Genomic DNA, 113,738 nt, shown 5'->3' with positions numbered 1-113,738 from the left:
GCTCGATCTCGCTGCGGCTTTCGGCGATGTTCGCGGCGGTGTCGCTCATCGTGTTCACGCTCACGGGCGCGGGCCTTTTCTTCCTGATGCAGCGCCAGCTCTTCAACGAACTGCGCGAAACGCTCGACACGCGCGCGCGCATTGCGAGCCTGATCGTTTCGCACGCACCGGACGTGCAGAAGTGGGCCTTCGTGCAGGAAAAGCTGCGCGACCTTTCGCCCGCCGACAGCCGCATGCACTACTACGTCGAAGGTCCCGATCCGCGCTTTCGCTTCGGCACGCCCATCGTCGGCAAGATCACGGGTAACGTGGGCCCGAACCACGTGCTGATGCGCCCGCCGGATTGCAGCTACGACATCATCACGACGACCTTCATCGTGCCCGCGAGCGGCGACCGGCCCCAGGTGAAACTCGTGGTCGGCAGCGACTGCGTGCGCACCGAAGGCATGCTGCGGCGCTTTGGCATCGCGCTCGGCGTGCTGATCGCGCTCTCCACAATCGCGGTCGCATTGCTGAGCCGCGCAGTCACACGGTTCGGACTCGCGCCGCTTACGCGTCTTTCGCGCGAGGCCGCGCAGTTGAGCCCGTCGAACCGGCGCCAGCGTCTGCATGCGGACGAACTGCCCGAGGAACTGCACGAACTCGCCACGTCGTTCAATGGCGCGCTGGAGCGTCTCGACAAAGCCTACGAGCGCCTCGAATCGTTCAACGCGGATGTGGCGCACGAGTTGCGCACGCCGGTGAGCATCCTGATCGGGCAGACCCAGGTGGCGCTCACGCGAGACCGGTCCGTCGAGCAGTTGCAGCAGACGCTGCAATCGAATCTTGAGGAATTCGAACGATTGCGCGTGATCGTGAACGACATGCTGTTCCTCTCGCGCAGCGATCGCGGCGAACGCGCGACCGACCTCACGGAAGTATCGTTGCGCTCGGAGATCGAACGCATGCTCGATTTTCTGGAGATGCCGCTCGAAGAGGCGCAACTGCGCGTGGAAGTGCAGGGCGATGCGCGCGCGTGGGTGAACACGTCGCTGATCGGCCGCGCCGTGAGCAACCTGTTCGTCAACGCGATCCAGCATTCGCAGCCGGGCACGACGCTGCGCGCGACCGTCGCGCCGCAGAACGGGCACGTCGAGATCGCCGTTTCGAATCCCGGCGAGCCGCTCGACCCCGTGGTGCGCGAGCATATCTTCGACCGCTTCTACCGCATTCAGGAAGCGCGCTCGAACAGCCATGAGAATCACGGGCTCGGGCTTTCGATCGTCAAGGCCGTGGCGGAAATGCACGGCGGCACGGTGTTCGTGCGCAGCGCGGACGGCGTCAACACGTTCGGATTTTCGGTGGCGGTGGACGGTGTCGACGCGCCCGAAGCGCCCGTTGCCGATATTTCGCACCAGGGCCGCGCCGGTGTGCCGCTGCACGTTTCGCCGTAACGCGGCCTCGTAACACAGTCTTTACACGGGCTCGTCTTCCACGGGCGCGCTCTCGTTTTCGACGTTGTGCTGGTCCCTGCGCAGCAAGTCCCAGCAACTAATGAACAGCGCGGCGATGAGCGGCCCGATCACGAAGCCGTTGATGCCGATGAGCGAAATGCCGCCGAGCGTCGAGATCAGCACGACCCAGTCGGGCAGGCGCGTGTCCTTGCCCACGAGCACGGGGCGCAGCACGTTGTCCACGGTGCCGATCACCACGGAGCCGAAGAAGATGAGCCCGACTCCCTTCGCCACCGCGCCCGTCGAGAGGAAATAGATCGCAACGGGCCCCCACACGAGCGCGGCGCCCACGGCGGGCAACAGCGAGAGCAGCATCATCACGAAGCCCCACAGCAGCGCGCCCTGAATGCCGAGCACCCACAGCGCGATGCCGCCCAGCACGCCCTGCACGACCGCCACCGCCACGTTGCCCTTCACCGTCGCGCGAATCACCGTGGTGAACTTGCGGATGAGATGGAGCTTGTGCTGCTCGTCGAGCGGAATGGCGTCGCGTACGAGGCGCGAAATTTCGCGGCCGTCGCGCACGAGGAAGAAGAACAGATAAAGCATCACGCCGAAGCTCACAAGAAATTGCAGCGTGTTTTGCCCGACCGAGAGCGCGCGCGTGGCGACGAACTGGCTGATCTCGGCGGCGCCTGCCGAAAGACGCTGCTGCAGTCCCGGCAAATCCATGAGGTCGTAGCGCGCGAGCAAATTCTGGATCGACTCGGGCATGGCGTGAACGATCTGCGTGAAGTACGTACCGAAGTCGAGGCTGCCGCTGCGCACCTGCTGATACGCCGAGGCAACCTGCTGCACCAGCGTGGCCGTCACGAGCGTGAGCGGAAAGATCACGATGACGAGACACAGCGTGAGCGTGATGAGCGCCGCGAGAGTGTGGCGCCGCCCAAGCCGCGCGACGAGCCGGCGCTGCACGGGCTGAAAGATCAACGCGAGAATGGCGCCCCAGAGCACCGTGCTGAAGAACGGCGCGAGGATGAAGCACAGCGCGACGGAAACCGCGAACAGGAGCAAATAGAACGAGGTCTGGTGAAGGTGTTTGTTGCCTTCCATGTGCGATGAATTCCGGTTAGAACTGCCAGGCGGACGAACGGCGGCATCGTCCGATGATACCGGCAAGGCGGCGCGCGGGCCGTCGGGCACGGCGCGCCCGCCGGGTCACTGTGCGCCCACGAGCCGTACGCGCGTGATTTCCGAAGGCGCGCCAAGGCGCTTGGGCGGGCCCCAGTAGCCCGTGCCGCGGCTCGTGTACACCCATAGTCCGCCGAGCTTTTCGAGGCCCGCCGTGAACGGCTGCTGGAGCCGGACGAGGAAATTCCACGGGAAGATCTGGCCGCCGTGCGTGTGGCCGGAGAGTTGCAGCGTGAAGCCTGCGTCGGCGGCAGCGTGGGCGGTGCGCGGCTGGTGCGCCAGCAGCACGCGCGTGTTGACGTCGTCGGGCGCGTCGCGCAGTGCCGCAGCGGGGTCGCTGCGGTGCGCGGGATCGAACTGGCCGCCCGTGTAGTCGGTCACGCCGGCCAGCACGAGCCGCGCGCCGCCATGCTCGATCACCACGTGCTGATTCATCAGCACCGTGAGGCCGATGCGGCGAAATTCGGCAATCCAGGCGTCGGCGCCCGAGTAGTACTCGTGATTGCCGGTCACGACATACACGCCGTGCTGCGCGTGGAGCTTGCCGAGCGGCGCCGTGTGCTCGGCGAGATGCGCGACGCTGCCGTCCACCACGTCGCCCGTAATGGCGACCACGTCGGCTTCGAGCTGGTTCACGGCGCGCACGATGGCATCGACGTAACCGTGCTTGATCGTCGGCCCGACGTGAATGTCGCTCAACTGCACGATGGTGAAGCCGTCGAGCGCGGCGGGCAGGCCGCGAATCGGCACTTCGACGTTGCGCACGCGCGCGCGCCGCCGCGCGTTGAAGAAGCCGAACCCGGAGGAAAGGAACGCCAGCACGATGACCGCGGCGGCGCTCACGGTGCGCCAGCCGGCGAGATCGATGGCGCTGGGCCATAGCGCCTCGACGGTCATGGCCGAGGCGAGCACGATGTCGCGCGCGATCGTCAGCATGAGCAGCGACGAGAAAAAGCCCATGGCGAGCATGCCGATCCAGGCGAGGCGGTCGCCGAGCGGCTGACGCTTGAAGCGCCGCGCAAGCATGCCCGGCGGGATGAACAGCACCGAGAGCACGAGCCACAGCACGGCGAGCCATTTGCCGGCGGGGGGTACGGGCAGGTCCGGAATCAGGCGAAAGCCGACATAGGCATGCAACAGCACGCCGATGGCGATGAAACGAACCAGAAACGAGAGTCGAGGCATGGCGGCGCTAACGGAGGAGAGCGGACCGGCGTGGATTGGCATTACCGCGGTTGATTTGCCAACTCCGTTGCCGGTTACGGCGCATCGCAGCAAAGCCAGATCGCAGAGGCCGATCAAAAACCGGCGGACGGGACAGCGCAGGCAACTGCGTTGCATTCTAATGGCGTAGCAGACTTCGTGCCCTGAGGCAGCGGGGCCGAAGTGCGCCATGCTGCAATGCGCAATGACGCGCCTCTCCGCTCACTTATCGATAGCGCCTCAACATACATGCACGCGTGTATGCATGGTCCTCGTGCTTTATCCGCGCAGGTGTGTGGCGGTGCGGCATTTTCCCGGCTTTCCCCTGGCTTTTCCCTGGATTGTCAGCATGGTCGCTGTCGTCGCACGATGTCCTCGTGGGGGCCGGGCGCGGGCTATTAAACGTCCATTGAATCGGCCCCTCCGATGGACTATGCTCGAAACGAGGTCCGCGCGGTTTCGGGCGCTTGGGGGAGACGGATCATGAAAGGTATCCGGCCGGTCGCACACGGGGTGCATGAGGGTCTGCACGGTCGTCACGTAGGGCACGAGGGCAGCCATGTCATGCTGCCGATGGTGGTGCTCTCGATCATGGCCGTCGCGCTGTATATCGCGGTCAAACGCATCGATATTCTGGACATTGGCCGCAGCGCGCTATTCGACGTGGTGATGGTGTTCGTCGCGCTCGGTATTGCGGGCATGTTCGGCGTGGTGGGCGCCTGGCTGCGTTCCCGCACCACCGACGAGCCCCCCGAGGGCTTCTGCTTCGTCGGGGCGCTCATCGGCGCGGTCGTGTTCTACGTTGCACTGCTTACCTGATTCGTTTTTACCGCTCAACTGAATACGATTGATGTTCGATCTTTTCGACGATACGCCGGCCCCCGACGTGGCCTGGCATCCGTCGTGGCTCGCGCCCGACGCCGCCGCCCAGGCGCTTGCGCGCATCGTCGCCGAAGCCGACTGGCGCCAGGAACGCATCCGCACGCCCGGCGGCTGGGTGGACCAGCCGCGCCTCACGGCATGGCAGGGCGACGAAGGCGCGGTATACGTTTATTCAGGCATCCGAAACATTCCCCAGCCGTGGACGCGTCAGGTCGCCGAACTGCGCGAGGCCGTCTCGGCGCTATGCGGCGTGCGCTTTAACAGCGTGTTGCTCAACCGTTACCGCATGGGCACCGATAGCATGGGCTGGCATGCGGACCACGAACCCGAACTCGGCCCAGAGCCTGTAATTGCTTCGCTGAGCCTTGGCGCGACGCGGCGCTTCGATTTGCGTCACAACGCGACGGGCGTGGTGCGCTCTTTCCGGCTGACGAGCGGGAGTTTGCTCGTGATGCAAGGCAACACACAGGCGCAATGGCGGCACCGCGTGCCGAAGGAGCCCGCCGTGAGCGAGGAGCGCGTGAATTTGACGTTTCGCGTGATAACGCCGGGTTTGCGGAAATAGGCAGCAAGTTTGCGGTGAATGCGCGCTAAATGCTAAAAAGCGAATAAAAATTTATGCGCATAAACGCCATATTCCGGCGTCGGCACGGGGTTCAGGCGTCCTCGCCAAGCCGGCGCCGCACGATGGCGACGAGACTGTTCAACGACAAACCCGAGCCCGCGACCGCCGCCACGTCGGGGCACTGTTCGCGCGCGATATCCGTGAGCACCTGGCCGGGCGGCGCTTCGACCAGCACGCTCGCACCCGACTCGATCATGACCGTGAGCGCGTCGTACCAGCGCACCGTGTAGCGCATGTTGGTGGCGAGATCGGCGCGGATGGCGTCGGCGTTGTAAAGCGGCCGGCCGCCGCGATTGTCGATATAGACGCCGCGCGGCATACGAAAGGGTATCTCGCGCGCCCACTCGGTGAGCGTATTGGCGGCGTCGGCCAATAGTTCGCAATGCGAAGGAACTGCTACGGCGAGCCGTTGCGCCTTGCGCGCACCGGCGGCGAGCGCACGGGCCGCGAAGGCTTCGAGCGCGGAATCCGCGCCGGCCACGACGATCTGGCGCGGCGCGTTGACGTTCGCCACGTACACCTGTTTGCCATCCTCACGCGCATACGCGGTTGCGAGCGCTTCCACCTGGGTCTCGCTCAACCCCGCGATTGCTGTGAGCCCATAGCCCGAGGGCCACGCACTTTCCATCAGCTCGGCGCGTTTGCGCACCATGCGCAGCGCGTCGCCGAACGCCAGGGCCTCGCAGCTTACCGCCGCCGCATACGCGCCTACGGAAAGCCCCGCACTGAACTGCGGCACGAGGCTTTCCTGCGCCAGTGCGCGCGCCACGGCTACGCCCGCGACCGTGAGGCCAACCTGAACCGCGACCGTGGAGTGCAAGGCGTCGTCGCTATCGAGCGTGAGGACGTCGAAGCCGAGTGCCGTCGAGGCCTCATCGAGCGTCGTCCGCACGGCGTCGTGCTGCGGCAGCCTGTGGAGAAAGCCAGTGCTTTGCGCGCCCTGGCCAGGAAAGAGCAGGGCGAGCGTCATGGCGTGCGCCAGGGGTCGGCGACGAGTTGTGCGCCGCTAAACGCGCGCGCCATCACGCGCGGCTTGTGAGCCGCGAGTTCGGCGAGCGCGACGCCGCCCGCGGGCGTTTCGAGTTGCGCGTCGATGCGTGTGCCGGCGCGGCTGGCGGCTTGCGCGAGCGATTGCGCCAGCGAATCGATGGCTGCGCGCGAAATGCGCCGGGGCACGCGAATCAGGATGTCGAGATCGCTCGACGCCGTGAGCGTGGGCACGCCCGCGGCAAGTTCGAAGCCCGCGCTGCCCGTGGGTCCCCAAACGTAGTCACCCAGCGGCGAGGCGCTCGTGCGCAGCGCAGCGAGCGCGATGAACGCGGGTAGTGCGCGGCGCGCTGGCAATGGATCGACGCCGGGAAGATCCTCCGGGCTCGTAGATGATTCGATATCCTCAGTATTGAGCCACGTGCCGAAGCGCTCCGAACGTACGCTGCCGCGCACGCCTACCGCCACGAAGCCCGCCGCCGCGCACGTGCGCCGCACGACCACCCATGGCGCACGAGCAAGCGCGTCGCGTACCCAATCCGGCTCGTCACCGGAAGGCGCCAAAGAAAGTGCGAGAGGCGCAACGCGAAGCAGATCGTGCGCGCGCCAGCGCGCGTCGTCCACGCGCGGCGCGTCGACGGCAAACGGCGGGGCGGCGCACACGCGCATCAGCTAGCGTCCCACTGTTGCGCGAGGCGCTTGCGCACTTCGATCGACGCCGCGCGCGTCCGCTGCGCCGACTCGCCTTGCAGACGATGCGCGAGGCCGCGCTTGTCGTTGCGCGCTTCGCGCACCTTCTGCGCAAGGACTTCGCGTACGCGTGCGATCTGCGCGTCGCTGGGCGCGTCCGCGTCGATGCCTTCGATCAACTCGTCGAGCAGACCGAGCTTCGCGAACGAAGCCATCGAATACGACATCGGCACGATCTTTTCGCCAAGCGCGTCGAGGTCCTCGACGCTGCGCCGCGTGACGCGCGCCGCCGCTTCCTTGCCCATGGCGTGAACCATCGTGCCGGGCGCATCGAGCGCGACGATGCGGTTGGCCTGATAGCCATGCGCGAGAAAGGCACCCGACATCGCAGGCCCGACGATCAGGGCGACCACGGGATGCCCCGCCAGGCGCGCGCTCGCGTAGGCGTCCACGGCCGAGGCGCACGCGAGGTGAATGCCAAGCATCTCCTCGCGATAGCCGTAGGCCTGGCTTTTCACATCGACAATCGCGACGATGGGGCGGCGCGTGCCGCTCGCGGTGTCTTCGTCGATCGCTTCGCGCACGGCCTTCGCGAGCTGCCAGCCTTGTTCGAGGCCCACCACGTTGTCGCGCGCGCGGGGAAAGCGATTCGTGGGATCCGGCGCAACGGTGATGAAGCGCGCGGTCGCGCCGTCGAGGGGCGCATCGGCGTACTGCACACACGCGCCCTGCGTTTTCTCGCCCGCGAGGGCGCGCAGCCAGCGCGTGCCGCGGCTCGTCGTCGTGTCGTTCATGCGTTTTCTCCGCTCAGGTTCAGGGGCGAAGCGGCGAACACCGCACGCATCGTTTCGGGCGTGACGCTGGCGGGATCGATCCGCGCGAGCTTCTCGAGCGTGCCGTCCACGTCCGCCGATCGCGGCGTGCGCGGCGCGCCTTGAGCGAACGCCGCACGCACGGCGGCGCGCACGTCGTCCACGGCGTCTTCGACGAGCGCATCGGCGAAACCGGTGCGCGCGCGCTGCTCGCCGCCGATCAATTGCCACACCTGGCGGCGGTCGCTCGAATCGAGTTCCTCGATGCCCGCTTCCTGCTCGATCACCTCCGGGCCATTCATGCCGAGGCGCCCCTGCTTCGTCATCACGAGCCTCGAACACAGCGCCGCCGCGAGCGACATACCGCCAAAACAGCCCACCATGCCCGCGATCACGCCAACCACGGGCACATGAGCGCGCAACGCGACGATGGCCGACTGGATCTCCGCAATCACCGCGAGCCCGAGATTCGCCTCCTGCAGGCGCACGCCGCCAGTTTCGAACAGGATGACGGGCCGCACGATCTTGCCGCGCTCGCAGTCGGCGAGCGCGAGTTCTAGTGCGGCCGCGATCTTGCTGCCCGACACCTCGCCGATACTGCCGCCCTGGAACGCCGATTCGATGGCGGCCACGACGGCGGGCTGACCGTCGATGGCGCCGCGCGCGATCACGGCGCCGTCGTCGGCCTGGCAGACGATGCCCTGCAACGGCAGCCACGGCGATTCGATACGGTCGAACGGCCCGAGCAGTTCGCGGAACGTGCCCGCGTCCAGCACCGCAGTCGCGCGTTCGCGTGCGCTCAACTCGATGAAGCTTTCGCGCAGCAGAGCGCCCGGCGCCAATTGATTCGTGGTGCTCATGACTGCGCGCCCTCCGTTCCCTGCCCGGCCTCGACGGCCTCGGCGAGGCGCAGCGCCACCACGCCGGGCGTCGCGCCGAAGTCGTTGATCTCGATGAGCGCCGCGCCGTCGTAGCGCGCAAAGAAGCGGTCGAGCACGCTCTTCCAGATGTGGCCGTAGCCGTCCACGCTCGTATGCACGACCACGCGCGCCTGCATGCCGCTGGCGGGCTCCAGCAGCACTTCGAGATCGCCCGAGCCCACCACGCCCACGTGGGCGCGCGCTGTCACGGCGCGTTGCGCCGGGTAGTCGAATGTCAGTTGTTCCATAAAACCGTCCTCCCGCCCATGCGGTGCTGAACCAGTCTGTCGATGAAGAGCGTCGCGGCGAGCAGATCGGCCGCGCCACCCGGCGATGCGTTGAGTGCGAGCAACGCGCGCTCGAGTGCGTCGAATGCGGCGCGGCCCGCTTGCGTGGCGACGCCGCCCGCGTCGCGCACGCGTTGCGCGCCCGCTTGCGCGGCCTCGCGTCCGGCGAGGCCCGCGCGATGCAGCACGCAGGTGTCGTCGAGCGAGGCCATGATGGCGAGGAGGGCGTCCACGCGCGCATGGGCTTCGTCGTGGCCTTGCGCGCGCGCGGCGTGCAGCGCGCGCAGTCCCACGCGCACGACGTGTGGAAAGCCCTCTTGCGCCTCGCCGCGCGCGCCGCCCACGTTGTAGCGCTGCCGCACGCGCTCGCCGTTGCTTTGAGCGGGTTGCGCGAGCAGGTCGTCGTAGCGCGCGATCTGCGCAGCCGTTTCGCAGATGTGCGCCATGTGGGCGTAAGCGCCGTCGTCGCCGCCGGGCGTATGCACGATCGCCGCGCCCGCCACGAGCAGGCCCACGATCCAGATTGCGCCGCGATGCGCATTGCTGCCTTGCGTCGCGCGCATCATCGCGGCTTCGCCCGCACGGCCGATGCGGGCGAGATCGGTGCGCAGCGCCGTGCCGGGCGCGGCGCCGCGCGAAGCACGCGCGAGCGCTTCGAACGTGGGTTCGAGCGCGTGGGCCGAGCGCAGCATCGTCGCGAGATCGAGATCGTTGTGCGCGCCACTACCGCGCGCGTCCACGAGCGCGGGCTTGGGTGTGAGGCGTGCCTCTTCGATCAGCGCATCTCGGGCGAAGCGCGCGAGCTGCGGTGCGAGCTGCGCCTCGGGGCAACGCGCTCCCGAATCGCATGCGTAGGCAACGCGCCGCGCAGGACCCGCCGAGCCCTCGGCGAGCGTCGTAAAGGGAAGCGTACGCATGCGCGCTTACCAGCTACGGAAACGAGCGGGCGGCGTATAAAGGCCGCCCGACCACGTCACCAGATCGTCGATGCTGCGCGCCGCGAGCAGCGAACGCTTGGCATCGCCGCGCCGGATGCCGAGATCCTCGGGGAACTGCACGATGCCGCGGCGGCGCAGTTCGTCGGTTTTCTGCTGCTGCGCGCGCAGGCCGATAGGCGTCACGCCCGCGACGGCCGCGAGCGCGGCGCGGCGTTCGTCGATGCCCTCTGCGCGATGCAGGTGCGCAATGCCCTCTTCGGTCACGACGTGGCTCACGTCGTCGCCGTAGATCATCACGGGCGCGACGGGCATGCCGCTTTTCTGGCCCACGGCGATGGCGTCGAGTTCGTCGACGAAAGTCGGCTCGCCGCCTTTCTTCCAGGTTTCCGCGAGTTGCACCACGAGCTTGTGGCCGCGCGAAACAGGACCGTTGTCCTTGAGCAGCTTGAGCCACGCTTCGCTCGCATGGCGCCGCCCGCGCGGATCGTGGCCCATGTTCGGCGCGCCGCCAAAGCCCGCGAGCCGGCCGCGCGTGACGGTGGACGAATTCGCGTCCGCATCGATCTGCAGCGTCGAGCCGATGAAGAGATCCACGGCATATTGGCCCGCGAGCTGGCACAGCACGCGGTTCGAGCGCAGGCTGCCGTCGCTGCCGGTGAAGAACACGTCGGGCCGCGCGGCGATATACGCTTCCATGCCCACTTCGCTGCCGAAGCAATGCACGCTTTCCACCCAGCCCGATTCGATGGCGGGAATCAGCGTGGGGTGCGGATTGAGCGTCCAGTTGCGGCAAATCTTGCCCTTGAGGCCGAGCGATTCGCCGTAAGTGGGCAGCAGCAATTCGATTGCCGCGGTGTCGAAGCCAATACCGTGATTGAGCGCGGCGATGCCATAGGGCGCGTAAATGCCCTTGATGACCATCATCGCGGTAAGCACCTGCAAGTCGCCGATGTGGCGCGGATCGCGCGTAAAGAGCGGTTCGACCGCGAACGGCCGGTCGGCTTGCACGACCACGTCGACCCACGAGCCCGGAATGTCCACGCGCGGCAATTCGTCGACTATTTCGTTAACCTGAACGATCACGATGCCCTGGCTGAACGCGGCGGCTTCGGCGATGGTCGGCGTGTCTTCCGTGTTCGGGCCGGTGTAGAGATTGCCGTGCCGGTCGGCCTTTTCGGCGCACAGCAGTGCGACCTGAGGAATCAGGTCCACGAACATGCGCGCATACAACTCGACATACGTATGAATCGCGCCTACTTCGAGCTGGCCGTCTTCGAGCAACTGCGCGACGCGCAGGCTCTGCGGCCCCGCGAATGCGAAGTCCACCCGGTGCGCAATGCCGCGCTCGAACAGCGCGAGGTGCTCGGGGCGGCTGATGCTCGAAATCAGCAGATGGACGTTGTTGACCTTCGCCGGATCGGCCTTGGCCAATGAGCGCGAGAGGAAGTCGGCCTGCTTCTGGTTGTCGCCTTCGAGCGCGACGCGGTCGCCTGGGCGGATCAGCAATTCGAGCGCATCGGTCATGCGCGAGGCGGGCAGCACGCCGTCTTCGAGCCAGCCCGAAACGGCGGCGAGGCGGCGAGCCTTTTCGTCGCGGCGCGTGGTCCACGAGCGCGGCGCGAGGTCAGGCGAGGTTGGCGTATCAGCTTGAGGCTTCATCGGCAGTTCGGCTCCGTGAGCGGGAAGAGGCGGCGCGCGGCTTTGCGGCGGCGGTTTGCACCGAAGCCGGCGCTGGGGGCGCTACCGCGGGCAGCGCGGCGCGCTCGGTCAGGAAACGGTAGATGAGTTCGCCCGTGCCGAGCAGGTGTTCGGCCACGAGCTTTTGCGCGGTGGGCACGTCGCCGCGCTTCACGGCGGCGACAATTTCGGCGTGCTCACTATCGGATTCGCCCTTGTATTCGGGAAAGCCGAATTTCAGACGCAGATAACGTTCGCCGCGCCGATGGAGCGCGGTGAGCATCTCCATCAACTGCGGACGCCCGGCGGGGGCGTAGAGGCTCATGTGAAAGGCCTCGTTGCGCGCGACGTAGAGCGACGGATCGCGTTCGCGTTTCGCGGCGGCGGCCAGCGCGGTCACTTCGCGCAGCGTGGCGCTCGTGTGGTTCGGAATGGCGAGGCCGAGTGCGAGGCTTTCGAGCGCGGAGCGGATTTCGTAGATCTCGCGCGCTTCGGCGGCGGAAAGCGGCGCCACGCTCGCGCCCTTGTTGACCTCGATCTTCGCCCAGCCTTCGCTCGCAAGCTGACGCAGCGCCTCGCGCACAGGGATGGCGCTGACCGAGAAGTGCCGCGCGATCGCGTCCTGCCGCAGCGGCGCATTGGGCGCGAGCTTGCCCTCGACGATCGCGCTGCGCAAGGCGTCGGCGATCATGCGCGAGGTGCTGGTGCGGGGTGCGGCAGCGCCTTCCAGGGGAAAACCATTCGTTGCGTCGCTCATAAGATCAAATATTATATATAAAACGACCAAGGCGAAAGCCTCGAAAACCCGCAACACAGCAACACCAGATTCACTATAGACGGGTAAGAAGAACGGGGGCTTACAGGGAGTTCCTGAAGAGGGCCGGCCATAACGGCTCGCATTTCCGCGCTTCGCGGCGCGCGTGCGCATCCTGCCGCGCGTGCCGGCGAGGCATCAAAGGAGAGAGGGGCATCATGAATTCGATCACCGAGTCCGCGCGGCGAACTCGCACCAAGACACCGCTCAACCGGTCGCAGATCGCCGGTTTCTGGGGCGCCTGGGCAGGCTGGACGCTCGACGGGATGGACTCGTTCATCTACGCACTCGTGCTCACGCCCGCGCTTACGGAGCTGTTGCCGCGCTCGGGCTATGAGGCCAGTGCGGCGAACATCGGGCTTGCCGGCTCGATCCTGTTCGCGCTTTTCCTCGTGGGCTGGGGCCTCTCGTTCATCTGGGGGCCGCTCGCCGACCGCTTCGGCCGTACGCGCGTGCTCGCCGCCACCATCTTCATGTTTGCGATCTTCACGGGGCTTTCGGCCACCGCGCAGAGCGTGTGGTCGCTCGGCATTTTCCGCTTTCTCGCGGGCGTGGGCATCGGCGGGGAGTGGGCGCTCGCGGGCACCTACGTGGCCGAATCGTGGCCAGAAGACCGTCGCAAGATGGGCGCGGGCTATCTGCAGACCGGCTATTACGCGGGCTTCTTCATCGCGGCCGCGCTCAATTACACGGTCGGCGTGCACTTCGGCTGGCGCGCCATGTTCCTCACGGGCGCGGTGCCCGTGGTGGTGGCCATTCTTGTGCTCCTGCGCGTGGAGGAGCCGGCCAAGTGGCAGAAGTCGGAGGCGAGCCAGGTGCATCGCGGCCGCCCGCTGCGTGAAATCTTCGGCGACGTCTACCGCATGCGCACTATCGTGGCGTGCGCGTTGCTGACCATCGCGATCATTGGCTTGTGGGCCGGCGCGGTGTATGAGCCTTCCGCCGTGATCCAGTTGGCGACCCGGGCGGGCGCGAACAAGGCCGAGGCGATCCGCACGGCTTCCATCGCCACGGGCATCCTGTCGATCGGCACGATCCTCGGTTGCCTCGCGCTGCCGCCCATGGCGGAGCGAATCGGCCGCAAGTGGACGCTCGCCGTGTATTTCGCGGGCATGGCCGTGACGATTGCCGCGAGCTTCGGCTGGGCGTTCTACCTGGAGAACGGTCTCGTTCCGTTCATCGCGCTGCTCTTCGTGCTGGGCTTCTTCGGCGGCAATTTCGCGCTCTTCAGCCTCTGGTTGCCGGAGCAGTTCGAAACGCGCGTGCGCGCCACGGCGTTTGCGTTCTGCACGTCGTTTGGGCGATTCGTGGGCGCGGGCGTGAACTTTCTGCTGGGCGCAGCGGTGCTGCATATGCACACGCTCGGCGTGCCGGTGGCGCTTACGGCGCTTGCCTTCGTGCTAGGACTCCTGATCATTCCGTTTGCGCCGGAAACGAAGGGTCAAACGCTGCCTACGTGAACCCGTTATGCGGCGCATTTTTCAGCGCCGCACCTTCACGAGCCTCGGCGGCAACAGGCGCCAGCCGAGATTGACCCCGAGGCTCGCCCCAACGATCAGCACCATGCCCGTAAGTTGCGGCACGCTCAGCGCGCGACCGTAGACGATTGCATCGACGGCGATCGCGGTGAGCGGATAAACAAACAGCAGCACGGCGATCACGGGCGTGGTCAACATCGGCAGCGCGCCGTAGATCAGCACGTACGAAAGCCCCGTGTGCAGCACGCCCATGCCCACGAGCCAGCCCCATTGCGTGGCCGAAATATGCGCGAGTTCGAGCGGCGCAAAAAACGGCGCGATGAGCGGCAGGCATACCGAACCCACCACGCATTGCGTAAGCGTGAGCAGATGCGGGCGAAAGTTGCGCAGACTCTTGGCGATGAGCGTGACGCTCGCATAGAGCACCGAGCCGCCCAGCGACTCGCCAATGCCGATCATGTAGCTCGTACGATCGGCCACGTGGCTTTCCGCGAGCACCCCGGAAGCGAGCACGAGCCCGATGAAAGCGATGCCGATCCAGCCGAGCCGGTCGGCGCCGAGCCGCTCGTGGAAGAGCGCCGCCCCCATCAGCACGACCCAGAACGGCTGCACGTGAAACACGACCGTCGAAACGGCAATGCTCGTGCGATGGATCGCGTCGAAGAAAGCCACCCACTGCGTAACCATTAGCACACCTGAAATCACGGCTAGCGTGAGCGTGCGGCGCGTGAACTGCTTTGGCGAGAGCCAGCCCCTGTACGCGCAGTATCCGGCGAGCGCGAGCATGCCGAAAAAGCAGCGGAAGAACACGAGCGTGAGCGCGCCAAGGCGCGCCTCCTCGACGAACACGCCGATCGTGCCCATCAGCAGGCCGCCGCCTGCGAGCATGAGGACGCCTTGCTGGCGGTTGCCGTGATGTTCGGATTGCATGGGCGGGGCGGGGAAATCGAAGCGGGTTGGGGACAGCTAAAGTATTCGCCAGTTGCGGGGCGCGAACAAACGAATTAAATTGAAGAATTCCATCAATGCAGCTTATGAATGGGCTGCAATCCGGCGTTGCGCGTATGAACCCCGAATTCGATATCGATTTGCTGCGCACCTTCGCCGCCGTCGCGGACGCGGGCAGTTTCACGAAGGGCGCCGTGACCGTGCATCGCTCGCAGGCAGCCGTGAGCATGCAGATCAAGCGGCTCGAGCAGATGCTCGGCACGACGCTGTTCACGCGCGACACGCGCAATCTCGCGCTCACGCGTCCCGGCAACACGCTGCTCGAATATGCGCGGCGCGCGCTCGACTTGCAGGAGGAGGCGTGGGCGGCGCTGGTGCGGCCCGAGGTGACGGGGCGCGTGGTGCTCGGCGCGCCCGACGACTATATGGCGTCGCTGCTTTCGCCGGTGTTGCGGCGCTTTTCGACGCTTTATCCGCATGTCGAGATCGAGATCGTCTGCGCGCAGAGCGTGGCCCTCGGGCCGATGCTGGCGGACAACAAGATCGACATCGCGTTCGTCACGCGCGACCGCAAGATGCGCGGCGAGTTCGTGCGCGCGGAGGAGATGGTGTGGGTAGGCTCCGCCACCGACCCCGCGCCGCTGGCCATGTCGCCGCTGCCGGTAGGGCTCTACGAGCACGGCAGCGTGGCGCGCGCACATACCGTGGCGGCGCTGGATGCGGCGCACATCCGCTACCGCGCCGCGTATAGCAGCGCGAGCCTGATGGGTTTGACGGCGACGGTGGAGGCGGGCATTGCGATCGTCGCACTCACGCGTTGCAGCGTGCCGGCGCGCTTCGCGATTCTCGGCGAGGCGCAGGGCTTGCCGAAGATCGAGCCGCTGGAAATCGTGGTGGCGCGCAGCGTCAAATCGAATCGTCCGACCTGCGATTACCTCGCGCAGCAGATGGTGCAGGACCTTTCGGTGCCGCGTCAGCGCGGGTAGACGCTCACTTCGCCGCCCACCGCGAGCCGCACGCGGTCGCCTTCGCGTGGCGTGCGGTAGCCGGGCACGCGCGCCCGGACCGTTGCGTGCGCATCGACCAGTTGCAGCGTGAGCGCGGCGTCCTGGCCCTGGAAGGTGATCGCGCGCACCACTGCTTCCAGCGCGCCGTCGCGTTGCGCGGTTTCGGGCAGCACATCGATTTGCTCGGGGCGCAGCATCACGTCCACGGCGCCCGCCGCGGCGTGCTGGTCCTGCTGGATCGGCAGCGCGCCTAGCACGCAATGCGCTCGCCCGTTGGTTACGGTCCCCGGCAGCAGCACCGCCTCGCCGATGAAGGCCGCGAGTTCGCGCGTCGCCGGTCGGCGGTAGAGCGTTTGCGGCGGGCCGCTTTGCAACAGTTTTCCGCGCCACAGCACGGCCACTTCGTGACCGAGCGAAAGCGCCTCGGCCTGGTCGTGCGTGACGAGCACGGCGGTCGCGCCCGCGGCGGCGAGCGCGCGCGCCACGGCTTCACGCGTTTCGACGCGCAACGCGGCGTCGAGCGAAGAAAACGGTTCGTCCAGCATCACGAGGCCGGGCGACGGCGCGAGCGCACGGGCAAGCGCCACGCGCTGCTGCTGGCCACCGGAGAGTTGCTGCGGCGCTCGCGACGAATAGGACTCCGGAAGACCGACCAGTTCGAGCAGTTCGGCCACGCGATGACGTACGCGGCGCTGCGCGCGCGGCAGGCCGAACACGATGTTCTCGGCAACCGTGAGATGCGGAAAGAGCGCGCCCTCTTGTGGCACGTAGCCGATATGGCGCTGCTCGGTGGGCAGATGCAGCCGGTCGCCGGCGACGCGGCGGCCGTCGATCTCGATCGTGCCGGCGTCGGCGCGTTCGAAGCCGCACAGCACGCGCAACAGCGTGGTCTTGCCGCTGCCCGAAGGCCCGAGCAACGCGACGAGCGAACCCGAGCGCACGGAGAGGTCGATGCCGTGCAGGACCGGATGGCCGTCGAAGGCCTTCTGCAGGCCGGAAATACGAAGTGTGCTCATAGGTGAGGCTCAGGCGTCGCCGGGCGGCGTGTTGATCGTATCGGCCGGCATCGTCACGGACGCATGGCCCGCGAGCGCGGAGCGGCCCGCAAACGCGAACAGCATGCCCGAAGCGACGAGCGAAAGCGCGGTAAGCAGCGCGGCATAGGGCGCGGCGGCCGCGAAGGCGAGCGTCGAAGTGTCGGTCCAGACCTGCGTGGCGAGCGTGTGCGTGCCGATGGGCGCGAGCAGCAGCGTCGCATTGAGTTCGGTGACCACGGAGATGAACACCATCGAAGCTGCCGCACCGAGGCCGGGACCCGCGAGCGGCAGCACGACGCGGCGCAGCGTGGCGAACCAGCCGAGGCCGAGTGCGCGCGCCGTGTCTTCGAGGCGCTGCTGCGCTTGCATGAGCGCGGCGCGCACGCTCACGAGCGCGAGCGGCAGACAAAGAATCGCGTACGCCGTAATCAGCAACGTGGTGCCCTGATAGAGCGGTTCGAGCGCGCGCACGGCGAGCGAGACGATGGCAAGCGCGATGACGAGACTGGGCACGCCTTGCGCGACAAAAGCCGTGCGTTCGAGAAACGTGGCCGCGCGGCCGGGAAAGCGCGCAAGCAGGTACGCGAGCGGCAGCGCGAGCAATACGGTGAAAAACGCGGCCGTGAGGCCGAGGCGTAGCGATGCGAACGTGGTCGAAACCAGCAATTCCGCGGAGACATCGGCGGGCGTGATGGCTGCGGCTCCCGGCTGCGTGAGCCAGTAACCGATCATCGCGAGCGGCACGCCGAGCGTTGCCACATTGAGCGCGACGAAGCCCGCCGTGACGGGCCAGCGCCAGCGACCGAGCGCATGGCGCGCGCTCGCGCGGCGCGCGCCGCGATCCACGCGCTCATAGCGCGAGCGCCCGCGCACGCGAAATTCGAGCACGAGACACACGAGGCACAGCAGGATCAGCACGCAGGCCAGTAACGAGGCGCCGCCGCCATCAAAACTCGTGCGGTATTCCGCATAGATCTCGGTCGTGAAGGTACGAAAGCGCAGCAGCGTGAACGCGCCGAATTCGGAAAGCACGCCAAGCGCGACGAGCAGCATCGAGCCGAACAGCGCAGGGCGCAATTGCGGCAGCACGACGCGCACGAAAACGGCCCAGCGGTTGCAGCCGAGCGCGCGCGCCGACTCTTCGAGCGCGGGGTCGAGACCGCGCAGCGCGGCGGCCACGGGCAAATAGACGAGCGGGAAATAGGCGGTCGTGATGACGATGAACGCGCCGAGAAAGTCCTGCAAATCGAGGCTCAGCGAGACCCACGCGTAGCTCGTGACGAATGCGGGCATGGCGAGCGGCGCGGCGGCGAGGAGCGCCCACGCGCGCCGCCCCGGCAAGTCGGTGCGCTCGACGAGCCACGCCACCGCCGTTCCGAGCACGGCGCAAGCGAGCGTGGCCGAAACCGTGATCGAGAGCGTGTTGACGAGCAACTCGCCCACGAGCGGCCGGAAGATCAGCTCGGCGGCATCCGCCAGACCGAACGACAGCGCGCGCCAGAACGTCAGCGCGAGCGGGAGCAGCACCAGCAGCGGGCCCAGCGCGGCGGCGGCGAAAAGCGCGCGGGGCGCCCGCTGCCGCGCGGGCCGGCGGGGTGCTCCCGCGTCATCGGCTTGATGGGACTCGGGCACGGCTTGCGCCGTCGTCACTGCTTCGCTCACGATATTGCTTCGAACTCCATACCGATTACAGCAGGCCGGCCTGACGCAGCAGCTTGCCTGCCTGGCTGTCGTCGCCGAGTTGCTGGATGGTCAGCGCGGGCGGCTTCAACTGGTCGAACGGCTTGTTGATGGGGTCGCTCGCCACGCCGGGCCGCAGCGGGTACTCGAAGCTGATGCGGTCCTGCGCCATCAGCTTCTGCGCGCGATCGCTCACGAGGTAGGCGAGGAACTTCTGCGCGCCGTCCACGTTGTGCGCGGACTTCATCACGGCGGCGCCCGAAACGTTGACGAGCGCGCCCACGTCGCCATCGGCGAAATGCGCGACGGCGCTTTGCGTTTTCTTGTCGCCGATTTCGGCGTGCAGGCGGTCCCAGTAATAATTGTTGATGATGCCGGTGGCGACTGCGCCGCGATTCACGGCGGCGACCACGCCTTCGTCGTCGTCGAAAATCTGCGAGTTGGTCTTCAGGCCCTTGAGCCATTCGAGCGTCGCGGCTTCGCCCTTCACGGCGAGCACGGCGTCGACGAGCGGCAGGAAGTCGGCGTCGCTCGGTGCGATGCCGACCTTGCCTTTCCATTCCGGCTTGGCGAGATCGAAAATCGATTTCGGCAATTGCGCCGGTTGCACTTTGGCCGTGTTGTACGCGAGCACGTTCTCGCGCGCGGTCACGCCCACCCATTGTCCTTGCGGCGAGCTAAAGCGTGCGGGCACCTCGGCGAGCGTTGCTTGCGGCACGGAGGCGAGCAGGCCCTTTTCTTCCAGCAGCATCAGTTCCGGCGAATTCTCGGTGAAGTAGACGTCGGCGGGTGTTTTCTCGCCTTCGGCGATGAGCTGCGCCGCGATCGCCGGACCTTCGCCGCTGCGGATCTTCACGCCGATGCCGGTTTGCTGCTCGAAGTCTTTCGCAAGCTGGTTCACGACCTGCTCGTGCTGCGCGTTGTACAGCGTGATCGAGGCGGCGTGCGCGGCAAGCGGCAGCATGCCCGCAAGCGCGAGCGAGAGGGCGGCGGCGCGCAGCGGCGCGCGCATCATGGTCATTTTCATATTGATCAGTTGTCCGTTGTTATCGAATGATCTCAGGCGATCTTATGCATTGAACAGCTCCGCGCCGATGAACGAGCCCGCTTTCGCGCCGGGCGGGCATGCGAAGATCGCGCTGCCCACGTGCGTCGTGAACTGGTTCATCATGTCGAACTTCGCGAGGCGCTCGTTGATCGGAATGAAGCCCGTACGCGGATCGCCCTGGTGAGCGATGAAGATGAGGCCCGCGTCATATTCGGTTTCCTGGCGCCATGGCGGCCAGCGCTCGATATAGAAGTCCGTGCTGTCGTTGTACGAGTACGAGCGGCGCAGAATCTGCGCGCCGTTGTTCGAGGCGCGGTTCGAGAGCCGCACGTGCGAGTTCTCGGGAATCAGCGGGTTGCCGTCCTTGTCCTGCGCGTCGAGATCGACGTTGTCGAACTCCTTCTTCTGGCCGATGGGCGCGCCGCTGTACTTGTGGCGGCCGAACACCTGTTCCTGGAAGCCCAGTTCCATCTGGTCCCAGTGCTCAAGCGTAATGCGGATGCGGCGCACCACCGTATACGTGCCGCCCTGCATCCACGGCGCGTCGGCGGCGGTGGCCCAGACGAACTGGTTCATCGCCTTCGGGTCCGCGATCGGCGGGTTGTTCGTGCCGTCCTTGAAGCCCATGAGGTTGCGCGGCGTTTGCGCGCGCGGTCCCGAGAGAAAGCCCGCCTGGCCCCAGCGCATCGTCAGGATTCCATAGCCTTGCCGCGCGAGCTGACGTACTGCGTGGAAAGCGACTTGCGCGTCGTTGGCGCACGCCTGCACGAACAGATCGCCGCCGGTTTTTTGCGCGATCAACTGGTCGCCGTTGAAGCGCGGCAGATCGACGAGCGCGGCGGGGCGCTTGTGCGCGAGACCGTAGCGGTCCTTCTCCTGCGACGTAAAGAGGCCGGGGCCGAAGCCGAAGGTGACCGTGAGGCCCGCCGGGCCGAGGCCGAGCACGTCGCCGGAGTCGGGCGCGGGGTGGTCGTCGCCGGTGCCGTCGAGCGAGGCCGCCGGTTGCGCCTGGCTCATGCGGGCCGCGGACTCGGTCCACTTGCGCAGCAGGTTGATGACGTCGTCGCGCGAGGTCGTCGTGAGGTCGAACGCTGCGACATACGTGTGCGCCTGTTGCGGCGTCACGATGCCGCCCTGGTGCTCGCCGTAGAACGGCTCGACCGCAAGCATCGGGTCGGCGGCCGTGGCATGGTGCTTCGCCTCGGCGGCCTGGGCGAGACCGCTTGCGCCAAGGCCCGCGCCGATACTGGCGCCGAGCGCAGCGCCGGCTTTCAGGAAGCCGCGCCGCGCGGGGCGCGAGGGTGGGTTGGATGTATCGTCGGAGGACATGATTATTTGGCCAGCACGAGAGTATTCACGTCGTCTTCCACGTAGTAGAAGCCGTCGCCTGCCGGGGTCAGCGCGATGCCGAACAGGTCGCCGTTGCCCGGAGGGGTTTGCGCCTTGTCGGTATCGATCCAGCGCGCGTATAGCTGTTTTGCGGCGGCCGGGTCGATTTCGACGACCTGGCCGTTCAACGCATTCGTCACGAGCAGATGACCCTGCGGCGTCGTGATCATCGCGAGCGGGCGGTGCAGCAAGCCGTCCGCGGTGAGCTGGCGGCCCACGCCCGCGCTCGTGTCGCGCGTGAGCGGGTCCTCGATCACGTTGATGCGGTTGCCGATCGCATCGGACACATAGAGCAGCTTGTTGTCGGCCGAAAGCGCGAGGCCGGTCGGCCCGACGAGGAACACGCCCTTGTCCGCCTGCGCGCCGAAGCCGCTCGCCACCACGGTTTCGCTCTTCACGACCGGCGCCTGGCCGTTCGGGATGTCGAGTTCGAGCCGCAACACCGTGGCCTGCTTGAAGACGGGCGGATCGCCGTCGGCGCCGCCCACGCCGAAGCCCGCATTGCTCACGAACAGCGTGGCGTGGTCGCCGTTGTCGACCACGGCCATGTTGCCCCACGGATCGTTGATGTTCGGACTGCTGATGACCTTGTTGATCTTGCCGTTGCTGTCGAGCACGATCATGCAGCCCGCGCCCTTGGTGCCGGTCGTGCCGTCGTTGCTCGGCGTGCTCCCCACGATGACCCAGCCCGACTTGAGCATCGTCATCGCCGTCGAAAGGCCGACGCCGCCCGGGCATTCCTTGAGATCGCGCGGAATCGTCGCGAACAGCGTCATCTGCTTCGTATCGGGGTGATAGTCGACGATCGTGCTGCCGGTGCCCTGCAGGTTGGCCGCGTTATTGAAGTTGTCCACCAGCACGTCGCCCGCTTTCACCGTTCCGGCGGAAACCGGCGCGACGAAGATCGCGTACGGATTCTGGTCGCCGTTGTCGGGCACCGTATTGATGAGCGTGGTGTGGTGCTTGACGGTCTCGAGCAGGCCCTGCTGGTCCGCGTGAGCGGCGAGCGGGGCGCCTGCGAGCGCCGCCGCGGCGGCGAGCGCGAGCGCGGAGCGGGCCGCGTGGACCGTGCATTGCAGGAACGTGCGCGTAGCGTGTTTCATTCTGAATCTCCGTGCCTCGCGCGGCCGGCGCGCACGCCGGAAGAAGAACGCGAGGACCTGGTGTTGGACATGATGTCGATTGCTGGGCTTAGAACGTGATATTGGTCCGAACGCCCACCACGAACGTATTGCGCAGCGGCGCGGTCGGGTCCTGCGGATTCTGGCCGGCGCCGGCGTTGAACGTGTATTGCGCGTCGGCCTGGAGAAGCCACCACGGCGTGACCTGATACTGATAGGTGGCTTCGAGCGTCGTTTCCTGCGTACGCACGCCGTAGGGACCGCCGGTGAACATCTGCTGGTCGAGGTCGAGGTTGTGCACGTTGTTGCCGACCTTGATGTACGTGGCGGCGAGGCCCACGCTGTCGTTGTCGCGGCCCTTGAACGGCGCCTTCATCACGATGCCCAGGTTGGCCGCGAGGCTCACCAGATTGCGGTCGCCGGGCGCGCCCATCACGCGCGCGAATACGCCGATGCTGCGCGGCTCGTCCGGGTCGGGACGCCAGATCATCTGGTCGGCCACCGCATAGAAACTGTAGTTGCCCTGGTGCTGCGCCGCGATGCCGGTCGAGTTCGGATTCGCGAGCGAAAGGCCGGTGTTGTCGAAGCGCTGGTCCGCGAACGGGTTGTTGTTGTACCAGAAGCCCACTTTGTAGGTGCCCGGCAGGCTGCGATTGTCCGCGCTGACCAGTTCGCCTTCGGACGGCTGGTTGATGGCGTATTGCAGTTCGCCGATCCACAACGTGCCGTTGTGCAGGTTGAAGTTCGTACCACTAAGGTTATCCGGATTGTTGCCGAGCGGGTCGCCTGCGAACACGCCCGCGAGCGCGGTCAGCGAAGGCGTGATCTGTCCGCGCACGCGCACGCCGAGACCCGCGAGCGGATAAGCGGGGCCGCCCGACGGCATGTCGTACGAAGGCAGCGCGGGCCAGCCGAACATCGTGTTGACGAAGAGCGCCGCATACTGGCTTACGATGAATTCCTGGTCGAGACTTTGCTGACCGATCTTCACGTCGAGGCGCTTGTCGAAAAACGACTGCTGATACCACAGCTCCCACAGCCGCGTGGTCGCCGTCGCTTCGATGCCGCTCGCCGTGTTCAGCGTGCCGAGGTGCGATTCGCTCAGATTGGTGCCGTGGATCTGCAGCGCGCTTGCGTTGAAGAGGCCGCCCGGAATGCCGAGCGCCTTGCTCGTGTCGACCTGGACCGTCGCCGTCGTGAGGCCGTCGTATGCGCCGCCGGTCTTGAGACCGCCGCGCAGGTTCGCGAGATACTCGCTTGTCTCCGTGAGCTGGAACGTCACACCGTATTTGCCGAGCCACGGCCGCAGTCCGCCGATGTCGCCGAGCATGGTCTGGCGCGTCCAGAAGCCGGTCCAGAAGCTCGACGGCTGCGCCTGAATGGCGAGGTCGGCTTCGGGCGCTTCCGGGGCGGCGTCGGGGTTAGCGTTGCTCTGCGCGTGCGCGGCGCCGCAAGCGAATGTCGCGCTCGCGGCAAGCACGGCGATGGCGCGCAACGCCGGTGCGCGCCGGCGCGCCGGGCGGCCTGCGCTGCGCGGGCAGGCGAGCGCGGGCACGCGGACGGTTCGGGTCGATTCCATCGTATTCCTTACTTATTGAAATGATTTGATTGATCGAGTGGATGTTGTTATTCGCAAATCGCTGAATGCCCGACATCTCCAGACGGCGCCATCGTACTCACAGCAAATGCGAGCGTCAACAAAAACGAGAATGATTCTCAACCGTTTTACGCTTGTTTTACGCGGCGTCATCTGATTCCTTACTAACACCTGTCGTTTTGGCGTTTGCGCATTACAGATAGTTAGTTTTTGACGGATTAGTCAGGCGAATGAAGTCGCTTATCATCGTGGTCGTGAACGGACGTTTATCGCGCAAACTTCAAAACAAGGCGGCGCCATGACCGACATTTCCCCGCGCTCCGAACTCGATCTGGACGCGTACTTCGCCCGCATCGGGTACGACGGTCCGCGCGCGGCCACCCTTGCCGTGCTGCGCGATCTGCATCGCCTTCATCCGCTTGCCATTGCGTTCGAGAATCTCGATCCGCTTGCGGGGCGGCGCGTTTCGGTCAAGTTGCCGGACATCGTCGGGAAACTCGTGATGCAGCATCGCGGCGGCTATTGCTTCGAGCACAACACCTTGTTTGCGCATGCGCTCATGCAACTGGGTTTTGCCGTGACGCCGCTTTCCGCGCGCGTGTTGTACGGTCGCGAGCCCGGCGCGCGTACGCCGCGCACGCACATGCTGCTGCGCGTGGAGGCGCAAGGCGATTCATGGCTTGCCGACGTCGGCTTCGGCGGCGCGACGCTGTGCGCGCCGCTTTCGTTTTCGACCGCGGCGGCGCAGCCAACGCCGCTAGAACCGGCGCGGCTCGCGACGTTGTCGGCGAATGAGCGCAAGCTCGAAGTGTTCGACGGCGAGAAGTGGGCCGATCTCTATCGCTTCGAATTGACGCCTGCGGAATGGGTCGATTACGAAATGGCGAACTGGTACACGTCGGCGTCGCCCGATTCGTTCTTCACGTCCAGCCTGATGGTATGCATTGCGCGCGAAGGCGGTCGCGCGATCCTCTTCAACGAGCGCTTTACGGAGCGCGACGCGCAAGGCCATGTGAGCGAGGAACGCACGATCGCGAATGGGACGGAACTCGCGCAGTGTCTGCGCGAACGCTTCGGCATCGATCTCGCGTGCGGCGCATCGGCGCAGCCTGGCGACGCCGACGCGCTCTATGCGCGCATGACTTCGCACAACGCGCAACGGTAAGCAGCCCGAAAAGGCGCTGCGTGCGCGCGCAGGAGGACATCGTGACTGAACTGAAAATGACCAAAGCGCTCATGGCGAAGCTGGTCGTGCAAGTCGTGGTCTGGTTCGGGCTGATGGGCGTGCTGCTGTTCGTTTCGGCAGGCACGCTGGCATGGACGGCGGCGTGGCTGTGGCTCATCGAGTGGGCGTTGTGCGGCATGTGGATCGGCCTGTGGCTGGCGCGCGAAGATCCAGGCCTGCTTGCCGAACGGCTCGCGCCGTTCGCGCAACGCACGCAGCAGCCGTGGGACCGCGTGTTCATGCTGTGTGCGTTTCGGTGGGCTTTTGCGCGTGGCTGTGCCTGATGGGAATCGACGCCGTACGCATGGGCTGGTCGCGTGTGCCGCTGTGGCTCAGCGTGCTCGGCGCCATTTTCATCGTGATCGATATCTACGCGACGCGCGCCGTGTTCGCGGCGAACCGCTTTGCGGCGCCCGTGGTGAAGATTCAGAACGAACGCGGGCACACGGTCAGCGACACCGGCCCCTATGCCTATGTGCGCCACCCGATGTATGGCTTCGCGCTGCTCTTTCTCGCCGGCACGCCGCTCATGCTCGGTTCGTGGTGGGGACTCGCGTGCGTGCCCGTCATGGTGGTGGGGATCGGCTATCGCGCGGTGCGCGAGGAGCAAACGCTTGCGGAGAATTTGCCCGGCTACCGCGAGTATCTGGCGCGCGTGCGCTATCGCTTCGTTCCCGGCGTCTGGTAGCGCCGGGGAATACCAGGCAGTGCGAATCTACTGTGTAGCGGGCGACGCCAGCGCTTGCGCATACCGGCGATAAAGCCACGCCAGCGCCGTGGTGGTCAACAGCGCGAACACGATATTGCCGACGCTCTGGCCAATGGCGAGGGCGGTGAGCCAACCCGGCGTGCGCACGATTTCCGGCGAGACGCCCGCGAGGCCCATGCCGATCAGCACCATCAGGCCGCACACCGCAATGGGCAGCGCGGCGACGAAAGTAACGCCGAAGAGGCTCCAGAAGTGCCCGCGGCTGTCTCGCCACGCGGCGCGAAAGTCGATGGGGCTGCCGATCGCGAGCGCGGGAAAGAGCAGCGAGAGGCGCACGGCCACGAACATCCAGATCGCGAGCACCACGAGAAAGAGAAACGCGGCGCCGCCCTGGTATTGAGGCCGCAGCACGAGCCACAGTAACAGCGCGAACGCGCCGAGCGCGACCGCCAGAATGAGGCCGACCGCGAAAATGCGCAGGAACGGCCTGGCTCTGGCGGGCATGAGCGGCGCGCTGCGCTCGCCTAGCAGCACGAAGCGCGAGATCTTGAGCGTGAACCAGAGGTACAGAAGCGAATTCAGGAGCGACGCGAGATTGCCGAGCACGATGAGCGCGGCGGAAGGCGTCGCGCCTTCGGCGGCCACGGGCCGCCCGGCAAGCCCGAACCAGCCGAGCGCCGCGTAGATAGCGAATGTCGCCACGACGAGAACCGGCATTTGCACGGCCGCTTGCCAGGCGCTAGCCCACGCGCGCTTGACGCATTCCATGAAGGTCATCTGTTGCATGAGGGTTTCACACGGGTAACAGAGAACCTACAGTCTAACGCGGCGCCGCGAAATCGAGCGAGCGGGTGACTCCGCTTTGCAAGTCACTTCACGGCGAACAGCGTGAGGTTCATGAAAACCTTGAACGCAAAACCGAGCGACACGGCCGCGCCCACGCCCGCACACCAGAGGAGTACGAACCATAGCCAGCCGGGCAGCGCGCGGGCGAGGCGTGGCGTGCGGCCGCGTCGCGCGTTAGTGATAGTGATGGGTGTCGCCATGACGCACCTTGCCTCTGAAGACCCAGTAACCGAGCATCGTGTACGCGAGGATGACCGGCAGAATGAACGCCGCGCCCGCGAGCGTGAACATCTGGCTCTCGCGCGGCGCGGCCGCTTCCCATAGCGTGAGGCCCTGGGGAATCGCATAGGGCCAAAGGCTCACAAGCAGCCCCGCATAGCCGAGCAGCACGAGCCCGATGGCCGCGATGAAGGGCGTCTTGTGATGGCGCGCGTGCACGGCCCAGCGCATCCACGCGGCGCAGGCGAGCACGAGCAGCGGCACCGGCGCGAGGCGCCAGAAGAGGCCCGAGCGGAACCAGCGTTCGGCGATGGCCGGGTCCTGCAGCGGCGTCCACAGGCTCACGAGCGCGATGAAGCCGAGCAGCATGACCGTGAGCGGCCAGACGAGCTTGCGCAGGCGGCGCTGCAGGTCGCCCTCGGTCTTCGCGACGAGCCAGCAGCAGCCGAGCAGTGCGTAGGTCGCGACGAGCCCGAAGCCCGAGAGCAGGCTGAAGGGCGTGAGCCAGCCGAAGGCGTCGCCGGCGAACTGGCCGCCGTCCATCGGAATGCCTTGCAGGAAGGCGCCGAGCGCGATGCCCTGGAAGAACGCCGCGCCCGTCGATCCGCCGATGAACGCGAGGTCCCAGAGATGCTTCGTGCGGTTGGCCTTGGCGCGAATCTCGAACGACACGCCGCGGAAGACCAGGCACGCGAGCATGAACACGAGCGGCAAATAGAGCGCCGAGAGCACGGTCGAGTACACCACGGGGAACACGGCGAAGAGCCCCGCGCCGCCGAGCACGAGCCAGGTCTCGTTGCCGTCCCACACGGGGGCAACGGTGTTCATCATGAGATCGCGCTCCGCCTCGTCGGGAAAGAGCGGAAACACGATGCCGATGCCGAGGTCGAAGCCGTCCAGCACCACGTAGAGAAGAACGCCGAGCGCGATGATCGCGGCCCAGATGACGGTGACATCCATTTGCTTGCTAGCCTCGTAACGATGAATGCGGAGCGCTTCAGGCGTCGATCAACTGATCGGCGGCGGACATGGGGCGGCGTGCCGTCTGGTTCACGGTGAGCGCAGGGTGGGCCACGCGCGGCTCGCGTGGCTCATGCGGCGCATGCGGCGCATGCGACGTACTGTCTGGCAGCGCGGGACCTTTGCGCAGCAGCTTGAGCAGGTAGTAAATGCCCGTGCCGAACACGAGGAAGTACACGGCCACGAACGCCATCAGCGAAACGCCCACCTGTTGAGCCGTGAGCGGCGACACCGCTTGCGCCGTGCGCATCACGCCATAGACCACCCAGGGCTGGCGCCCGGCTTCGGTCGTGACCCAGCCCGCGAGCAGGGTGATGAAGCCCGTCGGTCCCATGGCCAACACGAAGCGCTGGAAACCGCGCGATTCGTAGAGCGTGCCCCGGCGGCGCAGCACCCAGCCCATCACACCGAGCAGAATCATCAGGAGGCCTAATCCCACCATCACGCGAAAGCTCCAGAACAGCAGCGTCGAGTTGGGCCGCTCGTCGGCGGGGAAGGACTTGAGGCCCTTGATCTGGCCGTCCCAGCTATGGGTGAGGATCAGGCTGCCAAGGTGCGGGACGGAAACGGCGTAGCGCGTGGTTTCGGCTTGCATGTCGGGGATGCCGAACAGATTGAGCGCGGTGCCGCCTTGTTCGGTGTCCCAAATGCCTTCGATCGCGGCGATCTTGGCGGGCTGATATTCGCGCGTGTTCAGGCCGTGCGCATCGCCAACGAAGGCTTGCACCGGCGCGAGCACGAGCAGCAGGCCGAGCGCCATCGAAAACATCTTCTTGATGGCGGGATCGCGCCGCCCCTTGAGCAGATGCCACGCGCCGCTCGCCGCCACCACGAGCGCGGCCACGATGAACGCGGCGATCGCCATGTGCGCGAGACGGTACGGAAACGACGGATTGAAGATGATCTTGAACCAGTCGACCGGCACGACGTGGCCGTCGACGACCTTGAAGCCTTGCGGCGTCTGCATCCAGCTATTCGAAGCGAGGATCCAGAACGTGGAGATGAGCGTGCCGATGGCGACCATGAGCGTCGCGCCGAAGTGGGCGCGCGGGCTCACGCGGTTCCAGCCGAACAGCATGATGCCGAGGAAGCCCGCTTCGAGAAAGAACGCGGTCATGACCTCGTACATGAGCAGCGGCCCGGTGACAGGACCCGCGAACGACGAAAAGCCCGACCAGTTGGTGCCGAACTCGTAACTCATGACGACGCCGGACACCACGCCCATGCCGAAGGCCACGGCGAACACCTTCGACCAGAAGAGGCAAAGGTCCTTGTAGAACGGCTGACGCGTTTTGAGCCAGCAGGCTTCGAGCACGGCGATGAAGCTCGCGAGGCCGATGGAGAGCGCCGGAAAGACGATGTGAAACGAGACGGTGAAGGCGAACTGCAGCCGGGCCAGGTCGAAGGCGGATAATGACGTGTGCATGTGCGTGCCTGTTGCTTGCTTACCGGGAAATGCTCGGGATGGACGTAAGCGTAGGGGAACGGCGGCGGTTTTGCTGCACTGCGACGTGCGCCAGCGTGTCGCACTCGTCAATCACAATTGGACGAAAACATGCGCTAACGCATTGATAAAGATCAATTTAGATTAAGTGCTCACAGTGGAGACAGGAAGGGCGAGCGCAGCGGTGCGTCAATACACCGCGCAGCCACGCGGGGTGCGGCAATGCGCCTCAGAGTGGGGGGCGAGGAACCGTGCGGGCAGCTTCAGGCGCGAGTGGCGACGCGAGCCGTGCAAGCGACTGCGACGCCAAACGGGCTGCACGGAAAAGATAAGGAATGCGAATGGAATGGAAACGTCAGCGCGGATCGCTCCACAGCTTGCCAGCCGTTGCCCAGTTTTCCGGCTTCACGTCGTGAAAGATGATGTCGACGGATTGCGGCTCGACGCCTAGCACCTTGCACGTGGTCTCGGTCAGCGCCGCGGCGAGCTGACGCTTTTGTTCGACGCTGCGGCCTTCGAACATTTCGATGTGGAATGTCGGCATTGCGAGTCTCCTTTGAAAAGGTTAGTAATGCGATGGAATGGGTGTGGCTAGTCGCGGTATGACGAATCGATGCGATCGAGCTTGCGCAGCAGCGCGGGCCATTCGAGCACGCCCTCGACCGCGCCGCCGTCGCGCAACTGTTCGGCCGCGCGCCCGGCCACTTCGGGCGGCGGCAAGACGAGCGGCACGCCGCCGGCCTGCGCCTGCAACTGGATTTCGCAGGCCTTGACGAGCGTCGCCATCAGCACATAGGCCTCGGCCACCGTGCGGCCTGTCGTGAGTGTGCCGTGATTGCGCAGCAGCATGGCCGGGTGCGCGCCCAGGCTCGCGGTGAGGCGCATGCCTTCGGCGGGCGTGAAGGCGAGGCCTTCGTAGTCGTGCCATGCCAGTTGGCCGTAAAAGCGCAGCGCGTGCTGCGAAGCGGGCAGGAGGCCGTCGCGCTGGATCGACACGGCAATGCCCGCCGTATTGTGCAGATGCATCACACACACCGCGTCGGGCCGCGCGAGATGCACGGCCGCATGCAGCGCGAAGCCGGTGGCGTTCACGGGGTGCTCGCTTTCGCCGACGATGCGGCCTTCGGTGTCGATCATCACCAGGTTCGAGGCGCGCACTTCGTCGAAGGCGAGGCCGAACGGATTGATGAGGAAGCGGCCAGGTTCGCCTGGCACGGCGGCGGAGACGTGCGTGTAGATGAGGTCGTCCCAGCCGTTGAGGGCGATGAGGCGGTAAGCGGCGGCAAGATCGACGCGCAGTTGCTGCTCGGCGGCGGAGCGCGGCGCGGTCTCGGCGCAGGTGCTCGTCGGGCGATGGGCGAAAGACATGGCGATTCCTTCAGCGGGCGGTGGATTCTTCAGACGGCGCGGACGAAGCAAACAACGCGGGCAGCCTTCGCGCCGCCGCGTGCGCGCTCCAGCTTGCCAGCACGAACGGCGCGGTCAGCGCGGGCAGGCCGCAGCGCATGGCGGCCAGATGCAGGACCGCGGCGAGCATGGTCGCACAGATCGCGGCGCGCATGCCGAGCGCGCAGACGGCGAGCATGGCCAGCGCGCCGTTGAAGCCGGCGAGACCCGCGCCGAATGCGTCCGGGCTCGCGCCGCATGCGAGTTCGAGGGCGCTCGCGAGCGCCGCGCCGCCGAGTGCCCAGGCGGCCGCGCGCCGCGACGACCAAGCGAGTCCCGCGAGGACGCACAGGCCTGCCGCCGCGCCCGATGCAAAGGTGGTTTGCGCGAGGCCGCTCAACACGGCGGCAGCGGCGTGCAATGCGCCGTGCGGTGCGACGCCGTTTGCGCTGGCGACAGGGGCGCTCCCGGGGTGCAGCGGCAGCCAGATCCACGTCGCGACGAGGCAGGGCGCGGAATACAGGCCCAGCCGCACGCGGCTGAGCCAGCGCGTCATCGGCCCGGCGATCCACGCGCTCGCGCCGCCCGCGATGAGCGCGAGCGCGGCCGCCGTGCCCGTATCGCCGACGAATGTGAATGCCGCGAGCGCGGCAAGCGCGCCGTTGTAGCCCGCGAGGCCGTCGCGGATCGTTGTGTCTGCGTGGCCCGCTACGAGCGCGCAGACGTTGGCCGCGGCGGCGCCGAGCAGCGCGGCCAACGCTAGCCGCCAGCCGGTGAGCGCGAGCGCCGCGAGCAGGCACGCGCCCGTTCCCGCGTGCGCTTGCAGCACGATCTGGCCGAGGCTGCGCAAAAGCGCGGTTAATGTGGAACCAGCGGTGGAACCGGCGGCGGAAGCGGCGGCGGTCTCGGCAGTAGCGCCGCAAGCGGCGGAAAATCGGGCGGACATGGGCGTAGGCGTGACGTGCGGAGACGAGGTGCGCGCCCCCCGGTGCGAGGCGCACGGGCGGCCAGAATGCGAGCATAGGCGATGCAGCCCTCCTCGCGCATGCGCGCACATTGATAGTCGCTATTTGCGGGCGCGTTACGATATGCGCACGGCAATTACCGTGATCTCCATGGAGGCGAACGATGCGGGAAGTGCGTTGGGCATCCGAAACGGGCGAGGGCATCGAGCATCTGGCGTTCGATGCGCACTGCGGTCCGAAATTTGGCGAAAAAGGCGACGCGATCCGCGTGGAAAGCGTGGTCGTCGGCGAGCGTTACGGCAAGTCTTATGGCCTCTGCTACGCCATCGAGTGCGACGCGCACTGGCGCGTGCGTTGGGCGGCGTTTCGCGTGATGGGCGGCCGCTCGCTCGTGCTCCACGGCGACGGCGAGGGTCACTGGACCGACGGCGAAGGGCGCGCGCTGAAAGCGCTCGACGGCTGCATCGACATCGACATCGCCGCGACGCCGTTCACGAACACGCTGCCGATCCGGCGTCTGGGTCTGGCACGCGGCGAACGCCAGCCGATCCGCGTGGCCTATATCGCCGCGCCCGAACTGGAGCCGAGGCCGGTCGAGCAGGCCTATGTGTGCATCGAGCGCGACCGCGAATACCGTTACGAAGGCATCTTCCGCGACTTCACCGCGAACTTGCGCGTGGACGAAGACGGACTCGTGATCGACTATCCCACGCTGTTCCGGCGCCTGCCGCCCGCGTAGCGCCAAACGCTTACGCTGCGCCGCCCGCGCTCTTGCCGAACAGCAACTGCTCGATCAGCGTGTTGTCGATGGTCTCGTTGTTGAGCGTGCGCGCGAGCAGTTCACCGGCCAGCAATTGCGGCGAAAACACCATATCGGGCTGCAGAAGACGCAGCCGCTGAAGGTTGCGGCTGTCGTTCACGAGCGCCACGGTGCGCACCTTCGGCGCGATCTCCTTGATCGCGAGAATCACGAAGGCGTTCTCCGCGTCGTCCGAGCGCAGCGCGAGCGCGGCGAGTGCGGTCTGCGCGCCCGCGTTGTGCAGCGTGGCGGTGTCGCTCGCGTCGCCGACGATGAGATCGGCTTGCACCGGATAGTTGTGCGGCGTGTTGGGCGCGACGATCACGGTCGCCGTATAGCCGCGCTTGATGAGCCCCGCATACACGCTATGCGCGAGCGGCGAGGCGCCGACGATCAGATAGTGGTTCTTGCGGGTCACGTTGGAAATGCCTCCCTTCACGATGCGTTTCAAATGGCCGCCGATCACGGGCCCGATCACGGCGCTGATCGACGTCGCGAACACGGTGATGCCGAGCACGATGATCGACGCCGTGAAAAGCCGCGCGGTGTCCGTGCGCGGCACGATATCGCCGTAGCCGACCGTGGACATCGACACGATCGAGAAGTAGAACGCCGTGACGAGGTTGCGAATGGGCGGCGCGAAATCGCCGCCGAGATACAGCGAACCGAACACGGCGTAGATGACCAACGAGCCAATGCTCAGGAATGCGAACAAGGAGCCGGCGGCGACGCTCGCACGGTCGAACTGGCGCCAGTAGTAGACGAGCGCGCAGGCAAGCGCGAGCGAGAAGCCGGCGAGCGCGGGGCTGCGATAGTCGCCCCACACGCAGATGCTGGCCGCGCCGGCGAGCAGCACGAGCGAGAGAGCCCACGCCACGCGCGCGCGCAACGCGATGCCGAACGACATCATCGTGAGCCCGGTGGCGACCAGCGCCTGGGGCAGCGCGAGCACGCCGAACGCGTTGATGAGCGTGATCCAGTCGTCGAACCAGTTGCCGCGCGCGTGTTCGAGCGCTTTCTGCGCGACGGGGCGCACCAGCAGCAGGCCGTCGAGCACCAGCAGCAACGCAAGATAACCGTGCGGCGCGAGCCCTCGGGCATAGCCGCGCAGGCGGCGCGCGTACGCGCTCATTGCGGCTGGGCTTGCTGCGTGGGTTGTGCGGGCTCGTCCGGTTCCGCGGGTTGCGTCTGCACGATGTGCAGCTCGCGCGTGCGCAGCGGCAGCGAGCAGTTGGCTTCGTTGAGCGCCTGGCGAACCTTGCGCGAAAGCTCCCAGCGCATGTCCCAGAACGTGTCGATGTTCGCCCATACGCGCACGTTGAGCACGGCGGTGCTGTCGTCGAAACGCGCCACCATCACTTGCGGCGCGGGCGCGGCCAGCACGCGCGGATCGGCGGCGGCGAGCGCGCGCAGTGCACCGATGGCGCGGTTCACGTCGTCGCGCACCGACACTTCCACTTCGAGGTCGAGCCGGCGCGTGGGATTGCGGCTGTAGTTGCGGATCGAATTGCTCCACAGCGCGCTATTAGGCACGTATTCGCAGATGCCGTCGGGCTTCGTGAGGCGCGTGGTGAAGAGGTTCACTTCCTCGACGGTGCCCGCGACCGTGCCGGCGCCCCCGTCGATATAGTCGCCCACCCTGAAGGGCCGCAGCAGCAACAGCATGATGCCGGCCGCGATGTTCTGCAGCGTGCCTTGCAGCGCGAGACCGATGGCGAGGCCCGCCGCGCCGAGCACCGCGACGATGCTCGCGGTCTGGATGCCGATTTGCGAAAGCGCGCCGATCACGGCGACGAGGCGCACGCCCCAGACGGCCGTGTCGCGCACGATGGGGCGCAGCGTGGGATCGATGCCGCTGCCGCGCCGCTTGATCCAGTTGCCCACGCGCCGGGAGAGCCACCAGCCGAACCAGAGGATCGCGAAGGCCGCGCACAGACGCAGCGCGAGCGCGGAAAGCGCGTCCCACAGGAAGCCCCAGTTGGACGGGTGCAGGTGGTCGAGAAGCGGTTGCATGGCGAACAGTCCTTGTCTGCGGAGCCGCAGTTCCGGCTCCGTTGCGAAAGGACGTATTGTACGAGCGGCGTTTGGCTCGCGGCGCGCGCGCGGCGTGCCGCCATGTTTCCAAAGGCGAGGTCAGCCGTTCAAAGGCGGCGTGTCCGCGCCCGGCCCGAGCGTGCGTTGCATGAGCGCGGTGTCGCGCCACTCGCCATGCTTGAAGCCGACGCCGCGCAGCGTGCCGGTCAGTTCGAACCCAAGGCGCTCGTGCAGTTTGAGCGAGCCGCCGCGCGGGTCGGCGACCACGGCGATCATCTGCCGCCACGGGCCCGCCTCGCAGCGCTCGATCAGCGCGTTGAGCAGCGTGTGGCCGAGTCCGCGGCCGCGAAACGCCTCGTCGATATAGATCGAATCTTCCACCGTGAAGCGGTATGCCGGACGCGGCCGGTAGGGCGTGGCGTAGCAGTAGCCCGCCACGCGGCCGTCGATTTCGGCGACGAGCCAGGGCAGGCCCTTTTCGCGAACGGCGGCGTGGCGGCCCAGGAGTTCGTCGAGCGAGGGCGGCGTTTCCTCGAACGAGGCCGTGCCGTGCAGCACGTGATGCGCGTAGATCGCGGCGATGGCGGGAAAGTCGGCGTCGGTGGCGTCGCGCACGAGCGCGTCGGTGTGTGGGTTCATCGGCGGGAGCGAGGCGCGAAGGCACTCGGGAAGGAGGTTTGCATCCCTCACTATGCCTTGCGCGCGGGCGCTTTTGAAGCGCGCCAAAAATGCTTGGCCGTCAAACGCGCTGCGTGCCCGCGCGATTCGCGGCAGAAGCCGGATTCGTTGCGCGCCCGAAGCGCCGCGCCCCGGCCACGCACGCGATCACCACGGCGGTGACGGCGATCATCGGGGGCGGCACGGTTTCGTGCAGCAGCAGCGCCGCGAGCACGAAGCCGAAGAACGGCTGCAGCAACTGCAGTTGTCCCACGCCCGCAATGCCGCCGAGCGCGAGCCCGCGATACCAGAACACGAAGCCGATCAGCATGCTGAAGAGAGACACATAGGCGAGCCCCCACCACGAGGCCGCGCCGACGGTGGCGAACGACTCCGGGCGCAGCCACCACGCGAGCGGCGCCATCACGGGCAGCGAAATCACGAGCGCCCAGCAGATCACCTGCCAGCCGCCCAGGCGCCGCGAGAGCCGCGCGCCTTCGGCGTAACCCAGCCCGCATACGACGATGGCGGCGAGCATGAGCGCGTCGCCGAGCGGCGAGGCGTCGATGCCGTGGCGCAGCGCGAAGGCCACCACGGCGGCGCTGCCCGCCGCGGAAAAGATCCAGAAGGCGGGCTGTGGACGCTCGCCCGCGCGCAGCACGCCGAACACGGCCGTGGCGAGCGGCAGCAGGCCGACGAACACAATGGCGTGGGCCGAACTCACGTGCTGGAGCGCGAGCGCGGTGAGGAGCGGAAAGCCCACCACCACGCCGAGCGCGACGATCACGAGCGGCCAGACCTCGCTGCGCGCGGGCCGCGCCGCGCGCAGCGACAGAAGCAGCAGCACGCCGAGCACGCCCGCGATGGTCGCGCGCACGCCGGTGAGGAACACGGGATCGAGGCCAATCACGGCGAGGCGCGTGGCGGGCAGCGATCCGCTGAAGATGAGGACGCCTGCGAGGCCGCAGAGCCAGCCGTCGGTGGTGGAATCGAGCGTTTTGCGCATGGGCGATGGGCGGAAGAAAACTTCGGTGATCGACTGAACGATGATGCGCGCCGCGCCGCGCGAAGGTAAGCTACAGATCAATACAATTTGTTCAAACTGTATTGAGCACGGAGCAGTACAGATGAAAGACACATTGAAGACGCAAGTTGCGCCCATGACGCGCGTCGAGCAGGTGATGCAGGCGTTGCGCGAGCGCATCGCCGCGCGCTCGTTGGCGGTGGGCGCGCGCGTGCCGTCCATCCGCGCGATGAGCGAGCAGCTTGGCGTGTCGAATTCGACGGTGGTGGAAGCGTATGAGCGTCTCGTCGCCGAAGGCGTGCTGCTCGCGCGGCGCGGGGCGGGTTTCTTCGTGGCGGGGCACGCGCCGCCCCTCGCGCTGGCCGCCCTCGGGCCGCAACTGGACCGCGAGATCGATCCGCTCTGGCTCACGCGCCAGTCGCTGGCGACTGAGGCGGACGCGCTGCGGCCCGGCTGCGGCTGGCTGCCCGACTCGTGGCTGCCGCAGGACGCCGTGCGGCGCGCGCTGCGCGCCCTCGCGCGCGACCCGCGCGCGCCGCTCACCGATTACGCGACGCCGCTCGGCCTGCCGGCGCTGCGCCAGCAGCTCGCCTGGCGGCTCGCCCAGCACGGCGTGGAGGCCGCGCCCGGGCAGATCGTGCTGACCGACGGGGGCACCCAGGCGCTCGATCTGCTGTGCCGCTTTCTGCTGGAGCCGGGCGACACGGTGCTCGTGGACGACCCGTGCTACTTCAATTTCCAGGCGCTCCTGCGCGCGCATCGCGTGCGCGTGGTCGGTGTGCCCTATACGCCGACGGGCCCGGATCTGGCCGCCTTCGAGCGCACGCTGGCCGAAACGCGCCCGCGCCTTTACGTGACGAACTCGGCGGTCCACAACCCCACTGGCGCGACGCTCGCGCCCGCCGTGGCGCATCGCCTGCTCAAGCTCGCGGAGGCGCATGACCTGCTGATCGTCGAGGACGATATCTTCGCCGACTTCGAGATCGAGCCCGCGCCGCGCCTCGCGGCCTTCGACGGGCTCGCGCGCGTGGTCACGATCGGCAGCTTCTCGAAGACGATGTCGGCGGCGGCGCGCTGCGGTTTCATCGCGGCGCGCGCCGACTGGATCGAGCCGCTCGTGGACCTCAAGCTCGCGGTGTCGTTCGGCAACGGGGAGATGGTGGCGGAACTCGTGCACCGCCTGCTGGTGGACGGCACGTACCGGCGGCACCTGGACAGCCTGCGCGCCAGGCTCGCGGACGCCATGGGCGAGACGCTGCGGCGGCTGGCGGCGGCCGGGCTGAGCGCGTGGACGCGTCCGCAGGCGGGGCTCTTCGTGTGGGCGCAATTGCCGGACGGGCTCGACGCCGCGCGGATCGCGCGCGAGGCGCTGGCGCAAGGCGTGGTGCTCGCGCCGGGCAACGTGTTCAGCGTGTCGCACAGCGCGGGCGATTTTCTGCGCTTCAACGTTTCGCAATGCAACCGGCCGAAGGTCTACGAAACGCTGCAGCGTGCGATGGAGCGCGTGGCGCAGCCGGTCTAGGCGCGGCGCGCAGATCCCGGCGACGTACCAGCGGGCTCAATGCTGCTTGCGCAGCGGTATGTCACGCAGCAGCAACGACAGCGCGAACGAGAACACCACGACCACCGCCGCCGAGAGATAAACCGTGTGCAGTGCGCCGGCAAACGCATCGAGATACTGCGCGTGCAGCGCAGGCGGCAGATGGTGGATCACATCGGGCGTGAGCGGCTGCGGCAGTTCCACGTCGGCGGTAAGCACCTTTTCGAGGCGCGCGTGCAGGCCATGCGAGAACACCGCGCCGAAGGCGGCCACGCCCACCGAGCCGCCAATCGAGCGGAACAGCGTCGCGCCCGACGTGGCAACGCCCATGTGACGAAAGTCCACGGCGTTCTGCACGGCGAGAATCAGCACCTGCATCACCATGCCGAGGCCGCAGCCGAGCAGGCCCATATAGAGATACATGCGGTGAACCGGCGTGTCGATCTGCAGGCGCGCGAGCAGCATCATCGCCACGGCTACGAGCGCCGTGCCGACGATGGGGAACACGCGGTATTTGCCGATCTTGCTGATGAGGCGCCCCGTGACGATCGACATGACGAGCACGCCGCCCATCATCGGCAGCATCTGCATGCCGGCCTGCGAGGGCGTGGAGCCCTTCACAACCTGCAGATAAAGCGGCAGGAAGGTGACCGAACCGAACAGCGATACGCCCACGATAAAGCCGATCAGGCTCGCGAGCACGAAGGTGCGCTCGCGAAACAGTTCGAGCGGGATGATGGGCTCGGGCGCATGCTTTTCCTCGTGGATGAAGCCCGCCACGGCCACCACGCCGAGCAAAAGCGTGAGCCAGAGCGTGGGCGACGTCCACGGCAGGAGCGAGCCGCCCTCGCTCGTGAAGAGGATCAGGCAGGTGAGGGCGGCGGCGAGCCACGCCGCGCCCATGTAGTCGATCACGTGCTTCACGTGCGCGGCGCGCGGCTTGAACACGGCGCCGATCACCACGAGCGCGATCGCGCCGAGCGGCAGGTTGATGTAGAAGATCCAGCGCCACGACAGATGCTCGACCAGAAAGCCGCCGAGCAGCGGCCCGATCACGGTGGCGATGCCGAACACGCCGCCGAACATGCCCTGATACTTGCCGCGCTGCGCGGGCGGAATGACGTCGCCGATGGCGGCCATCGTCACGACCATCAGGCCGCCGCCGCCGATGCCCTGCAGCGCGCGCAGCACGATGAGTTGCTCCATGTTCTGCGCCACGCCGCACAACGCCGAGCCGATCAGGAAGATGACGATGGCGGCCTGCAACACGATCTTGCGGCCGAACAGGTCGCCGAACTTGCCGTAGAGCGGTACGACGATCGTCGAGGTGAGCAGGTAGGCCGTGACGACCCACGAGAGCCGGTCTAGCCCGCCCAGCTCGCCGACGATGGTCGGGAGCGCCGTCGAGACGATGGTCTGGTCGAGCGCGGCCAGCAGCATGACGAGCAGGAGCGCCGGAAACAGCAGCCGGACAGGCGGGTGTCCGCCGGCATCGGCAGCAGCCGCGCCCGAGGCCGCCGCGGACGCTTGCGCGTTGGCGGCGGCCCCCGCCGTGGCGGGTAAAGGGTTTTTCGTGCTGGATTCCATCGTGTCCATCTGCCTTGAAATTAATTAATTAGGAGGTTAATATTAGGACAATTGTTCCAGTTGGTCAAAATTCAATACTCAATACGTTAGGCGATATCACGCCATGAAAGCGCCAGAACCCTCTCCCGATAGCGCAGGCGGTGCGCCAGGCCAGCCCGCCGCGCGCCGTCCCGGCCGGCCCAGCGGCGGCGTGGGCGGGGCGGAGCAGCGCGCGCGCTTGATCGACGCCGCCCTCGTGCTGTTCGCGCGTCAGGGCATCCTCGACACCTCGCTTGCCGCCATCGCCCGCGAGGCAGGCGTCACGCCCGCGATGGTCCACTACTACTTCAAGACGCGCGACCAGTTGATCGACGTGTTGATCGACGAGCGTTTCGTGCCGCTGCGCGAAGCGCTCGGCGACATCTTCGCGGAGCATCCCGACGATCCCGTGACGGCGCTCACCGCGCTGGCGCAGCGCTTCGTGGCGGTGGGGCAGCGCAACCCGTGGTTTCCGCCGCTATGGGTGCGCGACGTCATCAGCGAGGGCGGCGTGCTGCGCAAGCGCATGCTTGAGCGCCTCGGCCGCGAGAACCAGGAAAAGGCCCACACGGCGATTGCGCGCTGGCAGCGCGAGGGCCGGCTCAACGCGGCGCTGGAACCTTCGCTGCTGTTCCAGTCGCTGATGGGCCTCACGCTGCTGCCGCTCGCCACCAGTCAGATGTGGCGCGGCGACGCGGCGCAACCTCGCGTGGGCGTCGAAGCGATCGCGCGCCATGCGGTCGCGCTGATCACGCAAGGCGTGGGACCGGCCTGCGCCAACACCTGCGGCAATACAGGCATTGATACGGATTAATCAGGGCCGCGCGCCGTGGTACGCTCCGTGACCTTTGCGGCATGGCCCGTGCGCTGTGCAGCGCGAACGTTTCCCGGTCGAGGTCCGGTCTGTCTTCTTCTGCATCTTCCCGCGCTTCTGCGGCGTCTTCCGGTCAGGCGCCCGCCATCGTATGGTTTCGCGACGATCTCCGGCTAGCCGATCAGCCCGCGCTCGCACACGCCGCGGCGAGCGGCCTGCCGCTGATCTGCGTCTGGATTCACGATCCGCATGCCTCGGGCGAACGCCCGGAGGGCGGCGCGGCGCGCTGGTGGCGTCATGAGTCGCTGCGCGCGCTCGACGCCGCGCTGACGGCGCGCGGCGGCCGCCTGCTTCTCCTGCAAGGCGACGAAGCAGCGACGCTGGACGCCCTCGTCACGGAAACCGGCGCGCAAGCCGTGTACTGGAATCGCCGTTATGGCGCGGCGCAGCGCGAGGCGGATGGCGCCCTCAAAACCGCGCTGCGCGAGCGCGGTGTGCATGCCGAAAGCTTCAACGGCCAGCTTCTCAACGAACCGTGGACGGTGCTCAATCAGTCCGGCGAGCCGTTCCGGGTGTTCAGCGCTTACTGGCGCGCGTGCCTTCGCATGGGCGATCCCCCGCCGCCGCAAGGCGTGCCGGAACGGATGTTTTTTCAATCGCTGCCGGCACGTCTTACCCAACGTGCATCGAAACTCGATTCGCTCGGCCTCGCGCCTCGCGCGCCCGACTGGTCGGGCGGCTTGCGCGCCGCATGGCCCGCGGGCGAGGAAGCCGCGCTGGAGCGTCTGCGCGCTTTCCTCGCCACCGACCTCGACGCCTACGCGGGCGAGCGCGACGAGCCCGGCGACGCCGCCACGAGCCGCCTCTCTCCCTATCTCGCCGTCGGCGCCATTTCGCCGCGCCAGATTTGGGCCGCGCTCAAGGCGGCGCAGCACGCGCACGGACGCGGGTCGGCGCGCCGCGCCGCGAGCGCGGAGAAGTTCGCGAGCGAACTGGGCTGGCGGGAGTTCTGCCACTACCAGCGCTTTCATTACGCCGATCTCGCCACGCGCAACCTGCGCCCCGCGTTCGACGCCATGCCGTGGCGCAAGGACGCCGCCGGCCTGAAAGCGTGGCAGCGCGGGCTGACGGGCTATCCGCTCGTCGACGCCGGCATGCGCGAGCTTTGGCATACGGGCTGGATGCACAACCGCGTGCGCATGGTCGTGGCGTCGTTCCTGAGCAAGCATCTGCTGATCGACTGGCGCGCGGGCGAGTCCTGGTTCTGGGACACGCTCGTCGACGCCGATCCGGCCAGCAACCCGGCCAACTGGCAGTGGGTGGCGGGCTCGGGCGTGGACGCCGCGCCGTATTTCCGCATTTTCAATCCGGTGCTGCAGGGCCAGAAGTTCGACCCGCGCGGCGCTTACGTGCGGCAGTGGGTGCCGGAACTGGCGGCCTTGCCCGATGCGCTCGTGCATCAGCCGTGGAAGGCCAAGGCGCAGCAACTCGAAGCGGCCGGCGTGCGTCCTGGTAAAAATTATCCGGAACCGGTGGTCGAACACGAACTGGCGCGCCAGCGCGCACTCGAAGCCTATGCGCAAACCGGCAAGGCCAAGGGCCTCGCCGCTTCGCGACAGGATTCAAAACAGGGCGGCAACGCGTGAACGCGGCCGTCATCGGGCTGTCGTGTGATCCGGCTATCGTGCGCGGCGCGGATGGACGCGCTTGCGGCACGCCTGCACAGGACGGCATTAAGATTGCTCTATCAGTGCGGCCCGCGGTGCCGTGCGCCCAGCATCACGCCGGGCTCGCAGCTCGCGGCACTCGGCCTGACAGACAGAAAGGCAAGTAAGCAAACACAATGAACGCTGTACACAAGCTCGACCGGACGACCATCGTCCTCGTCGAAGACGACCCGCACAGCCGGGCGTCTCTGACTTCGCTGCTCGAGGCGGAGGGTGCAAACGTCGTGGCCGTCGAGGACGCCGAAACGGGCGTCGAAGCGGCCCTGGCCGTGCATCCCGACGCCGTGGTCTGCGATCTCGACCTGCCGGCCATGGACGGCTTCTACCTGATCCAGCGTCTGCGCGACCACGAAATTCGCGGCGATCACGCCCCGGCCGTCGCGGTGGCGCTCACGGGTCACACCGACGAAAGCTGGCGGTTGCGCAGCATCGGCGAGGGCTTTCAGCACTTCATGACCAAGCCGGCCCGGCCGGAGGAACTCGTGACGCTGCTGAGCGACGCGCTCGACGCGCGCCAGTCGCTATGACGCGGCGGCGCGCGTAGCGAAGCGGGAAACGCGCGGGTGCGAAGGCGCCGCGAGGGGCGGCGCGGCTCATCCGTTGCCTGCCGTTGCCTGCGATCGCGCCGCGTTTATTCCGGCCGCCCGCGCTCGACGGTGGCCAATGGCGTTTAGCTAACGGATGAGGACTGCGCAGCGGCTTCGGGCGCGGGAGCCTTGTCGGCCGGATTGCCCTGGCTGGCTTGATTCTCCTGCTGGCATTGCGCGCAGAGGCCTTTTAGCTCGATACCGTCGCCGGCGAGCCGGTAGCCCGCGGCCTCGATCTGCGTAACGAGCGCCTGGCGCAGCTTGGGCTCGTGCAGTTCGGTGACGTTGCCGCACTGCTGGCACACCACGAGAATGCCGTGCTGGCACTGCGTGAGGTCGTGGCACACGGCGAACGCGTTGATCGACTCGATGCGGTGAATGAGCCCCGCCGAGAGCAGGAAATCGAGCGCCCGGTAGACCGTGGGCGGCGCCGAACCCGGATGGATCTGGCGCATTTCGTCGAGCAGCGAATACGCCTTGGTCGCGCGTCCCGAGGCGAGCAGCAGTTCCAGCACCTTGCGGCGGATCGGCGTGAGCTTTTCGCCGCGCTCGCGGCAATAGGCCTCCGCCATCGCGAGCGCGGACTCGAGCGAGGCGCCCTGGGCGCCGTGGTGCGAGTGAGCGTGGCTGTGATCGTGGTCGTGCGCCTCGGTGTGGCCGTGGCTGACCGAGGCGTCCGGGGACGGTTTTGCTGTCTTCATGCTTGCGATTATACGGGGCGCGCCGCCGGCCCGCCCGCGCCGCCATGGCGCGACGGCTCAGGTGAGCGGCAGATCGATGTACTTGCGAAAGCCCTGGCGCTGCGCGATGCGCTGATACCAGCGTTCGAGATTCGGCAGCGGCTCGCGCTCCACGCCGTCGAGCCCGAACCAGCGCCGCGCGAACGCGCCCAGCACGATGTCCGCGAGCGAAAAGCGTTCGTTCTCCAGGAAGAAACGGCCTTGCAGATGGTGGTCGAGCAGCCGCCAGAGCGGGGTCAACTGGTCGAGGTCGGCGGCGATCTTCGCGGTGTCGCGCTTTTCGGGCGGCGTGCGCACGAGCGCGAGGAACACCGGACGCTCGGCAGGCGCGAGCGTGCCCATCGACCAGTCGAGCCAGCGCTCGATCGAGGCGCGCACTTTCGGGTCGGTCGGGTAGAGCAGGCTCGACGGGCCGTATTCCATCGCCAGATAGCGCAGGATCGCGTTCGATTCCCACAAAACGTAGGTGCCGTCGACGAGTGTCGGGACCCTGGCGTTCGGATTCATGGCGAGATACGAAGGCTCGTTGAGATGGCCGAACGAGCCGCCCGCGTCGATGCGCTGGAACGGCAGCACGAGTTCATCGCAACACCACAGGACTTTCTGGACATTCACCGAATTGGCGCGTCCCCAGATCGTAATCATCTGGCGCGTACTCCTTGCAAGGGGAAAAAGGGGTCAAGCCTGGCGCAGGCCGCCACGATACACGATTCTCGCGCGGATTTTTGCGAAGCCCCGCATTTCGTAGAATAGGCGCTGCGCGGCGTCGGCAGTGCCGCCGCCACGTTCGATGCGTGCGGCGGCGCTCCCTCGCTTTATCGCGCGGCCTTCTTGCCTCGACCTCCAACCTCCGCCCGAGACCGTTCATGGCCCGCATTGTCCCCGACGACTGGCAGCATCTCGAAGCCACCGGCGCCGCCGCGCGCGAGCGGGAAACGCTCGCGGCGCTCGCACACGGGTTGCCCAACGGCTACACCGTCTATCACGGCGTGCACTGGACGCGCCTTTCCGAAGGCTTTTCGGTGTTCGGCGAGGCCGATTTCGTGATCGTGAGCCCGGCCGGCCGCGTGATGATCGTCGAGCAGAAAACCGGCTTTCTGCGCGAAACGGCGGGCGGCCTCGTCAAGGCGTACATGCAGACCGAGCGCAATGTGGCGATCGCGCTGGCGCGCACGGTCGAAGGGCTGCACCGGCGCTTTACCGCCACGTTCGGCGCGGGAACCTACGTGCTCGAAGAACTGTTCTACTGCCCCGATCACGTGGTGCGCGAACCGGCCATCGCGGGCGTGAACCCGGCGCGCATCGTCGACGCCACGCGCAAGACGCAACTCGCCGCCATCGTGCTCGAAGCCATGCCCGCCGACGAGCCGCGCCTGCCGTGCGCCGCGAAGATCCACCATTTTCTCGCCGACGAACTCTCGCTCACGCCCGACACCAGCGCGCTCGTCGGCGCGGCGGGCACGCTCGTCACGCGGCTCGCGGGCGGCCTCGCCACGTGGGCGCGGCGGCTCGAATTCGCGCCGTTCCGCTTGCGCGTGACCGGCACGGCGGGCTCGGGCAAAACGCAACTGGCCGTGCAGGTCATGAAGGACGCGGCGGCGCGTGGCGCACGCACGCTCTACGTGTGCTTCAACCGGCCGCTCGCCGATCACATCGCGAAGCTCGCGCCGCCCGAAGCGAAGGTGGCGACCTATCACCAGCTATGCGACTGGGTCGCGCGCGACGGCGGCCATGTGCCCGACTTCGAGCGCCCCGGCGCGTTCGACGACCTCGTGCAGCGCTTCGGCGAGATGCCGATTGCCGGGCGCTGGCAGTTCGACGTGCTGATCGTCGACGAAGGGCAGGATTTCCAGGCGCCGTGGGTCGGCGCGCTCGAGCGGCTGTTGCGGCCGGGCGCCGCGTGGTGGTGGCTCGAAGACCCGCTGCAAAACCTCTATGTGCGCGAGCCGCTCGCGCTGGCGGGCTGGACCGTGCTGCGTGAAAACACGAACTATCGCAGCCCGCGCGACATCCTGGCGTTCCTGCGCGACGTGGCCGGCGCGACGGTGCCCGCCATCGCGCAACTCAAGGCGGGAAGTCCCTTCGACGGCTCTAACGTGACGGTGGCGAGTTGGGACGAGCATGAAACGGAGGCGGGCTCCGAACCGGGCGTCGTTCTCGCGACCAAACGTGCGATTACGCAGGCGCTCTCGCTCGGCTTTCGCAAGCAGGACATCGTCGTGCTGTCTTATCGCGGGCGCGAGCATTCGCTGTTCACGACGCTCGATCAGCTCGGCCCGCACCGGCTGCGCAGTTTCACCGGGCAATACGACCTGTTCGGCAATCCGCAGTACCGCGAGGGCGACGTGCTGCTCGATTCGATCTATCGCTTCAAGGGGCAGTCCGCGCCTTGCGTGATCCTCACCGAGGTCGATTTCGACTCATTCGACGAGCGCGCCGCGCGCAAGCTCTTCGTCGGCGCGACGCGTGCGGCCATGAAGCTCATCGTGGTGGCGTCGCCGCGCGCCGCGCGCTTCATCGAGGACCGGCGCGGCGGCGTGTGAGGCGTGGCTTGCTCAACGCCAGGCTGAGGCGCCGATCAGCGTGCCCGTGCGGGCCTGAGCATTCCACCAGATCACGCGTAAAAGCGGCGCGCGCTGGGCGATCAGGATGGCCTGCACCGGATCGCTTTCGATGAAGTGCGTGACGCCGCTGCGCACGGCCGCCGCGGTCTTGTGCGCCGCCACGGCCGCGGCCGTGTCGTCGTGCCGGTCCGGCGTGCGCATGATCAGTTCGAGATGCGCGAAGCCATGACGTTCGAGCCAGGCGAGCGTGCGCTCGCGGTCGATCTCGGGACGCCCCGTGATGATCGCGCGCGCGCGCTTCATGTCGATGCCGGGCAGGCGCTCGAACGGCACCAGCTCATCGCGCTCGGCGAGCGCGGCGACGAGGTCCTCGTCGTAGCGCGCAATGGGAATGTCGGGGAGCAGGACGCCATCGAGATCGATGGCGTAGACGGCGTACTCGTGATCGTCGGCCATGCGCGTGCCGTCGCCGTCGCCGTCGCGGATCCAGTCGGCGCGATAACGGTCGGTGTAGGCCTGACGCTCCCACGGGAAGAGCGCGAAATAGCCGCTGGCGTCGATCGAATAATCGGGGCGCAAACGGCTGAGATCGTCATAGGCGCCGGTGAGCGTGCGCACGACGAGCCCGTGCTCGCTCAGAAACGCAATGCAATCGACGAGCGTATGGCCGCGCCCCGCGATGTCCTCGCACAGCAGCACCTTCGAGCCCGGCTCGGGCAGCGGCAACGTGGAATCCCAGCGCACTTCGCGCGTGGTGCGGTCGTAGCGCAGGAACGCGACGGCCGCGCCTGTTGCGTGCGAAACCATCAATGCGAGTGGCGCGCCGCCGCGCAGAATGCCGATCACGAGGGTGAATTCCTCTTCGATCAGCGCCGGTTGCAGCGACTCGACCCAGTGATCGAGCTGTTCGTAGGTGAGCGGAACGACAGGTTTATCCATGGGTTGAAATGGGTGACGAAACGCATGATTGGCAAATGCGCAACACGCGTTTCCGATAGCGGTGTACGAGAAAAAGACGTCTATTGTCAGCGTAAGGTTTGACGATATTATGCCTATGCTCACCAGTGGCTGCTGGCACGGCGGGCGCAGGTAGCGGGAAAGCGCCGGAGAGAGCGCGATAAGCAGCAGAAAAAAGCGGCGCTACGCCGCGCAAAGACACACGACAACGACGCGAATCATCGCGCGAAAGGGCTTCGGCAAGATGTGGCATTGGATGGGATGGCCAGGCTGGCGGCGCTGTGCCGCCGCGGCGGCGTTCGCGCTCGCGGGTGCGCAGTTTGCAGAGGCGGCGGGTCCGGCGGGCACGCTCTCGCTCGACGTGGACGGCGAAGTGCGCGTGACCAACAACGCGGCTCACACCGCGTATCACTTCAGCGAGGCGCAACTGCTCGCGCTGCCCGCGCATGCCATCACGACGGCCACGACGTGGACGCCGCGTTCGACCTTCACGGGTCCGCTGCTGTCCGACGTGCTCAAGGCCGTGGGCGCGTACGGCAGCGAGATCGAGATCCACACGCTCGACGACTACACCTGCGTCGTGCCCGTGGCCGATGCCGCGCGTTACGGCGTGGTGGTGGCCTACGCGATGAACGGCCAGCGCCTGAAGGTGAGCAATTTCGGCCCGTTGTTCCTGATCTATCCACGCGACCAGCATCCGCTCGAACTGGATGGCGCGGCCGGCGACGCGAAGTTCGCATGGCAGATCAAGTCGATGACGATCAAGCAGTGAGTAGCGGGTGATACGACGACCCTTGCGACGCCTTCTGCAGGCGATCATCTGGATGGCGGCGCTCGCGCCGCCCGTGGTGGCGGTCGGCTATCTGCTTTATGCGAACCTGCTCAATCCGCAGGTCGTGCAGCGCATCACGGGCAATTACGACGGCCTGTACTGGGACGCCGCGCAGCTTCAGATCGCCTACGCGCGCTTCGAGAGCCAGTTGCTGATGTTCGCAGACGGCATCGACCGCGATCTCGACAAGGTGCGGCTGCGTTATGAAGTGCTGCAGTCGAAGCTCAACGTGATGAAGGGCTCGACGCTTTCGCTCGATTCCACGCCGGGCCTGAAGCAGCGCCAGGACGCCGATCTCGCCATTCTGGCCGCGACCATTTCGCCATTCGAGGCCGAAATCGCCACGCTCGCGGACAACCCGGAGCGCGCGGTGCCGATGCTCATGGCGCTCGATCTGCACTGGACCCAGGTGACGGACCTTGCGCTGAACCGGCGCTTCGCCGACGTGACCGAGCGCGAGGCGATCCGGCACGACTTCATCGCCAAGCGCCGCGAATTGTTCGCGTCGGGGCTCGTGCTGCTCGTGCTTTCGGCGGCGGCGGGCGTGTTGCTCGTGATGAACGGCTATCGCCGCACGCGCCTGTTGCACCAGCAGCGCGCGGCGCTCGAAGCCGAGCATCAGGCGAGCCGCGCCGCGCGCGAGGCAAGCATGGCGAAGGACGCCTTCCTTGGCATGATCAGCCACGAACTGCGCACGCCGCTGCACGCGATCGTCTCGTCGATCGAATTGCTCGGCTTCAACTCGCATTCGGAGGCCGACCGCAAGGTGATCCATCGCCTCGAAACGGCCGCGCGCCAGCTCGAAGCGCAGATGAAGGACCTCACCGACTACGCGCGTCTTGGCGCGGGCAAGCTCGAATTGCGTCAGGAAGAATTCGAGCCGCGCGACCTGCTGCAGTCGATCGTCGACGAGAACGAACAGGCCGCGCGCTCGCGCGGGCTCGTGTTCGAGCATGCCTGGGTGGGACCGCAGCGCCGCGTGGTGGCCGATCCGCATCGCATTCGCCAGATCGCCGGCAACCTTGTCACGAACGCGATCCGCTACACGGAGCGCGGCAAGGTGCGGCTCGAATTCTGGCTCCAGGCGCCGGCGCGCGTCGCGCGGCCATCGCGGGACGACGAGGGCGCGGTGAAGTCCGCTGGCGGCGATACGCTCGTGATCGTCGTCGGCGACACGGGGCCGGGCGTGGCGGCGGAGCAGATTCCGCTCATCTTCAAGGAGTTCACGCAGCTCGACACGTCGCGCTCGCGGCGTTACGAGGGCGCGGGGATGGGGCTCGCGATCGTGCGGGGCCTTGTCGAACTGTTCGGCGGCACGATCGAGACGCAAAGCCGCGTGGGCAAGGGCACGACTTTCACCGTGCGCATTCCTGTCACGCCGGTCGAGCCGCCGGCGCCCGCCGCCGTGGCCGAAGCGGCGCAGCCCGGGAGGACGTTGCCGCAGGTGCTCGTGGTCGACGACAACCCGCTCGTGCGCGATTCGCTATGCGAGATGGTGGCGCACATGGGCTACCGCGCGCTCGCCGCGGCCGATGCCGACAGCGCGCTCGCACTGCTCGCGCGGGAAGCGTGTGACGTGGTGCTGCTCGATCTGCACATGCCGGGGCGCGACGGGTACGACTTCGTGGCGGGGCTCGAAATCGCGCAGGACGTGCTTGGGCAGCCGCGCGTGATCGCGGTGAGTGCGGATGTGGCGGGGCTTGCCGCGCTGCCTGAGGACTCGCCGGGCGGCGAGGGGGGGCCGTTCTTTGATCGGCTTACGAAGCCGGTGCATTATGAGGTGCTGAGGGTGGCCTTGCGGCGGGCGTTGAGTGTGCCGCGGGCGGCGACTTGAGTTGGGGCTCGTGGGCGCTTTTGCCTTTCTTTTGTTTGCTTTTCCTGTTTTCGCGGCGGTATGCCAGCGTTGCCCCTGTGCGGGGCGGCACCTACTTTTCTTTGCAGCGGCAAAGAAAAGTAGGCAAAAGAAAGCCGCTCAAACCGCCAGCGCCAGCCACCATTCACCTCGCGCAACTTTCGGTAGTGGCTCCGGAACGTCTGTCACCACGCGCCCACAAACGGAGTGACAAGGCGATCATCCTTCCGGCGGCGCTACGCGCCCCGAAGGGCATAGCGAAACCCCGCTGCCCTGGCATCAGACCGGTTTCCCACGCAGACCCGACCGCTGCGAGCGTAGCGAGCAGCGGAAACGAATGAGTGCTTTGTCACTAGCGGGAATGGTGCGAGACGACAGATGCTCCGGAGCCACTACCTGTCAATGTGCGAGGTGAATGGTGGCGGGCATTGGCGGTTTGAGCGGCTTTCTTTGCCTACTTTCTTTGCCGCTGCAAAGAAAGTAGGTGCCGCCCCGCACAGGGGCAACGCTTGCATACCGCCGCGAAAGCAGGAAAAGCCCAAATCGGCCAAGAGCGACAACAACAAAAAGGCCCTTGCACCCAAGCAACCTCCCCCTCACCCGTGATTAAGCCGCTTCGAAAGATCAGCAACAAGAATCGCCATACGCGCCGGCTTTTCATAGCACGCCACGTTGTAGTGCCGCACGACCTGGCTGATTTCCGACTCGCTGGCCTTTCCGGTCAGCAATTCCCCGGTGAGCACGAAGATGGGCGCATCGGGATTCTCGGAGCCGCGTATGCTGCGGATGGCCTCGGCGGCGGTCTGGCTGCCGAACAGCCAGTCGATCACCACGCCGTCGAACACGTTGTTTTCCAGCGCTTCGCTGAATGCCGCGAGGCCGTAGAGCGCGAGCGCCGCGTAGCCGCTGTGCTCCAGATAGTCGCGCAGGTTGTCGGCGGAAGACTGGTCGTCGTCCACCACGGCGATGAGCGGCTTCTCGGACTCCGCGCGGCGCGGGTAAATCTCGATCTTGTGAACTTCGCGCGCGTTCTGGTAGAGCGCGCCGTCCGGGCGCACGACGCGCCATTGCCCCTGCTTCTCGTAGGCGACAAAGTCGGGGCGGCTGCCCGCCTCGACCGGCGCGCCGATCCACGCGGTGCACGGTAGCTCGGCCGCGCTCACGCAGAGCATCGCCTCCTGAGCGCTCGCCCCGACCATGCCGGGATCGAGCAACTGCGCGCCGAATAGCTGGCCCGCAGGCTCGCCGAACGCTTCAGCCACTTTCTTGATCTGCGCGAGCGTCCACGGGCTGTTGCCGCGCAGCTTGCGGTGCCCCTGCGAAAAGCTCAGATCGAGAATCCGGCACAGCTCGGTCGTTTGCTGACGCTTGCCGATGCCATGACGGCTCATCAGCTCGCGTACGCGCTCCGCTACCGAGGCCGAGTCGGTTGTGTATGCAACGTTCGACATACTGCTCAAAAAGGGGAAATTCGTGGATTCGGTTTCTGATGGATCGCGCCGCGGCGCCGCGAGGCCAGTATGACCGGACCCCGCGCGGACTGCGCGTGGGAGCACGATATTCTAAACGCATCAAATACGGGATAACGGCGCTATTTTAGCTAAATGTAATGCGGCGCTTAATAGCCAGAATGTAAGCGTATATTCGGCTCGGTTTACACGGTGCTTACGGCATTCGCGCCATTGCACCGACGGCGCGCGGCTGCGAAGATCACGAATCGACCACACCGCTGCGAGGGCTACCGTTTGAAAGACGTGCGCAATGACGAGACGTGGCGGCATGAAGGCGTGCCGTATTACAGCCAGTGGGGCAGCGCCGAGTGGGTGGCGCCCATCGTCGAGCGCGGCGCCGATCCGTGCGAGGACCCGCACTGGCGCGCGAGCGGCTTCACCGAGGCCGACGAATATCGCTTCTGGGCCAAACGCCTGTGCGGCCTGACCTGCCTCGAATCGGCGCTCGACTATTGGGGCGTCGCGCATGCGCCGCGCGCGCGGTTGCTCGAAGAGGCGTTGCGGCACGGCGTCTATCGCGTGCGCGAAGACGGCGGCGTGGACGGATTGATCTATCGCCCGTTCGCCGCCTGGGTGGAGGCGGCGTTCGGCGTGCGTGTGGAAGTGATGACCGACGAGGGCATCGAGGCGAGCGCCGCGCGCATCGACGCCGATACGCTCGCCATCGTCTCCGTGAGCCCCGGGATCCGCTACCCGGAGCGGCTCGCCGCGAACCCGGGCGGCCACCTGATCCTGCTGCACGGACGCAGCCAGGGCGGCGTGTGGTTCCACAATCCCTCGGGCATCGCGCCGTATCAGGCTAATGCGTGGCTGCCGTACGAGACGGTCGCGCGCTTTCACGCGCGGCGGGGCATGGCGCTCTCCCGGCCGCGCTGAAAGCGCGCCTGTCTCAGGCCGGGGCCAGTTGCAGGCCGCCCAATAATTGCCGCACGCGCGAGAGATCGCGGTTGATGGCGCCCGCGTCCTCGAACAGCGCGGCGAGCCAGTCGACGAACACGCGCACGCGCGGAGACACCTGGCGCGACTTCACGAACGCCACCGATACCGGCGTGGGCAGCGGCTTCCACTGAGGCAGGACCTCCAGCAGCGCGCCGCTGTCCAGGTACGGCTGTGCCGCGAGCAGCGGCGGCTGGATCAGGCCGTAGCCCTGCAGGCCGCAGGTGAGGTAAGCGAATTCGTCGGAGACGTGCACGAAGCCGTCCACCTTCACCTTGGTCGGGCTGCCGTCCACCTCGAAGTCGAACTCGAACGGGCGGCCCGTGAGCGGCGAGAGGAAGTTGACGACCGGATGCCGCGCGAGATCGTCCAGCGTATGCGGCGCGCCGTGCCGCTCGAGGTAGGCGGGGCTCGCGCAGGTCACGTGCTCGAGCACGCCAAGACGTCGCGCCGCGAGCCCCGAGTCGGGCAACTCGCCCAACTGGATGCTGCAATCCACCCCTTCGCCGACGAGATCGACATTGCGCAGGCTCACGCCGATCACGAGGTCGATCTGCGGATAGCGCGCGTGGAAGTCGTCGAGCGCGGGCAGCACGATCGCGTTGGCGATCAAGCCCGGCATCTCCACGCGCAGCCGGCCGCCGATCGCGCCGGGCGACTGGCGCACGCTCGCTTCGGCGTCGTCGATGTCGGCGAGGATCTGCGCGGCGCGCTCGTAGTACGCCGCGCCTTCGGGCGTGAGCGAAAGACGCCGCGTGGTGCGCACGAGCAATTGCGTGCCGAGCAGCGATTCGAGGTTTTGCATCAGCGTGGTGGCGCTGGCGCGCGGCATGTCGAGCGACTGCGCGGCTTTGGTGAAACTGTTGGTGTCGACGATACGCACGAACGTGCGCATCGCCTGGATGCGGTCGATCACGGGCGGGCTCCTGGCAATGGGCTTGAGGCTTGAACGAAATCCGCGCTGCTGCAGAAAACGGGTGAGCCGCGGCGTCTCGCGGATAGCGACGCACAGCGGTTAAACATGCATGACGATTGACTGGCGGCGAACGTGACGCCGGCCCGGCTACGGGACAACTACGAAACTACTGCGGGAGGCCAGAAAAGACGGCCTCGAAGGGGAAGGGCTGGCGGGCCACCCTGAATGGATGGCCCGGCGGGGCAGGGTGTTACGTCGGAACAGGTAGTGCTGCTTACTTGCGCAGCGAATCGAGGTCGATCACGAAGCGGTACTTCACATCGCTCTTGAGCATGCGCTCATAGGCGTTGTTGATGTCCTGCATCTTGATCATTTCGATATCTGACGTAATGCCATGCTTGCCGCAGAAGTCCAGCATTTCCTGGGTTTCTGCAATACCGCCGATCAGCGAGCCCGCGAGACGGCGGCGCTTCATGATCAGGTTGAACACTTGCGGCGACGGGTGATCGTGCTCGGGCGCGCCCACCAGCGTCATCGTGCCGTCGCGGCGCAGCAGCTCGATGAACGGGTTGAGGTCGTGCTGCGCGGCCACCGTGTTCACGATCAGGTCGAAACTGTTGGCGTGCGCCTTCATCTGCTCCGGGTCCTTCGAGATCACGACTTCGTCGGCGCCGAGGCGCTTGCCGTCTTCGATCTTCGAGGGCGACGTGGTGAACAGCACCACGTGCGCGCCCATGGCATGCGCGAGCTTCACGCCCATGTGGCCGAGGCCGCCGAGCCCCACGATGCCGACCTTCTTGCCGGGACCCGCGCCCCACGTGCGCAGCGGCGAATACGTGGTGATGCCCGCGCACAGCAGCGGCGCGACGGCGGCGAGTTCGAGGTTTTCCGGCACGCGCAGCACGAAGGCTTCGTCCACCACGAGCTGCGTGGAGTAGCCGCCGTAGGTGATGTCGCCGCTCACGCGGTCGTTGCCGTTATAGGTGCCGACGAAGCCGTTCTCGCAATACTGTTCGAGGCCTTCGGCGCAGCTCGGGCAGGTGCGGCACGAGTCGACGAGACAGCCTACGCCGACGAGTTCGCCCACCTTGTACTTCGTTACGCCGTTGCCGACTTCGGCCACGCGGCCCACGATCTCGTGGCCCGGCACGACCGGATAAACCGTGTTGCGCCATTCGTCGCGCGCCTGATGCAGGTCGGAGTGGCACACGCCGCAGAACAGCACGTCGATACGGACGTCGAGTTCGCGCAGGTCGCGGCGCTGGAATTCGAACGGGGCGAGCGGTGAGGCGGCGTCGCGGGCGGCATATCCGTGAGTTGGGTACATGTGCGTCTTCTCCTGTTGCATGGGTGTTGCGGCAGGTTCCCATCGTAAGGACCGGGGCCCACCCAGGGAATACCTGAAGCTATCGAAGACTTGCCTGATTCTCCTGGCGCCCGGCGCATTCGCTGGTTCGGTGATAGATTGGCAAGCCTGTTTCTCTGCCTGACTTCATCTTTTGGGGCACAACCGATATGGGCTACGTCAAAACCCTCGCGGCGGCGGCCATCGCGCCGGCAGCCGCCACGCAGGCGCGCACGGTCGATCTGCTCATGCAACTCACGCAGCGCGACGGCGTGCACGCAACGCCGGTCGAAGGCGTGCGGCTTTTCCGCGGCAGCGAGAGTCATCCGCGCCAGCCGGTCATGTACGAACCGAGCATCTTCATCGTCTGCCAGGGGCGCAAGCGCGGCTTTCTCGGCGACCAGGTCTTCATCTACGACGCGCAGCAATATCTGGTCCTTTCGGTGCCGATGCCGTTCGAGTGCGAGACCGAGGCGAGCCCCGAGAAGCCGATTCTCGCCATTTCGATCCGGGTCGATCTCACGATCGTCGCGGAACTGCTCATGGCGCTCGACGACCCGCGCCGCGCCGTGTCCGAACCCTCGGGCATCTACGCCACGCCGCTCGACGCCACGCTCTCGAACGCCGTGCTGCGCTTGCTCGAAGCGCTCGCGCAGCCGCGCGAAGCGCGCATTCTCGGGCCTTCGATCGTGCGCGAGATCTGCTACCGCGTGCTCATGGGCGAGCAGGGCGACGCGATTCGCGCGGCGCTTACGCATCAGCATCACTTCGGGCGCATCGCGAAGGCGCTGCGGCGCATTCACACCGATTACCGCGGCGACCTCGACGTCGAAACGCTGGCCTCCGAGGCGGGCATGAGCCTCGCCGTCTTTCACGCGCACTTCAAGGCCGTCACGTCGACTTCGCCCATGCAGTACGTGAAGACCACGCGCCTGCATCATGCGCGCCTGCTGATCACGCACGACGGCCTGACCGTGAGCGCGGCGGCCACGCGCGTAGGCTATGAAAGCGCGTCGCAGTTCAGCCGCGAATTCAAGCGCCTGTTCGGCATGAGCCCCGCCGACCAGATGCGCCGCACGCGCGACGCCGCAGCCGCCGCGGCCGCGCCGCGCGTGGAGGTATTGCCGCCGCGCTATGTGACGGCCGTGTGACGCCCGGCGGGCGCTGGCGCTGTGGCATTCGATTCGCACATCGAAACAATGACTCGAGGGTGACATAAAGATGAAACGGTGCCTGCTGGTCCTGATTCCGCTCGCCGACGAAGATCTCGCCGGGTTTGGCGAGACTTTCGACGTGATCTACGCGCCCGACGCCGACGCGCGCGCCAAAGCGGTTGCGCAGCGCGGCAAGGACGTGCGCGTGGTGCTAACGAACGGCACGACGGGCCTCAGCGCCGACGAAATCGACCGCATGCCCGCGCTCGAACTGGCGGGCGCGCTTGGCGCGGGCTTTGAGAACATCGCGCTCGATCACGCGCGCAAGCGCGGCATCGCGCTATGCAACGGCGCGGGCGTGAATGCCGACTGCGTGGCCGACCACGCGCTCGCGCTGCTGCTCGCGGCCGTGCGCGCCGTACCGCGGTTCGACGCGGCCTGCCGCGCCGGCATCTGGCGCGACGCGCTGCCCATGCGCCCAACCGTCACGGGGCGGCGGCTCGGCATTGTCGGCTACGGGCATATCGGCGAGAAGGTCGCGCGGCGCGCGGCGGGCTTTGACATGGAACTCGGCTATCACAACCGCAAGCCGCGCGAAGGTGCGCAGGCGCGTTACTTCGAGAGCGTGATGGCGCTCGCGCGCTGGAGCGACTTTCTCGTGATCGCGACGCCGGGCGGCGCGCAAACGAAGCATCTGATCGACCGCGACGTGATCGATGCGATCGGGCCGCAAGGTTTTCTCGTCAACGTCTCGCGCGGCAGCGTGGTGGATACGGCCGCGCTTGCGCTCGCGCTGGAGGCGGGCACGCTGGGCGGCGCGGGGCTCGACGTTTATGAGGGCGAGCCGCAGCCGCCCGCCGCGCTCATCGGCCTCGACAACGTCGTGCTCACGCCGCACGTGGCCGGCTCGTCGCCCGACGTGCGCGCCGCCACGGTGCGCCACTTCGCCGAAAACGCGGCGCGGCACTTCGCGGGCGAGGCGTTGCTCACGCCGCTTTGAAGGCAGCCACGGGGCCGCGCGCGGATGCCGGCCGCGCATGACGTATCATTCCGCCTGACTCCAGAGCGGTGATATCGAAGGCTCAAAATGAAAACGCTGATCGGCGCGCTGCAAGAGCACGCGGCCCATGTCGTGAACCGCTTCTACGAGGAGTTGGGGCGCCTGCCCAAATCCCGCCGCATCCTCGAAATGCTTTCGGGTGACGAACTCGCGCACCTGAAGGCGCGCCAGGTGCAGAATCTCCTCGCGCTTGCCGGTCTCGGCCTGACCGCGCGCGAGCACGAGGAAATGGCGCAGCGCATCGGCCGCATTCATGCCATTGTCGGGCTCGACAAGGAAGAACTCGCGCGCAGCCGCGGCATTCTGCAGGAGCTGATCTACGCGGACGTCGGCCGCACCGTGAGCACGCAGCAACTCGCGCTCTACGCGCGCCGCCTGACTTCCGACCTCGCGTGGCAACTCAAGGCATATCAGGCCGTGCAGGATTCGCAGCAGGAGGCGCTGTTGCGCATCACGCGTCTTGTGTGGGAGGCGGGCAGCTACACGAATTTCATCGATCAGGTGATCGCCGCGCTGGCGGCGCATGACGAAGTGAGCGCCTGCGCCATCGGACGTCCCGACGAAGCGGGCATTTTTCACTTCGAGGCCGGCGCGGGCGGCAAGACCGAAGGCGGCATGCTCAACGTGCTCGCCTCGCACGATCAGATAATCAGCGTGCGCGCCGATCATCCGCAAGGACAGGGCGCCGTCGGGCGCGCGTGGCGCAGCGGCAAGCCCGAGCGCGTGATCAACTATCAGACCGATCCGCTCGTGGCGGCATGGCGCGATCTCGCGGCGCGCGAAGGCGTACGCTCTTCAGTGGCGATTCCGCTGGCCGCGCCGGGGCAGCCTCCGCTTGCCGTGCTCTGTTTGTATAGCGCGTTTCCGGGCGGCTTCGTCGGGCCCGATCAGGTGGCCTTCGTCGATATGCTGCAAACGCTGCTCGGCTTCGCCGCGATGCGCTTCGCGGGCAGCGACGGCCTGAGCGCCGCCGTGCCGATCAGCGTACGCCAGCATTGGGCGGCGCTCGTGCGCACCGGCGCGCTGGAAATGCATTATCAGCCGCTGCTCAGCCTCGCAACGGGCAAGGCGACCAAGGTCGAAGCGCTGGCGCGCCTGCGCGACGGCGAGCGCCTGCTCGTGCCCGACGAGTTTCTCTCGGCGCTCTCCTCCGACGATCTGCTCGCGCTCTTCGTACGCGGCATTGAACAGACGCTCGCCGACCGCGAACGCTGGTACGCCGAAGGCCGCGACCTCGACGTTTCGATCAACCTCCCGCCGGCGGCGCTCAACGACATCCGCTATTTCGAGTCCACCCGCACCGCACTCGCCGCGCACCGTTGCCCGGCTGGGCGGCTCACCCTGGAAGTTCTGGAAAACGAAGCATTGTCGCTGAGCCAGGGGCAGCGCGCCATTCTCGCGAAATTCCGTGAACTGGGCGTGCTGCTCGCGCAGGACGATCTCGGCGCGGGGCATAGCGGCCTTACGCGCCTGCGCGAATTGCCGTTCGACTGGATCAAGCTCGACCGGGAGATGGTCCAGGTGAGCGGCGACGGCGCGCTCGATACGCTACGCGTGATCTATCAGTTGACGCGCCTTGGTCATTCGCTGGGCAGGCTTGTATTGGCCGAAGGCGTCGACACGCTCGACCTGCTGCATGCGCTCGCCATTCTCGGCGTGGACGGCGCGCAGGGATACGGCATTGCGAAACCGATGGAAGGTGCGCGCCTCATCGAATGGCTCGACACGACGCCGGCCTTTGCTGCGGCCTCCCCGAGCCGCGCGGGAACGGAAAGCCCGCTGGCGCGGCTCGCGCGCTTCTTGATCTGGGAGGAGCGCATGCGCATGATCGCGGCCGCACCCGAAGCGACGCACGAGCTACTGCGCGCGTTGACGGGCGAAGCAGGCGAGGGCGGCAGCGCACCGCTCGCGCGGTCGCTGGCGGGTTTGGGCGACATTCTGCCCGCGGGCGCGCAGCGCGATGCGTTGCATCGGCAGGCGGTCGGCGCGCTGCTGACCGAAGGCCCGAACAGCGAAGCGTGGCGCGTTGCGCTGCAGGGGCTGATCCAGGCCATCGCGGCGGCTCGCTAGAAGCGCGCGTCAATCCTGCAACGCGAGCGCCACATCGCCTTGCGTGGCCGCGGACTGCTTGCGCTGCAGCACGGCGATGCATACGAGCGAAGTGGCCGCGAGCGCGCTGTAGAACAGCGCCAAAGGCCACCATTGCCCCGGATAATCGTGCGCGAGCAGCGTGCCGACGAGCGGCGTGAGACCGCCCGCGAGCGCCGCGCAACATTGATAGGAGATCGAAATAGCCGAGTAGCGCACGCGCACCGGGAACGCATTCGTCATGAAACCCGCCATCACCGCGTACGAGCTGGACATGCACATCACCGTGATCGCAATGCCAACCACGATCGCGACCGGGCGGCCCGTGGAGACGAGCATGAACATCGGGTAAGGCGAAATCATGGCCAGCGCGGCGGCCAGCACAAGGAAACGCCCGGCGCCCACGCGCTGCGCGAACCAGCCGGAAAATAGCTGCGTGAAAAGCTGGATGAACGCGACGATGAAAAGGCAGTCGAGAATCAGCGCGCGGTCGAGGCCGAGCGTTTGCGTCGTGTAGTTCAGCATGAAGGTGTTGACGAACCACGCGCCCGCCACGCCGATCACATTTGCGCCCAGGCACAGCAGCACGGCGCGCCACGAGTCGCGCAGCACTTCGACAATCGGCAGCGCCGCGGTTCGGCGCTGCGTCTTGATCGCCTCGAATTCCGGCGATTCGCCCACGCCCGAGCGAATCAGCAGGCCCACCACGAGCAGCACCGCGCTCGCGATGAACGGCAAACGCCAGCCCCAGGCAAGGAGCGCGTCATGGTCGAGATGCGCGACGCTGCGAAACGCCAGCAGCGCCAGAATCAACCCCGCCGGGCTGCCGAGTTGCGCGAACGAAGCGAGAAATGTGCGCTTTTCCTTGGGCGCATGCTCGCCCGCCATGAGCACCGCGCCGCCCCATTCGCCGCCAATCGCAATGCCCTGCGCCACGCGCAGCAGCACGAGCAGCGCCGGAGCCAGCGCGCCGGCGCTCGCGTAGGTCGGCAGGAAACCGATGCCCACGGTGCCGACGCCCATGATCGACAGCGTGGCGACGAGCGCCTTCTTGCGGCCGATGCGGTCGCCAAGATGCCCGAACACGAGCCCGCCGAATGGACGCGCGAAAAAGCCCACGGCAAAGGTGCCGAACGAAGCGAGCGTGCTGTAGAACGGCTCGTGCGAGGGGAAGAACAGCTTGCCGAAGATGAGCGCCGAAGCGGTCGCGTAGATGTAAAAGTCGTACCACTCGATGGTGGTGCCGACGAAAGCGGCGAGCGAGGCGCGGGCGGGTTGGCGCGCAGGGGTGTTGCCGGGGCGGGTCATGCATGTCTCCTTGATCGGGGTGAGCCGGCTTTAGCCGGTCTGTATTCCGCTTTTTCGTTGAGGTCCGATGAAACGCTAAACACTTGCCGTCGTTTCGGTCTCCTTGACAATGCCGGATTCGAAAAGCCGCTGCTGCGTATCGGCGTCGATGCCTAGCGCGTCCATCACGGCGCGCGTGTCGGCGCCCAGCGCGGGTGGAAGCGTGCGATAGGTCGGCGGCGTGCGCGAGAGCTTCACGGGAGCGCCCGTGCCGCGATAGCCTTCCATTTCGACGATCATGCGGCGGTGTTGCGTATGCGGATGCGCGGCCACGGCATCGACGGTCTGCACCGGGCCGCACGGCACGCCGGCCTGGATCAGATCGCGCGCGAGCGGCTCGCAGTCGTGCGCGGCCAGCCGCGCTTCGAGTGCTGCCTTGAGTTCGGCCCGATGCGCGCAGCGACTGCGGTTATCGGCGAAACGCGGGTCGTTGGGGAGGTCGGGTACGCCCAGGTGCGCGCAGAGCTTTGCGAACTGGCGGTCATTGCCCACGGCGAGAAAGATCGGCGCGTTGGCCGTGGCATAGCTGTCGTACGGCGCGATGTTCGGATGCGCGTTGCCGCTGCGTTGCGGCGTGCGGCCGTTGCCGAAATAGTTCGGCAAATGCGGATGCAGGAGCGACACGCCGCAATCGTAAAGCGCGATATCCACCGACTGCCCGAGGCCGCTCTTTTCGCGTTCGGCCAGCGCGAGCAGAATGCCCGCGAGCGCATTCAGGCCCGTGACCATGTCCACGATCGGCAGGCCGATGCGCAGCGCGGGGCCGTCGTGCTCGCCGTTCACGCTCATGAGGCCCGCCATCGCCTGAATCACGGCGTCGTAGCCCGGCAGGCCGCCGAGCGGGCCGTCCGGGCCGAAGCCCGAAATCGCGCAGTGGATAAGGCGCGGAAAACGCGCACGCAAATCGCGCTCGTAATCCATACCCCAGCGCGCTAGCGTGCCCGGCTTGAAGTTTTCGACCAGCACGTCCGCGCCTTCGAGCAGTTGCCAGAGAATCGCCCGGCCTTCTTCGCGCGAGAGATCGACAGCGATGCCCTGCTTGTTGCGGTTCACGCCCACGTAGTACGACGCCGTATCGCCGACGAAGGGCGGCCCCCAGCCGCGCGTTTCGTCGCCATCGGGCGGTTCGAGCTTGATGACTTCGGCGCCGTGGTCGGCAAGAGCCTGGGTGCAGTACGGGCCGCCCAGCACGCGGCTCAGATCGATCACGCGCAGGCCGTGCAGTGCGCCGTTCACGCCGGTTGATCCGGAGTCCTTGATAGTGCTCATCGTGCGTCGCCTCGGTGTGCCGGGATCAGTTGCATGGCCTGATCCAGCGTTAGCGCGCATTCGTCCACGAGCGCGCGCAGCGTCGCGGCGTTTTCGTCGCGTTCGTCGAGCGCGAGCGGGTCGCGCGGCAGCAGCTTGTGGCGCACGAGCATATGGGCGAGCGCGAGGCGCCGGAAATCGGGAGCGACGTGCGAAATGCGCGCGGCCTCGCACGCCATGAGGGCCGCAGTCGTGGCGTGATAGAGCGCGCTCGCGGCCTGACGTACCGATTCGTCGCGACCGCATTCGGCCACGCTCACGAGTGCCGCGCCCGCGCGGTCGAACACGTCGCGCAGGAGCGCTGCGCTGGCATCGGGCACGCCGCTTTCGGCAAGCTCCGCATGCACGTGTTGCGTGAGCGCTTCGAGTGCGCCTTCGCGCTTCGCCGCGCGCGCCACGTCGAGCGCGACGATATTGCTCGTGCCTTCCCAGATCGAGCCGAGATGCGCGTCGCGCACGAGTCGCGGGTCGCTCCACTCTTCGATATAGCCCACGCCGCCGCGCACTTCCATGGCGTCGCCGGTGACGCGGCGCGCGTCGCGGCACGCGCGGAACTTGATGAGCGGCGTGAGAATGCGCACGCACTTCGCCGCGAGCGCGTCGCCTTTATCGGCGCGCGCGAGCAAGGTGGCGATGTGCATGAACATCGAGCGCGCCTGTTCGGCGGGCAGCATCATCTTGAGCAATTGACGCTGCATGAGCGGCATGTCGATCAGCTTGCGGCCGAACGCTTCGCGGTTGCGCGCCACGTGCAGCGCTTCGGTCACGGCGCGGCGCATGAGGCCCGCGGCGCGCACGCCGTTCGACAGCCGCGACATGTTGATCATGTCCGCCATCTGATGAAAGCCGCGGCCCACTTCGCCGATCAAGTACGCCTGCGCGCCTTCCAGCACGATCTCGCCGCTCGCCATGGAGCGGCTGCCGAGCTTGTCCTTCAGGCGCACGATGCGATAGGCGTTGCGTGTTCCGTCGGCGAGCGTTTTCGGCAGCAGGAAGAGGGCGAGGCCCTTGATGCCCGGAGGCGCGTCGTCGGCGCGCGCGAGCACCATCGCGAGATCGGCGTCGGCGTTCGAGCAGAACCACTTGTCGCCGTAAAGACGCCACACGTCCTCGCCATCCGCATTGCGCTCACGCGTGGCGCGGGTGGCGATGCGCGCGACGTCCGAGCCTGCGGCCTGTTCGGTCATGAACATCGCGCCCTGGTAGAGCGTGTCGAAGTCCTGCGAGGCGAGCATCGGCAAATAGCGCGCAACGAGTTCGGGCGAGCCGAAGCGGCGCAGCGTGCGCGTGAGCGAATCGGTCATGCTCACGGGGCAGCACAGCCCGAATTCGGCCTGCACGAACAAATAGGTGAGCGCATATTTGACGAGCGGCGCGGGCGCATTCTCGCGATGGCTCATGGCCGCGAGGCCAAGCTCCGCATACGCGACGCGTTCGAGCGCGACATAGTCGGGATGCTTGTCGATGCGCTGGATCGCTTCGCCGCTGCGCGTGCGCTGTTCGAGCGTGGGCGGATGCTTGTCGGCGACGAGCGCCAGTGCGTCGAGTTCGTCGGAGGCGCGCTGGCCGAGCGCGACGAGCCGCGCTTCGAGCGCGCCGAATGCGGCTTCCCCGAGGTAGCTGCGCAAAAGGGGCGCGAAGCCGGGGTCGCTCGTGTAGAAGTTGATGCCGCGGCTATCGGGAATGTTGGCCGAGCCGCTGGGGGCCGGGCTTACCTGTGCGGCCTGCGTGGCGAAGGCGGGTCGATCGCTCATCGTGTGCTGTCTCCGTGCTGTTTTGCGCTGCGATTGGGCGTAGCTTAGGCGCGGCTTCGATAACGGTCCAATACAACCGATGTCATGTACGATAAGCGCTATCTATCGATGGAGCGCGAAGGAGCCCGCCATGGAACTCAAGCAATTGCGCTATTTCGTGGCCGTCGCCGAAGAACTGCACTTCGGGCGCGCGGCGCGCCGGCTTTTCATTTCGCAGCCGGCGCTGAGCTTCGATATCCGCAAATTCGAGGAGCAGCTAGGCGTGCAACTGCTCGAGCGCACGAACAAGGCTGTTGCGCTGACTAACGCGGGCAACGTGTTGCTGGAAGAGGCGCGGCGGCTGCTGGAGCAGGCCGACGAAGTGCGGCGCATCGCGGCGCGCTCGGCGCATGGGCTGGCCGGGCGGCTGCGCGTGGGCTTCGTCAATTCGATGCTTTATCGCGGGCTGCCGGCGGCGGTGCGGCGTTTCGAGGCCGATCATCCGGCCGTGGAAGTGGTGCTTCGCGAGATGAACACGGCCGAACAGGTGCAGGCGCTGCAGCGCCTGCAGATCGATCTGGGCTTCGCGCATTGGGGGCGCTTTCCAGCCGAGGTGGAATCGGAGGTGCTGTTTTCCGAGCCGTTCCTATGCTGTTTGCCGGAGGGACACAAGCTTGCGCGCAGGCGGCGCATCGAACTGGGGACGCTCGCGCGCGAACCGTTCATCCTGTTTCCCCGCTCGGTGTCGCCGCACTATCACGACCAGATCATCGCGACTTGCGTGGAAGCCGGTTTCAGCCCGCAGATTCGCCACGAAGCGCGGCTCTGGCAAACCGTCGTGACCATGGTGGAATTCGGCATGGGTGTGGCGCTCGTGCCGGCCGCGCTCGGCGCTGCGGGAGGCGGGGGCGTGGTGTTCCGGCCGTTGGGTAGCAATCCTTATGAATCGCAGGTGCTGCGACTCGTGCGCGGCGGCGAGGCGAATGCGTTGGCGCAGGGGTTTGCGGGGTATCTTGGGAGAGGCAAGGAAACCAGGGCGGACGCTGCGCCGCCCAGGGCTTGAGCGCCAAACCTCAACCGCAGGTCCCGATCTCCCCGCACGCCGTACAAAAATCGCACCCATCTTTGCGGATCACCGCATTCGCCCCGCACGACCCGCACTTGCGGCCGAGCATCGCGTGGGCAAACGCGTGCTGCGTATCGGCGGGCAGCGCGTTGTCGCCATCCAGCACCTGGTCGCCGGGCTTCTCGGCGTCGGTCCGCGCGTTGCCAGTGTTGCCGGGGAATTGCGCGGCCAGCGCGCCGTCGCGCCGCTGCGCGAGCAGCCGCGACGGCACCTGGCGCCCCTCGGCATCGAGAAAGCCGCGCCGATGCAGAATCTGCTGGATCGCATAGGCGATGGCCGCGACCTCGGAGTCGTGCCACAACGGTATGCGCCGCCCGTCGAGGCGTTGCGTTTCGCCATAGCGCACCTGGCCGCGATCCCACGACACCTTGCGCAAATCCTGCAAGTTTCGCGCGACGAAGCCGCCGCGCGCCGCGAGCGAGAGCGAACGCATGGTCGCCGTGATCCATTGCTGCTGTTCGTCGCGCTGGCCCACGGGAATGAAGAATTCGATAGGCCGCTCGATCGTCATGGCTTCGCCGCCAACCTGGCCGGTCACTTCGAGGAACGACACCGCCACGTAGAGCGATACCTTGCCCGTCTGCGTGATGTATTCGATCTTCTCGATCACGGCGGGCAGTTCGCCCTTGGGCCGATGGTCGATCGCGACCCGCAGCGGGTCGAGCACCGTGTCGCCGAGCGCGTCGTCGGCGCTTGCCGCCGTTTCGGGGGGCAGCGTTTGCAGCACCGCGCCGAGCGTCTCATTGGGCCGGTAGGTCGCGAGTCCCTTCAGGCCACGCCGCCATGCGTCGAGATAGAGATTCTCGAAGTCTTCGAACGGATAATCAGCCGGCACGTTGACGGTCTTGGAGATCGACGTATCGACGTACGGCTGCACGGCCGCCATCATCGCCACGTGTTCCTGCGCGCTCATTTCCAGCGCGCTCACGAAATACGCGGGCAACGCGTTCACGTCGCCGCCCAGTTCGCGGTACACGCGCCAGGCGTGGTCTTCGACGTTGAACGTTTCGCGGCTGCCGTCGGCCATGCGGCGCGTGCGCTGGTAGGTCCACGAGAACGCGGGCTCGATGCCGTTCGACACGTTGTCGGCGAACGCGAGGCTCACGGTGCCCGTGGGCGCGATGGAAAGCAGATGGCTGTTGCGGATGCCGTGTTCGCGAATCGCGGCCTTGAGGTCGTCGGGCAGGCGCGAGGCGAAGGTGCCGTCTTCGAGATAGCTGACGGCATCGAAAAGCGGAAACGCGCCGCGCTCGCGCGCCAGTTCGACGGAAGCGCGATAGGCGGCGTCGCGCATCGTGCGTCCCACGCGCGCGCCGAACGCGCAACCTTCGGGCGTGTTGTAGCGAATGCCGAGCATGACGAGCGTGTCGCCGAGTCCCGTGAAGCCCACGCCGATACGCCGCTTGGCCGCCGCCTCCGCCTGCTGCTCGGCGAGCGGCCAGAGCGTGGCATCGAGGACGTCGTCGAGAAAACGCACCTGGGTGCCGGTGCGTTCGGCGAGTGCGTTCCAGTCGAAATCAGGCTTGCCGCCGCGCAGTTGCGCGAACGGCTCGATCACGAAGCGCGTGAGATCGAGCGGCCCCAGGTTGCAGCAACCGTAGGCGGGCAGCGGTTGCTCGCCGCACGGGTTGGTCGCGCGGATGCTTTCGAGCGCGCGCAGGTTGTTGTCCTCGTTCATGCGCGAGATGAACACCACGCCCGGCTCGGCCACGTCGTAGGTCGAGCGCATGATCGTGTCCCACAGCGCGCGGGCGCGCGTTTCGGCGTAGACCCAGAGGCCGTCGTCGCGGCGCCGCAGGTCGCCCGAGGCGCGCAACGCCGGCGACGGCCCGGCGCGATGCACGAGCTGCCAGGGCGCGTCGTTTTCCACGGCGCGCATGAATTCGTCGGTCACGGCGACCGAGACGTTGAAGTTGTTCCAGCGCCCCTTCGAGTGCTTGGCCTCGATGAATTCGGGCAGGTCGGGATGATCGCAGTCGAGCACGGCCATCTGCGCGCCGCGCCGCGAGCCCGCGCTTTCCACGGTGCGGCACGAGGCGTCGAACACGTCGATATAGCTGCACGGCCCAGACGCGCTCGATCCCGTCGACTTCACATGCGCGCCGCGCGGCCGTATCGCCGAAAAGTTGTAGCCCACGCCGCCGCCGCGCCGCATGGTTTCGGCGGCCTGCAATAGCGCGACGTAGATGCCGGGGCGGCCCTCGTCGTCCACGCCCTGGATGCTGTCGCCCACCGGCTGCACGAAGCAGTTGATCAGCGTGGCGTCGATGCCGGCGCCCGCCGCGCTCATGATCCGCCCCGCGCCCAGCGCGCCGTTGCGCAGGTTGTCGACGAAACGCGCCTCGACTTCGGCGCGCAGCGCGGGCGGCTCGACCTGCGCGACGCCGCGCGCGACGCGGCGGTAGATGTCGTCGGCGGTTTGTTCGTCGCCTTTGGCGTACTTCTCGAGCATCACGTCGAGCGAGAACTGCTGCGGGGGAAACGGAAGCGGGGGCGTGTTTTCTGCCATGGCCGGGCCTCGCGAAGCGCCGCGCGGGCTGCGTCGGTTGAAGGGCGCTGGAACGGGGTTCGCAGCGCAGCGGCAGTGCCGCAATCGTTCAACCTTACCGCAGCGGCGCGCGGCGTGCACGGCGGCGCGAGCGCGCATGCGGCGGCGCCGGACCATGCCATTGTCGCGGCGGCCAAAGCGGCTCTGCGGTTACACTGCTCCCGCCTGCACGCGGGCACCGAACGGGAAGAAGGAAGAGGGAACTGGATGACGAACGAAACGGCGCCCGTGGTCTACCGTGACACGGTGCGGGCAGAGTGGGTCGATTACAACGGCCATTTGCGCGACGCGTTTTACATGCTGATCTACAGCTACGCGACCGACGCGCTGCTCGACGCCATCGGACTCGATGCGGCAACGCGGGATGCGCGCGGCCGGTCGATGTACACGCTGGAAGCGCATCTGAACTACTTCCGCGAGATCAAGGAGGGCGCGCGGGTGCGCGTCGACGTTCGGGTGATCGAGCACGACGCGAAACGCGTGCGCCTGTATCTGGAGATGTTCGCGGGCGATATCGACGATGCGGGAGCCTCGCCCGTCTCGGCGAGCGAGCAATTGCTCCTGCACGTGGATCGCTCGGGCCCTCGCGCGGCGGCCTTGGACGCCGATGTGCTCGGGCGCGTGGCGGCGTTGCGCGCTGTGTCCGGGGGTTTTGCGCCGCGCCATGCCGCGCGGGCGATTTCGCTGGCGCCTCGTGCACCGCATTGAACACGCGCTGCCGACGCCGCTGCGGCTACGTTGCCGCCCGTTCCGCGCCGATGAGGTCGCCGAACACTTCGGCTGCGATCATGACGGAGGCATTGAGCGGCGCGGGGCGTTCGGCCGGCTTGAACACGGCGTCACCACGGCGGATCTTGCGGCGCGACACGGCGCAGGTGCCCGAAGAATGCGCCGAACGACGGCGCCAGCGCTGTTCGCCATAATGACAGCGCCCGGGTTCGACCCAGCGGATGACCAGCGCCGTATCGGTCTGTTCGAGGATCTCGATACGCTCACCGTTGGCTCCGTCAAGCGAGAGGCACGCTTTTTTCTTCATTGTCGGCTCCGTAAGTGTGGTGCCGCGAATGTATTCCTGCGCGCCGACAAGTGCCATTCTATCGCCGTTGAAACACCATTCCATTATCCGCAACAATCGACCTGCGACACGTTGCAATTAACGAAGGAATGGGGGTTGCGGGGGATTTAGGGTCGACATCGCGAATTTGTGCAACGCACTGTTGTATTTAACGCGACATCGAGGGGCCCCGAAAACGGGCGCCTGGAGGGCGTTCCACGGTAGGGACGGAACGGCTGGGGCGGCTGGGAATCAGAGGGAAGACCGGGCCGGTTCGACCGGCTTGCTGCGTCGCGGTGCTGCTGTGTCGCGGCTGCGCCGCCACGAAATCCGAGCACTTGTTTTTGAATATTCACGAGGTTACATGATTCATCGTCCGCCTGCTCCGAACTCCGCAAACGAGCAGAAAATCCAGCGCGCCGCTTCCGCGGCGCTGTTCGCCACGCTCGTCCTGCTGGCGCTGTGGATCGTGCGCGAGTTCCTGCCCGCGGTGGCCTGGGCGAGCGTTTTCGCCATCGTCCTGTGGCCCGCCTATCAGTCGATCGAGCGCCGCGCCTGGTTCAAGGGCCGCAAGACGCTGATCGCTACGCTGCTCACGGCGGCGATCGGCTTGCTCGTGGTCCTGCCGATCGCCGTCACGGCCATTCAGGCCGGCGGCGAGGCCCACGAGCTTTACCTCTGGCTGCGCTCGGCCCAGGAGAACGGCGTGCCGGTGCCCGACTTCGTTTCGCATCTGCCGGTGGGCAGTCGCCAGGTGGGCGACTGGTGGCAGGCCAATCTTGCCCAGCCGCTCAAGGCTTCCCCGGCGATGAAGCGGTTGCACGGCGATACCATCGCTTCGTTCGGCCGCCACTTCGGCGCGCGCGCCGCCCACGCCACGGTGACATTCGGCTTCACGCTCGTCACGCTGTTCGTGATCTTCCGCGCGGGACCGCGCCTCTCGGCCACGGTGATGCGCGGTGCGCGCCGCGCCTTCGGCGCCGACGGCGCGCAGCTCCTGCAGCGCATGGCCGCCGCCGTGCGCGCCACGGTCACGGGGCTCGTGGTCGTGGGGCTGGGAGAGGGCGTGCTGCTGGCCGCGGCCTATATCGCGACCGGCGTGCCGCATGCGGCGCTGCTCGGCACCGTGACCGCCATCGCGGCCATGCTGCCGTTTTGCGCGCCCATCGTGTTTTGCGGCGCGGCGCTGTGGCTCGTCGTCCAGGGTTCGCTGATCGCCGCCGCCGCGCTCGCGATCTGGGGGTTCGTGGTGGTGTTCGTCGCCGAGCATTTCGTGCGGCCCGTGCTGATCGGCAATTCCACGCGCCTGCCGTTTCTGCTGGTGCTGTTCGGCATTCTGGGCGGGGCGACGACCTTCGGCCTGATCGGCATCTTCATCGGCCCGGCGCTCATGACCGTCCTGATGGTGCTTTGGGTGAACTGGGCGGAGTGATGCGTGTTGCGCGACGAGGCGCGCCGTGCGCCTCGCTCAGCGCAAGCAGCCGAGCGTGTACTTGAGCGCGGCCGGCAGCAGTTCGCGCCACACCGGCCACACGTGGCCGCCGTCCACGATGCGCAGCGCCGCCGTATTGCCGGCCTCGCGCAGCCGCGTGTAGAGCAGCGACGACTCGGCCTGGATCACGAGGTCGTCGTCGCCGGCGGCGATGAAGAACGGCACGCGCCAGGGCCGCGCGAAATAGGCCTTCCAGAGCGCGGGATAGTTGAGCGTGCGCCAGATCTGCGCGTCGAACTGATGGTCGCCGAACACGCCCACGTGCCGCGCCGCCGAGCCGGGCGGCGGATCGCTCGCATAGACCGCCGGCGACAGCAGCAGCGCGCCGCAGAACATGTCGGGGTGCTCCAGCGTGTAGCGCAGCGCGCCGAATCCGCCCATGGAGACACCGCCGATCGCGCGGCCGTCGCGGGCGTCGTCCACCGCGAAATGCGACTCGATCTCGGGCAGCAGGTCCTGGAAGAACGCCGTCTCCATCCTTTCCTTGCGGTCGACGTACCAGTCGGTGCCCCCTTGCGGCATCACGATCACCACGGGCGGAATCTCGTGTCGCGCGATCAGCGCGTCGGCGGCGCTCTGGAGCTGGCCTTGCGTGATCCAGTCCATCGGCTCGCCGTTGTTGCCGTGCAGGAGATAGAGCACCGGGTAGCGCCCCTGGTCGGCGCGATAGCCGTTCGGCAGATACACCACGTAGGGCCATTCGCGGTCGAGGGCCGCGGAGTGGAACGTGCGGACCGCGATCGTGCTCGCCGCGGCAGGCGCGGCCGCCGCGACGAATGCCGCGCAGGAAAGTGCGAGCGGGAGCAGCACGGTGCGAAGGAATCTGCGCATGGCAGGAACATCGAGGAAGGTGGCGCGCCGGCGGCGCGGGGTCATCATGCTAGCAGCCGCTCGTGCGCGCCGGAAGCCGTGATCGGCGAGCCGGCGCGCGGTTGCGACCGCGGGCTGCGGTGGTTCACGCGGAAGCTTTGGCGCGCGAAGGCAGCAGACGCTTGAGCGGGCCGGGGGCGCGCGCGACGAGCAGCAGCGCGGTGATGGCCACGGCGTCCGCACAGAGGCCGAGCGGCACGTTCAGATAGCCGTCCGTGTACCAGTAGAGCACGGAGTCGACGGTGAGCGAAATCACGGCGCCGGCCACGAACGAGAGCATCCCCTTCTGCCCGACGAGGCCCACCCAGGGCAGCGCATGCGCCGCGCGCTTCGCCCAGCCGAGGCGGATGAAGTGCGCCGTGAGCCACGCGATGCCAAGGAAGTTGAGCGCGCGGAACCAGGCGAGATTGCGCTTGAAGTCGCTGTCGAGCGCGACGTTGCCAAGCTGCAGGCGATAGATCGCGGCAGCCGCCACGACGGCGAGCGCCGCGACGGTGACGAGCGTGCCGAAGCGATGCGCGCTCACCCGCTGGAACACCGGTTGCGCCTGCGCGATCACGCCGAGCACGAACATCAGTTGCCACGCGAACGGGTTGAAGTCCCATGGCACGTCTTCGACGTGCGGCAGCCACGGCGCCAGGTGCGGCGCGACGCCCCAGAGCGCGAGGCTCACGGCCAGCAGCAGCCAGGGCCGCGTGCGCGCAAGCGGCAGCGCGAGCGGCGCGGCGAGCGCGAAACACGCATACATCGGCAGCACGCCGGCCAGATACGGCTGGCGCCGCAGCAGCACGATGTCGCGCAACGCGGCGGCGGGCGCGAGCGTGAGATCGTCGAGATCGGTGGTGGCGAGGTTGGGGGCATCTACGTTGCACGCAACGAGTATCGCCGTGACGAGCAGCATCAAGAGCGCCGTGACGACGAACGCGCGGTAGATCTCGAAGGCGCGCTTGATGAAGCGCTGCCGCGCCGCGGCCTCGGTACGGCGCGCGCAGAGCGCGGCCCACGCGGTGGCCGTGGCGAAGCCGCCGAGGAAGACGAACACTTCGGCGGCGTCGCACAGCGCGTAGGCGTGCAGCGTGACGCGCGAGACGATGCTGCCGCCGATGTGATCGACGACGATGATGAGCAGGACGAGGCCGCGGAAGAAGTCGAGTTCGACTAGACGATTGGATGACTTTGACATGTTGGTGCAGCGGGCCGGGCGCGCATGAGGCGCACGAGGCGGCCGATGATGCGCACGGACCGGGCGGGCAGATGCTGGAAGTCCCTGCCCGGGACGATCAGGAAATCGGAAATTCGGGCGAGGTTCGCGGGGCGTCAGGCGCCGGGAACTTCGTTAGGGCCGCCAGGATGGTTGCGCGACAAGCGCAGGAAAAGACCTCAAGAATACGCCAGGGTTCCCTTGACATTGGGGTTTACGTTGATGCCGCCGATACTACCGTAATTTCAAACGCCTTTCATTGGGCATTGCTAGTGCGTTGTTCAAGTTTCCGGGGCATGTGCCGATAAGGCAGGGGAAGGGGCACGACCGTGCTTTACGCAACAAACGTCGCCATGACGCGGCTTTGCGGGCTTTCCCTCCGCCGTTCGATAAAGGATTCGTACGGCGAGAATTCGTGTATTTAACATTTGTTTCAAAGTGTTCTCCCTGGGCTGTTTCCGGGAAGTTGCGCTTTACAATGCCGCATCAATTTTGAGATGGCACGTTCGTTCGTTACGGCGGCAATGACGTGCGTTGAAATATTTATCGCTCGAGATGCCGTCACCTTGAACGCATATCGAAGCGACCCGGCGCGGGCGAGCCGGAACGCCGGAAGGGCGGGAGCGCGGCACACGCAGCAGACCGTCCCAGGCCTCACTCGCTGCGTCGTACGGCGGCAGGTGCCGCGGGAGAGAGCAATGTTCGAAGACGATCGTATCGGCCAGCGCGGTCTTGCGGGTTTCCTGGCCGCGTTGGGCGTGGCGGCCCTGCTGGGCGCCTGTGCCAACATGAACCAGCAGCAACCCCAACAACAGCCGCAGCCCGACACGGCGGCAGCGGCGACGCCGGCTTCGGATGCAACGAGCGCCGACGCCAGCAGCGCGCCACTGGCGGCGAGCGCACCCGTCACGCGCGTGGTCACGAAAACGACGTACGTGCGCGTGCGCCGCGGCGACACGATTCAGCGCATCGCGCAAAAGCACAGCGTGTCGGTCAAGGACCTGACGGCGTGGAACCACCTTAAGCCGAACGGCCATCTGCGCGCGGGTCAGTCGCTCAAGCTGGTTTCGAAGCAGACGATCACCGTGCAGGCCGCCGCCCCGCAAGCGGGCGGCGCAGCGGCGAACTCCACCGCGAACCCGGCGGCAAACCGTCAGGTAGCGGCCGAAGTGGGGCGCCACGCGAGCAGCGTCGCGCTCGTGTGGCCCGCGCACGGCCGCGTGGTCGAGCCGTTCGCGCAGGGCACTACGCGCGGCATCGAGATCGCGGGCAAGGCTGGCGACCCCGTGATCGCCGCCGCGGACGGCAAGGTCATGTATGCGGGCACGGGCCTGAACGAGTACGGCAGCCTGATCATCGTCCAGCACAACAAGGACTTTCTCACGGCTTATTCGCATAACCGCCGCCTGCTCGTGAAGACCGGCGACACGGTGCACCAGGGCCAGCAGATTGCCGAGATGGGCAGCGAGAACAACGACCGCGTGGCGGTGCTGTTCGAGGTGCGCCGGGACGGAAAGCCCGTGGACCCGATGCCGTATTTGCCGTCGTCGCCGCAAGGCTGAGCGCGGCGGCGTGTGGTTAATGTCCGATTTGTGCGGCGAGACCGAGGTCGCCGGCAACCTTGCCCAGCCGCTTGTCCCGCGTCCAGATCGTGACGCCCGGTTGCAGCCGGGCCGACGCGAGCAAACTCGTATCGACGTAGCCGATGCCGCGACTGGACAACTGCGCTTGCTCGATCAGATAAAAGGTTTCTTCCGGTGTGGCGACGGGCACGGCGGGCAGGTTGCGCAGGGCGCCGAGCACGACCTCGCGCTCGCGCAAATTCCCCAGCGAGATTTCGCCGATCACGTAAGCGTGCGCGAGCACGCGTTCATCTGTGAGCAGACCGATCAGCAGGGGATCGGCGGCGTTGAAATGATCGATCCAGATCGACGTGTCGACCAGAATCATTCGGTAACCGCCCGGCGGCGCGGCGCGGCGACGATACCGGGCTGACTGCCACCAAGGTTCGCAAGCCGTTTCGCTGCCTCGCGCTGGATAAGGGCTTTGAGGGCTTCGCGCACGAGGGCCGTCTTTTCTTCCAGGCCGGTATAGGCCTGGGCTTTGGCGATCAAGTCGTCGTCGAGTGTGATGGTGGTGCGCATGGCAGTTACCCCTGAATGCCCTGAATGTGCAGGCACTCAATGTAGCATCAAATGATGCGGTTTTTGATGTATCCAAGGCGGATCCTCTTGCTGGATTAAAAAACATTGCGCTAAAACAAAACCGCCCCGACGTCTGCGAGACGCCGGGGCGGGTTTTTCTTCCGCGCGAACAGCGCGCTTGCTTGACCGCGTTCTTTAAAACGCGTCTCCCGGCACCCGCACCCAGCCCTCCATCAGCACGCGCGCGCTGCGGCTCATGATGGCCTTCGTGACCGTCCATTCGCCGTTTTCCTGGCGCGCCTCGGCGCCCACGCGCAGCGTGCCCGACGGATGCCCGAAGCGCACCGCGCTGCGCTCGCCGCCGCCCGCCGCGAGATTGACGAGCGTGCCGGGAATGGCCGCCGCCGTGCCGATCGCCACGGCTGCCGTGCCCATCATGGCGTGGTGGAGCTTGCCCATCGACATCGCGCGCACCAGCAAATCGACGTCGCCGGCTTCCACGCGTTTGCCGCTCGATGCCGTGTAGCCCGCCGGCTTCGCGACGAAGGCGATTTTCGGCGTGTGCTGGCGCGTGGCGATTTCGTCGAGGTGCTTGATCAGGCCCATGCGCAATGCGCCGTGCGCGCGGATCGTCTCGAACTTCTTGAGCGCGGCGTCGTCGCTGTTAATCGCGTCCTGCAATTCCGTGCCCGTATAGCCGATGGCATCCGCGTTCACGAAGATCGTCGGAATGCCCGCGTTGATCATCGTGGCCTTGAGCGTGCCCACGCCCGGCACTTCGAGGTCGTCCACCAGGCTGCCGGTGGGGAACATCGAGCCGCCAGCGCCTTCTTCCTCGGCGGCCGGATCGAGGAATTCGAGTTGCACTTCGGCGGCGGGAAAGGTCACGCCGTCCAGTTCGAAGTCGCCGGTTTCCTGCACGTGGCCGTTCGTCATCGGCACGTGCGCGATGATCGTCTTGCCGATGTTGGCCTGCCAGATGCGCACGGTCGCGATGCCGTTGTCGGGCACGCGGTTCGGGTCGACGAGACCGCCGCTGATCGCGAACGGGCCCACGGCGGCGGAGAGATTGCCGCAGTTGCCGCTCCAGTCCACGAAGGCCTTGTCGATGGCGACCTGGCCGAACAGATAGTCGACGTCGTGATTGGGCCTGCTGCTCTTTGCGACGATCACGGTCTTGCTCGTGCTGGAGGTGGCGCCGCCCATGCCGTCGATCTGTTTGCCGTACGGATCGGGGCTGCCGATCACGCGCATGAGCAGCTTGTCGCGCGCCTCACCGGGCTGCTGCGCCGAAGCGGGCAGATCCTGAAGGCGGAAAAACACGCCTTTGCTGGTGCCGCCACGAATGTAAGTGGCGGGGATTTTGATCTGGGGTATATGGCTCATGCAATCCTCAATCAATGCAATCTATCGGACTCCCCTCTCCCTGAAGGGAGAGGGGCCGGGGGAGAGGGGGAGAGTGCCATCAGAATCACCTCAAGCACCGCGTGAACGTCGATCAAGATCTCGTGATTCCAGAACCGCAAGACAGTGAAGCCTCGTCCCCGCAACCATCTGTCGCGCACCGCGTCGTCGGCGTTTCCATTGTGCTGTCCGCCATCTGCTTCGATGACCACACGCGCACCGAAATGCACGAAATCCACAATGTACGGGCCGATCGGTTGTTGCCGGCGGAACTTCTCGCCGCGCAAGCGGTGCGCGCGAAGATGACGCCACAGCAGATGCTCTGCCTCGGTCATGTTTTTGCGCAGACTTCTTGCTAACTGGAGTTGGTTCATTCCTCCCCCTCTCCCCAACCCCTCTCCCTCGCGGGAGAGGGGCTTTTTCACGCTGCCTGTGACGACTCCAGGAAGTCCTGCGCGAAACGCTGCAGCACGCCGCCCGCGTCGTAGATCGACACTTCTTCCGCCGTGTCGAGCCGGCAGGTGACCGGCACTTCCACGCGCTCGCCGTTCTTGCGCTGAATCACGAGCGTGAGGTCGGCGCGCGGCGTGCGCTCGCCGATCACGTCATACGTTTCCGTGCCGTCGATGCCGAGCGTCGTGCGATTCGTGCCCGCCTTGAACTCCAGCGGCAGCACGCCCATGCCGATCAGGTTCGTGCGGTGAATGCGCTCGAAGCCTTCCGCCACGATCACTTCCACACCCGCGAGACGCACGCCCTTGGCCGCCCAGTCGCGCGACGAACCCTGGCCGTAATCGGCACCCGCGATGATGATGAGCGGCTGCTTGCGATCCATGTAAGTTTCGATGGCTTCCCACATGCGCGTGACCTTGCCTTCCGGCTCGATACGCGCGAGCGACCCCTTCTTCACGGCGCCATCCACCACGGCCATCTCGTTGACGAGCGTGGGGTTCGCGAAGGTGGCGCGCTGCGCCGTGAGGTGGTCGCCGCGGTGCGTGGCGTACGAGTTGAAGTCCTCTTCGGGCAGGCCCATTTTCGCGAGGTACTCGCCCGCCGCGCTGTTCGGCAGGATGGCGTTCGAAGGCGAGAGGTGGTCCGTCGTGATGTTGTCGCCGAGCACGGCAAGCGGGCGCAGACCCTTCAACGTGCGCTCGCCGGCCAGCGCGCCTTCCCAGTACGGCGGACGGCGAATATACGTGCTTTGCGCGCGCCAGTCGTAGAGCGGGTCGGTCGTTTCGCCGCTTTCCGGCGTGAGCGCGAACATCGGTTCGTACACCTTGCGGAACTGCTCGGGCTTCACGCTCTTCGCGACGATGGCGTCGATTTCCTCATCGGTCGGCCAGAGGTCCTTCAGATATACCGGCTTGCCGTCCTTGTCCGTGCCGAGCGAGTCGCGTTCGATGTCGAAGCGGATCGTGCCCGCAATCGCATACGCGACGACGAGCGGCGGCGAGGCCAGGAACGCCTGCTTCGCATACGGGTGAATGCGGCCGTCGAAGTTGCGGTTGCCCGAGAGCACGGCCGTGGCGTAGAGATCGCGGTCGATGATCTCCTGCTGGATCTTCGGATCGAGCGCGCCCGACATGCCGTTACACGTGGTGCAGGCAAACGCGACGATGCCAAAGCCGAGCTTCTCCAGATCCGGCAGCAGGTTGGCTGCTTCGAGGTAAAGCTCGACAGCTTTCGAACCGGGAGCCAGCGAGCTTTTCACCCACGGCTTGCGCACGAGACCGCGCGCGTTCGCGTTGCGCGCGAGCAGGGCGGCCGCGATCACGTTGCGCGGATTGCTCGTGTTCGTGCAGCTCGTAATGGCGGCGATGATGACCGCGCCGTCGGGCATCCGGCCCGGCGTTTCTTCCCATTTGCCCGCAATGCCGCGCTCGGCGAGCGCCGACGTGGGCAGGCGCTTGTGCGGGTTCGACGGGCCGGCCATGTTGCGCACCACGCTCGACAGATCGAACGTGAGCGTGCGCTCGTATTGCGCGCGGGCGAGCGTGTCGGCCCACAGGCCCGCCGTTTTGGCATAGGTTTCGACGAGCTTGACCTGCTCTTCTTCGCGGCCCGTGAGGCGCAGATAGTCGAGCGTCTGGTTGTCGATGAAGAACATCGCCGCCGTGGCGCCGTATTCGGGCGCCATGTTCGAGATCGTGGCGCGGTCGCCGAGCGTGAGGCTCGACGCGCCTTCTCCACGGAACTCCAGGTACGCGCCCACGACCTTTTCCTTGCGCAGGAATTCGGTGAGCGCGAGCACGATGTCGGTGGCCGTGATGCCGGGCTGGCGCTTGCCGGTGAGTTCCACGCCGACTATGTCGGGCAGGCGCATCCAGGAGGCGCGGCCGAGCATGACGTTCTCGGCTTCGAGGCCGCCCACGCCGATGGCGATCACGCCGAGCGCGTCCACGTGCGGCGTGTGGCTGTCGGTGCCGACGCAGGTGTCGGGGAACGCCACGCCGTCGCGCGCCTGGATCACCGGCGACATCTTCTCCAGATTGATCTGGTGCATGATGCCGTTGCCCGGCGGAATCACGTCGACGTTTCTGAACGCCTTCTTCGTCCAGTTGATGAAGTCGAAGCGGTCGACATTGCGGCGGTCTTCGATCGCGCGGTTCTTGTCGAACGCGTCCGGATCGAAACCGCCGCATTCAACGGCGAGCGAGTGATCGACGATCAGTTGCACCGGCACGACCGGATTCACCTTGGCGGGGTCGCCGCCCTGATCGGCGATGGCGTCGCGCAGGCCGGCGAGGTCGACGAGCGCCGTTTGCCCGAGGATGTCGTGGCAGACCACGCGCGCCGGGAACCACGGGAAGTCGAGATCGCGCTTGCGCTCGATGAGCTGCGTAAGCGACGCGGTGAGCGTGGCCGGGTCGCAGCGGCGCACGAGGTTTTCGGCGAGCACGCGCGAGGTGTACGGCAGCGTTGCGTAGGCGCCGGGCTGGATAGCCTCGACGGCTTCGCGCGCGTCGAAGTAATCGAGCCGGGTGCCCGGGAGGGACTTGCGGTAGGCGGTATTCACGGCTGGGGGACCAAAGATGTAGTGGGTTGGCGGCGGCTCGCGCGCGCCATGAGCGAATGTCCTCACTCTAGACGCGCGCGCCGCCGTCTCCCAGTCGTCCGGACGTCATAGCCCGTCCGGCCAACTGGTACGCGTCGCTCAGCGCTTGCTGATCGGCGTGAACTTCAGATTCTCCGGGCCCGTGTAATTCGCGCTCGGGCGGATGATCTTGTTGTCGATGCGCTGCTCGATGATGTGCGCGCTCCAGCCGGCCGTGCGCGCGATCACGAAGATCGGCGTGAACATGGCCGTCGGCACGCCCATCATGTGATACGACACGGCGCTGAACCAGTCGAGGTTCGGGAACATCTTCTTGACTTCCCACATCGTCGATTCGAGGCGCTCGGCGATGTCGAACAGCTTCATGTTCGACTGCTCCTTCGAGAGCTTCTTCGCGATTTCCTTGATGACCTTGTTGCGCGGGTCCGAAATCGTGTAGACGGGGTGGCCGAAGCCGATCACGACTTCCTTCTTTTCCACGCGCGCGCGGATATCGGCTTCTGCGTCGTCGGCGTTTTCGTAGCGCGACTGGATCTCGAACGCGACTTCGTTCGCGCCGCCGTGCTTCGGGCCGCGCAGCGCACCGATCGCGCCCGTGATGGCCGAATAGATGTCCGAGCCCGTGCCCGCGATCACGCGGCCCGTGAACGTCGAGGCGTTGAACTCGTGCTCGGCGTAGAGGTTGAGCGACACGTGCATCGCGTCGACCCACGACTTCGACGGCGCGCGGCCATGCAGCAGATGCAGGAAGTGGCCGCCGATCGAATCGTCGTCGGTTTCGACTTCGATGCGCTTGCCGTTGTGCGAAAAGTGATACCAGTACAGCAGCATCGAGCCGAGCGAGGCCATCAGGCGGTCGGCGATATCGCGCGCGCCCGGCAGGTTGTGGTCGTCCTTCTCGGGCAGCACGGTGCCGAGAATCGAGACGCCCGTGCGCATCACGTCCATCGGGTGCGCCGAAGCGGGCACGGCTTCCAGCGCCGTCTTCACGTTGGCGGGCAGGCCGCGCATTGCCTTGAGCTTCGTCTTGTACGCGGCGAGTTCCGCCGTGTTCGGCAGCTTGCCGTGCACGAGCAGGTACGCGACTTCTTCGAATTCGCACGCGGTCGCGAGATCGAGAATGTCATAGCCGCGGTAGTGGAGGTCGTTGCCGGTGCGCCCCACGGTGCACAGCGCCGTGTTGCCCGCCGCCACGCCCGAAAGCGCGACGGACTTCTTCGGCTTGAAACCGCCTGCGGCTTGCGTCGTGTTTTCTGCTTCGCTCATGGTGTCTTCCTCTCTCTGTATCTGTGGGCTGTATGGCAGGGTTACTTCTTCGCGGCAAAGAGCGCGTCGAGCTTGTCTTCGTACTCGTGATAGCCGAGGTATTTGTAGAGGTCTTCGCGCGACTGCATCGTGGAGACGGCGGCCTTTTGCGTGCCGTCGCGCTTGACGGTCTCGTAGAAGTTCAGCGCGGCGGCGTTCATCGCGCGATACGCGCCGCAGCAGTAGAGCGCGATATCCACGTTCGCGCTCTTGAGTTCTTCGGTCGTGAAGAACGGCGTCGAGCCGAATTCCGTGAGGTTGGCGAGAATCGGCACCTTCACGGCCGCGCGGAAGCGGCGGTAGTCGTCGAGCGTCTTCATCGCTTCGGGGAAGATCATGTCCGCGCCCGCTTCCACGTAGGCCACGGCGCGCTCGATCGCGGCGTCGATGCCTTCCACGGCGGCCGCGTCGGTGCGGGCCATGATGACGAAGCCTGCGTCGGTGCGCGCGTCCACGGCGGCCTTCACGCGGTCCACCATTTCGCCGGTCGCCACGACTTCCTTGTTCGGACGATGGCCGCAGCGCTTCTGGCCCACCTGGTCTTCCAGATGCACGGCCGCGACGCCTGCCTTGATGAACGACTTGATCGTGCGCGCGATGTTGAAGGCGCCGCCCCAGCCGGTGTCGATGTCGACCATCAGGGGGATGTCCACGGCGTCGGTGATGCGGCGGGCGTCGATCAGCACGTCGTCCATGGTGCTGATGCCGAGGTCCGGCACGCCGAGCGAGTTGGCGGCCACGCCGCCGCCCGAGAGGTAGACGGCCTTGAAGCCGGTCGCCTGCGCGAGTTTGGCCGCATACGCGGTAATGGCGCCGACGACCTGCAGCGGCTGGTCGGCGGCCACGGCTGCGCGGAATTTCGCGCCGGCGCTTGCGGGGGATGTGTTGTTCATGCGTGATGTCTCCAATTGGATCGCCGGCTGTTATTGCAGATAGCGTGCCAGTTCGGTGCATCGGTGCTAACGCCTTGATTTTTCGCAGATTTCTCCTGGGCGCATTACAGACGCTGATTTCGAGCGTGAAATTGCGATTTCAAAAATGAAATCAGCGCGCGATAATGCGCATACCGCACCGCAGGACATCATGAACCGCTTTCCCGCTCCCGCTTCGTCCCCCATCCGCCCGCGCGTCTGGGCCATGGGCATCAGCCGCCTGCGCGACCTGTTTCGCGACATCGCCCGCGAATACGACGAACTCGCGGACCTGCGCGTGGTGCCGCGCGGCTTCGAGGAAGCGGTGGCCGAAATCGCCGCCGCGGGGCCCAGCCAGCGGCCCGACGTGGTGGTGGCGGCGGGCTCGAACGGCACCTATCTGAAGGCGCGCATCGACTTGCCCGTGGTGCTCGTGCAGCCCACCGGCTTCGACGTGATGCAGGCGCTGGCCCGCGCGCGGCGCGAGGCCGATCTCGTCGCGCTCGTCACTTACGGCGAGACGCCCGTGGAAGTGCGGCGCTTCGCCAGCGCCTATGGCATCGACGTGGTGTTCGGCCAGTACCGCACCGTGCAGGACGCCGAAGCCTGCGTTCTCGACCTGCGCGACCGGGGCGTGGGCGCGGTGGTGGGGCCGGGTCTCGTCAACGACCTTGCGGCGCGGCTCGGGCTCGTGCCGTTTTTCGTCTATTCGCGGCCATCGGTGCGCGCGGCCTTCGACAACGCGCTGGACCTCGTGCAGGCCACCTGGCGCGAAACGCAGCGCCGTCAGCGCCTCGACAGCGTGCTGCAGCACTTGCGCGACGGCGTGGTCGCGCTCGACGCGCGCGGCCGCGTGGAAGCGATCAACCAGCGCCTCGCGGCCGTCCTCGACATCGATCCGGCGGCGGCGGCGGGGCAGCCGCTCGCGGCGCTCGCGCCCGACATCGCCTTCGCCCTGCCGGAAGCCGATGGCGAATCGCTCGAAACCGTACGGGGCGTGAGTTATGTCGTGCATCGCGGGCCGCTCGTCGACAACGGCGTGACCACGGGCGCCGTGCTCACGTTTCAGGAATCGCGCGCGGTGGAGCGGCTCGACCGCACGCTGCGCTCGCGTCAGCGCACGCAGCAGTTCGTCGCGCGCTACCGGCTGGACGACCTGAGCGGCGCGACGCCCGGCATCGAGCGCGTGCGCCAGCTCGCGCGCCGTTATGCGAAGTCGGACGCCACCGTGCTCATACGCGGCGAGAGCGGCACCGGCAAGGAGATGATCGCGCAGGGCATTCATCGCGAGAGCCCGCGGCGCGACTTTCCGTTCGTCGCCATGAACTGCGGCGCGTTTCCCGAGGCGCTGCTGGAGAGCGAACTGTTCGGCTACGAGGAGGGCGCATTCACGGGCGCGCGTCGCGGCGGCAAGGTGGGGCTTATCGAGGCGGCGCATCGCGGCACGCTCTTTCTCGATGAAATCGGCGAAATGCCGTTGCCGTTGCAAAGCCGGCTGCTGCGCGTGCTGCAGGAGCGCGAAGTGGTGCGCCTCGGCGCCACCGAACCCACGCGGGTGGACGTGCGCGTGGTCGCCGCCACGCACCGCGCGCTCACCGAGCAGATCGAGGCGGGCGAGTTTCGCGCGGACCTCTTCTATCGGCTGAACATTCTCAATCTCGCCATTCCGCCGTTGCGCGAGCGCAGCGCCGATATCGCGCTGCTCGCGAGCGAACTGCTGTTCCAGGCTTCGCGCCGCGAGCCGCGCGTGGCCGTGCGCATCCGCACGCCCGAAGACGCGGCGCGCTCGCTCGCGCTCGTGAGCGGCGCGCTCGGGCGGCACGCGTGGCCCGGCAACGTGCGCGAGCTGCAGAACGTGGTCGAGCGGATCGTGGTGGAACTGGCTGACTCGGAAGAGGACGTACTGACGCCGGACGTGCTGCGCTCGGTGGCGCCGGAGGTGTTCGAGTCGCGCCGCGTTGCCACTGGCGCTGCGGCGATGGCGGAGGAAAGCGCGCTCACGCTGCGCGAGCGCAGCCTCAACACCGAGGCCGACGAAATCCGCGCCGCGCTCGACGCCTGCAACGGCGACCGCGACCGCGCGTGCGAGATGCTCGGCATCAGCAAGACGACGCTCTGGCGGCGTCTTTCCGGCGCGAACGGCAAGCGCGCGAAGGCGGCCGCGGAGGCTGGCGGCGAAGCTACGGGCATAGCGGCGCCTCGCAAGGCGCCGCGCGGCTGAACCGCGCCTAGTTCTTCAGCGCGCCGAGCAGCGGCGCGACCGTCCCGTGCAGATGCAGAATCTCGGGACTCGCCTGCAGCAAGGCCTGATAGCGCTCGTAAAACTCCGCCGATTCCGCGCCGGAAAAGAGCGCGGCCACACCTTGCGCCGCGCCGATGCGGTCGTCGGGGCTCGCGTCCTTTGCGTCGAGCGTTTCGTCGACGTTGGCGATCACCGTGGAAAGCGGCATGAGCCAGCGAAAGCCCGAGCCGTTGATGAGCACCTGCAGGAAAGCCGCCGGCGTGACCGGCCCGAACTCGCGTTCGTACTCCTTGCGCTCGTGGTCGAGAATCGCCTTGTGCAGCGTGAGCAGGGGCTTGCGCACGGTCGAGAGAAACTGAATCGCGCTTTGTTCGTCCATTTTGCGGCTCCTTCGGTGGCGCTCGCCCGGTCGTGACGAATCGTCGAACGGCGCGCGCCGGATCATGAGGTCGCGCGAACCGTTCGCGCAGATATGCGGACGATGGTAGCGCAATGGCCGGCGAGGCTACACTCTGCGGGTCCGCGAAAAACCCGATGTCCGTGCCGATCAAACCGGGAGCGCTTCGATGACGATGACGATCCAGCCGCTGCGCCGCGAAGACCTGCCGCTCGACACCGCCGAGCTGGCGCGTTTCATGGTCGGCAAATATCTCGTGCGCGATCTGGCGCGGGGGCGCATGGCCGGTCGGCTTGTCGAAGTCGAAGCCTATCCCGTGGGCGATTCCACGAGCTATGCCTATATCGGACGGCGGCCCTATAACGCCGCGATGTTCCTCGAGCGCGGTCATGCGCACGTGCGGCTCACCTACGGCAGCGCCTGGATGTTCAACATGTCGAGCGAAGCCGTGGACGTGGGCGCGGGCATCCTGTTTCGCGCGCTGGAACCGCTCGAAGGCATTGCCGCGATGGAGGCGCTGCGCCCCGGCGTGCCGCTGCGCGATCTCGCGCGCGGGCCGGGGCGGCTCTCACAGGCGTTCGGCGTTGCAGCGGCCTTCGACGGCGTCGACCTGTGCCGTGGTCATGGACTCTGGATCGGCCGCGTGGACGAACCGCAGCGGCCCCTGGGTGTGACGACGCGCATCGGGCTTTCGCGGGAGATGGACCGGCCGCTGCGCTTCTATGAACTGGGGAGCCGGTTCGTGAGCGGGCCGCGCAAGTTGCTGGATGGCAGCATCGCCGCGCTGTGATTCGGGGGAAGCGCTGCGGCATTGTTGCTTGGGTTGAAAGTGTATTTTCTCAAATTAAGGGTTTGCCCTGGTCTTTCTCCTCAATACACTGAAAACACTGGTCTGGCGGTGCAATCAGCCACCGCCGCCGGCAAAAAACAAGTGATGGAGGTAATGACCATGAAATCCCGTACCCTGATTCAAGCCGCATTCGTCGCCGCCCTCGTGGCCGCCCCGGCCCTTTCGTTTGCCCAGGTGCAAGGCAACGGTCCGGTCACGCGCGCCGAAGTCAAATCCGAATTGATCCAGCTCGAGAAGGCCGGCTACAACCCGGCTACGTCCAACGACGCGACATACCCGGCCGACATTCAGGCCGCCGAAGCCCGCGTGAACCAGCAGGAAGGCATGGCGCAAGCGCCGGCAGCCGAAACGAGCGGCTATGGCCCCTCGACTTCGGGTTCGGCGCAGTCGGGCGCGCAGTCCAGCGAACCGGCAACGTTGCGCCCGTCGCAGTCGGTGTACTTCGGCAACTGAGCGGGCGGGTGAGCAGGCAGGGGAGCGCCTGAGCGCTCGAGCCGACCCGACGCCCGGGCAGCGTCCTGCGCCCGGGAGCGCCCCCGACCGGCACCCAAAAAGTCGGGCACCGCTGCGCCTTCATCGCACGCCGTCGCGCCAACCGCTCGCGCGATCTTTCATGCGTGAAACCTCCGCTGCCGAAAGGTGGCTTCGCCCAACCCTGCGGGGATTGGGCGTTTTTTCACATCTCGCGGCAGGAAAGCGGCGCTTGACGTCAGGCGCCCGGGCCGCCGGTGATGTAATGCTCTAGCTGCTCGATCGTGAACTTCTGCTCGGCGATGATTTCCTTCACCAGGTCGCCGATCGACACCATTCCCACGAGCTTGCCGCCGTCCATGACGGGCAGGTGGCGCATGCGCCGCTCCGTCATGAGCGCCATGCAGTCGTAGGTGGTTTGCTCCGGCTCGACGAAGCGCACGTGCGAACTCATGATGTCGCGCACGGGGGTGGTTTTCGACGACCGGTCCATCAGCACGATCTTGCGCGCATAGTCACGCTCGGTGACGATGCCGGCAATCGTTGGACCGTCGGTCACGAGCAGCGCGCCGATATGCTTTTCGGCCATCAGGCGGATTGCGTTGAAAACGGAATCGGACGCTTCGATGGTGTACACCACCTGTTCCGGCTTCGATTTGAGTACCTGTGCAACGCTTGTCATAGGGCGACTCCTCCTCGTCCTTCTGGTTGTTCAGTCATTGCGCGGCGCGGCAAGCGCGGGCATGGCCCGGCAAGCCATTGGAAAGCCATTTCAGTATAGGCGGCTGGCGTGCCGGGCGGCGTCGGGGTATGCGCGGGGTCGCACCATTTATGCCGATGGCATGCACCCAATGGAGCCCTCGTCCGGGCCAGCCCGCAGCCGCCGCCCAGGCATGGCGCGGCGGGGCGGCGCAAATGGCGGTAAACTCCGGTTCCGAACTTCTACCCGGCCCCGTGCCGGTTTTTGCCAGTTTCCTGTTCCAGATCATGCCTACGCTTCCTGAGTCGTCCTGTGCGGACGGCGACAACGCCAACGAATGCGTCGTGCTTGACGCGACCGCCACGCTGCCGACCCGTTACGGCACGTTCGAGTCCTATGTCTACCGGGTGAAGGACGGCGGCGCCGAGCATCTCGCGCTAGTCATGGGCGACGTGGGCAGCGGCGAGCCCACGCTGACGCGGCTCCACTCCGAATGTCTGACCGGCGATGTATTCGGCTCCTACCGATGCGACTGCGGCGAGCAACTCGACCTCGCGCTGCGCTATATCGCGGCCGAAGGCCGTGGCGTGCTGCTGTACCTGCGCGGCCACGAAGGCCGGGGCATCGGCCTGTCGAACAAGATCCGCGCGTACCAGTTGCAGCAGCAGGGCCGCGACACCGTCGAGGCGAACCTCGATCTCGGCCTGCCCGACGACGCGCGCGAATACGATTCGGCGGCGGCGATCCTGCGTCTGCTGAAGGTGACGTCGGTGCGCCTCATGAGCAACAATCCGAAGAAGTTCGACACGCTCCGGCAGCACGGTCTTCCGGTGACCGAGCGCGTCGCGCTCGCCATTCCCATGCGCGAAGAAAACGAACGGTATATCCGCACCAAGCAGACCAAGTTCGGACATTACTTCGAAGAGAACGAGTAACCCGAAGCCGTCTCCAAAGAGGGACAGGCGCGCAAATTGCGTTACGAAAAATCAAATTAGCGGGAACAGGGAGAAACGATGTCAAAGCGTCTCAAGACGCACATGCGGACGCGCGCGCTCGCATCTGCGCTCGCCAGTGCGTGCCTCGTAACCGGTCTCGCGCTGGCGTCGTCCGACGCCAGCGCGCAAACCGCGGCTTATACCAGCGAACCCGTGGATCTGTACGCGGGGCCTTCCGGCGACTATCCGGTCGTTTCCGAACTCGGACCCGGCCAGCCCGTTACCGTGATGGGCTGCGTGAGCGACTACTCGTGGTGCGACGTGACGGTGCCCGGTCTGCGCGGGTGGGTCTACGGCGGTTATCTAAGTTATCCGTATCAGGGCAGCTACGTGCCGCTTGCCAATTATGGCGCGGCGATCGGCTTGCCTGTCGTGGCGTTCTCGCTTGGCGCTTACTGGGGCAGCTTTTATCGCGACAGGCCGTGGTATGGCCAACAGCAGCGATGGGAGCACGTGCCGCCTCCCGAACGCGGCCGTCCGCCGGCAGCGCCCGCGTGGCATGGTGCGCCGGGCCATCCGCCCGCCATACCGCCGGGCGGCGGCGAACGTCCGCCGGGGCCAAATGCGCCGATGCACGGCGGCCCGCCCCCGGGAGCGCAGCGTCCGCCCTTCAATCAGGAAGCGCCGCGCGCGCCGGGCAACATGCCGCCGCCGGGCGCGGGCCGTCCGCCCGTCAATGCAGAACCGCCCCGCGCGCCTGCCAACGGGGAGCAGCCTGCAATGCGTCCGCACGAGGGGGGGCGCCCGCCCGAGCAGCAGCCGTTCGGCGGCCGTCCGCCGGCTGGCGCGCCCGCGCAGGGTAATGCCAGGCCGCCGGCGCCGCAGCCACAAGGCGGCATGCAGCATCCGCCGGGACCCGCGCCCCAGCAGGGCCGTCCACCCGCGCCGCCTCAGGGCGGTCACGCTCCCAGCCAGGGCGGCGAACGCGGCAACGACCGGCAACCCCAGCACTAATCCATAGCGATTTTTTTGCTGTAGCGGCGGGATCTTCATGACGGGATTCCGCCGTTGTCGTTTTCCGATAGAGATTTAGGAATGCCAGGAAATCGCCAGGTGAACGCCTTGGCGGGCCTTTTTACTCCTTCACATCGCCGCCGCGACGGATTTAACAATCCCTGACAGTAAATTCGTAGCGACCAGGTGAGAATACGACGTCGCGTCAAGTGCAAGCACAGTTGCACGACGCCACGGCCACGCGAGCTTCGCGCATGCGCCGCTGGCAACGAATATCTGCTACGGGGGCTGGCTCGCTCGGGACAAGGCGATGCAGTCAGCAAGAGGAAGTCAGAGCGAACACGAGTTCGCCGGATAACGCTGGGAAAACCAGTGCTTTGAGATGGACGTGGCGACGGCCGCAGGTGCCTCGTCGTGCAGGGAGGCGGCTGCGGCCCGCCGGCAGCGTCGGGCGGTGACGCTGGCAGCGGAGTTCGCGCCGGGCACGACGATGACTGCGCTGGCGGTCCGACTCCGGGCGGATTCCGGAGACCACGCAGTGCGCAGAGCACGCGGCCGTCGCCACATTTTTTCCGCACTTCTGAACGAATTCTTTCCTGCCGCTTCGCGCATTGCGAGCGGCTTGACGTTGTTGCGTCCGCGAACGAGCGCCAGGCCGCTTCGCTTCTGCTGCTCTGCCTGCTTGTCTTGCTGGGGGCTCCATGCTTCTTCGATCCGGCCGTATGCGTTTTCCACCGGGCGCGCATGCGGACGGCCCCGAGGGCGCGCGGGTTCGACCGCGTGGGAAGCCGCGTGCCAGGCAGCCAAACCCGGCTCGAACGACAGTAAATTCGACTACCATGAGTGATTAACATGCGAGCGATCTGTTCACCGAAGGCGGCCCCGCGCTCCCATTTTTTTCGAGACGCGGCGAAAGTAGCAGGCTTTGGCGCACGACGGGTTCCGCGTGCTGCCAGCTCCAGGGTGGTTGGTCTGCGTGGCCGCGCCCGTGCGCGCGCCGGGCCTCGCCGGACGACGGTCACGGCTGCGGCGCGGTGCGACAGGAAGGCAGTCCATCCTGAAGCGATGAAAAACAAACCTGGTTGCGGGGTGCTATGAGAATTGCAGTACTGGACGACGATGCGGCGCAGACGGAATTCGTCTGCCAGACCTTGAGTGCGGCGGGCCACGCCTGCCACGCGTTCGCCAAGGGCAGCGAACTCGTCAGGCAGCTTCGGCGGCAGACGTTCGACCTGCTCGTGCTCGACTGGAACGTGCCCGACATGGCAGGCGACGAAGTGCTGCACTGGGTGCGGCAGAGCCTCTCCACGCGCCTGCCGGTGCTCTTCATGACGAGCCGCAGCCGCGAGATCGACATCGCCCAGATGCTCAACGCGGGCGCCGACGACTACGTCGTCAAGCCCGTCTCGGCGCCGGTGCTGATCGCTCGCGTCAATTCGCTGCTGCGCCGCGCGTATCAGTTGCACGCGCCCGCGCTCAAGGAAACCTTCGGCGAGTACGAGTTCGACCTGAAATCGCGCCAGGCCTCGGTGAGCGGGCGCAACGTCGCGCTCACGCAGAAGGAGTTCGATCTCGCGCTGCTGCTGTTCCAGCACCTGAGCCGCCCGCTTTCGCGCGCGCACATTCTCGACGTGATCTGGAAGCAGTCCGACGACATTCCCTCGCGCACGATGGACACGCACGTTTCCATGCTGCGCTCGAAGCTCGGCCTGCGTCCCGAAAACGGCTATCGGCTCACGCCGATCTACGGCTACGGTTACCGGCTCGAACGTATCGAGGGGGACGACGCGTGAGGGGCGCGCGTGCGATGCACGCTTCCGCGGCGCCGTTGCTTGCTTGCGCGCTCACACTCGTTGCCCTTCCCCGTGGCGCCGAGGCTCGCGAGAACGCGCCGCGCGCGCCCGCGCAGCCGCCCGAGACGACCACGTACGTCACGCGTCCCGGCGACTCGCTCTACGGCATCGCCGCGCGCTACCTGCACAATCCCGCCGACTGGAAAAAGCTCGCGAGCCTCAATCATGTGAGCGCGCCGCAACGCCTGTGGCCCGGCACCACGCTGCGCGTGCCGGTCGCGCTGCTGCGCCAGGACGACCTCAGCGCGAAGGTGATCGCCGCGAACGGACCCGTGCAGCACGCGTTCCGCGCCGGTCCGCTCCTGCCGCTCGCGGTTGGCTCGACGCTCGTCGAGGGCGATCGCGTGCAGACCGGCCATGACGGCTTCGCCACGCTCGAACTGGCCGACGGTTCGCATATCGCGTTGCCGCCCGACACCGCGGTCGACCTGGCCACGCTGCGTCAAACCGCGCTCACGGGCGCGACCGACCGCATCATCGATCTGCATCGCGGCGAAGTGACGAGCGAGGTCACGCACGCCACGAAAAAGGACGATCGCTTTCAGATTCGCTCGCCTTCCGTGGTGGCGGGCGTGCGCGGCACGCAGTTTCGCGTGAGCTACGACGGCGGCAAGGGCGCAACAGCGGTCGAAGTGCTCGATGGCGCGGTGGGCGTGGACGCCGGTTCGCCGGCCCGCAATGGCTACGGCGCGCACCTGCAGCCGCCGGCGGCCGGCACGCCGCTTACCGCTTCCGAGCAGCTCGTGGCCGCCCATTACGGCAACCTCACGCTGGCGGGCCAGCCGGCGGGCGCCCCCGTCACCCTGCTGGACGCGCCCGAACTGCAGCATCCTTCCAAAGTGCAGGACGACGACGCAGTCGTCTTCGATATCGCGCCCGCCGAGGGTGCGAGCGCCTACCGCGTGCAGATCGGCCGCGACGCGGGCCTGCTCGACATGATCCGCGACAAGCGCAGCGCCGACCCGCGCGTATCGTTCGCCGATCTCCCCGACGGCACCTGGTTCGTACGCATTTCCGCCATCGACGCTCGCGGCCTCGAAGGCATGCCGGCCTCGTATGCGTTCGAGCGCAGGCGCGCGGCGCTCGGCGTGAGCGCCGGCTCCATCGAGGGTTCGCGCGACTTCGCGTTCCGCTGGTTCATCGACCGCAACGCGCAGAACACGCGTTTTCGCTTCGTGCTCGGCACGACGTCCGACCTGCGTGCGCCGCTCATCGACCGCACCGACATCACGGCGGGCGAGGCCGTCGTGCGCGACTTGCCGAAGGGCGTGTACTACTGGACGGTGATCGCCGAGCAGTTCGACAACGGCCATTACTACCAGAAGGCGAGCCCCGTCCAGTCGTTCAGGCTCGACTGGTGACGCAGGCGCGCATGAGCGTGAGGCCGCCCGCGCGCCTTGGCCGCTCCGTCGGGCGCCGCTTCCTGTTCGAATGGATGGGCGTGGGCTGCGCCGGCGTGATCGTGGTCGTGCTTTGCGTGCTCTGGCGGCTCACGAGCGGCGCGGACCATCTGGTCTACGACCGCTTGCTCTCCTCGCGCTCGCTGTCCGTGTCGCCCGACATCGTGCTCGTCGAGATCGACAATGCGAGCGTCGCCGCGCTCGGGCGCTGGCCGTGGCCGCGCGACGTGCACGCGCGGCTCGTCGATCAGCTCGCGAAGGCGGGCGCGGCGGCCGTGGTCTACGACGTGCTGTTCACCGAATCTTCTCCCGACGACGCGCGATTTGCGCAGGCGCTGAGCGCGCGCCCGGCGTTTCTGCCCATCCTGCTCACGCCCGCCGACGACACCGGCCACCGCGACGCCGTGCGCCCCGTCGCGCCGCTCGCGCAGGCGGCTGCGGGCCTGGGCCATATCAACCTCGAAGTCGATAGCGACGGCATCGTGCGCAGCGTCGCGCTCTTCGAAGGCGACGCGCAGCAGCGCTGGCCGCAACTGATGGTGCCGCTCTGGCGCGCGGTGCGCAGCGGCGCCGTGAAGCTCGCGCATGGCACGCCCGCCGCGGCGCAACGCGACGACGTGCTGAACGCGGCGGCGCCCGGCACCGAGTCGCGCTTCCTGATTCCGTTCAGCGCCAGTTCGCAGACCTACCACAAGGTCTCGTTCGCCGACGTGCTCGAAGGCCGCGTGCCGGCCGGGCAGTTGCGCGGGCGCGTGGCGATCGTCGGCGTGACGGCCTCGGGGCTCTACGACCGCTTCGCCACGCCGCTTTCCGGCACGCTCGGGCCGCTGCCCGGCGTGTACGTTCACGCCATCGTGCTCGACACGCTGCTCAACGGCACGGCCATCCAGCCCGCGCCGCCGGTCGCGGTCGTGCTCGCCTCGCTCGCGCCGCTCGTGGTGCTGCTGGCGGGTTTCCTCGTGCTTTCGCCGTTGCGCACATTGCTGCTGCTCGCGCTCCTGATCGTCGTGTCGCTTGGCGCGAGCGCGGGCATGCTGCACGGCGCGCGCCTGTGGCTGCCGCCCGTGCCCGCGATCGTCGCGCTGGTCGTCGTCTATCCCGTGTGGAGCTGGCGGCGCCTCGAAATGACAATGGCCTACTTGCGCAAGGAACTGCGCCAGCTTGCCGACGAACCCTACCTGCTGCCCGAAGCGCCCACGCAGCGCCGCGAGTTCGCGGGCGACGCGCTCGCCCAGCAAATGGCGCTCATGGCGCAGGCCGCGCAGCGGCTGCAAGACATGCGCCGCTTCGTGTGGGACAGCCTCGATTCCGTGCCGGAGCCGATTCTCGTCGCCGATCTGCGCGGCGTCGTGCTGATCGCGAATCACGCGTCGCGTGCGTATCTCGAACGCCTGAAGGTGAGCGCCGCGGAAGGGCGCCTGATGCAGGACGTGTTCGGCGACCTCTCGCTCGTCAAGCCGATCGACCCGGCGCCCGACGCGATGGCGTTTGCGCACGCGCACTGGCCCGCACCGCTCGATCCGGCGCGCGGCGAGTTCGCGGAGCTGATGGAGCGCGGCGTGGAAGTGCGCGCGCGCGACGGCAGCGACTACCTGCTGCGCTACGCGCGCTGCACGAACGCACAGGGGCAGGCGGTGGGCTGGATCGCGGGTCTCGTCGACGTGACGGAACTGCACGACGCCGAGCGCCAGCGCGAGGACGCGCTGCGCCTCCTCTCGCACGACATGCGCTCGCCGCAGGCCTCGATCGTCGCGCTCGTCGAGACGGAGCGCGAGCGCGGCACGCTCGCCTCCGAGCCCGTGCGCGGCGTGATGGAGCGCATCGAGCGCTACGCGCGCCGCTCGCTCAAGCTCGCCGACGACTTCGTGCAGCTCGCGCGCGCCGAATCGCAGGTGTATGCGCTCGAGCCCACGAGCCTCGCCGAACTCGTGATCGACGCGAGCGACGAAGTGTGGCCGCAGGCGCGAGCGAAGCGCATCCAGATCGACACGGCGTTCGAAGACGATCAAATGGGCTGGATCAACGCCGACCGCTCGCTCATGACGCGCGCGCTCGTGAACGTGCTGAACAACGCGGTGAAGTACAGTCCCGCGGACACGCGTATCGTCTGCACCGTCGCGCTGGACGACCACATTCCGCCCCGCGTGACCTGCTCGATTCGCGATCAGGGCTACGGCATCGCGCACGAAGATCAGGCGCGATTGTTCCAGCCATTCCAGCGTTTTCATGCGGAGCAGCGGCCCGAGGTGAGCGGCGCGGGGCTCGGCATGGCGTTCGTGAAGACCGTGGTGACGCGTCATGGCGGCGACGTCCAACTGGAAAGCGGGCCGGGGGAGGGCACCGTTTTGACGATGTCGCTGCCCGCGTTCGACGCGCCGATATGATTCGCACGAGAAGTGCCTGAATAACCGATGGAGTGTTTCGTGAAGACCTTGCTGCCGATCTGTCTCGTGCCGATGCTCGTTGCTCTCGCCGGATGCGCGGGCGTGACGGCCGATATCGCGGCCACGGGCGCGTTGCCCGCCGCGGCCAGCCAACCGGCGAACTATCGCTTCGCGCCCACGCCCGCACAGGCCGACGCGGGCGAAATGCTCCCTTACCAGGCATTGCTAAGCGATGGCCTTGCCCAGCGCGGCTTCAACGCGGGGGCGCCCGAGGCGGCGCGCTATCTCGTCTCGGTGGCGTGGGCCACGCGTCCCGCCGACGTGAAAGTCGTGGGCGGCGACTGCGGCGCGGGCTGCGCGCCGGCCGAGGGGCCGTCGTTGCCGTGGTTCGGACGGCCCTACGTGCATACGTTGACGCTGCGTTTCTTCGCGCTGCCCGATGGCGGCGAGATCTACAAGGTGAGCGCTGTGAAGCGCGACCGCAACGCCGACGCGCGCGAAGCCGTGCCCTACCTCGTGGCGGGCGCACTGGCGCGGTTGCCGTACGCGGGCGCGCCGCAGTGGCGCGTCAAGCTGAAGAGTCCGGCCAATGCGGGCGCCACGGATCGCACGCCGGGCATGCCGGAAGTGCTTTCGGTTTCTCCCCTCAATCCGGAATAGGCCGGCGTTCAGGGCAACTTTCCCCAGGTCATGCAAGCGACGAAGGCGCTATGCTGGCCCTGAATCTGGCGCAACGGTTGCGCGCAGACATCACGGGAGTCGCTCATGTTCGATCACATTGGATTGCGCGTGCAGGATCTCGCACGCAGCTTGCGTTTTTACGAAGCGCTGCTCGCGCCGCTAGGCGTCGTGGTATGCATGCACGACGACACCTATGCGGGACTCGGCCAGCCAGGCGAGCCCAAACTCTGGCTGCATGCCGTATCCGCTGCGTCCAGCGGCTCCGCGCTTGGGCCGCGCGGCGTGCATGTAGCGTTTGCGGCGGCCACCCGCGCAGCGGTCGACGGCTTCTACGAAGCTGGCTTGCGTGCAGGTGCGAAAGGCAATGGCGAGCCGGGCGTGCGCGCCGATTACAGCCCTGACTATTACGCAGCATTCCTGATCGATCCGGACGGCAACAACGTCGAGGCCGTCTGCTACGCGCGCGAGGCGCAAGTGTGAGCGTGAGTGGGCGTCAGGCGCCGGGCGTGCCGTGCGGCGCCGCTTCTTCCTGCGGCCAGCGGTTTTCGAACACGCATTCACCCAGAGGTTTGCGTTGCGCCCACTTCTCCATTTCGAGCATGGGCTGCGGGTAGAAGGCGTCGACCTGACCCACGCAGAGTATCGCCACCGGCTTGGCGCCGGGCGGCATGGCGAGCAGGGTGCGCACCTCGTCGACATCGAAGATCGACACCCAGCCCATGCCGAGTCCTTCGGCGCGCGCCGCGAGCCACATGTTCTGGATCGCGCACGCCACGGAGGCGAGGTCCATTTCCGGCAGCGTGCGCCGGCCGAACACATGGGCTTCGCGGCGATCCATCAGCGCGACCACGAGGACCTCCGCGCAATCGCGCATGCCTTCCACCTTGAGCTTCATGAACTCGTCGTGGCGCTCGCCTAGCGCGTCGGCGGTGGCAATGCGTTCGCGTTCGACCGTCGCATGCAGTTGCTCGCGCAACGATTGATTGGTGATGCGCGCGATGCGCCACGGCTGCATGAAGCCCACGCTCGGCGCATGATGCGCGGCATCGAGCAGGCGCGCCAGTGTCGCGGGATCGACGGGGCCGGGCGCGAAGTGCCGCATGTCGCGGCGCTCGTAAATCGCGCGGTAGACCGCCGCGCGTTCGGCTTCGTCAAAGGGCTGTGCCATGAAAGAGTGCGGCCGCGAAAGCCGGGTTGGAGGGCCAGTAAGCGTGCATATAGGTGGCCGCGATCGAGCCGTGCCGGTAAAGCGCCTCGCCCGGCGCGCCCGTTTGTGCGTGACGTGCCGTGAGCGTTGGCGCGAGCGGCGTGGCGATGCGCGAATAGTGGAACGTGTGGCCGCGCAGCGCGCCATGCGCGCCGCTCAACTGCTGCATGCCGAGCGCCGCGAAACGCTTTTGCATGAACGCCTCGCCGGGCAGCAGGCCGAGCATTGGCGTGCGTGTGCCTTGCGCGTCGGTCAGTGCATCGAGCAGATAAAGCATGCCGCCGCATTCGGCGACGAGCGGCTTGCCCGCGGATACATGCGCGCGCAACGAATCGGCGCTTTGCGTATTGCTTGCGAGCGCCGAAGCATGAAGCTCGGGATAGCCGCCGGGCAGAAAGATCGCATCGGCAGTGACAGGCTCGTTCGCCAGCGGGGAGAAGTAACTCACGCGCGCACCCAGCGTTTCGAGCAATGCCATATTCGCGGGATAGATAAACGAGAACGCGGCGTCGCGCGCAATTGCGATATGACGGCCTTCCAGCAGCCGTGGAATCGCTTCGTCATGCGAAGGATCGGCGAATGCCACCGTCGGCGGCAGTTCGGCTAGCGCGGTTTGCGCGAGCGCGTCGGCGGCGCGTTCGATGCGCGCGTCGAGGTCGTCGATTTCCGCGGCCTGGTGCAGGCCCAGATGGCGATCGGGCAGCGCCATCGTCGCTTCGCTTGCGACGTGTCCTAGCCAGTGCACGTCGGCGGGCAGCATCTCCTGGAGCATCTGCGCGTGACGCGGCGAGCCCACGCGATTCGCCAGCACGCCATGAAACGGCACGTCGGGTCGAAAACGCGCGAGACCGAATGCGATCGCGCCGAAGGTCTGCGCCATCGACTTCGCGCTCACGACAGCGGCCACGGGCACGCCGAACGTAGTCGCGAGATCGGCGCTGCTCGGCGTGCCGTCGAACAGGCCCATCACGCCTTCGATCAGGATCAGGTCGGCTTCGCGCGCGGCCTGCGCGAGCAGCGCGCGGCACGCCGGTTCGCCCACCATCCACAGATCGAGCGACAGCACGGGCGCGCCGCTCGCGCGCGCGAGGATCATGGGATCGAGAAAATCGGGCCCCGTCTTGAACACGCGCACGCGTCGGCCCGCACGGCGATGCAGGCGCGCGAGGCCCGCCGTAAGCGTGGTTTTGCCCTGGCCCGAAGCGGGCGCGCTGATGAAAAGCGCGGGGCAGGCAAGCGTTGCGCTCACGGGCTCAGAACTCCACGCCCTTTTGCGCCTTCACGCCTTGCTCGCGATACGGATGCTTCACGAGCCGCATTTCCGTGACGAGATCGGCGGCTTCGATGAGCGCATCGGGCGCATGGCGCCCCGTCACGACCACGTGCACGTGCGGCGCGCGCGATGCGATTACGCCAAGCACTTCGTCGAGCGGCAGGTACTCGTATTTGAGCACCGTGTTGAGTTCGTCGAGAATCACCATCGCGTAGTCGCCGCTCTCGATCATGCGCTTCGCTTCGTCCCAGCCCTTGCGCGCGGTGGCAATGTCGCCGTCGCGATTCTGCGTGTTCCAGGTGTAGCCGTCGCCCATCGTCACGAAATCGCAGTGCGCGACGCTGCCGAGAAAGTCGCGTTCGGCCGTATGCAGCGCGCCCTTGATGAACTGCACGACGCCGAGCTTCATGCCGTGGCCCAGCATGCGCACGGCCATGCCGAATGCCGCCGTGCTTTTGCCCTTGCCGTTGCCGGTATTGACGATCAGCAGGCCCTTTTCGTGCGTCGCGGCGGCCTGTTTTTTCTCGTGGCCTTCGCGGCGGCGTTGCGTCATGCGTTGGTGCGCTTCGGGATCGGTTTTCATCATCGTGAGTGGGTCGGTTGCGGCGCTTGCGCGTCCGCGTTTGCATGGGTTTGCAGCGTGCTTGCGAGCGCGATTGCGACCGTTACGCCGTCGAACGCCTGCTTGCCGCGCACGAGCGGGCCGCCGTTCGCCGCAAGAAGCGCGCACGGTTCGCATACGCCGTCTACACCGAATCGCGCTTGCGCGGCGGCGCAAGGCGGCGCTTGAGCGGGCGTTGCCGCAAGCTGTTCCCGCGTGTACGTGCGCAGCGGCAGTGCATGTGCCGCGCAAAAAGCTTGCAATGCGGGTTCGCTGGCTTTCGCGTCGAGCGTCGCCACGGCGGTTACGCTTTCAAGCGGCCGCGCGCCGAGCGCTGCGCGCACGGCGGCGTCGATCTGCGCGAGCGTCGCGCCACCCCGGCAGCCAATGCCGAGCACAAGCGATGGCGCGCGCTGCGCCGATTCCGGCGTGGCTTCGCATGAGGCGGTGCGCGAGGCGCGGCTGTCGGCTGAATTCACGGTGGGAGCGTAGATCGAAGGCGTGGGCGCAAAGCGAAACCCGGCGAAACCGGCCCGTGGCGGATGCGCGCTACGATAGCACACGCGTTTGCGCGTTCCCACGCCTTCCTTGACGCGCAAGCCCCTCGCGCCTACACTCGCTCGCACTCTGGTGCTCGCGCGCGCGATTCATAATGCGCGCGCAGTTAAACGGGAATCAGGGAGCCATCCCGCCTCGGCATGGCCAACCTGAACTGCACCCGCAACGGTACAACGAGCGCGGCGTTCGAACGAATGCCGCAAACCGCTTCCATGCTGCGTTTAAGTTTTACGCAGTTCACGCCACTGTGCGAACGGCCGCAAGGCCGCTCGCGCGGGAAGGCGAAGCGGTGTTTCGTCAGTCCGGATACCGGCCAGATACGTGGGATTCGCGCTGCGGGGATGCGGTAGCGAGTCCGTGATATTCATGCGTCAGCCGGGCGAGGCCCGGGTGCGCGTCCGGCCGTTCGTCCCCTGAGGGTTGTTGAATCGTTGTGCGTGAGCGCATATCCACGGCTATGCGCGCCCGACGACGCCAGCACGAACGGCCAGCGACGCACGAGGTCCATTTCGGAGGCCTGGCGCCGAAGGAGCACTTCATGCAAATGCGCAAGATTCCGGTCACGATCGTGACGGGCTTTCTCGGCAGCGGTAAAACCACGCTGCTGCGTCACATTCTTCAGCACGCGGGCGGCCTGCGCGTCGCGGTCATCGTCAACGAATTCGGCGAACTCGGTATCGACGGCGAAATTCTGCGTGGCTGCGGCATTGGCTGCGACGAGAACGGCAACGAAACGGAAGGTCAGCTCTACGAACTAGCGAACGGCTGCCTGTGCTGCACCGTGCAGGAAGAATTCTTCCCGGTGATGGAGAAGTTGCTCGAACGCCGTGGCGACGTCGATCACGTGCTGATCGAAACCTCGGGTCTCGCGCTGCCCAAGCCGCTCGTGCAGGCGTTCAACTGGCCGTCGATTCGCAATGCGTTCACCGTCGATGCGGTCGTGACCGTGGTGGACGGCCCCGCCGCCGCGAGCGGTCAGTTCGCCGAAAATCCGCAGGCTGTAGACGCGCAGCGTCGCGCCGATCCGAATCTCGATCACGAATCGCCGCTGCACGAACTGTTCGAAGACCAGCTTTCGGCCGCCGATCTCGTCATCCTCAACAAGACCGATCTGCTCGACGAAGCGGGCCAGGACGCGCTCATCGCCGAACTGCGCGAGGAACTGCCGCCGCAAGTGAAGATCGTGCGCGCGCAGCACGGCAAGCTCGATCTGCATACGCTGCTCGGGCTCGAAACGGCCTCCGAGGAGAGCATTCATCTTCGTCACGACCATCACGGTTCCGCCGACGATCCCGATCATCACCACGACGAGTTCGATTCGGTCGTCGTAGCGGGCGCGGCGGCGTCGCGCGAGAGCGTGATCGAAGCGCTGCAGCAACTCGTCGATGCGCATACGATCTATCGCGTGAAAGGTTTTGCCGCGTTGCCGGGCGCGCCGATGCGTCTCGTGATTCAAGGCGTGGGCCGCCGGTTCGACAGCTATTTCGACCGCCGCTGGAACGCGCAGGAAAGCGCCGCGCAGCCGCTGGCGAGCCGCTTTGTGCTGATTGGCGCAGACCTCGACGGCGCGACGCTGCAAGCCGCGTTCTCGGCTGCGCTGGCGAACGCGCAGAACGCTGCCGCCAAGGTGAGCGCGCCGAGCTAGCCATGCATTTGCTGCGCACCACGCCGGGCGGTTTCGTCGACGACACGCAAGGCGTTATCCGAATCGACCAGCAGCCCGCCGAAATCGTCGTGCTCAGTTCGGCGGACACCACGCTCGCGCTGCTGGCGAGCGTCGTGCCGCGCCTGCCCGCGGGCTTCCCGAGCGTGCGGCTCGCCAACGTCACGTACCTGCGCCAGCCTGCATCGGTGGACTTCTACGTCGAAGATGTTTTGCAGCACGCGCGCGTGGTGGTGGTCGATCATCTGGGCGGCGAAACGTACTGGCCGTACGGCATCGAACAGGTCGTCTCGCTCGCACAGCGTCGCGGGCAACTGCTCGCGATGTTTTCCGGCGACTTGCAGGAAGACCCGAATCTCACGGCGAAGAGCCGCGTCGAGCCCGAATTCTGCCACCTGTTGTGGCGTTATCTGCGAGAAGGCGGCGCGGCGAATGCCGAATCGTTTTTGCGCGCGCTCGCGTGGCGCGCTTTCGACTGGGGCAGCGAGCCCGCGCCGCCCGTCGCGCTGCCCGCCGCCGCGCTGTATTGCCCGCAGCGCGACGTCGCGACCATCGACGAATGGCGCGCGCGCTGGCAACCCGGCGCGCCGGTTGTCGCGCTGCTGTTTTACAAGGCGCACTTGCAGGCCGCGAACACAGCCGCGTTCGATGCCCTCATCGCCGCGCTGCTGGAGCGCGGCATGAACCCGCTGCCGCTTGCGATCACGTCGCTCAAGGACACCTTGAGCCGCGACGTGCTCGACCAACTGGCGGCGCAGCACGACGTGTCGCTCGTGCTGAACACGACGGCGTTCGCCGCTTCGTCACTGGACGACCCCGAACCGCTCGCGCTAGCCGGCGACGCGCCCGTGTTCCAGGTGATCCTGAGCGGCGGCAACCGCGAAGACTGGCTCAAGGACAATCACGGTCTGAATTCGCGCGACATCGCCATGCATATCGCGCTGCCCGAAGTGGACGGCCGCGTGATTACGCGCGCGATCAGCTTCAAGGGCCTCGCATACCACTGCAAGGAGACGCAGGTCGATGTCGTGCGCTACCAGCCCGATCTCGAACGCGTGGCGTTCGTCGCCGAACTTGCGCGCCGCTGGTGCCGTTTGCGCAGCCTGCCCAACGACGAAAAGAAACTGGCGCTCGTGCTCGCGAACTATCCGATGAGCGAAGGGCGCATCGGCAACGGCGTGGGACTCGATACGCCGGCTTCAGTGGTCGGCATCCTGCGCATGCTGCGCGACGAAGGCTACCGCGTGGCCGATTTGCCCGAAGATGGCGATGCGCTCATGCGCATCCTCACGCAGGGCGTGACGAACGATCCCGACACGCGCGCGCTGCGCCCCGCGTGGCAGAGTCTGTCGCTCGACGACTACCGCGCGCATTTCTCGCGGTTGCCCGCCGAGGCGCAGAACGCGTTGATCGCGCGCTGGGGCGCGCCGGAAGACGATCCCACGGTGCGGCGCGGCCGCTTCGTGATCGCGGGCTGGCGCTGCGCTCACGTGTTCGTTGGCATCCAGCCCTCGCGCTCGCGCGGCGACGACACCTACGCGAACTATCACGACGCCGAACTGGTGCCGCCGCATGCGTATCTCGCGTTCTACTTCTGGCTGCGCGAAACGTTCGGCATCGACGCCATCGCGCACGTGGGCAAGCACGGCAATCTGGAATGGCTGCCGGGCAAGAGCGTGGCGCTCGCCGACACCTGCTGGCCCGACATGGCGCTCGGGCCGCTGCCGCATCTGTATCCGTTCATCGTCAACGATCCAGGCGAGGGTAGCCAGGCCAAACGCCGGGCCCAGGCCGTGATCGTCGATCATTTGATGCCGCCGCTCACGCGCGCCGAAAACTATGGGCCGCTGCAAGACCTCGAACGGCAAGTCGATGAGTATTACGAAGCATTGATGGTGGACCCGCGCCGCGCAAAGCTGCTGCGCAAGACGATACTCGCGACCATCATCGAGCATCGGTTGCACGAGGAATTGAGCGTGGCCGCGCCTCAGGATAAGGCGGATGAAGACGAACTCCTCACGCGCGCCGACGCCTGGCTCTGCGAACTGAAGGAAGCGCAGATTCGCGACGGCCTGCATACGTTCGGCGAGTCGCCGCAGGGCCAGCAGCGCCGCGACACGCTGCTTGCGCTAGGCCGTTATGCATGCGGCGACGGGCAGGGCGCGAACGCGGGCCTCATCGACGCGATCGCGCGAGACCTGCGTATCGATCATCTGGTCGATCCGGCCTCGGTCGATTGGGCTGCGCCGTGGCATGGGCCGCGTCCGCCGCTGCTCGCCAGTGCGAGCGATGCGCCGTGGCGTCATGCGGGCGACACGCGCGAGCGCCTGGAAACGCTCGCGGCCGCGCTGATCGAAGACATTTGTTCAGGCATGCGAAGCGATGCGGCGAACGCCTCGTTGCCGCATGCGGCGCAGGTGCTTGCGCGCCTGCTCGACGACGTGTTGCCGCGCCTTGACGCGTGCGGCCCGGAAGAGATGCGTAACCTTCGCCGCGGTTTCGAAGGCCGATTCGTGCCGCCGGGCCCGAGCGGTTCGCCTTCGCGCGGGCGTCCCGATGTGCTGCCCACGGGACGCAACTTCTATTCCGTCGATACGCGCGCCATTCCCACGCAGGCCGCGTGGGCGCTCGGCATGAAATCGGCGCAGCAACTCATCGAGCGCCACTTGCAGGAGCATGGCGATTACCCGCGCGCCGTGGGCCTTTCGGTGTGGGGCACCGCGACGATGCGCACCGGTGGCGACGACATCGCCCAGGCGTTCGCGCTGATCGGCGTGCGGCCGAAGTGGGCCGCGGGCAGCCAGCGCGTGACCGACTTCGAGATCATGCCGGTCGAGGCGCTGGACCGGCCGCGCATCGACGTGACGTTGCGCGTATCGGGCTTCTTCCGCGACGCGTTTCCCAACGTGATGCATCTGTTCGACGCCGCCGTGCAAGCCGTGGCCGATCTCGACGAACCGGAGCATCAGAATCCGTTGCGCGCTCGCGTGCTGCGCGAGCGCGACGCGCTGGTCGCGAACGGCATGGCCGCCGACGAGGCGCGCCGCCGCGCGGGCTGGCGCGTGTTCAGCGCGCGCCCGGGCGCCTATGGCGCGGGCCTGCAGTCGATGATCGACCATCGCCGGTGGCAGACCGACGCCGATCTCGCGAACGCTTACCAGGCGTGGGGCGGTTACGCCTACGCGCAAAAGAGCGCGGGCGACGAGGCGAACGATGCGTTCCGCGCGCGCCTCGCCACGCTCGACGTGGTCCTGCAGAACCAGGACAACCGCGAGCACGACCTGCTCGACTCGAACGACTACTATCAGTTTCAGGGCGGCATGGCGGCGGCTGCACGGCATTTTTCGCAGGCGCAACCCGCGCTCTATCACGCCGACCACAGCAACCCCGCCGCGCCGCGCATTCGTCCGCTGCACGAGGAGATCGCGCGCGTGATCCGCTCGCGCGTGGTGAACCCGAAGTGGATCGACGGCGTGAAGCGTCACGGCTATAAAGGCGCGGCGGAAATGGCGGCGACCGTGGACTATCTGTTTGGTTACGACGCGACCGCGCGCGTGGTGAGCGATCATCAGTACGTGCTCGTCGCGAACGCCTACGTGCACGACGACGACACGCGCGAATTCATGCAGCGCCACAACCCGCACGCGCTGCATGCCGTATGCGAGCGCCTGCTCGAAGCGATCCAGCGCGGTCTCTGGCAGGAGCCCGGCGAGCATCGCGCGCAACTCGAACACCGTCTGCTCGAAGCGGGGCAGCATCTGGAAGGATCAGGATCATGAGCGCTGCGGCCACGCGTCCCGCGTTTCCCTTTACCGCGCTGGTCGGCCAGGCGGCGTTGCAGCGCGCGCTGTTGCTCGCAGCCATTGACCCCGCGATTGGCGGCGTGCTCGTGAGCGGGCCGCGCGGCACCGCGAAATCCACGGCGGCGCGCGCGCTTGCTGCGCTCTTGCCACAGGGCGCGTTCGTCACGCTGCCGCTCGGCGCGAGCGAGGACAAGCTGATCGGCACGCTCGACCTCGAAGCGGCGCTGCGCGAGAGCGCGGTGCGTTTCGCGCCCGGCTTGCTCGCGCGTGCGCACGGCGGCGTGCTTTACGTGGACGAGGTGAACCTGCTGCCCGACGCGCTCGTCGACGTGCTGCTCGACGCGGCGGCGAGCGGCGTGAACACCGTGGAGCGCGATGGCGTGTCGCACACGCACGACGCCCATTTCGTGCTGGTGGGCACGATGAATCCCGAGGAAGGAGAGTTGCGCCCGCAACTACTCGATCGCTTTGGTTTGATGGTGGAACTCGGCACGCCTTACGGCGCGGCTGAGCGGCAACGCATCGTCAAGGCGCGTCTTGCGTTCGATGCCGATCCGCAGGCGTTTTGCGCGGCGCGCGAAGCGGAGCAACGCGCGCTTGGCGCGCGCATCGCGGCGGCGCGCGAGGCGTTAGCCGCACTCGACTGGAGCGACGCCGTGCACGAGCGCGTGGCGCAGCGCTGCATCGAGGCGGCCGTCGACGGCTTGCGCGCCGACCTCGTGATGCTGCGCGCGGCGCGTGCGCTCGCGGCGTTCGAAGGCGCGGACGCGGCGACGCCGGATCACGTCGATCAGGTCGCCGATTGCGTGCTCGCGCATCGTCGGCACGCCATGCCGCAACGGTCCGATGCGCCGTCCGCTTCAGAGCCCACGCCGCCATCCGCATCGGCGCCAATGCGCGATACAAAGCACACCGAAGCAACATCGGAGGCCGATTGGGGCGAGATGCCGCCGGAGCCCGTCGCCGCGAGGGCGGTGAAGGGCGTGATCCCGCTGCCCGCAAAAAAACGCTGACCCGTCGGGCACAGGCCGCCGCCTTCGCACAGGGCGGCGCTCGACGGCGAGAAGGCCCGGGGCGCGGTCCCGCGCAAGTGGCGAAGCATGGCGAGCGTATTGCCTGGCCGCTCACGCTCGCGGCCAAACGCGCAGGATCGTTGCAACCGCAACATTTTCGGTTCGCCAAACGCAAGACAGGCGTGGGCGCGCTCCATTGCTTCGTGCTGGACTGCTCGGCTTCCATGGTCGCGCGCGGCCAGCTCGCGCTCGCCAAGGGTTTGCTGATCGCGCTGTTCGACCGCGCCCGCGCGGAGCGTGTGGAAGTGGCTTTGATCGCTTTCGGCGGCGCTGGCGCGGAACTGCGGTTCGGGCCCGCGGTGCCGCGCTGGTGGAACGAACGCTGGATCGAGCCTATCGGCGGGGGCGGCGGCACGCCGCTCGAGGCGGGCATCGGTCATGCCGGGCGATTGCTGGAAAGCGCCGCGCGGCGCGATCCGGCGCGCGCGCGTCATCTCTGGCTGTTCAGCGACGGCCGCACGGCGCAATGGCCCGCACGGCCACGTTATGCCGATCACGTCACGGTGATCGATTGCGAACTCGGCGCGCTGCGCGTGGGGCGCTGCGAGGCGCTCGCTCAGGCCTGGGCGGGCGATTGCCTGGACGCTCAGGCGCTGCTCGCGTGAGCCGGCGCTAGCGCATGCTGCCGGTCCAGTACAGTACGTCGTCCTGACGATCGAATACGTAGACTTTCATCGCCATCTGCTCGGCAGCCGTGAGGCGGTCGAGTTCGAGGCCGAGCGTGGCGTGCGCGGGGTCGCTCGCTTCCGCATGCACGTTGCGGATGATGGCGGTGGTTTCGATCGCCGTATCGTTGTCGCCGGAACGCAACTGGAATGCCACGCGCAGCCGCTCACCAGGCTTGCCGAGCGCCCACGCCGCACTCACCGAAAGCCCTAGCGCGCTGATGCCGCGCGCGAGCGCCACGCCGTCGTAACCCGCGCCTTCTTCGCCGATGCCGTAGCGCACGGGAAATTGCGCGCGCACGCGAATCGAGCGGCGTTCGCGCAGGCGGCGGATGTTGGCGGGCTTCGAAAGCACGAGGTAGTCGAGCGGCGACTGATTGAGCGCATGCGCGGTGCATACGAAGCGATAGACGGCCTGGCTCGCAATCGCGACGATCTCCACGTTTTCGCCGGGCGCGATGGCGATGGGTCGGCCATCGACATAAGGCGTCGTCACGAAGAGCGCCTCGTTCGGCGCGAAGCCGATCAGGCGGCACGGGTGCATGGGCGCGCCGCTCGCGCCCATCTGCGGGCGCAACCCCATCAGCGCGCCGATGTTCAGATGCATGTCGCGCGGGGTGGCGGGCGCAGCGGCGGCATTGGCCGCCGCGCTCTGCGCGGCCTCGGGCCTTGCTACGTCGCCGCGATGCGGAGCGAAGTGCTGGAACAGAAAATCCCGCTCCGCTTCGCCCACCAGCACGGAGCCGGCATCGAGCAGCAAGGCGCCGTCGCCATCGACGACGGGCCAGGCGAGCGGCTCGCCTACCGGCATGGCGTCCGGCGTGAGCGGAGCCGCCTCGATTGCGGATGCGGTTGCCGTATCGGCGGCTTCGGTTCGAGCGTCAGTGGTGAGATTCGTCATCGGCGCAGGGTGGTCGGTGAGCAGTTCGCGCCGCGAATCGACTTCGCGGCTTCATCTGGTTTACGGCGCTGCGGCGGGGAAGTTGAGTGCGTGCCGCGATTCGAAGGCGATTTCGCAAGCGGCAGTATGATGAATCCCGCATGCATTCTGTAATCGGCCGGCAAGCCCAGCAGGCCTTGCGAGCGGAGCAAGAGGAAGCGCCTCATGAAGCTCTGGAAACGATGTTTGCGAATGCCCGGTCGATGGAACCGGGCGCTCATGCAGTGGGTCGGGAGCCATCCGTTCATCGTCGGCACGATGGGTTCGCTCGTCGGCGCGGCCATCGTAGCCATCGTACTGGTGGGGCTGATGCAGCAGCGCACGCAGGCCATTGTCAGCACCCAGCATATTTCGGCCACACTCGTCTCGTTGATGTCGAACGACCTCGAGGCGAATTGCGGCATCTACGACCTGTTGCTGCTCGATGCCGCCGATAGCGTTCGCGACCCGCGCACGCAGAGTCTGCCGCCCGACATCCGCCGCAAGCTGCTCTTCGGCCGCGTGGCGACCGGCGCCTATCTCGACGACGCACTCTACGTGGACGCGTACGGCCATATCGTCGAATCGCAGGACGGCCGCGCGTATGCAGGGGTCAATCTGGCGGATCGGGAATATTTCACGGCGCAGCGCGAGCGTTCGGTCGGCATGTATATTTCAGACCCGATCCGCTCCCGTGTGCGCGACGGCCACTACTCGATTGTGCTCTCGCGCCGCGTGACTGAGCACGACGGTTCGTTTGGCGGCATCGTGATGCTCACGCTGCGGCTGGCGTACTTTCAGCAACTGTTCGACCGGCTCGACGTCGATTCGCGAGGCAGCGCGTTCATCATGCTGAGCGACGGGACCATGCTCGCGCGCCGCCCTTATTCGGACTACGAAGTTGGCGCGCAGACCGGACAACTGGATTACGTCCAGCCGATGCTGAAAACGAGCGGCGGCTCGTTCATTGCCACGGGCGAGGACGACAAGGTCGAACGCATCTACACGTTCAGGCGCGTGCCGCACACGTCGCTCGTTGCGGTCGTCGCGCCTTCCGTGGACGGCGCGCTCGCCGCATGGCGTCATCGGCTGCACATCTATGCGTCGATGGCGGCGATCTTCGGCGCGCTGGTCGCCGCTTCGTCGTGGCTGCTCGCGCTTTCCATGCGCGCACGCCTCGACACGCAGAGGGAATTCGAACGTCTCGCGGTTACTGACGCGCTCACGAGCCTCTACAACCGGCGCGCGCTCGACTTGCGCATCGAAACCGAGTGGCAGCATGCGAGACGCGCGGGCGAACCGCTTTCGGTGCTTTTCATCGACATCGACAAGTTCAAGCTGTTCAACGACTTCTACGGACATGCGCAGGGCGATAAAGTGCTCGCCGCCGTAGCGCGTGCGATACGCGAGGCCTGCCGCCGCGCGACCGACATGGTGGCGCGCTACGGCGGCGAGGAGTTTGCCGTGGTGCTGCCGGCCATGCCTTTCGATGGCGCCGTGACAATCGCGGAAGGGGTGCGCCAGCAAGTGGCGGCGCTGGGAATCGCGCACGAGCACAGCGAACACGGCACGCTTACCGTAAGCATTGGCTGCGCGACCTGCGTGCCGCGCGAAAACGAGGGCGCGCAGGCGCTGTTGCGCGCCGCCGACGCCGAACTTTACGTGGCGAAGCAGGCGGGGCGCAACCAGGTGAAGGCGCGCGAATTCGAGGGCGCGCCGCCCGACCCGCGCAACGCGCTGCCTACCTTGAAGGCGTGAGCGCGCGTTTCATCAGGAATCCTCGCGATACCAGCGCGGCGTATAAATCCACTCACCGCCGTCGGCGCGGGCGAACCCGCGCGTAGCCGACGAACCGACGATCACCATCGTGCGCATGTCGACGTCCGACGAGCGCAATTCCCCTAGCGTCGTCGCGCGCAGCGTCTCGCCGGGGCGGCCCACGTCGCGGCCCAGCACCACGCGCGTGTACGGCGCGCGCACGCTGCGCACGATGTCCAGCGCGCGATCGAGTTGCCAGGGCCGCGCGCGCGAAACGGGATTGTAGAACGCCATCACGAGGTCGGCTTGCGCCGCATGCAGGAGACGCTTTTCGATCACTGCCCACGGCTTCAGGTTGTCGGAAAGCGAAAGCATGCAGAAGTCGTGGCCGAGCGGAGCGCCCGCTTGCGCCGCTGTGGCGAGCGCAGCGGAAACGCCGGGCACGATCGCCAGCTCGACGGCGTGCCAGCGCGCATCGTCCGAGCCTTCGAGCGCTTCGAGCACAGCGGCCGCCATCGCGAACACGCCGGGGTCGCCCGACGAGACCACCGCCACGCGCCGCCCCTCGCTCGCCATCTCGAACGCGTGGCGGGCGCGCTGCAGTTCTTCGCGGTTGTCGGTGGCGTGGCGTTGCTGGTCCGCGCGAAACGGGCCGGCCATCGCCACGTAGGTTGCGTAGCCGACGATATCGGTGGCGCTGTCGAGCGCGGCGCGCGCGGCGGGCGTGAGAAGATCGGCGCGGCCGGGGCCAAGGCCGAGCACCGTGAGCTTGCCGCGCGCGCGGCCCAGCGCGAGCGGGTCGAGCGGCGCGGGGGCGCAGGCGAGGGCGATGCCTTCTTCGTTCGGCGCGTAACGTTCGACCTCCGCCGCAAAGTCGAGGGCAGCAAGCGTGGCTTGCGGCGTGTTCTCCGCGCTATCGACGAAACGCAGCGGCACGCCGAGTTCCGTCGCCGCGTTTGCGAGCGATGCATCGCACATATGGGCGCAAGGGGCGACGAGCGCCGCGAGCGCGAGCGGCGCGAATCCGTTTGCATGGAGTGCGCGGCGCGCGCGAACGGCCAGCGCCTCGTGCGGCGCGCCCACGGCTGCGACGATGCTGCGCGGGTGAATCACGAGGTCGTCGGCGCTGCCGTTCCACGCGTGCGCGCTCACGCGGATGGCGTGACGGGCGGTGGCGTCGCGCGGCAGATCGACGTTCTCCAGCCAGGGCGCATGGCCGTCCACGCGAGTCGTTGCGCCCGCAAGCAAATCGGAGACGAAGCGCTTGCCCTGCGCGAGGCTCGCCAGCGCATAGCCCGCGGGTGGATTGAGCAGGCACGTGCCGAAGCGCAATTCGCCGCTCGTGGTGATCGCGGGCGCGACCGCGAGCGCCGCGCCAATGTCGCGCGCCATCACGTTCACGCCGGTGAGTCCACCGAGCAGCGGCACGACGGCGCTGCCGTCTTCGGCGAGTGCGAGCACGGGCGGCTCCGCGCCCTTGTTGGCAAGCAGCGGCGCAAGGCAGCGGATCACGATGCCCGCCGCGCACAGCGCGACGACAGGCATGCCGCGCGTATAGCAGTCGCGCAGGTGTGCGCCAAGCTCGCTGAACGCGACATCGCCTTGCACGCGGCCTTGCAGCGCATGGATCTGCGCGCCCGCGTAAAGCGCCTGCACGCGCCGCGCCGTGGCGAGCGCGCCGGGCCCGAGAACGACGATGGCGGGCGGTGTCACGACTGCCATTTCATCCCCGGCATGACGAGCAGCGAGAAGTAAGGCGAAGCCATCGGATCGACCTCGTCGAGCGGGACGATGCGCTGGTTCGCCATCGTTGCGCGCTCGACATACAGCGCGCGATGCGCGAGCCCCAGTTCCGCCAGCACGCGGCGCACCTTGTCGAAGTTGCGGCCCAGTTTCATGATGACGGCGGCGTCCGCGTCGGCGAGACGCCGGCGCAGTTCTTCCTCGGGCAGCACGCCCGAGAGCACGGCGAGGCTCTGGTTGCGATAGACGAGCGGCACGCCCAGCACGGCCGCTCCGCCCAGCATCGAGCACACGCCCGGCACGACTTCGGCCTCGTAACGCGCGGCGAGCCGGTCGTGCAGATACATGTACGAGCCGTAGAAGAACGGATCGCCTTCGCAGATCACGGCAACGTCGCGTCCGGCGTCGAGATGGCGCGAAAGGATTTCCGCGGCGCCGTCGTAGAAGTCGGCGATGATCGCCTCGTACGAAAGCGGCGGTTCTAGCGCTTCGGTCGTTACGGGATACACGAGCGGCAGGCGTTCCTGCTGCGCTTCGAGGTGGGACTCGACAATGCCGAACGCGTTGCCCTTCTTGCCCTTCGCGACGAAATACGCGACCACGGGCGCGGCTTTGAGCAGACGCAGCGCTTTGAGCGTGAGCAGTTCGGGGTCGCCGGGGCCGACGCCAATGCCGTGCAGACGTCCTTTACGGATCATTTATTCGGTCTCCGAAGCAAGTGCGTTGACGGCGGCGGCAGCCATCGCGCTGCCGCCGCGACGGCCGTGCACGACGACGAAAGGCACGCCGCGATTCTGCGCCGCAAGCTGCGCTTTGGACTCCGCCGCGCCGACAAAGCCCACGGGAAAGCCCAGAATGAGCGCGGGGCGCGGCGCGCCGGCGGCGATCATGTCGAGCAGATAAAAGAGCGCGGTGGGCGCATTGCCGATGGCAACGACGCTGCCTGCAAGATGCGGCCGCCACAGTTCGAGCGCAGCCGCCGAGCGGGTATTGCCAAGCTCGCGGGCGAGCGCGGGCACGGCGGGGTCGTCGAGCGTGCAGATCACGGCGTTGTTCGCGGGCAGGCGCGCGCGCGTGATGCCGTAAGCGACCATTTTCGCGTCGCAGAGGACCGGCGCGCCGCCTGCTAGCGCGTGGCGGCCCGCCGTGCCCGCGCCTGTGGAAAACGCGAGGTCGGCGACCACGTCCACCATGCCGCACGCGTGGATCACGCGTACGGCGAGCTTTTCGAGGTCGGGGGGAATGCGCGAGAGGTCGGCTTCGGCGCGAATCGTCGCGAACGACTCGCGATAGATCGCCTGGCCGTCGCGGATGTAATCAGACATCTTGGGTACTCCGGGACCGTTGCGCGATTGCGAGCGCAGCGGCTTCGATCGTCAGGTTGCGCGCGACGAGTTGACCAAAGCGTTGGCCGGAGCCGCTTGGGGTGTCGTCGCGCTGGTACAGGTCGTAGTGGTCCGGGGCGCTCGCGAGCAACGTGAACGGCGCGCAGTGCGCGGCGGCGCAGGAACGCTCGCAGCCGGTGAGGTGGACTTCGGCGGCAGGCGGCAACAGGACGGCGAGGCGCCGGGCGTCGGCTTTCGTGTCAGCGCGGCTTTTTGCGCAACCCGTCGAGCCCGTGCAGGCGATGAGGCGCGCGAGCGGATCGGCACGCGAAACGACGAGGCCGAGCGCACGCAGGCGTTCGAGCGCGGCGGCCATCGCACGCGCGGGCACGTTGGGCAGCAGCACGCCTTGCCAGGGCGTTACGCGCAAGGTCGCGTCGCCTGCGTCTTCCGCAAGCGCGGCGAGCGCGCGCAGCGTGGGCGCGTCGATACGGCCGAGCGCGGGCTGCGCGCCCACGTATCCGCTGCCGTCGGCATGGAGTGCGTGCGCGCCCAGGCGCAGGTCGGAGGGGCTCGAGTTGCGATGCCACGTGTGCAGTGCGGCAGCGTCGTGCATCAGCGTGAAATCGCCGTGTTGTTGCGCGCGCTGCAGCAGCGCTCCGAGCGAGTGCGTTGCCAGCACGTCGCGCATACGGGTTGCATCTGCATCTGCGAGGTCGAGGAATGCATGCAGCAGCGCTTGCACCGATGCGCACACGTCGTCAGCCGCTAGCGTGCCGATTGGCCGCGCCGTGGGGCATCCCGCGAGGCCCACAGCGAAGCGCACCGTCGCGCCATGCGGCAGCGCGGCGAGCCAGATGTCGTGCGGATGTTCGAGCATCGCCATGCGCTCGGCGCCGTCCAGTTGCAGGGCGAATTTCGGCGAGAGTGCGGCGAAACGCGGCTCGCGCTGCATCATGTCGATGAGCGCGGCGGCGAGTACGGTCGTGTCGCACAAGGCATGAGGATCGAGGCCCGCTAGCGGGCTCAGCATCACGTTGCGCAATTCGTCGGCGGCGCAGGCGCGCTCGATCGGGCTCGCGACGCCGATGCCGGCGGGGCCGAGACCCGCGCCGATCAGCGCGGCGCTCAACGCGGCTTCCTCGCCCGCGAGCACGCCGCGAATCTGCACGTTGGCACGGTTCGTCAGTTCGAGCACGCCGTTCGCATGCGTCGATGCCGCATCGGCGACGGCGCGCGCACGCGCGGCGCCCAGCACGCCGCCGGGCAGACGGATGCGGCACACGCCGCCGTCGCGCGCGGCGACCACGCGCACCAGCCCCGGGCACGCGGAGGAGCGCAGCACGGCCAATGCAGCAGCGGGCGAGACGGACTTCGTTTGGTGTTTCAAGGGAATACCGGGTAAGCACCGCGCGCGAGCGGCGCGCTGCCCGCACGGTGGGCGGGAAGCGGCTGCGGTATCGGTACACCCCGTCCGATCCGGGTTTGCGCGAACAGTCGGCCGGCAGGTCTCCTGGCTCGCAGGTCGTGAACCGCATCGGCCTTCCCGGTAAAACCAGTGGCGTGGGTGGATGCGGTCTCGCTGCTCACAGTCGCGGGGGCGGCCACAGCATGCTGTGTTCCCTTTCTTGCCATCCGGAGCTGGCGCTTCAGCGCTGGCTCCGGTCTCATGCAAAGTTGCCTTAAAGGCGCCGGCGGACACGGTATTATGCCCGTTTTCACGCGCGCTACGGCCCGCAATCGGGTCGCGGGCGGGTGGCGGCATAGAGAATCAGGAAGCAGCGGGAGAGCGAATGCAGGGCACGCAGGCATGGCTGACGGTGGTGGGCATAGGCGACGACGGCTATGCGGGGCTCGCGCGCGACGCGCGGCGCGCGCTGTTCGACGCGGCCATCGTGACGGGCGGCGCGCGCCATCTCGCGATGCTCCCGCCACGCGTGCGTGCGCGCCGCGAGGCGTGGCCGCAGCCGTTCAGCGTCGATGCGCTGCTTGCGCATCGCGAATCGAACGAGCCCGTGTGCGTGCTCGCGAGCGGCGACCCCATGCTGTTCGGCGTGGGCGCAACGCTCGCGCGCCGCGTGGCGCCCGGCGAAATGCGCGTGCTGCCCGCGCCGTCGTCGCTTTCGCTCGCGGCGGCGCGTATGGGCTGGGCGTTGCAGGATACGGCGATGGTCTCGCTCGTCGGCCGGCCGCTCGATGTGCTGCGCCGCCATCTTCACGCGCGCTCCCGCGTGCTCGCGCTGAGCGCGGACGGACGCACGCCCGCGGCGCTTGCCTCGCTGCTCGCGCAAGCGGGTTTCGGTGCCACCCGTCTTGCGGTGTTCGAGCATCTGGGCGGCCCGCTCGAGCGCCGCATCGAAGGCCGTGCCGATGCGTGGCACGTGGAAGAAGCCGCGGCGCTCAACCTGGTCGCCTTCGAATGCGAAAGCGATGTGGCGAATGCGCTCGCTCGCGGCTGGACGCTCACGCCGGGCCTCCCCGACGACGCCTATCGCCACGACGGCCAGCTCACCAGGCGCGACGTGCGCGCGCTCACGCTCGCGCGCCTCGCGCCCACGCCGGGCGCGCTACTTTGGGACGTGGGTGCGGGCAGCGGCTCGATCGGCATCGAGTGGATGCGCGCGCACGCGGCTTGCCGCGCGATTGCGATCGAGGCGCATGCCGAACGTCAGCGCTTCATCGAACACAATCGCGCCGCGCTGGGCGTGCCCGGTTTGCAGCTCGTCGCGGGCCGCGCGCCCGCAGCGCTCGCAGGGCTCGCGACGCCCGACGCGGTGTTCATCGGCGGCGGCGTGACCGTGCCCGGCGTGCTCGAAGCATGCTGGGATGCGCTCGCGAGCGGCGGCCGGCTCGTTGCAAACGCGGTGACATTGCAGAGCGAAGCGACGCTCGCGGCGTGGCGCACGCAGCACGGCGGCACGCTCACGCGCATCGGCATCGGCGAGGCGCAGCCGCTGGGCGGCTTCGACACATGGCGCCAGGCGTTGCCCGTCACGCTCTACGAGGCGGTCAAGCCATGACGCCACGCGTCTTGCTGCTGGGCGGCACCGGCGACGCGCTGGCCATCGCTCGTACACTCGGCGCGCCGCACGTGTACTCGCTCGCGGGACTGGGCCGCGTGCCCGCCGATCTCGCCTGCGCGGTGCGTGTGGGCGGTTTCGGCGGCGCAGAAGGGCTCGCGCGCTTTCTCGCCGACGAAAACATCGCGCTCGTTTTCGACGCCACGCATCCATACGCCGCGCAGATCAGCGCCAATGCGGCGCGCGCATGCGACGCGGCACAGGTGCCGTACTGGGCGCTGCGGCGCGCACCGTGGCAGCCACAGCCCGGCGACGACTGGCGCGGGGTCGGCGGCTGGCGCGGCGTAATCGAAGCGCTTGCGCCGTTCGCGCGCCCGCTCTTTACGCTCGGGCGCGAACCGCTCGCGCATCTGCACGAAGTGCCGCCGCGGCAGTACTGGACCATCCGTTGCCTCGAAGCGCATCCTGGCCACGCTCGCGCCCGCATCATCGACGCGCGCGGGCCGTTCACAGCCGAAGGCGAGCGCGCGCTTTTCACGGAAGCGCGCATCGACGTCGTCGTCAGCAAGAACAGCGGTGGCGCGGCGACCGAGGCGAAGCTCGCTGTCGCGCGCGAACTGGGCTTGCCCGTGGTGATGATGCAGCGGCCGCCGCTGCCGCCCGCGCAGCGCGAATTCGCATCGGCGCAAGAGGCGACCGGTGCGCTCGACGACTACATCAAGCGGAGTTTCAGCGCATGACAGTGTTCTTCATCGGCGCGGGACCGGGCGATCCTGAGTTGATCACCGTGAAGGGCCAGCGCCTCGTGCGCAGTTGCCCCGTCATTCTCTACGCGGGCTCGCTCGTGCCGCCGGCCGTGCTCGAAGGCCACCGCGCGCATAAAGTGGTCGATACCGCGCCGCTCACGCTGGACGAAATCGTCGCGTTGCTCGAAAGCGCGCACACGCAAGGCTTCGATGTGGCGCGCGTGCATTCGGGCGACCCGTCGCTGTATGGCGCTATCGGCGAGCAGATCCGCCGCCTGCGCATGCTTGGCATTCCTTATGAAATCGTGCCGGGCGTGACGGCGACGGCCGCATGCGCGGCGGCGCTCGGCAGCGAACTCACGCTGCCCGGTATTTCGCAAACGCTCATTCTTACGCGCTACGCCACGAAAACGTCGATGCCCGAAGGCGAGCGGTTAGGCGACCTCGCGCGTCATAAAGCCACGCTGGCGATCCACCTGGGCGTGCGCCATATCGCGCGTATCGTTGAGGAATTGCGGCCGCACTACGGCGCGGATTGCCCCGTCGCGGTGATCTACCGCGCGAGTTGGCCCGACGAGGAACGCGTGACGGGCACGCTCGCGGATATCGCTGAAAAGGTGCAAGCGACGGATATCGAGC

General features: G+C 67.1%; 100 protein-coding genes, 2 pseudogenes and 2 riboswitches (2 of these 104 only partly in view). Of the genes and pseudogenes, 41 read left to right on the top strand and 61 right to left on the bottom strand.

All coding sequences use genetic code 11. The features are described 5' to 3' along the window. Window positions 1-1,433: the 3' portion of a heavy metal sensor histidine kinase gene (locus tag U5768_RS16500; RefSeq protein ID WP_322031475.1), read on the top strand. It extends 7 nt beyond the left edge of the window; the window shows 1,433 of its 1,440 coding nt (coding positions 8-1,440); its start codon lies off the left edge, out of view; the stop codon is at window positions 1,431-1,433. Between the two features lie 21 nt (window positions 1,434-1,454). Here U5768_RS16500 and U5768_RS16495 read toward each other — a convergent pair whose 3' ends face one another. Further along, window positions 1,455-2,546 carry an AI-2E family transporter gene (locus U5768_RS16495; RefSeq protein WP_322031474.1) on the bottom strand — a complete coding sequence of 364 codons (1,092 nt, stop codon included), beginning with the start codon at window positions 2,544-2,546 and terminating at the stop codon, window positions 1,455-1,457. A 105-nt stretch (window positions 2,547-2,651) separates the two neighbouring features. Then, window positions 2,652-3,809, bottom strand: a complete 1,158-nt coding sequence (locus tag U5768_RS16490) for a metallophosphoesterase (RefSeq protein WP_322031495.1) — start codon at window positions 3,807-3,809, stop codon at window positions 2,652-2,654. Window positions 3,810-4,310: 501 nt separating this feature from the next. On the opposite strand from U5768_RS16490, the gene U5768_RS16485 reads away from it, so the two are divergent. Both U5768_RS16485 and U5768_RS16480 read left to right on the top strand, forming a co-directional pair. Further along, the gene (locus U5768_RS16485) at window positions 4,311-4,646 is read left to right on the top strand and encodes a hypothetical protein (protein ID WP_322031473.1); all 336 of its coding nucleotides are present in this window, start codon (window positions 4,311-4,313) and stop codon (window positions 4,644-4,646) included. A gap of 31 nt (window positions 4,647-4,677) precedes the next feature. Next, window positions 4,678-5,274 (top strand): alpha-ketoglutarate-dependent dioxygenase AlkB family protein, encoded by a 597-nt coding sequence (locus U5768_RS16480; RefSeq protein WP_322031472.1) that lies wholly within the window; start codon window positions 4,678-4,680, stop codon window positions 5,272-5,274. A 91-nt stretch (window positions 5,275-5,365) separates the two neighbouring features. On the opposite strand, the gene mdcH is transcribed toward U5768_RS16480, so the two are convergent. Genes mdcH through U5768_RS16440 form a run of 8 tightly spaced genes read right to left on the bottom strand, consistent with a single transcriptional unit; the run spans window position 5,366 to window position 12,402 of the window. Continuing rightward, window positions 5,366-6,304 (bottom strand): malonate decarboxylase subunit epsilon, encoded by a 939-nt coding sequence (mdcH, locus tag U5768_RS16475; protein ID WP_322031471.1) that lies wholly within the window; start codon window positions 6,302-6,304, stop codon window positions 5,366-5,368. Beyond that, window positions 6,301-6,990, bottom strand: a complete 690-nt coding sequence (locus U5768_RS16470; protein WP_322031470.1) for a malonate decarboxylase holo-ACP synthase — start codon at window positions 6,988-6,990, stop codon at window positions 6,301-6,303. The genes mdcH and U5768_RS16470 overlap by 4 nt, the downstream gene beginning before the upstream one ends. Beyond that, window positions 6,990-7,805, bottom strand: coding sequence for a biotin-independent malonate decarboxylase subunit gamma (gene mdcE, locus U5768_RS16465; RefSeq protein ID WP_322031469.1), 816 nt, complete (start codon window positions 7,803-7,805; stop codon window positions 6,990-6,992). Before mdcE ends, U5768_RS16470 begins: the two co-directional genes overlap by 1 nt. Next, complete coding sequence (locus U5768_RS16460; protein WP_322031468.1) at window positions 7,802-8,683, bottom strand: biotin-independent malonate decarboxylase subunit beta; 882 nt, start codon at window positions 8,681-8,683, stop codon at window positions 7,802-7,804. Before U5768_RS16460 ends, mdcE begins: the two co-directional genes overlap by 4 nt. Further along, window positions 8,680-8,991: a malonate decarboxylase subunit delta gene (locus U5768_RS16455; protein ID WP_322031467.1), complete on the bottom strand. Its 312-nt coding sequence runs from the start codon at window positions 8,989-8,991 to the stop codon at window positions 8,680-8,682. The genes U5768_RS16460 and U5768_RS16455 overlap by 4 nt, the downstream gene beginning before the upstream one ends. Beyond that, window positions 8,979-9,947, bottom strand: coding sequence for a triphosphoribosyl-dephospho-CoA synthase (locus tag U5768_RS16450; protein WP_322031466.1), 969 nt, complete (start codon window positions 9,945-9,947; stop codon window positions 8,979-8,981). The genes U5768_RS16455 and U5768_RS16450 overlap by 13 nt, the downstream gene beginning before the upstream one ends. A 6-nt stretch (window positions 9,948-9,953) precedes the next feature. Beyond that, complete coding sequence (gene mdcA, locus U5768_RS16445) at window positions 9,954-11,627, bottom strand: malonate decarboxylase subunit alpha (protein ID WP_322031465.1); 1,674 nt, start codon at window positions 11,625-11,627, stop codon at window positions 9,954-9,956. Beyond that, complete coding sequence (locus U5768_RS16440) at window positions 11,611-12,402, bottom strand: GntR family transcriptional regulator (RefSeq protein WP_322031464.1); 792 nt, start codon at window positions 12,400-12,402, stop codon at window positions 11,611-11,613. The genes mdcA and U5768_RS16440 overlap by 17 nt, the downstream gene beginning before the upstream one ends. A gap of 215 nt (window positions 12,403-12,617) precedes the next feature. Here U5768_RS16440 and U5768_RS16435 point away from each other — a divergent pair, with 215 nt between their 5' ends. Further along, window positions 12,618-13,919: an MFS transporter gene (locus tag U5768_RS16435; protein WP_322031463.1), complete on the top strand. Its 1,302-nt coding sequence runs from the start codon at window positions 12,618-12,620 to the stop codon at window positions 13,917-13,919. A gap of 21 nt (window positions 13,920-13,940) precedes the next feature. Here U5768_RS16435 and U5768_RS16430 read toward each other — a convergent pair whose 3' ends face one another. After that, window positions 13,941-14,867, bottom strand: coding sequence for a DMT family transporter (locus U5768_RS16430; protein WP_322031462.1), 927 nt, complete (start codon window positions 14,865-14,867; stop codon window positions 13,941-13,943). A 134-nt stretch (window positions 14,868-15,001) separates the two neighbouring features. Here U5768_RS16430 and U5768_RS16425 point away from each other — a divergent pair, with 134 nt between their 5' ends. Further along, window positions 15,002-15,871 (top strand): LysR family transcriptional regulator, encoded by an 870-nt coding sequence (locus tag U5768_RS16425; RefSeq protein WP_322031461.1) that lies wholly within the window; start codon window positions 15,002-15,004, stop codon window positions 15,869-15,871. Here U5768_RS16425 and U5768_RS16420 read toward each other — a convergent pair. The 6 genes from U5768_RS16420 to U5768_RS16395 all read right to left on the bottom strand — a co-directional run bounded on the left by U5768_RS16420 (window position 15,859) and on the right by U5768_RS16395 (window position 23,746). Further along, complete coding sequence (locus U5768_RS16420) at window positions 15,859-16,908, bottom strand: ABC transporter ATP-binding protein (RefSeq protein WP_322031460.1); 1,050 nt, start codon at window positions 16,906-16,908, stop codon at window positions 15,859-15,861. The genes U5768_RS16425 and U5768_RS16420 overlap by 13 nt on opposite strands. A gap of 9 nt (window positions 16,909-16,917) precedes the next feature. Further along, window positions 16,918-18,561: an iron ABC transporter permease gene (locus tag U5768_RS16415; protein ID WP_322031494.1), complete on the bottom strand. Its 1,644-nt coding sequence runs from the start codon at window positions 18,559-18,561 to the stop codon at window positions 16,918-16,920. A gap of 55 nt (window positions 18,562-18,616) precedes the next feature. Then, on the bottom strand, window positions 18,617-19,636 hold the full coding sequence (locus tag U5768_RS16410) for an iron ABC transporter substrate-binding protein (protein WP_415913915.1): 1,020 nt from the start codon (window positions 19,634-19,636) through the stop codon (window positions 18,617-18,619). A 42-nt stretch (window positions 19,637-19,678) separates the two neighbouring features. Then, window positions 19,679-20,986: an iron uptake transporter deferrochelatase/peroxidase subunit gene (gene efeB, locus U5768_RS16405; protein ID WP_322031459.1), complete on the bottom strand. Its 1,308-nt coding sequence runs from the start codon at window positions 20,984-20,986 to the stop codon at window positions 19,679-19,681. Window positions 20,987-20,988: 2 nt separating this feature from the next. Further along, window positions 20,989-22,149: a hypothetical protein gene (locus U5768_RS16400; RefSeq protein ID WP_322031458.1), complete on the bottom strand. Its 1,161-nt coding sequence runs from the start codon at window positions 22,147-22,149 to the stop codon at window positions 20,989-20,991. Window positions 22,150-22,237: 88 nt separating this feature from the next. Beyond that, window positions 22,238-23,746, bottom strand: a complete 1,509-nt coding sequence (locus U5768_RS16395; protein ID WP_322031457.1) for a carbohydrate porin — start codon at window positions 23,744-23,746, stop codon at window positions 22,238-22,240. Between the two features lie 316 nt (window positions 23,747-24,062). Between U5768_RS16395 and U5768_RS16390 the strand changes: the two genes are divergently transcribed. Both U5768_RS16390 and U5768_RS16385 read left to right on the top strand, forming a co-directional pair. After that, window positions 24,063-24,929: an arylamine N-acetyltransferase gene (locus tag U5768_RS16390; protein WP_322031456.1), complete on the top strand. Its 867-nt coding sequence runs from the start codon at window positions 24,063-24,065 to the stop codon at window positions 24,927-24,929. Window positions 24,930-24,985: 56 nt separating this feature from the next. Next, window positions 24,986-25,677, top strand: a pseudogene (locus U5768_RS16385) (methyltransferase family protein). A 27-nt stretch (window positions 25,678-25,704) separates the two neighbouring features. Here the strand turns inward: U5768_RS16385 and U5768_RS16380 are convergent. From U5768_RS16380 to U5768_RS16350, 7 genes and pseudogenes are all read right to left on the bottom strand, one after another. After that, on the bottom strand, window positions 25,705-26,484 hold the full coding sequence (locus U5768_RS16380) for a hypothetical protein (protein ID WP_322031455.1): 780 nt from the start codon (window positions 26,482-26,484) through the stop codon (window positions 25,705-25,707). Window positions 26,485-26,567: 83 nt separating this feature from the next. Next, the gene (locus tag U5768_RS16375; protein WP_322031454.1) at window positions 26,568-26,744 is read right to left on the bottom strand and encodes a hypothetical protein; all 177 of its coding nucleotides are present in this window, start codon (window positions 26,742-26,744) and stop codon (window positions 26,568-26,570) included. After that, a complete protein-coding gene (cydB, locus tag U5768_RS16370; protein ID WP_322031453.1) occupies window positions 26,719-27,723 on the bottom strand; it encodes a cytochrome d ubiquinol oxidase subunit II in 1,005 nt (334 codons plus the stop codon). Before cydB ends, U5768_RS16375 begins: the two co-directional genes overlap by 26 nt. 37 nt (window positions 27,724-27,760) lie before the next feature. After that, complete coding sequence (locus tag U5768_RS16365; protein WP_322031452.1) at window positions 27,761-29,209, bottom strand: cytochrome ubiquinol oxidase subunit I; 1,449 nt, start codon at window positions 29,207-29,209, stop codon at window positions 27,761-27,763. A 373-nt stretch (window positions 29,210-29,582) separates the two neighbouring features. Beyond that, window positions 29,583-29,774 (bottom strand): annotated as a pseudogene (locus U5768_RS16360) (4-oxalocrotonate tautomerase); the annotation flags it as partial. Between the two features lie 44 nt (window positions 29,775-29,818). Then, complete coding sequence (locus U5768_RS16355; protein ID WP_322031451.1) at window positions 29,819-30,595, bottom strand: class II aldolase/adducin family protein; 777 nt, start codon at window positions 30,593-30,595, stop codon at window positions 29,819-29,821. 10 nt (window positions 30,596-30,605) lie between these two features. Further along, window positions 30,606-31,559, bottom strand: a complete 954-nt coding sequence (locus tag U5768_RS16350; RefSeq protein WP_322031450.1) for an urea transporter — start codon at window positions 31,557-31,559, stop codon at window positions 30,606-30,608. A gap of 182 nt (window positions 31,560-31,741) precedes the next feature. Here U5768_RS16350 and U5768_RS16345 point away from each other — a divergent pair, with 182 nt between their 5' ends. Beyond that, window positions 31,742-32,317, top strand: coding sequence for a putative glycolipid-binding domain-containing protein (locus U5768_RS16345; protein WP_322031449.1), 576 nt, complete (start codon window positions 31,742-31,744; stop codon window positions 32,315-32,317). A 10-nt stretch (window positions 32,318-32,327) separates the two neighbouring features. On the opposite strand, the gene kch is transcribed toward U5768_RS16345, so the two are convergent. The 4 genes from kch to U5768_RS16325 all read right to left on the bottom strand — a co-directional run bounded on the left by kch (window position 32,328) and on the right by U5768_RS16325 (window position 36,074). Then, window positions 32,328-33,509: a voltage-gated potassium channel protein gene (gene kch, locus U5768_RS16340; RefSeq protein WP_322031448.1), complete on the bottom strand. Its 1,182-nt coding sequence runs from the start codon at window positions 33,507-33,509 to the stop codon at window positions 32,328-32,330. Then, on the bottom strand, window positions 33,506-34,390 hold the full coding sequence (locus U5768_RS16335) for a mechanosensitive ion channel family protein (RefSeq protein ID WP_322031447.1): 885 nt from the start codon (window positions 34,388-34,390) through the stop codon (window positions 33,506-33,508). Before U5768_RS16335 ends, kch begins: the two co-directional genes overlap by 4 nt. A 120-nt stretch (window positions 34,391-34,510) precedes the next feature. After that, on the bottom strand, window positions 34,511-35,050 hold the full coding sequence (locus U5768_RS16330) for an N-acetyltransferase family protein (RefSeq protein WP_322031446.1): 540 nt from the start codon (window positions 35,048-35,050) through the stop codon (window positions 34,511-34,513). Window positions 35,051-35,150: 100 nt separating this feature from the next. Continuing rightward, a complete protein-coding gene (locus U5768_RS16325; RefSeq protein WP_322031445.1) occupies window positions 35,151-36,074 on the bottom strand; it encodes a DMT family transporter in 924 nt (307 codons plus the stop codon). Between the two features lie 121 nt (window positions 36,075-36,195). Here U5768_RS16325 and U5768_RS16320 point away from each other — a divergent pair, with 121 nt between their 5' ends. After that, complete coding sequence (locus U5768_RS16320; RefSeq protein ID WP_322031444.1) at window positions 36,196-37,614, top strand: PLP-dependent aminotransferase family protein; 1,419 nt, start codon at window positions 36,196-36,198, stop codon at window positions 37,612-37,614. Window positions 37,615-37,650: 36 nt separating this feature from the next. Here the strand turns inward: U5768_RS16320 and U5768_RS16315 are convergent, their stop codons facing one another. After that, window positions 37,651-39,219 (bottom strand): MDR family MFS transporter, encoded by a 1,569-nt coding sequence (locus U5768_RS16315; RefSeq protein WP_322031443.1) that lies wholly within the window; start codon window positions 39,217-39,219, stop codon window positions 37,651-37,653. Between the two features lie 103 nt (window positions 39,220-39,322). Here U5768_RS16315 and U5768_RS16310 point away from each other — a divergent pair, with 103 nt between their 5' ends. The 3 genes from U5768_RS16310 to U5768_RS16300 all read left to right on the top strand — a co-directional run bounded on the left by U5768_RS16310 (window position 39,323) and on the right by U5768_RS16300 (window position 42,305). Next, a complete protein-coding gene (locus tag U5768_RS16310) occupies window positions 39,323-40,051 on the top strand; it encodes a TetR/AcrR family transcriptional regulator (protein WP_322031442.1) in 729 nt (242 codons plus the stop codon). A 41-nt stretch (window positions 40,052-40,092) separates the two neighbouring features. Next, window positions 40,093-41,697, top strand: coding sequence for a deoxyribodipyrimidine photo-lyase (locus U5768_RS16305; protein ID WP_322031441.1), 1,605 nt, complete (start codon window positions 40,093-40,095; stop codon window positions 41,695-41,697). Window positions 41,698-41,894: 197 nt separating this feature from the next. Then, window positions 41,895-42,305 carry a response regulator gene (locus U5768_RS16300; RefSeq protein ID WP_322031440.1) on the top strand — a complete coding sequence of 137 codons (411 nt, stop codon included), beginning with the start codon at window positions 41,895-41,897 and terminating at the stop codon, window positions 42,303-42,305. Window positions 42,306-42,448: 143 nt separating this feature from the next. On the opposite strand, the gene U5768_RS16295 is transcribed toward U5768_RS16300, so the two are convergent. Both U5768_RS16295 and U5768_RS16290 read right to left on the bottom strand, forming a co-directional pair. Then, entirely contained in the window at window positions 42,449-43,066 is a 618-nt protein-coding gene (locus U5768_RS16295; protein WP_322031439.1) for a Fur family transcriptional regulator, read from the bottom strand. A 57-nt stretch (window positions 43,067-43,123) separates the two neighbouring features. Continuing rightward, complete coding sequence (locus U5768_RS16290; protein ID WP_322031438.1) at window positions 43,124-43,750, bottom strand: glutathione S-transferase; 627 nt, start codon at window positions 43,748-43,750, stop codon at window positions 43,124-43,126. Between the two features lie 221 nt (window positions 43,751-43,971). Between U5768_RS16290 and U5768_RS16285 the strand changes: the two genes are divergently transcribed. Continuing rightward, window positions 43,972-45,648, top strand: a complete 1,677-nt coding sequence (locus tag U5768_RS16285; RefSeq protein ID WP_322031437.1) for an ATP-dependent helicase — start codon at window positions 43,972-43,974, stop codon at window positions 45,646-45,648. Window positions 45,649-45,660: 12 nt separating this feature from the next. Here the strand turns inward: U5768_RS16285 and U5768_RS16280 are convergent, their stop codons facing one another. Further along, window positions 45,661-46,608: a phosphoribosyltransferase family protein gene (locus tag U5768_RS16280; protein ID WP_322031436.1), complete on the bottom strand. Its 948-nt coding sequence runs from the start codon at window positions 46,606-46,608 to the stop codon at window positions 45,661-45,663. Window positions 46,609-46,882: 274 nt separating this feature from the next. Here U5768_RS16280 and U5768_RS16275 point away from each other — a divergent pair, with 274 nt between their 5' ends. Then, window positions 46,883-47,398 (top strand): molybdopterin-dependent oxidoreductase, encoded by a 516-nt coding sequence (locus tag U5768_RS16275; protein ID WP_322031435.1) that lies wholly within the window; start codon window positions 46,883-46,885, stop codon window positions 47,396-47,398. A 52-nt stretch (window positions 47,399-47,450) separates the two neighbouring features. Then, entirely contained in the window at window positions 47,451-49,292 is a 1,842-nt protein-coding gene (locus tag U5768_RS16270; RefSeq protein WP_322031492.1) for a hybrid sensor histidine kinase/response regulator, read from the top strand. A gap of 614 nt (window positions 49,293-49,906) precedes the next feature. Here U5768_RS16270 and U5768_RS16265 read toward each other — a convergent pair. Then, window positions 49,907-50,761, bottom strand: a complete 855-nt coding sequence (locus U5768_RS16265) for a helix-turn-helix domain-containing protein (protein ID WP_322031434.1) — start codon at window positions 50,759-50,761, stop codon at window positions 49,907-49,909. Between the two features lie 294 nt (window positions 50,762-51,055). Here U5768_RS16265 and U5768_RS16260 point away from each other — a divergent pair, with 294 nt between their 5' ends. Then, window positions 51,056-51,697, top strand: coding sequence for a C39 family peptidase (locus tag U5768_RS16260; RefSeq protein ID WP_322031433.1), 642 nt, complete (start codon window positions 51,056-51,058; stop codon window positions 51,695-51,697). A 13-nt stretch (window positions 51,698-51,710) separates the two neighbouring features. On the opposite strand, the gene U5768_RS16255 is transcribed toward U5768_RS16260, so the two are convergent. Together U5768_RS16255 and U5768_RS16250 are read right to left on the bottom strand one after the other, a co-directional pair. Further along, complete coding sequence (locus tag U5768_RS16255) at window positions 51,711-52,673, bottom strand: LysR family transcriptional regulator (RefSeq protein WP_322031432.1); 963 nt, start codon at window positions 52,671-52,673, stop codon at window positions 51,711-51,713. A gap of 274 nt (window positions 52,674-52,947) precedes the next feature. Continuing rightward, the gene (locus U5768_RS16250) at window positions 52,948-54,000 is read right to left on the bottom strand and encodes an NAD(P)-dependent alcohol dehydrogenase (protein WP_322031431.1); all 1,053 of its coding nucleotides are present in this window, start codon (window positions 53,998-54,000) and stop codon (window positions 52,948-52,950) included. A 188-nt stretch (window positions 54,001-54,188) separates the two neighbouring features. Between U5768_RS16250 and U5768_RS16245 the strand changes: the two genes are divergently transcribed. The 3 genes from U5768_RS16245 (at window position 54,189) to U5768_RS16235 (ending at window position 58,302) form a co-directional block, all read left to right on the top strand. After that, window positions 54,189-55,169: an AraC family transcriptional regulator gene (locus U5768_RS16245; protein WP_322031430.1), complete on the top strand. Its 981-nt coding sequence runs from the start codon at window positions 54,189-54,191 to the stop codon at window positions 55,167-55,169. Between the two features lie 70 nt (window positions 55,170-55,239). Continuing rightward, complete coding sequence (locus U5768_RS16240; protein ID WP_322031429.1) at window positions 55,240-56,172, top strand: 2-hydroxyacid dehydrogenase; 933 nt, start codon at window positions 55,240-55,242, stop codon at window positions 56,170-56,172. Window positions 56,173-56,259: 87 nt separating this feature from the next. Beyond that, window positions 56,260-58,302, top strand: coding sequence for an EAL domain-containing protein (locus U5768_RS16235; protein WP_322031428.1), 2,043 nt, complete (start codon window positions 56,260-56,262; stop codon window positions 58,300-58,302). Window positions 58,303-58,311: 9 nt separating this feature from the next. On the opposite strand, the gene U5768_RS16230 is transcribed toward U5768_RS16235, so the two are convergent. The 3 genes from U5768_RS16230 to U5768_RS16220 form a co-directional block, all read right to left on the bottom strand. Continuing rightward, window positions 58,312-59,628 carry an MFS transporter gene (locus U5768_RS16230; RefSeq protein WP_322031427.1) on the bottom strand — a complete coding sequence of 439 codons (1,317 nt, stop codon included), beginning with the start codon at window positions 59,626-59,628 and terminating at the stop codon, window positions 58,312-58,314. 75 nt (window positions 59,629-59,703) lie between these two features. After that, the gene (locus tag U5768_RS16225) at window positions 59,704-60,936 is read right to left on the bottom strand and encodes a CoA transferase (RefSeq protein ID WP_322031426.1); all 1,233 of its coding nucleotides are present in this window, start codon (window positions 60,934-60,936) and stop codon (window positions 59,704-59,706) included. Next, on the bottom strand, window positions 60,933-62,729 hold the full coding sequence (locus U5768_RS16220) for an acyl-CoA dehydrogenase family protein (RefSeq protein WP_322031425.1): 1,797 nt from the start codon (window positions 62,727-62,729) through the stop codon (window positions 60,933-60,935). The genes U5768_RS16225 and U5768_RS16220 overlap by 4 nt, the downstream gene beginning before the upstream one ends. A 130-nt stretch (window positions 62,730-62,859) precedes the next feature. Between U5768_RS16220 and U5768_RS16215 the strand changes: the two genes are divergently transcribed. Next, entirely contained in the window at window positions 62,860-63,771 is a 912-nt protein-coding gene (locus tag U5768_RS16215; RefSeq protein WP_322031424.1) for a LysR family transcriptional regulator, read from the top strand. A gap of 10 nt (window positions 63,772-63,781) precedes the next feature. Here the strand turns inward: U5768_RS16215 and U5768_RS16210 are convergent, their stop codons facing one another. Beyond that, a complete protein-coding gene (locus U5768_RS16210) occupies window positions 63,782-66,343 on the bottom strand; it encodes an adenosylcobalamin-dependent ribonucleoside-diphosphate reductase (protein ID WP_322031423.1) in 2,562 nt (853 codons plus the stop codon). Window positions 66,344-66,589: 246 nt separating this feature from the next. Here U5768_RS16210 and U5768_RS16205 point away from each other — a divergent pair, with 246 nt between their 5' ends. Continuing rightward, entirely contained in the window at window positions 66,590-67,090 is a 501-nt protein-coding gene (locus U5768_RS16205; protein ID WP_322031422.1) for a thioesterase family protein, read from the top strand. A gap of 25 nt (window positions 67,091-67,115) precedes the next feature. Here the strand turns inward: U5768_RS16205 and U5768_RS16200 are convergent, their stop codons facing one another. After that, on the bottom strand, window positions 67,116-67,418 hold the full coding sequence (locus U5768_RS16200; protein ID WP_322031421.1) for a DUF3331 domain-containing protein: 303 nt from the start codon (window positions 67,416-67,418) through the stop codon (window positions 67,116-67,118). A gap of 382 nt (window positions 67,419-67,800) precedes the next feature. On the opposite strand from U5768_RS16200, the gene U5768_RS16195 reads away from it, so the two are divergent. After that, a complete protein-coding gene (locus tag U5768_RS16195) occupies window positions 67,801-68,868 on the top strand; it encodes an AI-2E family transporter (protein WP_322031420.1) in 1,068 nt (355 codons plus the stop codon). A 36-nt stretch (window positions 68,869-68,904) separates the two neighbouring features. Here U5768_RS16195 and U5768_RS16190 read toward each other — a convergent pair whose 3' ends face one another. Beyond that, complete coding sequence (locus U5768_RS16190; protein WP_322031419.1) at window positions 68,905-69,759, bottom strand: alpha/beta hydrolase; 855 nt, start codon at window positions 69,757-69,759, stop codon at window positions 68,905-68,907. A 124-nt stretch (window positions 69,760-69,883) separates the two neighbouring features. Beyond that, a complete protein-coding gene (locus U5768_RS16185; RefSeq protein WP_322031418.1) occupies window positions 69,884-70,981 on the bottom strand; it encodes an OpgC domain-containing protein in 1,098 nt (365 codons plus the stop codon). Between the two features lie 716 nt (window positions 70,982-71,697). On the opposite strand from U5768_RS16185, the gene U5768_RS16180 reads away from it, so the two are divergent. Next, complete coding sequence (locus U5768_RS16180; RefSeq protein WP_322031417.1) at window positions 71,698-72,561, top strand: peptidoglycan DD-metalloendopeptidase family protein; 864 nt, start codon at window positions 71,698-71,700, stop codon at window positions 72,559-72,561. Between the two features lie 16 nt (window positions 72,562-72,577). On the opposite strand, the gene U5768_RS16175 is transcribed toward U5768_RS16180, so the two are convergent. The 7 genes from U5768_RS16175 to prpB form a co-directional block, all read right to left on the bottom strand. Then, the gene (locus U5768_RS16175; RefSeq protein ID WP_322031416.1) at window positions 72,578-72,949 is read right to left on the bottom strand and encodes a type II toxin-antitoxin system VapC family toxin; all 372 of its coding nucleotides are present in this window, start codon (window positions 72,947-72,949) and stop codon (window positions 72,578-72,580) included. Beyond that, on the bottom strand, window positions 72,946-73,143 hold the full coding sequence (locus U5768_RS16170) for a type II toxin-antitoxin system VapB family antitoxin (protein WP_322031415.1): 198 nt from the start codon (window positions 73,141-73,143) through the stop codon (window positions 72,946-72,948). Before U5768_RS16170 ends, U5768_RS16175 begins: the two co-directional genes overlap by 4 nt. Window positions 73,144-73,338: 195 nt before the next feature. Then, on the bottom strand, window positions 73,339-74,529 hold the full coding sequence (gene prpF, locus U5768_RS16165) for a 2-methylaconitate cis-trans isomerase PrpF (RefSeq protein WP_322031414.1): 1,191 nt from the start codon (window positions 74,527-74,529) through the stop codon (window positions 73,339-73,341). 11 nt (window positions 74,530-74,540) lie between these two features. After that, complete coding sequence (locus U5768_RS16160) at window positions 74,541-74,921, bottom strand: endonuclease domain-containing protein (protein WP_322031413.1); 381 nt, start codon at window positions 74,919-74,921, stop codon at window positions 74,541-74,543. Between the two features lie 47 nt (window positions 74,922-74,968). After that, on the bottom strand, window positions 74,969-77,563 hold the full coding sequence (gene acnD / locus U5768_RS16155; protein ID WP_322031412.1) for a Fe/S-dependent 2-methylisocitrate dehydratase AcnD: 2,595 nt from the start codon (window positions 77,561-77,563) through the stop codon (window positions 74,969-74,971). A gap of 138 nt (window positions 77,564-77,701) precedes the next feature. Further along, window positions 77,702-78,868, bottom strand: coding sequence for a 2-methylcitrate synthase (gene prpC / locus U5768_RS16150; protein WP_322031411.1), 1,167 nt, complete (start codon window positions 78,866-78,868; stop codon window positions 77,702-77,704). Window positions 78,869-78,909: 41 nt separating this feature from the next. Then, window positions 78,910-79,800 carry a methylisocitrate lyase gene (gene prpB / locus U5768_RS16145; RefSeq protein ID WP_322031410.1) on the bottom strand — a complete coding sequence of 297 codons (891 nt, stop codon included), beginning with the start codon at window positions 79,798-79,800 and terminating at the stop codon, window positions 78,910-78,912. A 190-nt stretch (window positions 79,801-79,990) separates the two neighbouring features. On the opposite strand from prpB, the gene prpR reads away from it, so the two are divergent. Further along, window positions 79,991-82,039 carry a propionate catabolism operon regulatory protein PrpR gene (gene prpR / locus U5768_RS16140; RefSeq protein WP_322031409.1) on the top strand — a complete coding sequence of 683 codons (2,049 nt, stop codon included), beginning with the start codon at window positions 79,991-79,993 and terminating at the stop codon, window positions 82,037-82,039. Between the two features lie 7 nt (window positions 82,040-82,046). Here prpR and U5768_RS16135 read toward each other — a convergent pair whose 3' ends face one another. Further along, window positions 82,047-82,439, bottom strand: a complete 393-nt coding sequence (locus tag U5768_RS16135) for a hypothetical protein (protein ID WP_322031408.1) — start codon at window positions 82,437-82,439, stop codon at window positions 82,047-82,049. 187 nt (window positions 82,440-82,626) lie between these two features. Between U5768_RS16135 and U5768_RS16130 the strand changes: the two genes are divergently transcribed. Further along, entirely contained in the window at window positions 82,627-83,247 is a 621-nt protein-coding gene (locus U5768_RS16130; protein WP_322031407.1) for a DNA-3-methyladenine glycosylase, read from the top strand. Between the two features lie 159 nt (window positions 83,248-83,406). Further along, window positions 83,407-83,760 (top strand): DUF4148 domain-containing protein, encoded by a 354-nt coding sequence (locus U5768_RS16125; protein WP_322031406.1) that lies wholly within the window; start codon window positions 83,407-83,409, stop codon window positions 83,758-83,760. Between the two features lie 256 nt (window positions 83,761-84,016). On the opposite strand, the gene U5768_RS16120 is transcribed toward U5768_RS16125, so the two are convergent. Further along, window positions 84,017-84,460: a CBS domain-containing protein gene (locus U5768_RS16120; RefSeq protein ID WP_322031405.1), complete on the bottom strand. Its 444-nt coding sequence runs from the start codon at window positions 84,458-84,460 to the stop codon at window positions 84,017-84,019. A gap of 305 nt (window positions 84,461-84,765) precedes the next feature. Here U5768_RS16120 and ribA point away from each other — a divergent pair, with 305 nt between their 5' ends. Both ribA and U5768_RS16110 read left to right on the top strand, forming a co-directional pair. Continuing rightward, window positions 84,766-85,413 carry a GTP cyclohydrolase II gene (gene ribA / locus U5768_RS16115; protein ID WP_322031404.1) on the top strand — a complete coding sequence of 216 codons (648 nt, stop codon included), beginning with the start codon at window positions 84,766-84,768 and terminating at the stop codon, window positions 85,411-85,413. A gap of 78 nt (window positions 85,414-85,491) precedes the next feature. Continuing rightward, window positions 85,492-86,427, top strand: a complete 936-nt coding sequence (locus U5768_RS16110; protein WP_322031403.1) for an SH3 domain-containing protein — start codon at window positions 85,492-85,494, stop codon at window positions 86,425-86,427. A 330-nt stretch (window positions 86,428-86,757) separates the two neighbouring features. On the opposite strand, the gene U5768_RS16105 is transcribed toward U5768_RS16110, so the two are convergent. Then, a complete protein-coding gene (locus tag U5768_RS16105; RefSeq protein ID WP_322031402.1) occupies window positions 86,758-87,162 on the bottom strand; it encodes a hypothetical protein in 405 nt (134 codons plus the stop codon). Window positions 87,163-87,521: 359 nt separating this feature from the next. On the opposite strand from U5768_RS16105, the gene U5768_RS16100 reads away from it, so the two are divergent. The 5 genes from U5768_RS16100 (at window position 87,522) to U5768_RS16080 (ending at window position 93,225) form a co-directional block, all read left to right on the top strand. Continuing rightward, entirely contained in the window at window positions 87,522-88,220 is a 699-nt protein-coding gene (locus tag U5768_RS16100) for a response regulator transcription factor (RefSeq protein ID WP_322031401.1), read from the top strand. Between the two features lie 14 nt (window positions 88,221-88,234). Continuing rightward, window positions 88,235-89,641 (top strand): FecR domain-containing protein, encoded by a 1,407-nt coding sequence (locus U5768_RS16095; protein WP_322031400.1) that lies wholly within the window; start codon window positions 88,235-88,237, stop codon window positions 89,639-89,641. Window positions 89,642-89,652: 11 nt separating this feature from the next. Further along, entirely contained in the window at window positions 89,653-92,064 is a 2,412-nt protein-coding gene (locus U5768_RS16090; RefSeq protein ID WP_322031399.1) for a CHASE2 domain-containing protein, read from the top strand. A 39-nt stretch (window positions 92,065-92,103) separates the two neighbouring features. Then, entirely contained in the window at window positions 92,104-92,724 is a 621-nt protein-coding gene (locus tag U5768_RS16085) for a DUF4136 domain-containing protein (RefSeq protein WP_322031398.1), read from the top strand. A gap of 105 nt (window positions 92,725-92,829) precedes the next feature. After that, entirely contained in the window at window positions 92,830-93,225 is a 396-nt protein-coding gene (locus U5768_RS16080; RefSeq protein WP_322031397.1) for a VOC family protein, read from the top strand. Between the two features lie 13 nt (window positions 93,226-93,238). Here U5768_RS16080 and bluB read toward each other — a convergent pair whose 3' ends face one another. Genes bluB through U5768_RS16060 form a run of 4 tightly spaced genes read right to left on the bottom strand, consistent with a single transcriptional unit; the run spans window position 93,239 to window position 96,305 of the window. Next, window positions 93,239-93,913 carry a 5,6-dimethylbenzimidazole synthase gene (gene bluB / locus U5768_RS16075; RefSeq protein WP_322031396.1) on the bottom strand — a complete coding sequence of 225 codons (675 nt, stop codon included), beginning with the start codon at window positions 93,911-93,913 and terminating at the stop codon, window positions 93,239-93,241. Further along, window positions 93,897-95,201: a cobyrinate a,c-diamide synthase gene (locus tag U5768_RS16070; RefSeq protein WP_322031395.1), complete on the bottom strand. Its 1,305-nt coding sequence runs from the start codon at window positions 95,199-95,201 to the stop codon at window positions 93,897-93,899. Before U5768_RS16070 ends, bluB begins: the two co-directional genes overlap by 17 nt. Window positions 95,202-95,205: 4 nt before the next feature. Further along, complete coding sequence (cobO, locus tag U5768_RS16065; RefSeq protein ID WP_322031491.1) at window positions 95,206-95,808, bottom strand: cob(I)yrinic acid a,c-diamide adenosyltransferase; 603 nt, start codon at window positions 95,806-95,808, stop codon at window positions 95,206-95,208. Next, a complete protein-coding gene (locus tag U5768_RS16060; protein ID WP_322031394.1) occupies window positions 95,808-96,305 on the bottom strand; it encodes a cobalamin biosynthesis protein in 498 nt (165 codons plus the stop codon). Before U5768_RS16060 ends, cobO begins: the two co-directional genes overlap by 1 nt. Window positions 96,306-96,437: 132 nt before the next feature. Beyond that, a riboswitch (cobalamin riboswitch) is annotated at window positions 96,438-96,717 on the top strand. A 205-nt stretch (window positions 96,718-96,922) separates the two neighbouring features. Between U5768_RS16060 and cobW the strand changes: the two genes are divergently transcribed. The 4 genes from cobW to U5768_RS16040 all read left to right on the top strand — a co-directional run bounded on the left by cobW (window position 96,923) and on the right by U5768_RS16040 (window position 103,528). Then, window positions 96,923-98,029, top strand: coding sequence for a cobalamin biosynthesis protein CobW (gene cobW / locus U5768_RS16055; RefSeq protein WP_322031393.1), 1,107 nt, complete (start codon window positions 96,923-96,925; stop codon window positions 98,027-98,029). Window positions 98,030-98,031: 2 nt separating this feature from the next. Beyond that, the gene (cobN, locus tag U5768_RS16050) at window positions 98,032-101,826 is read left to right on the top strand and encodes a cobaltochelatase subunit CobN (RefSeq protein ID WP_322031392.1); all 3,795 of its coding nucleotides are present in this window, start codon (window positions 98,032-98,034) and stop codon (window positions 101,824-101,826) included. Further along, on the top strand, window positions 101,823-102,863 hold the full coding sequence (locus U5768_RS16045) for an ATP-binding protein (protein ID WP_322031391.1): 1,041 nt from the start codon (window positions 101,823-101,825) through the stop codon (window positions 102,861-102,863). Before cobN ends, U5768_RS16045 begins: the two co-directional genes overlap by 4 nt. A gap of 77 nt (window positions 102,864-102,940) precedes the next feature. Beyond that, on the top strand, window positions 102,941-103,528 hold the full coding sequence (locus U5768_RS16040) for a vWA domain-containing protein (RefSeq protein WP_322031390.1): 588 nt from the start codon (window positions 102,941-102,943) through the stop codon (window positions 103,526-103,528). A 7-nt stretch (window positions 103,529-103,535) separates the two neighbouring features. Here U5768_RS16040 and U5768_RS16035 read toward each other — a convergent pair whose 3' ends face one another. Further along, a complete protein-coding gene (locus U5768_RS16035) occupies window positions 103,536-104,489 on the bottom strand; it encodes a flagellar brake protein (protein WP_322031389.1) in 954 nt (317 codons plus the stop codon). A gap of 258 nt (window positions 104,490-104,747) precedes the next feature. Here U5768_RS16035 and U5768_RS16030 point away from each other — a divergent pair, with 258 nt between their 5' ends. Next, window positions 104,748-106,265: a sensor domain-containing diguanylate cyclase gene (locus U5768_RS16030; RefSeq protein ID WP_322031388.1), complete on the top strand. Its 1,518-nt coding sequence runs from the start codon at window positions 104,748-104,750 to the stop codon at window positions 106,263-106,265. Between the two features lie 12 nt (window positions 106,266-106,277). Here the strand turns inward: U5768_RS16030 and cobJ are convergent, their stop codons facing one another. Genes cobJ through cobG form a run of 4 tightly spaced genes read right to left on the bottom strand, consistent with a single transcriptional unit; the run spans window position 106,278 to window position 110,723 of the window. Continuing rightward, window positions 106,278-107,987: a precorrin-3B C(17)-methyltransferase gene (gene cobJ, locus U5768_RS16025; protein ID WP_322031387.1), complete on the bottom strand. Its 1,710-nt coding sequence runs from the start codon at window positions 107,985-107,987 to the stop codon at window positions 106,278-106,280. Continuing rightward, window positions 107,975-108,706: a precorrin-2 C(20)-methyltransferase gene (locus U5768_RS16020; protein ID WP_322031386.1), complete on the bottom strand. Its 732-nt coding sequence runs from the start codon at window positions 108,704-108,706 to the stop codon at window positions 107,975-107,977. The genes cobJ and U5768_RS16020 overlap by 13 nt, the downstream gene beginning before the upstream one ends. After that, a complete protein-coding gene (locus U5768_RS16015) occupies window positions 108,707-109,333 on the bottom strand; it encodes a precorrin-8X methylmutase (RefSeq protein WP_322031385.1) in 627 nt (208 codons plus the stop codon). Beyond that, window positions 109,326-110,723 (bottom strand): precorrin-3B synthase, encoded by a 1,398-nt coding sequence (gene cobG, locus U5768_RS16010; protein ID WP_322031384.1) that lies wholly within the window; start codon window positions 110,721-110,723, stop codon window positions 109,326-109,328. The genes U5768_RS16015 and cobG overlap by 8 nt, the downstream gene beginning before the upstream one ends. A gap of 95 nt (window positions 110,724-110,818) precedes the next feature. Beyond that, window positions 110,819-111,008, bottom strand: a riboswitch (cobalamin riboswitch). Between the two features lie 118 nt (window positions 111,009-111,126). Between cobG and cbiE the strand changes: the two genes are divergently transcribed. The 3 genes in view from cbiE to cobM are tightly spaced (each overlapping or abutting the next) and all read left to right on the top strand, a layout consistent with a single transcriptional unit that may run on beyond the window. Further along, window positions 111,127-112,353, top strand: a complete 1,227-nt coding sequence (gene cbiE, locus U5768_RS16005) for a precorrin-6y C5,15-methyltransferase (decarboxylating) subunit CbiE (protein ID WP_322031383.1) — start codon at window positions 111,127-111,129, stop codon at window positions 112,351-112,353. After that, a complete protein-coding gene (locus U5768_RS16000) occupies window positions 112,350-113,093 on the top strand; it encodes a cobalt-precorrin-6A reductase (RefSeq protein ID WP_322031382.1) in 744 nt (247 codons plus the stop codon). The genes cbiE and U5768_RS16000 overlap by 4 nt, the downstream gene beginning before the upstream one ends. Continuing rightward, window positions 113,090-113,738: the 5' portion of a precorrin-4 C(11)-methyltransferase gene (gene cobM, locus U5768_RS15995; RefSeq protein WP_322031381.1), read on the top strand. It continues 83 nt past the right edge of the window; 649 of the gene's 732 nt are visible here — the first part of the coding sequence; it begins with the start codon at window positions 113,090-113,092; its stop codon lies off the right edge, out of view. The genes U5768_RS16000 and cobM overlap by 4 nt, the downstream gene beginning before the upstream one ends.

The sequence above is a fragment of the Paraburkholderia sp. J76 genome (assembly GCF_905220295.1).
Lineage (GTDB): Bacteria > Pseudomonadota > Gammaproteobacteria > Burkholderiales > Burkholderiaceae > Paraburkholderia.
The sequence above is the reverse complement of the archived record's forward strand: the minus strand, read 5'-3'. Positions and strand labels throughout refer to the sequence as shown.

Coding starts and splice junctions, on each gene's coding strand:
- prpF (WP_322031414.1), bottom strand. CDS start 74,529: ATGAGCCATATACCCCAGATCAAAATCCCCGCCACTTACATTCGTGGC.
- U5768_RS16100 (WP_322031401.1), top strand. CDS start 87,522: ATGAGAATTGCAGTACTGGACGACGATGCGGCGCAGACGGAATTCGTC.
- ribA (WP_322031404.1), top strand. CDS start 84,766: ATGCCTACGCTTCCTGAGTCGTCCTGTGCGGACGGCGACAACGCCAAC.
- cobN (WP_322031392.1), top strand. CDS start 98,032: ATGCATTTGCTGCGCACCACGCCGGGCGGTTTCGTCGACGACACGCAA.
- cbiE (WP_322031383.1), top strand. CDS start 111,127: ATGCAGGGCACGCAGGCATGGCTGACGGTGGTGGGCATAGGCGACGAC.
- U5768_RS16280 (WP_322031436.1), bottom strand. CDS start 46,608: ATGGATAAACCTGTCGTTCCGCTCACCTACGAACAGCTCGATCACTGG.
- U5768_RS16170 (WP_322031415.1), bottom strand. CDS start 73,143: ATGCGCACCACCATCACACTCGACGACGACTTGATCGCCAAAGCCCAG.
- U5768_RS16215 (WP_322031424.1), top strand. CDS start 62,860: ATGGAACTCAAGCAATTGCGCTATTTCGTGGCCGTCGCCGAAGAACTG.
- U5768_RS16195 (WP_322031420.1), top strand. CDS start 67,801: ATGATTCATCGTCCGCCTGCTCCGAACTCCGCAAACGAGCAGAAAATC.
- U5768_RS16000 (WP_322031382.1), top strand. CDS start 112,350: ATGACGCCACGCGTCTTGCTGCTGGGCGGCACCGGCGACGCGCTGGCC.
- U5768_RS16210 (WP_322031423.1), bottom strand. CDS start 66,343: ATGGCAGAAAACACGCCCCCGCTTCCGTTTCCCCCGCAGCAGTTCTCG.
- U5768_RS16390 (WP_322031456.1), top strand. CDS start 24,063: ATGACCGACATTTCCCCGCGCTCCGAACTCGATCTGGACGCGTACTTC.
- U5768_RS16375 (WP_322031454.1), bottom strand. CDS start 26,744: ATGGCGACACCCATCACTATCACTAACGCGCGACGCGGCCGCACGCCA.
- U5768_RS16310 (WP_322031442.1), top strand. CDS start 39,323: ATGAAAGCGCCAGAACCCTCTCCCGATAGCGCAGGCGGTGCGCCAGGC.
- U5768_RS16470 (WP_322031470.1), bottom strand. CDS start 6,990: ATGCGCGTGTGCGCCGCCCCGCCGTTTGCCGTCGACGCGCCGCGCGTG.
- U5768_RS16205 (WP_322031422.1), top strand. CDS start 66,590: ATGACGAACGAAACGGCGCCCGTGGTCTACCGTGACACGGTGCGGGCA.
- U5768_RS16030 (WP_322031388.1), top strand. CDS start 104,748: ATGCAGTGGGTCGGGAGCCATCCGTTCATCGTCGGCACGATGGGTTCG.
- U5768_RS16220 (WP_322031425.1), bottom strand. CDS start 62,729: ATGAGCGATCGACCCGCCTTCGCCACGCAGGCCGCACAGGTAAGCCCG.
- U5768_RS16095 (WP_322031400.1), top strand. CDS start 88,235: ATGCACGCTTCCGCGGCGCCGTTGCTTGCTTGCGCGCTCACACTCGTT.
- cydB (WP_322031453.1), bottom strand. CDS start 27,723: ATGGATGTCACCGTCATCTGGGCCGCGATCATCGCGCTCGGCGTTCTT.
- cobW (WP_322031393.1), top strand. CDS start 96,923: ATGCAAATGCGCAAGATTCCGGTCACGATCGTGACGGGCTTTCTCGGC.
- U5768_RS16265 (WP_322031434.1), bottom strand. CDS start 50,761: ATGTCGAACGTTGCATACACAACCGACTCGGCCTCGGTAGCGGAGCGC.
- U5768_RS16035 (WP_322031389.1), bottom strand. CDS start 104,489: ATGACGAATCTCACCACTGACGCTCGAACCGAAGCCGCCGATACGGCA.
- U5768_RS16200 (WP_322031421.1), bottom strand. CDS start 67,418: ATGAAGAAAAAAGCGTGCCTCTCGCTTGACGGAGCCAACGGTGAGCGT.
- cobJ (WP_322031387.1), bottom strand. CDS start 107,987: ATGGCAGTCGTGACACCGCCCGCCATCGTCGTTCTCGGGCCCGGCGCG.
- U5768_RS16450 (WP_322031466.1), bottom strand. CDS start 9,947: ATGCGTACGCTTCCCTTTACGACGCTCGCCGAGGGCTCGGCGGGTCCT.
- prpB (WP_322031410.1), bottom strand. CDS start 79,800: ATGAACAACACATCCCCCGCAAGCGCCGGCGCGAAATTCCGCGCAGCC.
- mdcE (WP_322031469.1), bottom strand. CDS start 7,805: ATGAACGACACGACGACGAGCCGCGGCACGCGCTGGCTGCGCGCCCTC.
- U5768_RS16245 (WP_322031430.1), top strand. CDS start 54,189: ATGGGCTACGTCAAAACCCTCGCGGCGGCGGCCATCGCGCCGGCAGCC.
- prpC (WP_322031411.1), bottom strand. CDS start 78,868: ATGAGCGAAGCAGAAAACACGACGCAAGCCGCAGGCGGTTTCAAGCCG.
- U5768_RS16015 (WP_322031385.1), bottom strand. CDS start 109,333: ATGTCTGATTACATCCGCGACGGCCAGGCGATCTATCGCGAGTCGTTC.
- U5768_RS16045 (WP_322031391.1), top strand. CDS start 101,823: ATGAGCGCTGCGGCCACGCGTCCCGCGTTTCCCTTTACCGCGCTGGTC.
- U5768_RS16480 (WP_322031472.1), top strand. CDS start 4,678: ATGTTCGATCTTTTCGACGATACGCCGGCCCCCGACGTGGCCTGGCAT.
- U5768_RS16225 (WP_322031426.1), bottom strand. CDS start 60,936: ATGAGCACTATCAAGGACTCCGGATCAACCGGCGTGAACGGCGCACTG.
- U5768_RS16460 (WP_322031468.1), bottom strand. CDS start 8,683: ATGAGCACCACGAATCAATTGGCGCCGGGCGCTCTGCTGCGCGAAAGC.
- U5768_RS16275 (WP_322031435.1), top strand. CDS start 46,883: ATGGGATGGCCAGGCTGGCGGCGCTGTGCCGCCGCGGCGGCGTTCGCG.
- U5768_RS16335 (WP_322031447.1), bottom strand. CDS start 34,390: ATGCAACCGCTTCTCGACCACCTGCACCCGTCCAACTGGGGCTTCCTG.
- mdcH (WP_322031471.1), bottom strand. CDS start 6,304: ATGACGCTCGCCCTGCTCTTTCCTGGCCAGGGCGCGCAAAGCACTGGC.
- U5768_RS16400 (WP_322031458.1), bottom strand. CDS start 22,149: ATGAAACACGCTACGCGCACGTTCCTGCAATGCACGGTCCACGCGGCC.
- U5768_RS16395 (WP_322031457.1), bottom strand. CDS start 23,746: ATGGAATCGACCCGAACCGTCCGCGTGCCCGCGCTCGCCTGCCCGCGC.
- U5768_RS16455 (WP_322031467.1), bottom strand. CDS start 8,991: ATGGAACAACTGACATTCGACTACCCGGCGCAACGCGCCGTGACAGCG.
- U5768_RS16290 (WP_322031438.1), bottom strand. CDS start 43,750: ATGATTACGATCTGGGGACGCGCCAATTCGGTGAATGTCCAGAAAGTC.
- mdcA (WP_322031465.1), bottom strand. CDS start 11,627: ATGAAGCCTCAAGCTGATACGCCAACCTCGCCTGACCTCGCGCCGCGC.
- U5768_RS16185 (WP_322031418.1), bottom strand. CDS start 70,981: ATGTCAAAGTCATCCAATCGTCTAGTCGAACTCGACTTCTTCCGCGGC.
- U5768_RS16425 (WP_322031461.1), top strand. CDS start 15,002: ATGAACCCCGAATTCGATATCGATTTGCTGCGCACCTTCGCCGCCGTC.
- U5768_RS16120 (WP_322031405.1), bottom strand. CDS start 84,460: ATGACAAGCGTTGCACAGGTACTCAAATCGAAGCCGGAACAGGTGGTG.
- U5768_RS16235 (WP_322031428.1), top strand. CDS start 56,260: ATGAAAACGCTGATCGGCGCGCTGCAAGAGCACGCGGCCCATGTCGTG.
- U5768_RS16490 (WP_322031495.1), bottom strand. CDS start 3,809: ATGCCTCGACTCTCGTTTCTGGTTCGTTTCATCGCCATCGGCGTGCTG.
- U5768_RS16270 (WP_322031492.1), top strand. CDS start 47,451: ATGGCGGCGCTCGCGCCGCCCGTGGTGGCGGTCGGCTATCTGCTTTAT.
- U5768_RS16345 (WP_322031449.1), top strand. CDS start 31,742: ATGCGGGAAGTGCGTTGGGCATCCGAAACGGGCGAGGGCATCGAGCAT.
- U5768_RS16300 (WP_322031440.1), top strand. CDS start 41,895: ATGAACGCTGTACACAAGCTCGACCGGACGACCATCGTCCTCGTCGAA.
- U5768_RS16160 (WP_322031413.1), bottom strand. CDS start 74,921: ATGAACCAACTCCAGTTAGCAAGAAGTCTGCGCAAAAACATGACCGAG.
- U5768_RS16130 (WP_322031407.1), top strand. CDS start 82,627: ATGACGATGACGATCCAGCCGCTGCGCCGCGAAGACCTGCCGCTCGAC.
- U5768_RS16435 (WP_322031463.1), top strand. CDS start 12,618: ATGAATTCGATCACCGAGTCCGCGCGGCGAACTCGCACCAAGACACCG.
- U5768_RS16420 (WP_322031460.1), bottom strand. CDS start 16,908: ATGAGCACACTTCGTATTTCCGGCCTGCAGAAGGCCTTCGACGGCCAT.
- U5768_RS16330 (WP_322031446.1), bottom strand. CDS start 35,050: ATGAACCCACACACCGACGCGCTCGTGCGCGACGCCACCGACGCCGAC.
- U5768_RS16305 (WP_322031441.1), top strand. CDS start 40,093: ATGGCCCGTGCGCTGTGCAGCGCGAACGTTTCCCGGTCGAGGTCCGGT.
- U5768_RS16250 (WP_322031431.1), bottom strand. CDS start 54,000: ATGTACCCAACTCACGGATATGCCGCCCGCGACGCCGCCTCACCGCTC.
- U5768_RS16190 (WP_322031419.1), bottom strand. CDS start 69,759: ATGCGCAGATTCCTTCGCACCGTGCTGCTCCCGCTCGCACTTTCCTGC.
- kch (WP_322031448.1), bottom strand. CDS start 33,509: ATGAGCGCGTACGCGCGCCGCCTGCGCGGCTATGCCCGAGGGCTCGCG.
- U5768_RS16410 (WP_415913915.1), bottom strand. CDS start 19,636: ATGAAAATGACCATGATGCGCGCGCCGCTGCGCGCCGCCGCCCTCTCG.
- U5768_RS16125 (WP_322031406.1), top strand. CDS start 83,407: ATGAAATCCCGTACCCTGATTCAAGCCGCATTCGTCGCCGCCCTCGTG.
- prpR (WP_322031409.1), top strand. CDS start 79,991: ATGAACCGCTTTCCCGCTCCCGCTTCGTCCCCCATCCGCCCGCGCGTC.
- U5768_RS16320 (WP_322031444.1), top strand. CDS start 36,196: ATGAAAGACACATTGAAGACGCAAGTTGCGCCCATGACGCGCGTCGAG.
- cobO (WP_322031491.1), bottom strand. CDS start 95,808: ATGAAAACCGATCCCGAAGCGCACCAACGCATGACGCAACGCCGCCGC.
- U5768_RS16080 (WP_322031397.1), top strand. CDS start 92,830: ATGTTCGATCACATTGGATTGCGCGTGCAGGATCTCGCACGCAGCTTG.
- U5768_RS16380 (WP_322031455.1), bottom strand. CDS start 26,484: ATGCAACAGATGACCTTCATGGAATGCGTCAAGCGCGCGTGGGCTAGC.
- U5768_RS16295 (WP_322031439.1), bottom strand. CDS start 43,066: ATGAAGACAGCAAAACCGTCCCCGGACGCCTCGGTCAGCCACGGCCAC.
- U5768_RS16020 (WP_322031386.1), bottom strand. CDS start 108,706: ATGATCCGTAAAGGACGTCTGCACGGCATTGGCGTCGGCCCCGGCGAC.
- U5768_RS16485 (WP_322031473.1), top strand. CDS start 4,311: ATGAAAGGTATCCGGCCGGTCGCACACGGGGTGCATGAGGGTCTGCAC.
- U5768_RS16430 (WP_322031462.1), bottom strand. CDS start 14,867: ATGCAATCCGAACATCACGGCAACCGCCAGCAAGGCGTCCTCATGCTC.
- U5768_RS16230 (WP_322031427.1), bottom strand. CDS start 59,628: ATGACCCGCCCCGGCAACACCCCTGCGCGCCAACCCGCCCGCGCCTCG.
- U5768_RS16325 (WP_322031445.1), bottom strand. CDS start 36,074: ATGCGCAAAACGCTCGATTCCACCACCGACGGCTGGCTCTGCGGCCTC.
- U5768_RS16090 (WP_322031399.1), top strand. CDS start 89,653: ATGAGCGTGAGGCCGCCCGCGCGCCTTGGCCGCTCCGTCGGGCGCCGC.
- U5768_RS16315 (WP_322031443.1), bottom strand. CDS start 39,219: ATGGAATCCAGCACGAAAAACCCTTTACCCGCCACGGCGGGGGCCGCC.
- U5768_RS16495 (WP_322031474.1), bottom strand. CDS start 2,546: ATGGAAGGCAACAAACACCTTCACCAGACCTCGTTCTATTTGCTCCTG.
- efeB (WP_322031459.1), bottom strand. CDS start 20,986: ATGTCCTCCGACGATACATCCAACCCACCCTCGCGCCCCGCGCGGCGC.
- bluB (WP_322031396.1), bottom strand. CDS start 93,913: ATGGCACAGCCCTTTGACGAAGCCGAACGCGCGGCGGTCTACCGCGCG.
- U5768_RS16240 (WP_322031429.1), top strand. CDS start 55,240: ATGAAACGGTGCCTGCTGGTCCTGATTCCGCTCGCCGACGAAGATCTC.
- U5768_RS16180 (WP_322031417.1), top strand. CDS start 71,698: ATGTTCGAAGACGATCGTATCGGCCAGCGCGGTCTTGCGGGTTTCCTG.
- U5768_RS16355 (WP_322031451.1), bottom strand. CDS start 30,595: ATGTCTTTCGCCCATCGCCCGACGAGCACCTGCGCCGAGACCGCGCCG.
- U5768_RS16285 (WP_322031437.1), top strand. CDS start 43,972: ATGGCCCGCATTGTCCCCGACGACTGGCAGCATCTCGAAGCCACCGGC.
- U5768_RS16175 (WP_322031416.1), bottom strand. CDS start 72,949: ATGATTCTGGTCGACACGTCGATCTGGATCGATCATTTCAACGCCGCC.
- U5768_RS16110 (WP_322031403.1), top strand. CDS start 85,492: ATGTCAAAGCGTCTCAAGACGCACATGCGGACGCGCGCGCTCGCATCT.
- U5768_RS16350 (WP_322031450.1), bottom strand. CDS start 31,559: ATGTCCGCCCGATTTTCCGCCGCTTGCGGCGCTACTGCCGAGACCGCC.
- U5768_RS16440 (WP_322031464.1), bottom strand. CDS start 12,402: ATGAGCGACGCAACGAATGGTTTTCCCCTGGAAGGCGCTGCCGCACCC.
- U5768_RS16135 (WP_322031408.1), bottom strand. CDS start 82,439: ATGGACGAACAAAGCGCGATTCAGTTTCTCTCGACCGTGCGCAAGCCC.
- U5768_RS16365 (WP_322031452.1), bottom strand. CDS start 29,209: ATGCACACGTCATTATCCGCCTTCGACCTGGCCCGGCTGCAGTTCGCC.